The following is a 113721-nucleotide window of genomic DNA, read 5'->3' as shown; positions in this document are numbered from 1 at the left end:
GATGCGCCCGACAAAAGCGGATTATGACCGGTATATCTGGCTGGTTCAGCGGGGTGTCCGGCTGGGATGGGATGATGCGGCGATGGCTGAAGATCGGCCATTTGCGGTGGCAGACCCGACGCTGACGTTCATATTGCTACGCGCGAACCGCGATCTTGCACGTATGTCGCAGGACCTAGGCGAAGATCGCAGCGAGATTGATGGTTGGAGCAAGCGGCTGGAACATGGGGCCGCGACTTTGCGCAACCCGGATACCGGCGTTTTTGACGCGATCAACATGCGGACCGGAGAACATACCGGGCATGTCACCAGCGCTTCGTTCCTGTGCTGGTATGCCCGGCTGGACGATCCGCGCATGGGCGACGAGTTGGCGGAAAGTTTCACATCCTGCCGTTATCCGATCCCAAGCCTTGAAGTGACCGCACCAGATTTCGATGGAATGCGGTATTGGCGCGGGCCGACATGGGCAATCATGAATGCGCTGATCGCCATCGGGCTGGCTGACATGGGTAAGACCGATGAGGCCGAAACGGTCCGAAGAGCGACCCGCGATCTGATCGCTGAACACGGCTTTGCCGAATACTTTCATCCCCAGTCCGGCGATCCTGCTGGCGGGGGCACGTTTACCTGGACAGCAGCTGTTTGGCTGGCCTGGGCCTCACCATCCGCAGGAGAAAACTGATGGGCTCGATTAACCTTCAAAAAGTCGAAAAATGGTTTGGTGAACTTCAGGTCATCAAAGGCATCGACCTTGATATCAAAGACGGCGAGTTCGTCGTATTCGTTGGCCCGTCGGGCTGCGGAAAGTCAACATTGCTTCGCATGATTGGTGGTCTGGAAGAGATCTCGCGCGGGTCGATGTTGATTGATGGAGACGACAAGACGGCTGATCCGCCTTCAAAGCGTGGTCTGTCGATGGTGTTCCAGTCTTACGCGCTTTATCCGCATATGTCGGTTGGCGACAATATGGGCTTTTCGCTGAAAGTTGCGGGCGCTCCGAAAGATGAGATTGACGAAAAGGTCAACGAAGCCGCGCGCGTGCTGAAGTTGGAGCCGTTCCTGGAGCGCCGCCCGAAGGCTCTGTCGGGTGGTCAGCGGCAGCGGGTTGCAATTGGGCGTTCGATTGTGCGCGATCCGACAGCGTTTTTGTTTGATGAGCCATTGTCGAACCTTGATGCGGCTTTGCGAGTTGAGATGCGCTATGAAATATCGAAACTGCACCAAAGCCTGAAGCGCACGATGATCTATGTGACGCATGATCAGGTCGAAGCGATGACACTGGCGGACCGGATTGTAGTTCTTGAGTATGGTGTAATTGCGCAGGTGGGTTCCCCGCGCGAGCTTTACGAAAACCCTGCGAACCTGTTCGTGGCGCAGTTCATAGGCTCGCCCAAGATGAATATTGTCGACTGTAAGACCGACGGCAATTCATTCACGCTGGAAGGTGGTCGTGGTGGCCCGTTCAAAGGGTCCACTCCGGCAACCAAGGTGGGCTTCCGCCCTGAACACCTGGAAATTGGTGCCGAGGGCGAGGGGATGTGTGACGTAACCGTGGACGTTCTGGAATATCTTGGCGCAGATACCTTCCTTGTTGTTGATGGCGGGCCGCTGGGTCAGTTGACGGTTCGAACAGATGGCGACACCGACGTGAAACCCGGTCAGCGGATCGGCTTGATCGCCCCGGAAGAACGGCTGCGTTTCTTCGATGCGGACGGCAAAGCGGTATAACCTCCTGTTGCCGCTTGCCTAATTTTCGGGCCGGAGAGGTTCTCCGGCCCGTTTTATTTGTCAGGCAGCTGAGGTTTCGGTTCCACGTAGGGACGTCAGTTGATCGCGATAGAGCCAAAGGATAACAGCCGACAAGGTTCCAAGCACCAGAGCGGGCACGGCCGACGGGCCAAGGATGACCAGATGCGCCAGGACAGCGCCGACCATGGTTGCGGTCAGAAGTGCAGCGCCGATGGCTTCGCGACCACGGACCCAAAGAAGGGCGGCGGCACCAACTTCGATTGCACCGGTAACATAGCGGAACCACTGGCCGACGCCGACGGCATCGAAGGTTGCGACCATCATTTCGGCCCCGGCGAGTTTTGCAGTGCCCACAGCGACGAAGGCCAGCGTGAGAAGAACTTTGATAGCGAGTGTAACGTAAGACAAGGGATGCCCTTTCAATCAGGCTGCCAGTGGCAGTGTGGCGATGGCCGCGTGAGCCGATTTCAAAGTTGTCTCGGGTTCGATCGCCATTTTGTCTGCGGAAACGAACAGGACATCAGTGATGCCGATGAAGCTCAGGACGTGGCGCAGATAGCCGGTGGCGAAATCCCAGTCTGAGCCAGTTTCGGTGCCGCCGGATGCGACGCTAACGATGGCGCGTTTGCCTTCCAGTAAGCCTTTGGGACCATTTTCTGTGTATTGAAAGGTGACGCCAGCGCGGGCGACCAGGTCGATCCAGGCCTTCAGCGCGGCGGGCATGCCAAAGTTGTAGATTGGCAGGCCGATCAACACGATGTCGGCAGATTTCAACTCTTCAATCAATCCATCTGACTGCGAGAGAACTTCGTGTTGCCCGGGGTTGCGGTCATCGGCAGGTGTGAAGTTGGCGCCGATCCATGTTTCGGTGACTTGCGGCAAGGCCTCGGTCAGGTCTCGCGTCGTGACGGCTGCGTCGCCGTTGGCTCTAAATCGTTCGATGATATGGTCGTTCAATTCACGGGTTACAGAACCTTCGCGCCGGGCGGATGCGTCAATCCGAAGTATTTTAGTAGGCATGTCAGCCTCCTTTTCGTTTTCGATTGAGGAAGAGATAGGAGGCCATTCGGCGGCTTAAAATTACCGTTAATCGAACCGTTTTTGTGCGATTTTGCGAGAATGTGCGAATTTCGGCATTGGATATTCTATTTTCGCACGATAAACGAGTTGGGCTGGCCAATTTCGGGCTGTGCTAACTAGCCATAGGACATGTCATGTCGATCAGTACTTGGGACGAGATCCGTACCGCTTACCATGTTGCCAGGATGGGAACCGTCAGCGGGGCAGCTGATGCTTTGGGTGTGCATCATGCAACTGTCATCCGCCACATTGACGCTCTGGAATCACGACTTGGCGTGAAACTGTTTCAGCGTCATGCGCGGGGATATACCGCAACGGAAGCCGGTCAGGATCTGTTGCAAGTGGCGCAAGCGACAGATGATCAATTCACACAGTTGGTTGGTCGGATCAAAGGACGCGGGGACGAAGTATCAGGCGAGTTGGTGGTGACATCTCTAGCCTCAACCTCGCCTCGGCTTACGCCGACATTAGCGCGTTTTCAGACACTGTACCCGGATTTGATCATCCGCTATTTGACCGGCGAAGAGGTTTTACGGCTTGAGTATGGCGAAGCGCATGTGGCTGTCCGTGCGGGGCGCGCGCCAGACAACCCGGACAATGTGGTTCAGCCGTTCGTCAAACAACAGATCGGGCTTTATGCGTCGCAGGACTACATTGATCGTAAGGGTCGATTGGCCTCGTTGGATGAACTGAGTGGTCATGACTTTGTGGCGCATGACAATCTTGAGTCCCGTGTGCCGGTTTTCAAGTGGCTGAGCGAGCGTGTTGGCCCCGAGCAAATAGTGTTCCGGGGAGTTGATGCGCGTGTGATGCGTGATGCCGTGATCGCGGGCGTGGGCATCGGATTTATTTCTTGTTGGGAAGCCGAGCAGTTCGGAGGCTTGGTAAATTTGATTGAACCCCAAGAAGAGTGGGCGGCGCCATTGTGGCTTGTGACCCATGTTGATCTGCACCGGACAACCAAGGTTCAGGCGTTCTTGAAGTTTTTGAAACAAGACGCGAAATCGTGGTGAACGGACAGCCGGTTGCCAGACGCGAAGAGTTAAAGGGGCATCTGGCCCTTTTGACATTTTCGGCTCTGGTTGCTGGTTCGTTTTCCTTTGGGGGACGCATAGCGAATGACATCGACCCACAGGCTTTAACTGCGGTTCGGTTTTTGGTGGCATCAGTTTTGGTCGTAGTGGTCGCCGGAGTTACCGGACAAATAAATCGCGCAGCTGCGCGTGCGCCGTGGCGCTATTTAGTTTTGGGTGGGCTGTTTGGTATGTATTTCGTGCTGATGTTCGTTGGCCTGAAAACTGCCCATCCGGTTTCGATTGCCGCTGTTTTCACACTAACGCCCCTGATGGCGGCTGGGTTTGGCTGGTGGATCATGCGACAGACCACGAATGCGTCGATGGCTATGGCATTAAGCGTTGGTGCTGCGGGTGCACTGTGGGTGATTTTTCGCGGTGATCTTGATGCATTCCTGCAATTTCGCATCGGCGTGGGTGAATTCATCTTTTTCTTCGGGTGTATGGCCCATGCATTATACATCCCGCTGGTGCCACGCCTGAACCGGGGGGAGCCGGTTCTAATCTTTACCTTGGGCGTTTTGATCGCCGGGTTTGTAGTCGTTGGCGCAACAGGCGTTACCAGCATCTTGGCCACAGATTGGAGTGCCCTGTCTTTGAGGGTCTGGGCGACTTTGGGCTACCTGGTTGTTTTTGCCACGGTTGCTTCGATCATATTAGTTCAGTTTGCGTCGTTTCGGCTTAAGGCTGCCAAAGTGATGGCCTACACTTACCTGATCCCTAGCTGGGTCATTCTGTGGGAGATCGTTTTGGATGGTGACGTTCCGCCAGCGGTCATGTTGCCAGGCGTCGGATTGACGGTTGTTGCTTTGCTGCTGTTGCTGCGTGAGGGGGTTGCAGATCAGGCTTCGTCGGTCTCATCCAATTCCTGAGACAGGAACGCTTCGAAAGCATCCAAGTCCACTGCCTCGAATTGACCAAACCCTTGCATCCAGACACTTGCGGCACGCAGGGCGTCAGGGTCGAGTTTGCACCATTTAACGCGCCCGCGCTTCTCCTGAAGAATAAGTCCGGCGCGTGTGAGGATTGTCAGGTGTTTCGAGATGGCAGCCAAAGACATCTCGAACGGTTCGGCAACATCGGTGACGGCCATATCGTCTTCCAACAACATCTCAAGGATGCGTCGCCGGGTCGGGTCGGCAAGGGCCGAGAAGACCGTATCGAGAGGTTTGCTATTGGTCACCTAATGGCCGTAGCTGGCCCGCGCCACAAAGGTCAAGCCATCAGGTCAGTGATCGTGATGCGTTTAATCATAAATCGGAATGACACCTGGATTTAAATTAGCGATAGAGTGCCGCGATTCAGTTGGGAAATGACATGCCTTACCGGTATTGGGTGCTGATATTTATACTTGGAATGGGTTGGGGAGCTTCGTTCTTCTTCAACGAAATTCTGCTGCGAGAATTGGGGCCGTTTACGACGTCGCTTGGACGCATTTCCTTTGGCGCACTGGGGTGTTGGGTTTGGTTGGCTGTTCGGGGTGAGAAGGTTTTGATCTCGTGGAATATGGCCGGAATGCTGGCCATATTCGGGCTGTTTCAATATACTCTACCGCTGTCGATCTATCCCTACGCACAGCAATTTATCACTTCGAGCGCAGCTGGTATCGTTAATGCCATGACACCCATTCTGGTGGTGCTTATCAGCCAGGTTTGGCCAGGCGGAGAGCGGGCAACCTGGGCGAAATCTGCCGGTGTGACTATGGGATTTCTGGGGATGGTTGTTGTTCTGTGGCCCGAGTTTGACGGGCGGGGTGAATCCAATCCTATCGCAATGATTGCAACGATATCCGCACCGGCGTGTTATGGTATCGCTTTGAATTTAATACGTTATCTGAATGATGTCAGTCGAACCACGATGACCGCGTGGTCGCTGCTATTTGGGACATTATTGCTTGCGCCCTTGGCCTTGGGGCTGGAAGGCATGCCGGTCATCAAGCGCGTGGAAACATGGGCAAGCCTGGCGGCAATCGGATTTGTTCTGACGTCGGCAGCGTTCATTGTCCTGTTCTGGCTGATCCCGCGCGTTGGTGGGACCACAGCCTCGACAATAACTCTGATAGCGCCGATTTCGTCGATCTGGTTGGGCGTTGTCTTTTTGTCAGAAGAGCTATTGCCGGTGCAGCTGATAGGCATGGGGATTCTCTTTGTCGGGCTGTTGTGCATTGACGGACGTGTCTTTCGAATTGGCCGAAAGCGTCGGAACGTCGCTTAGAAGGCGGCGACGGCTAGGTTGCGAACAACGAAGTGCCAATTCCATTTGATCTGCCTCAACGACGAAGCATCCTGGTGCCGGTAAAATACCAGCGAAAAGGAGGGCGACATGTTCAAAAACGTAATGGTCCCTGTGGACCTCAATCACCTGGAGCAACTGGGAAAAGCCATCGAACTTGCAGCTATGCACACAAAACATGGTGGCGGTTCCCTTCACCTTGTACATGTGGGTGCCGCAGAACCCGGACAGTACGGGAAAATTTCCGCCGATCGGCTTCAGCAACTGGAGAACTTTAGCGCCGAGGTCGCGACCAGGTTTCACGTACCGGTCAATCCTCAAGCGCTTGCCTCGGACGAACAGGCAACGGATTTGGATGAGCTCTTGTTGATTGCGGTCGATCTAACCAAAGCCGATCTTGTGGTTGTCGCGTCTCATGTACCCACCTTTGGCGACTTTCTGACGGGATCACATGGCGCACATCTTGCCGAACATTCTCAGGTTTCCGTATTCGTTGTGCGGGAAGGTAAACCAATCGGTTGAATAAGGTGTAACCTGCGGCAATATGAACGTGTCGTTTTAATTAATATTTATCAGACGCTTAGATGGACTTGGCCCAAGTTGACTCTTGGGCCATAAATCCGTAATTCCAACGCAACTTCTCATGGGGACGTTAGCCATGGCCGACAAAGATCAAGATGATCGAATGGCACGGCTTGAGGCACTGGAAAGCAAACTTGCTGAAAAGCGAGTTGTGGAACAGCCACCGGCCCATTTGGACGACCACTATACGCAAGTGCAACATGCCTGGCGGATGGTGATCGAACTTGTTGCAGGGCTGGGGATCGGCTTTGGCATGGGATTTGGGCTGGATGCGCTTTTCGGAACTCAACCGTTCCTGATGATCGTGTTCACGCTATTAGGATTTGCGGCGGGCATTCGGACGATGATGCGAACTGCGAAAGAGATGCAGAAAGAGGCCGAAGCCAACGCGGCGACGGCTGAGACGGAAAGGGACTAAAGTGGCGGACGAAGCACACGGCGAAGAAGGCGGTCTTGTTTTCCACCCGATGGATCAGTTCATCGTGAAGCCATTGTTCGGTGATGGTGCCATCAGTTGGTATACCCCCACGAACGTGACGCTTTGGATGGGTCTTTCGGTTCTGGCTATTTTCGCACTGATGGTTCTGGGCACACGCGGTCGCGCCATCGTGCCAAGCAGAATGCAGTCGGTCGCTGAGCTGGCCTATGGCTTTATTTATAAGATGGTTGAAGACGTCGCCGGAAAAGACGGCGTGCGGTATTTCCCATATATCATGACGCTGTTCCTGTTCATCGTCTTCGCCAACTTCCTTGGCCTACTGCCGATGAGCTTTACCACCACCAGCCACATCGCTGTCACAGCGGTTATGGCCATGGCGGTGTTCCTGACGGTGACCTTGCTGGGCTTTTACAAACATGGCCTTGGGTTCCTGAGCGTCTTCTGGATTAGCTCGGCCCCGTTGGTGCTGCGGCCTATTCTGGCGCTGATCGAAGTGATTTCCTACTTCGTGCGCCCGGTCAGCCATTCCATTCGTCTTGCCGGTAACATGATGGCAGGCCACGCGGTGATCAAAGTGTTCGCGGCATTCGCTGCACTGATCGCCATCGCGCCGCTGTCAATCGCTGCCATCACAGCAATCTACGCATTGGAGGTTCTGGTGTCATTTATCCAGGCCTACGTTTTCGCAATTCTGACGTGTGTGTATCTGAAGGATGCGCTGCATCCACACCACTAAGATCAATCTAACACCTAATTCCAACGTAAGGAGAATTCGCTATGGAAGGTGACGTCGTACAAATGGGTGCTTACATCGGTGCCGGTCTTGCATGTACTGGTATGGGCGGCGCAGCCGTCGGTGTGGGCCACGTTGTTGGCAACTTCCTGTCGGGTGCATTGCGCAACCCATCCGCCGCTGGCGGTCAGACAGCGACTATGTTCATCGGTATCGCGTTCTCGGAAGCGCTGGGGATCTTCTCGTTCCTCGTTGCGCTTCTGCTGATGTTCGCCGTTTAAGACCTTCAACGTTCCTTACGTGCCTTGGTCGCCTGGGATATCCCGGCGACCGGGGTAGTCCGATCAAGGTTTGAGGAGGTCGCTATGGCGACAGAAACAACAGACGCCGCACACGGAGCCGCTGCAGAAGCCCCTGGCATGCCGCAGTTGGACTTTTCCACGTTTCCGAACCAGATATTCTGGCTTCTGGTGACGTTGGTTGCCATCTATTTCGTGCTGTCGCGCATCGCGCTGCCACGGATTGCATCGGTTCTGGCGGAACGCCAGGGCACGATCACCAATGATATCGCTGCTGCTGAAGAGCTGAAGCAAAAGGCTGCTGAGGCCGAAGCCGCTTACGAAAAAGCGCTGGCCGATGCCCGTGCCGAAGCAAGCCGCATTGCTGGTGAAGCGAAAGCCGAGGTTCAGGCCGAGGTTGAAGTTGCGATGCAAAAGGCAGACGCCGAGATTGCCGCGCGCACTTCCGAAAGCGAATCGCGTATCGCAGAAATCCGCGATGGTGCTGCGCAAGCTGTGCGTGACGTCGCCAAAGACACTGCCGAAGCTGTGGTGTCGGCGATGGGTGTTGATGTGGATGCATCCACAATTGCCGCCGCAGTTGACACACGGACAAAGGGGTAAGTGCCATGACACGTATTTTCACACTTATCGCCCTGGTCGCAGCCACGCCTGCCATGGCCGCTGGCGACGTGTTCTTCTCGCTGGCGAACACGGACTTTGTCGTCACCATCGCGTTCCTGTTGTTCGTTGGTGTCTTGTTCTACTACAAAGTGCCCGGCCTGCTGGGTGGCTTGCTGGACAAGCGCGCCGAGGGCATTCAGGCGGAACTGGACGAAGCCCGCGCGCTGCGCGAAGAAGCCCAGACTTTGCTGGCTAGTTTCGAACGCAAGCAGTTGGAAGTTCAGGAGCAGGCTGATCGCATCGTTGCGGCTGCCAAGCAAGGCGCTGCGGATGCCGCTGAGCAAGCGAAAGCTGATCTGGTCAAGTCGATTGAGCGGCGCGTCCAAGCTGCCGCCGATCAAATTGGGTCGGCAGAAGCTGCAGCGGTTCGTCAGGTTCGCGACGAAGCGATCCGGATTGCTGTTGCTTCGGCTAGCGAAGTAATTGCCAAAGACATGAAAGACGATCGCGCCAACGCTCTGATCGACGAGGCGATTGAAACGGTAAAGACCAAACTTCACTAAGTTTCGGTTCGTTTGAAACAGTCAAAACCCGGCCGTAACTGGCCGGGTTTTTTTGTGAATTGGTCTGCATATTCTGGTTAATTGCAAGGTTGATCAGGCCCGACGAGATCACCAGAAATAAGTATTTTTGACAATATAGTTGTCATATTAATCTTTGGAGGCGCCGAGTATCGTTCGGAGAAACTTACAGATTTCGCTTTCTTTTTCGCACCTGCGGCGTAAGCTGCACTGCAGCGCAGACCACCGAGGAGGATGACATGGCTGGGGAACCGCTTCTGATCAAGCGATATGCGAGTCGCCGTCTGTATAATACAGAGACGTCTGACTATGTGACGCTGGACGATATAGCAGGGTTCATTCGCGACGGCCGTGAAGTGCAGATTGTCGATCTAAAATCCGGCGATGATTTAACACGCCAGTATTTGCTGCAAATCATTGCCGAGCACGAAAGCCGGGGCGAGAATGTTCTGCCAACCGACGTGCTGACGGATCTTGTGCGATCATACACGACGCAGGCGCAATCTGTTGTTCCGCAATTCCTTGCGATGAGCTTTGAGATGCTTCGCGACGGTCAATCAAAAGTCATGGAAAATGTTTCAGGTCCGATGACCGGGATGCCAGGGTTCGACGCAATGAAAGCCCAGCAAGAGGCGTTTATGAAGGCAATGACCGGCGGCTTTGGCGCGCCTTGGGCCGGTGGCGCACCTGAAAAGGACGAGGAAGGCGACGACAAAGAGAGTAGTGGCATCGATCTTGACGACATCCGCGCCCAGCTGGCAGCAATGCAGGCCCAGCTTATGAAAATGGGAAAACCTCCGAAGTAGGGCCTGCTCAGCTTATTGGAAAATTGACCGGACTGAATCAGCGAGCAACTGGATAACCAGTGCTTCGTTCAGGAAGCCTGTTTCTGGTCGGTTGCGCGCGGCCTGATACCGACGAATGGCACGCCGGGTATCGTCGTCAAACGTGCCGTCAACGCGGCCAGGTTTCAGATTGAGCCTGTCCAAACGACCTTCACTGACCCGCCGGGTGGTTGTGTTAAGGTTCAAAGCCTGTTCTTCACGCGCCGCCTGAGAATTGGCGTCCGCCTCGCGCGCCGCTTTTTCCAGTGCGTTTATGCGTTCGACCGCAACTTCGCGAAAGGCACCATTAGGGGCAATATCCAGGTAATCGCGATAGGACTCGATCGTGTTTTGTGCGCTTGCCTCATCCCAAAGTTGGCGATCTCTTGCGTCGGTTTCCGCGCGTTTCTGCCGTTCGATCTCGTCCAGTCTGGCGCGGGCGACCTCGGCAAATTCGCCGTCTGGGAACCGTTCAAGATAAAGCCGGTAACCAGCCTCGTCCCCTACTGCCCCGGTTTCGGACCAAAATGCGCTGTCGCGCGCCAATTGCTCTTCGCGTCGCCGCTCGGCTTCGGCTTCAAGTTCGGCTGCGCGCCGCTCGGCCTGAGCATCAAGTCGGGTGATCTGATCGCCACTTAGAAAACCACTGGCTTCGAAACCATTGGCTTCCTGCCAGCTTTTGACGGCGGCGCGGGTGCCGCGCCCGAAGATGCCGTCGATGCCACGGGTGTTGTAGTCAAGCAGGGACAAGTCCCGCTGTATTTCGCGTCGTTGATCGCGATCAAGGTCAAGAGCCTGCTCGGTGCGCTCGGCGCGCAATTCAGGTGTGTCGGTCAGGGCTTGAAGGCGGTTTTCGGCCATCCGCACAAACTCTCCATTTGGGAATTCGTCGATGTAGGTCTGATAGGCCCCTGGCGTGTTGGCAGAATCGGCGCTGCGCCAGGCTCGCAAATCCTGTATTCGCTGATCCGTCGGAACGGCTGGCGCTTCTGCGACGGCCTGCTCGGGCGGCGGCATGTCCAAAAAGCTCTGATCAGAAGCAAGATAGCCAGAAACGCTGATCCGTGCGCTGGCTGCAGCCTCTGCGATGTTTGCCCCTGGTTCGGCCAATGTGCCCCTGATGAACCTTGCCAGATTTCGTGGAGCGCCTCGCAGCATCGTTACACCTTGTGGCAAATCGATCTGTCCCGTACCGAAAGTAAGATGCGGTCCAAATGCGCCGTCTTCATCGTCGGTCGCTATGGCCAGGATCGAATGGCCTTGCGTCGAAGCCAGATATGCCAGGATCACTGACAGAGGCAGTGCACTACTGGAAACTGTGGCCAGAGGTTGCGCCTCAAAGTCTGCGGGCAGGAAATAGGTCTCGGTCTGGGAATGCACAAAGCGACCGGAGAGAACGACCAACTGACGTTCCGCAGTGTTGGCCATCTGACCAAAGCTGGACATGGCCTGTTGAATTTCCTCGGCCGAGGCATCCGAAAGAGCGATGGTTTGCAAACCAGCCTCGTTCAAAACCCGCACGGCAGATGTCACCTCGTCAGCGCGCCTTACATCGCTGATGTTGGCGTAATCCTCGTTACCGATGATCAAGCTGATGTCCTGCGCCCAAGCGGTTGGCGACACGGTTAATGTGACAATGGCCATTACAGATACGATACGCAACACTAGTCCTCCTGTTTGGCAGGTAGCCTAGTGCGAGTCGCCATTGTCGCAAAGCCTGACGCACGGGCAATTGCGTGCTCTGCCCTTGCACCTGCTGTCTGGGCGGCCATTATGCGGCAAAACATTTCCATCTGGAGCGTCCTTAAATGAACACCGAATTGCTGAAACGTCTTTGCGAGACACCCGGCGTACCAGGACATGAAGAGCGCGTGCGCGATCTGATTTTGTCCGAGGTTGAGGGGCTGTTTGACGAAGTGCGTCAAGACCCGATGGGGTCGCTGCATTGCGTGCGCAAAGGCAAAGGCAAGGACCCGCAGCGGATCATGTTGTTGTGCCACATGGACGAAATCGGCTTTATGGTCAGCCACATCACCGAGAAAGGCTTTCTTTATGTTCAGCCGGTGGGTGGTTTTGATCCACGCAATCTGTTCTCGCGTCGAGTGATGGTTTGCACTGAAGAAGGCGATTTGAAGGGGGTCATGAACCCGGCCGGGCGCCCCGTGCATATTGCATCCGCCGAAGATCGTAAGCGCATCCCGCAGCCGCACGAGTTCATCGTCGATTTGGGTCTTGGCGATGCTGCCAAAGATCATGTGAATATCGGCGACATGGTCGTTATGGACGAGCCGTTTCTGGAAATGGGCGACAAGTTTGTGTCCAAAGCGTTGGACAACCGGGTCGCGTGCTGGCTGGGGATCGAAACGGCGCGGGGATTGGGCAAGGCCAAAACCAACGCCGAGGTTCACATCGTGTTCACTTCGCAGGAAGAAGTCGGCCTTCGCGGGGCTCGAACGGCCTCGTATTCAGTGAAACCGGATATCGGTATTGGCGTCGACACCACGCTAAGTTGCGATACACCAGGTGTTCCCGAACAGGATCGGACGACGGTTCAGGGCAAAGGCTTTGGGCTGCACATTCGCGACGGCTCTTACATCGCCGACAAGGGGTTGGTGGCGGATATTGCAGCTTTGGCCGAGAAGAAGAAGATCCCCTATCAGCGCACGATGTTACGGGCGGGAGGTCAAGACGGTGCCGCTGCTCAGCAGGCTGCAGCAGGGTCGCGCGCTATCGGGATAGTGGTCGGAACACGGTATATCCACACGGTGACCGAAATGATCGACCAGACCGACCTGAAAGCGGCACGAGACATTCTGGTGGCCTATCTGAAATCTCAGTAAACGGCGTTACCCGGGCTTCAGTTCGCGGATAACCTTGGCCGGAACCCCCGCCGCCAACACTCGAGATGGAAGTGATTTGGTCACGACTGACCCGGCAGCAACGGTGGTGCCGTCGCCGATGGTGACGCCCGGCAAAATAGTTGCACCGGCACCAATCCAGCAACCTGTTCCAATGGTGATCGGCGTATTGATGCCATAGCCGCCTGTCGCATTCCCTGTTTCGGGGTCAATCGTCATGCGGTCTTCGTACTCCAGCGGATGGCTGGCGGTGATCAGGCTGCAGTTGGGGGCGATCAAAGTATGATTGCCTGTGCGTATGTCCGCACCATCCATGAAAAGGCAGTTGGTGTTGATCAGACAGGTGTCGCCAATGAATATGTGCTTACCGTATTCCCATCGCACAGGCGGGTTCAGGAAACTCCTGCCAAATGATCCCAGTGACTCCCGCAGGAGACGGTCTCTTTCCGATCGATCCGCAGCGCCCTCGGTTCTGTTGACAGCCAGATATTGCTGGGTCGCCTCGGACTGGAGTGCAAATATCTCGGCGTCGGGATTGTGATAGGGCAATCCGGCGCGCATCTTTTGAAACTCGGTCATTTCATTCTGCATTGTACCCTCTTTTGCGTGGCTACGGCATCAACTGCCCACCGTTCACTTCGATCGTTTGGCCGATGATATAGGCGGACATTTCGTCAGAGGCGAGGAACAGAAATGCTCCGCCGCAATCTTCCACTATGCCAAGTCGCCCTTGAGGGATTGTAGCCTGCATTGCGGCCAATTGCTCTTTTGTCGAGTAACGTTCGTGAAATGGCGAGGTTATGACACCTAGAGCAACTGCATTATTGATTAGCCCGTCTAACCCACCAAGCGCATCTGCTGCGTTTTCTACCGCCTCGACGAGGGCTTTGGTGTCACATGCGTCAGCCTGGATGAGGACCACAGTGCCGCCAGCCGCGCGTATTTCGTCGGCCAATGCTTCGGCTTGTTCTTTGCTGGAATTATAGTGCAATCCGACCTTCGCGCCTTGGGCGGCGAAGGCGCGCGCAAGTTCAGCGCCAATCCCGGTCGAGGCGCCGGTTATCAAGATGGCTTTGTCTTTAAATTCTGGGAAATCATAGCTTGTGCTGACCATATTGGCGTCTATCGTCTTGGATTGCGCTGACCGCATCTCACCCAGACTAGACCTTTGCCACACCAATCAACAACGAAAAACGCCGCCCCAAAGGGACGGCGTTTTGAATCGTATTGGGCAGAAGGTTTAGAAACCCAGACCTTCGTATTTCTTTTTGAACTTGGAAACACGACCGCCGGTGTCCATCAAACGCGCGCCGCCGCCAGTCCAGGCAGGGTGCACAGTTGGGTCGATGTCCAACGAAAGCGTGTCGCCTTCTTTGCCCCAGGTCGAGCGCATCTGAACGATATCGCCATTCGTCATTTTGACGTCGATGAGGTGATAGTCGGGATGAGTGTCTTTTTTCATGGTTCCACTCCTTACGCGTTTGATCTGGGCTTATAGTGTGAATCTTCGGCGATACGTGCGGACTTACCGCGACGCGAACGAAGATAGTACAGCTTGGCGCGGCGCACACGGCCACGACGCACAACTGTGATGGAATCGATGTTGGTCGAATGCAGCGGGAATACCCGCTCAACGCCTTCACCGAAAGAAATCTTACGGACAGTGAACGAACCCGCGATGCCAGCGCCGTTCTTGCGCGCAATGCAGACACCTTCGTAGTTCTGAACACGGCTGCGCGTGCCTTCTGTCACTTTGTAACCGACACGAATTGTGTCACCCGCTTTGAAATCCGGAATTGTATTACCAAGCGCAGCGACCTGCTCGGCTTCCAGTTCAGCGATCAGATCCATCTGACGCACTCCTATGTTCGCCTCGGGTTTAGTCCCGAGAGTTTGATATGCGCCTCAGAGCTCTGCGTCTTCGCCGGGTCCACCAAATGCGCCCGCCAGAGGGTTCAGGTCGTCGTTCCTTTTATGCCGGGCGAGGCCGCGTTGACGTCGTGAAGAAAACGACTTTGGCCACACACTCCGGATCCGTCGACTGTTTCGAGTCGCGAACTCGCGCCGTATAGGCCCAAGAAGCCTGTCGATCAAGGGAAAAGGCGTGTTCCGAAGCTGCTAGGAGGCGTCGCGCCAAACAGGGCCGGGATAGACCAGGAATAACCCGGAGTCCGGTGCAAAACCATAGGGTGCTTTGTAACCTTCGGGCAAAGGATCGGGTGGAGCCGAATTCGGGGGGATTAAGCCGACCGGCTTAGGGATCTTTGGCAGACCAGTGGAATTGGTGACCTTGCTGGCAATGCGTCCCATTTCTTTCAGCCCCAGATCAGGCGGTTGATCAGTTGCTTGCCCCGTCGTCAGGCTGTGACGTTTGTAAAAGCCTTGGTTGTAGCGATTGATCACATCATAAAAACTTTCGATATGCCGCCAGTCGTCCGTGCGCGCAGCCTTCTGGGCCAAGCGTTCCAATAGGTTGAAAGACAGCACCCCTCGGATGAAGTCGGACGCAGTTGCCCGGTCACACTCAGGGTGTCGCAGAATCCAGAATGCAGCCGCAAGACGGTCGCGATCGCCGATGCCGCGAAACTCGGTTGCGATCGAATGCCAAAGTTCGGGGTCGTTGCCTGGCAGACTTTCCAGAAAGCGCACCCATCCGTTCAAAAGCATTTGATTGGCAGTCAGGTCTCCGCCGACATGTGCCAACCAAGCGTTAAAATCATCCTTGGTTGGTATTGCCTTGGTTTGACGCCAGGTTTCGCAAAGCTCGCGCAGGCGGTTGAATGGCTCGATTTGCCGAACGTTCCTTAGGTATTGCTCGGGCTGCCGCGACTGGGGGCGGGTTCCCGGATCAGCATACATGTAAAGCTGATAGAGCGACCGGATTTCATCATCCGACAGCGGGCCACCGTGTTCGGCTTCCCATTTCGCAGCAATCTCTTGCAGTTCACTGGTCACGCGGTTCACCGGATGATCGGGGTCGGTGTTGTTGCGCTCGATGGCATTGTTGCGTTGCAAGGTCATGCCGATGAACCGCTCGCGTTCACCCTCGGACAATGGGGCGCGTGGGGTGGTGTTCAGAAATCCGTGGCGGCCAATGACCCTGGGGTGCGGTTTTCGAAGCAACAGGAAAAGTGCGACCAAGGCAAAAAGCGGAGCAAGTGCAGCGCGGGCGAAGTGCATGAAGCCGCTGTCGTTTGGCACCGAAAATATCAGGGCGATACCGGCGAAAATCAGGACAAATATCAGACTTGTGTCGACAAACTTGCGCATTTCCATGCTCTGGTCAGCAAAATCGACGTTAGATTTGCAAAAGATCACGGCAACAAAATGGCAGTGTTAGCGTTGATTTATTTGTCTTTTTCAGAAGATTGGCCGAATTTCGCCCATAAATCCGGGCGTTGCTGGCGCGTTGTTCTTTCCGACTGGGTGCGGCGCCAACGATCAACGGCACCATGATCACCCGATGTAAGAACCTCGGGGATCGTCAATCCCTCCCATTCGGCGGGCCGGGTGTATTGCGGGTGTTCAAGCAGACCATCCGAAAAACTTTCTTTTTCGGCCGATGCATCGTTCCCCAGAACACCCGGCATCAGGCGCACGGTCGCGTCGATCATGGCCTGGGCCGCAATTTCGCCGCCTGTCATGACGAAGTCACCTAAGGAAACCTCTTCAACATCAAAGTGTTCGATGACCCGCTCATCCAGACCTTCAAATCGTCCACAAATCATTGTTAGTCCGTCTGCGGCGGCAAAACGTTGCGCTGTGGCTTGCGTAAACGGCTTGCCGCGCGGCGACAGATAGACCAGTGGCCACTTTGCGCGTTTGGTCGGTGTGCCGTTCTGCGCATAGCGAATGGCGCGGCCCATGACGTCTGGGCGCAGAACCATGCCAGCGCCGCCACCGGAGGGAGTGTCATCTACATTGCGGTGTTTACCCTGACCAAAAAGGCGCAGATCAATCGGGTCAAGTTGCCAAAGCCCTTCCTGCAGAGCCTTTCCGGTGACCGAAAGACCCAGAGTGCCCGGAAATGCATCGGGAAAAAGCGTGATGATCCGTGCCGTCCACGCCCCGGCGATGTCGGGACGATCAGTCATCAACTCGCGCGGTCGTTCCGTCGCACTGATTGCCAACCGACCGTGGGATATCGAAGGACCGTCGCTCATTCAAACAACCCCTCTGGTGGGTCGGCGATGATACGACCAACCTTCACATCAACGGTCGGGACGACGGCTAACGAGAAAGGCAACAGGACTGGCTCCTTCAAGCCTTTCCCTGAAATTTCAAGCAGATCGCCTGCGCCATGATTGAGAACGGCTTTCACACGACCAAGTTCATTCCCACCGGTATCGAGCACGGTCATACCGATCAGATCGGTGTGATAATACTCGTCATCCGGCAAATCAGGCAGCACATCACGGGGCGCATAAAGTCGCGCGCCTTTCAGGGCGTCGGCGGCCTCTTTGCTGTTAACGCCTGATAGTCTGGCGGCGAAACCGTTCTTGACCGAACGAGTAATGCGCACGTCGAACGAGGCCGCTTCGTCTTCTGACGAGAGCGGCCCATAGGTGTCGATGGCATCAGGCTCGGCGCAGAAACTTTTCAGTCTGACCTCGCCTTTAACCCCGAAAGCGCCTGCGATGGCGCCCACACAAACCCTGTCCGACATGGCGTTAAGCTGTTGAAAAGGGGCGGATTATTCCGCCGCCTCTTCTGCAACTTCTTCGGCTGGGGCTGCTGCTTTGGCGGCTTTCTCTTCTGCGCGCTCTTCAGCTTTCTTGCCCGGCTTGGCTTTGTTCGGGTTGTTGCGGGTCTTGCCTTCAAGAACGCCGGCAGCTTCCAGGAAACGTGCAACGCGGTCAGTCGGCTGAGCGCCTTGATCCAGCCAATGCTTCACACGATCGGCGTCCATTTTGATGCGCTCTTCGCTGTCTTTTGGCAAAAGCGGATTGTAGGTGCCGAGCTTTTCGATGAAGCGGCCATCGCGAGGCATACGGCTGTCAGCCGCAACGATCCGGTAAAACGGACGCTTCTTGGAACCACCGCGGGCGAGACGGATTTTCATAGCCATGGTATTGATCCTTTTAGTTTATTTCTGATGTTGTTCGTGATGCTGGATGACTTCCTGAATGATGAAATTCAGAAATTTCTTGGCGAATTCGGGATCCAAATCCGCTTCTTTCGAGAGCCATTCAAGGCGTTCGATCTGGTTGGCCTCGCGCGCAGGATCACTGGGCGGAAGGTCATGTTCTGCTTTCAGACGCCCCACAGCCTGGGTCTGCTTGAACCGTTCGGCAAGCGTGTAAACCAGGATCGCGTCAAGGCGGTCGATGCTGTCGCGGTGGCCTGCCAAAAGGTCGGCGGCGCGGGTTACGGCGTCATTCATGAACGATCTCCTAACGGGGCGAACGCAACGTCGGTATTACGTCGGTATTGCATCGGTATCGCGTCGGTGCGCGAAAAATGAGCGATTACCTGTTTCATGAGCGCGCGCCTTTCGGCAAATGGCGGAACACGCAAGTGTCGGCTTCGTGGAATTCTGGGGGCGTGTCGTCAAACCCACCCAACCGCTGGGCCAGTGCAACCGACCGCACATTGCTCTCGTCGACATAGCTGACCAGCGTCGAGAATTTCAGAACGTCCCACGCGAAATCGCGGGCCAGTTCGGCGGCCTCAAAAGCAAAGCCGCGGCCTTCGGCCCATGCGCGGAACAAAAAGCCAAGTTCGACTTCTTCGTCGCCGGGTTCTAGCCCAAGCATGACGAAACCAGCGAGCTTGCCGGTCGCAATCTCTTCCACCGCCCAGCCGCCGTGTCCATAGATCATCCAGCACGACATCAACCCGTGAAACTCGCCCCAAGCCTGTTCGCGCGAGTAGGGGCCATCGATGAAGGCGCTGCGGTCTGAACAGAAGATCTCGGCGAAACCTTCAAAGTCGGAAAGCTGCGGCGCGCGGAGGCGCACATGTTCCGATGTCAGCACGGGGATATTGGCAGCGAACTTTCCGGCCAGTTCGATGGCGGGACCAAGCGTCGGCATTTCGTGTCGGGGGGCGTTCATGACGTTTGCCCCCGTGGATGACGGTAAATGTGGAATGGGCCGTGACCAATGTCGCGGGTATCTTCAAGCGTTGCGCCCAACTTTTTGGCAAGTGCGACCGAGCGGTCGTTGTCAGTGGCGATGTAGCTGCACGGTTGGCTTATGCCGAAATTTGTTTCGCCGTAGGCACGGGCTGCGCGAACGGCCTCATCCGCCAGACCTTTGCCTTCAAAGGGTGCAAGTAAAACCCAACCAAGTTCGGTTTCGCTGTAATGATCGGGTTCGTAAAATCCGACATACCCGGCAGTATCACCGCTGGCTTTGTCCTGGACAATCCACATGCCGTAGCCGCGCAGGTGCCATTGTCCGCAGTCTCCGGCAAAGGCTTTCCACGCGTCGCGTCTGTTTAGCGGTCCACCTGTGTGTTTCGTTCGGTCGCTTTGCCAGTGGGCGGCGATCGGGTCGAAATCCGACCGGCGATACTCCCGTAGGATTAGGCGAGTGGTTTCGATAATCGGGACGATCATAGGGCTGACAGCGTTCATGACTGCCACCGTTCGACACTGTGCCGATAGACGTTAATGGGTGGCCAGTCTTTGTCTGGTTTTGGGGCATCAGGATCCACGATCGCGCCAAGGCGGGCGGCCAGTGCTTCAGAGCGCTGGTTGCCATCGTCGATATAGCTGACGGCGGTATCCCATTTTAGGATTTGGAACGTATACTCGCACACCGCGCGCGCGGCTTCGAAAGCAAAGCCTTTGCCTTCGACCTTGGATGACCAGATGCACCAACCGATTTCGCGTTCTGGCCAGCCTTCTGGTTGCCAGTGCCCGAGATGACCGACGGGATCGCCGCCGCCTTTGGGTTCCAGAACGAACATGCCAAAGCCACGGATGGCCCAATGTCCGATGACGCCCGCCCAGGCGCGGAACGCCATATCTTGCGTGTACGGCCCACCAATGAATTTGGACCGGTCTGACACGGCGAGTTCCGTCCAGTGGGGCAGATCATCGCCATGGGGCGCGCGCAGGATCAAGCGCTCGGTTTCCAGAACTGGAGTATCGGTGAGTTGTGGGGTCATGTGCGCGACTCCGGTGTGACGTGCCGGTAGATCAACATTTCGCCGATTTTTGGATGTTCGTACTTGCCATCAAGCGTTGCGCCCAGACGCTTGGCAAGTGCAATCGAGGGTTCGTTTCCCGGTATAATTGCGCTGATAACGGTATCCCATCCCAGCCGATCATAAGCAAAGTCTCGAACGGCGCGGGCCGCCTCGGTTGCAACTCCTTTTCCGGCGGCGCTTTCAAATACGGCCCAACTGATCTCGCGGTCTGCCCAATACTCAGGATGATAAAGGCCGGTGTACCCGAGCGGTTCGTCGGTGGATTTATCTGCGACCACCCACAGCCCATAGCCGCGCATGGCCCATTGACCTAACCCGTAGCAAAGGTCGGAAAAAGCCTCGTCCCGGTCGTTCGGGCCGCCCATGAATCGCACACGTTCGGACGCCCGAAATGCAGCATAGGCTTCTAGATCCGACAGTTTGGCGCCGCGTAACCTAAGCCGCTGGGTCTCGACCGTCGGAACGGCAAAACTCATATGATTTTCGGCAGACGTCACTTCTTCTTCCCGAAGCCTGAGAGACCCGGAGGCAAGGCTGCGCCGCCACCCATGCCGGGGAAGCCGCCGGGCATTTTGCCCATTTGCGCCTGTGCTGTGTCCATTTCGGCCTGACTAGGCATGCCGCCGGGTGGCAATCCGCCTTTGCCGCCAAGCATGCTGCCCATTTGGCGCATCATGCCTTTTTTGCCCATTTTCCCGACCTTTTTCATCATGTCGGACATCTGGCGGTGCATTTTGATGAGCTTGTTGAGGTCGGAAACTTCCATGCCCGCGCCGCGCGCGATCCGCTTTTTGCGGCTGGCCTGCAAGACGCCGGGATTGGCGCGTTCGCGTTTGGTCATGGACTGGATCAGGGCGATCTGCTGGCGGAAGATTTTGTCGTCAAAGCCAGATTTCTCCATCTGGGACTTCATTTTGCCCATGCCGGGCATCATTCCCATGATGCCTTCCATGCCGCCCATTTTCATCATCTGCTCAAGCTGGCCCTTCATGTCGTTCATATTGAACTGACCCTTTTGGAACCGCTTCATCATGCGTTCGGCCTGTTCGGCCTCGATGGTTTCCTGCGCCTTTTCGACAAGCGCCACGATGTCGCCCATGCCGAGGATGCGACCGGCGATGCGATCGGGCTCGAACGTCTCGATCGCGTCCATCTTTTCGCCAAGGCCGACAAAGCGGATCGGCTTGCCGGTGACGGCGCGCATGGACAGGGCCGCGCCGCCGCGACCGTCGCCGTCCATACGGGTCAGGACAACGCCGGAGACGCCGATTTTGTCGTCGAATTCTGTTGCGACGTTGACGGCGTCCTGGCCGGTGAGTCCATCGACGACCAGCAGCGTTTCGCGTGGATTGGCGACGTCGCGGACAGCGGCCGCTTGGGCAATCAGTTCCTGATCGATGTGCAGACGGCCCGCAGTGTCGAGCATATAGACGTCGTAGCCGCCAAGGTTCGCCTGGGTCTTGGCGCGTTTGGCGATGGCGACCGGGTCTTCGCCTTTGACAATCGGCAGGGTGTCGACGCCGATCTGGTTGCCCAGGATGGCAAGTTGTTCCATCGCTGCCGGACGATTAGTGTCGAGCGAGGCCATCAACACGCGCTTGCCTTCGCGGTCTTTCAATCGCTTGGCGAGTTTGGCGGTGGTTGTGGTCTTACCCGAGCCTTGCAGACCGACCATCAGGATCGAGGCAGGTGGGTTGTCGATTTTCAGGGTGCCGGGATCTTCGTCGCCCTTAAGGACGTGGATCAGCTCGTCATGGACGATTTTGACCACTTGCTGACCGGGGGTGACCGATTTGGTGACCGATTGACCGGTGGCCTTGTCCTGGATGGCTTTGACGAAATCGCGGGCGACGGGCAGTGAGACATCAGCTTCGAGCAGGGCCACGCGAACCTCGCGCAGGGCGGTCTTGACGTCGTCTTCGGACAACGCGCCTTGCTTGGTCAGCCGGTCGAAGACACCAGAGAGGCGTTCTGACAGGTTCTCGAACATTTCTCAGGCTCCTTGTTGCCCAGTTGATCCTTGATCGGAAGATAAGCACCGACCCGCTAAACGCCAAATGCCCCCATGGGCGCGACGCGCTGATGGGGGGCGATCCCTGTGGTCAGGGACCGGGAGAATTCAAAGCTCCCGGAGGTTGAGGCGGGCAATAGGATGATGGGCCGAAGAAGTCAACCGCCGAAGCATTGGTTTCGGCAGATGTTGGATGGGCTGAATGGCCAAATACCTATCGGATTGAGACAGGCCGCTTTTAGTTGTCGACTGACCAATGTTGTCCGCAAAAACCAAACGTAGTCGGTTAGTCTGACAGCCAGGTTTTGGAAACGGACTCTTGTCCATCGCTGGGGCCGCTGGCCAAGAAAAACACCAGCCCAGTCAGAACAGCTAGAATGATTAACATCAGGATACGCATCTTCCCACCTGCGATGCTTTGTTCAAATCCAAATAGTAACAGGCATTATATCATCGGGTGGTTGCGTTGATCTAGTGAGAACACAAACCAAGACCGTCAATATTCTTCGAAATGGGATAAAAGGGAGCGACTCTAGGTTGTTGGGAAGTTTTTAATTTACCCTTTGTTAACAACACCATAACGGTCATTTACTTCAATGGCTTGGCGCACATTTGTTTCGCCTGTGAAACATTATCCGGCTCAAGCGACCATGGCTTCTGCGCGCTTCAGATCAACGGAAACCAGCTGGCTGACGCCTTGTTCGGACATCGTGACCCCAAACAGGCGGTCCATGCGAGCCATGGTTACTGCGTGGTGGGTGATGATCAGGAAGCGGGTGTCGGTGCGGCGGCACATTTCGTCGAGAAGATCACAGAACCGGGTGACGTTGGCGTCGTCCAGGGGTGCATCGACCTCGTCCAGCACACAGATCGGGGCCGGGTTGGCGAGGAAGACTGCGAATATCAGAGCCAGTGCGGTCAGGGTTTGCTCGCCGCCGGAGAGGAGCGAGAGGGTCGAGAGCTTTTTTCCGGGGGGCTGGCACATAATTTCGAGGCCAGCATCCAGCGGATCGTCGCTTTCGACCAGCAGCAGTTTGGCTTCGCCGCCGCCGAAAAGATGGGTGAACAGCAAAGAGAAGTTGGAATTGACCTGTTCGAATGCGGTCAACAGACGTTCGCGGCCTTCTTTGTTGAGGCTGGCGATGCCGTTTCTGAGGGCGCGGATCGCCTCTTCCAGATCGGTCTTTTCGGTGACCAGCGTGTCGTGCTCTTCACTGACTTCCTTGGCATCTTCCTCGGCGCGCAAGTTAACTGCACCCAGGGCGTCCCTGCCACGGCGCAGGCGCATGACCTCGGCGTCGATTCTCTCGGCTGACGGGAGCTTTTCCGGGTCGGCTTCCAGAGTTTCCAGCAGCTTTTCGGGTGTGGTTTCCTGTTCTTCTGCGATCCGATCGGCGGCTTGGGTAACGGTTTCGCGCGCGGCTTCGGTGCGGGCCTGGGCGGCTGCGCGATGTTCGCGGGCGTCCGAGGCGCTGCGTTCTGTGTCACGCTCGGCCACCTTGGCGTCACGCTCTGCCGTTTCGGCGATGGCTAGCGCGTCGGATGCTTTGCGGCGGCGATCTTCGGCGTCGGCCAGGGTGTCGGCAAGGGTTTCGCGGCTGGCGGCGATGCGGGCGGGGGCGGATTTGGCCTCTTCAAGTTCGGCTTCGGCTTCGGTGCGGCGGCTGGCCAGTTCGGCGATGCGGGTGCCAGCGTTTTCCAGCCGCTTTGACCAGGTTTCGCTTTCGCGTTCGATGGCGGCCTGGCGTTTGGTGCGGGCTTCGCCTTCGCGTTTCAGCTTATCATGGGCCGAGCGGCGGGCCATCATGGTCATGCGCGCGGCTTCGACCGTGACTTTCAGGTCTTCGGCAGTGGCGCGCAGGGTGTCGAGGTCATCCAGACCAGCCAGCGCGGCTTCGGCTTCGCCAAGGCGTTGTCGGGCGGAGGTGGCTTCGTCGCCGTGGCGGCTGACGGCCAATTCGGCAGCTTCGCGTTTCCCGGCTGCGATATTGCGATCAGCCTCGGCGCGGCTGAGAGCGCGGTTGGCTTCGGCAAGACCGTGATCGGCAGCGCGGCGGGCATCGCGGGCTTCAGTAACGCTGGTGGCGAGGCTTTCCAGTTCGGTTTTCAGGTGGTCATGGGCGCGGGCGGCACCGTCGGATCGGGCGGTGGAGCCTTCCAGATCGTGCTTTAGGGTTTCGAGGCGGTTCAGTTGTTCGAGGCGGAGGGCCGCGGCAGAGGGAGCATCGCCTGACCCGGCGCGGAACCCGTCCCAGCGCCAGAGGTCGCCTTCGGCAGAGACGAGGCGTTGGCCGGGCAGAAGATCGGATTGCAGGGTGGGGCCGTCTTTTTTGTCGACGAGGCCGACTTGAGAGAGGCGGCGGGCGAGGACTTGGGGGACGGTCACGTAATTGGTGAGCGCGGCGACTTTGCCAGGAAGCGCCTGGGGTTTCGAATAGCCCGGAAGCGAGGCCCAGCCGGATGCGCCGTCATCTTCGATGGCGGGCGCGCGCAAGTCGTCAGCGAGAGCTGCGCCAAGGGCTTTTTCGTAGCCGGACTTTACACTTAGCAGGTCCATAACCTGACCGCCTTCGGCAGTATCGCGGCCAACCAGGCGGGGAAGTGCGGCGACTTCCGCTTGAAGGGCGGCGACTTCGCCTTCGGCAGAGGAGCGTTCGGCGCAGGCTTCGGCCTCGCGCACTTGGGCGGCTTCGCGGGCGTCATCGACAGTGACAAGCGCGGCTTCAGCGGCGGTTGCGGCTTCGGTTGCGGTGGCCAGCGCGGTTTCGGACGTGGCGAAAGCGGCGGCGCTGGTGGTCAGGTCGTGTTCGAAGGCGGCGGCTTCGGTGCGGGCCTTTTCCTCGGCGGCTTCGCTGCGCGTCAGGGTGGTCTGAGCGTCGTCCAACAGGCGCTGGGCCGATTGGTGGCGGGCGGCGAGGCGGGCGACGTCTTCGGTCAGGGTCGAGAGATCGTTCTCGCGGTTTTGCAGAACTTTAGCAGCGTCGCGGGCGGCTTCGGAGGCCTCTTCGAGGGCGGCTTCGAACCCTTCGGAAGCGGCTTCGAGTTCGGCAGCCTCCTCTTTCAGGCGTTTGAGTGTATCGCCTGCGTCTGCATTCAACGCGCCTTCACGATCGGCATCGGCGGTCAGTTGGGCGATGCGGGCTTCAAGGGTTTCGATGGCGCGGGTGGCGCGGGTCTCGTCTTCGTCCAACTGGGCGATTTGCACCTGGATGCGGTTCAAAAGGGCTGCGGCAATCGCCTCTTCTTCGCGTAGGGGCGGCAGGGCCTCTTCCGCTTTGGTGCGATTACCAGTTGCTGCGCGGGCGAGGCGTTCGGCTTCGGCAGTGGCGCGGGTTTTTTCGGCGAGATCTGCTTCTGCAGATGTGCGGGCGGTCTCGGCTTCACGCCATTTCAGATAGAGGAGAAGGCCCTCGGCGTGGCGAAGTTGCGTGCCAATCTCGCGATAGCGTTTGGCCTGACGAGCCTGCCGCGCGAGCGAGGCCAATTGGCTGGCGAGTTGTTCGATCACGTCATCGACGCGGGCGAGGTTGGTTTCAGCGCCTTTCAGCTTCAATTCGGCTTCGTGGCGACGTTGGTAGAGGCCGGAAATGCCTGCGGCTTCTTCCAGAATGCGACGTCGGGCCTTGGGTTTGGCGTTGATCAGCTCGGAAATCTGGCCCTGACGCACAAGGGCCGGGGAATGCGCGCCGGTTGACGCATCCGCGAACAACATTTGCACATCGCGGGCGCGGACGTCCTTGGTGTTGACCTTGTAGGCCGAGCCAGCGTCGCGGGTGATACGTCGGATAATCTCAAGCGCGTCGTTGTCGTTGAAACCTGTTGGTGCAAGACGGTCGGAATTGTCGATCATCAGCCCGACTTCGGCGAAATTACGGGCCGGACGGGTCGCTGCACCAGCGAAAATCACGTCTTCCATGCCGCCGCCCCGCATGGCGGTGGGCCGGTTTTCGCCCATGACCCAGCGTAACGCCTCGAGCAAATTGGATTTGCCGCAGCCATTGGGGCCGACAACGCCGGTCAGACCATCCGCGATGATCAGATCCGTCGGATCGACGAAGCTTTTGAAGCCATTCAGTTTAAGGCGCGAAAATTGCAAGGGCGCTGGGTCCAACGGTCACTGATTCCGAGTGCCGAGTTTCGACGGCGTTGCGGGCGGAGTCAATGTCAGACGCAATGGGGAGTGGGCCAATAGGCAGTTATCCACAAGATATTGCGACCTGGGCAGTATCACAGGCTCTGTGCATGGGCGTAGGTTGTTCGGCGCAGCAGGCGTGATAGGTCAGTTCTGAAACGTCCAATGCGTAGGGATTTGTTATGATTTTAGGGATTTCCGGTTCACTGCGGCAGGGAGCGACGAATACTCTGTTGGGCCGCGAAGCTGGGCGCGTCTTTGGCGGAGAATACGTTGAAGCGGATTTGCGGTTTCCGCTTTTTGACGGCGATTTGCAGGACGCGGAGGGCATACCGGGGCCGGTGCAGGTGTTGGCCGATCAAATTGTCGATGCCGAAGCGGTCGTAATCTCGACGCCGGAGTATAATCAATCGCTGTCGGGAGTGTTGAAGAACGCGTTGGACTGGGTGTCGCGTGTGGAGGGGAAACCCTGGGCCGGGAAGCCCGTCGCTTTGATGTCTGCAGCCTCGGGCCGGTCCGGTGGAGCGCGGGCGAATTATGCGCTGCGGCTGGCGATGACATCGTTTCGTGCGCGACTGTTGAGCATGGAAGTGCTTGTCGCTTCGGCGCGCAATCAGTTTGACGAGGACGGGCGGTTGATTCCTGAGCGGATACAGACGCAGGTTGAGACATTGATGGACGCTCTGCGAGAAGAAGCGGCGCGCCGCTGATGCTCGGTTGCCGAATCGTGGTGCGACTTCTAGCGTCGCGCCGATGAATGGCGGCGATACCACACACCGATTGACGGACAAGATTGACCCCGCGCGCGCGGACGCGCTGCGGGCTGCTTTGGGCGTGGATTGCGCGGTTGGCGTTGGGGCTGTCTTGCCGCCGTTGGCGCATCTTGCATATTTTTGGGACCCCGCCGCCGAAGATGGATTGGGTCGCGACGGGCACGAGAGGCTTGGCGGTCTTATCCCGGACCTTGGGTTGCCTGTGCGTATGTGGGCGGGCGACTGAAATTTCATGCGCCGTTTCGGGCAGGTGTTGCTGGAGAACGGGTGTCGCGCTTGGTGAATGTTACGCGCAAAGAGGGGCGCAGCGGAAAGCTGGGTTTCGTCACTTTGCGCCATGACATCAAGCAACGCGGTGCGCTTGTTGTCAGTGAAGATCAGGACATTGTTTATCGCGAAGCGGGCGCGGGTGCGGTGGAGCCGCCGGTTGAAACTGCCGAGGCAGACGAGCGTCGTGCATTGAAGTTGAGTGCCGTGTCACTGTTTCGGTATTCGGCACTGACGTTCAATGCGCATCGCATTCACTACGACGCCGACTACTGCCGGGAAGAAGGATATGGCGGGGTGGTGGTTCATGGACCCTTGTTGGCAACGCATCTGGCGCTTTTTGCCGAGAGTGTGCTTGGCGGTTTGGCGAGCTTTTCATTTCGGGCGACGGCGCCCCTGCTTGTGGGAGATGTCGCCTGGTTGTGTCGATCAGGCACGCGGTATTGGGTAGAGGGACCGCGGAGGCGCATTTGTATGGAGGCGGTTGCGGGCTGATCTGTTGTTATGCGGCGCGCAAGCGATTCCTTGGTTTGGGGCGCTGCCCCCGGGGTCTGCGACCCCTTCCCCCGAAGTATTTCTAAACAGAAGAAGCCAGTGTGCTGGTGTGGAAGCTGGCTGGTATTTGGTCTTTGCCTTCGAGGATCAGGTCGCACATGGTCTCGGCAACTTTTGGGGCGATGCCAAAGCCAATTTTAAAGCCGCCGTTGGCGATAAAGTGGTCTTTGTCTGTGGGGTGGGGACCAAGAAGCGGTGCGCGCGACGTGGCGCGTGGGCGCACGCCGGCCCAACGCGCCAGCACGCGCGCGCCTTTTAGGGCCGGGATCATTTCGGTGGCGCGCGTTATCAAATCGTCGACCTGCTGGTCAGTTTCGGTGGGATTGGTGAACTCTCGTTCTGAGGTGGAGCCGATGGCCGTGGTTCCATCTGTATGCCCAATGATGTGGAGGCCGTCGGCGAAAAGCTGCGGTTGGTTGGAGGCGTCGTGTTTTAAGAGTGCGGCCTGGCCTTTGACGCCGTTGCCGACGGGCTGGTTCAGTTGCCGGGAGAGGTCCATCAGCCCTTCCCAACCTGTGGCCCAGACAGTCGCGCCGGTTTTGTCCGGTGCACCGGGGTCAATGTCTACGCCGCGCGCCCTGAGAGCTGCGGCCAGGCTTTGAACAGCTTGGCGGGGGTTCAGTATCGCGGACAGATCGTCTGAAATGTACAGATTTGTGGGCGATGGCGGAAACCAACCCTTGATCCCATTCTGGTCAATCACCTGCCAATTGGCGTTGTGCTGCCAGTTTTGCTCCGCGTCCCCGGTCCGTGCGCGGGCGAGAGCAATGCCGCGTTCGGTCTGGATGGGTTGCAGGCGGCCGCACCGTCTATACCCGGTGGGAATGCCGGAAGTAGCTTGAATTCCTTGCCAATAACTTTGCGACACGAGCAGGCTATCCAATTGAAATTGTTTCTTTTCATTCCATTGGTCCGGTGTGTGTGGTTGCAGTGCGCCTACGATTCCACCTGAGGCACCGCTGCCCGCACCATTGGGGTCGACGACACGCACAGTTGCGCCACGCTGAAGGGCAACCCAGGCGACGGACAGGCCAAAAACGCCTGCGCCGCAGACGGTCAGATCGGGCATTGCCAAACCGATAGCTCCTTGTCAGGTTTCGCCGGATGTTGAGCAAACACTTAGACCAATCCCCTTCAGGCAGCCAGCGTGCTGAGATCAGTTGGCGCGAGGATGTGCCCGTGTCGGATCGGTTTGATGATCCGTATTACTCGATCCATGACGGGTTGGCTGAGACCCGGCATGTGTATTTGTCTGGCAACGATTTACCGGAACGGTCTGCCGACGGGTTCCATGTTGCGGAGTTGGGATTTGGCACCGGGCTGAATTGTCTGGCAACGCTTTTGGCATGGCGAAGAAGTGGCATAAGAGGGGTGTTACACTACACAGCATTCGAACTTTATCCAATGAAGGCGAGTGATCGCGCCCGCGCGTTGCATCAGTTTGACGAGGTGCGTGAGGTTGTGCCGGAATTGGAAGATGTGGCTGTCACTGGCGATTTGAAGCTGACCATAGTTGAGGGGGATGCGCGGGTTCTGTTGCCTGCCTGGCAAGGCCGCGCTGATGCTTGGTATCTGGATGGTTTTGCACCCACCCGAAATCCTGAATTGTGGGAGGCGGGCCTTATGGCCGAGGTTGCGCGCCACACGAAGCCAGGCGGAACTTTTGCGACTTATACCGCTGCGGGCGCGGTGCGGCGCGCTTTAAGTAATGCGGGATTCACGGTTTCTCGGGTTCCGGGATTTGGTCGCAAACGACACATGACGACGGGCAAGCTGGATTAGCGTTTTTTGGCTTCTCTTGTTCACAAATACTTCGGGGTGAGGTCCAGGATGGGCCGAGGGGCAGCGCCCCTTGATAAAGCATATCTTGCCCGCCGACAGGCGCGCTTTATTAACCAGCCTTTGCTAGGACTTTGATCAATGCGTCCAGATCGCCGCGTTGCTTATCCAGCATGGCACCGATTTCGGCGCGTTCTGATTTCAGCAGGCTGATCCCTTCGATCAGTAGATCAAAGAACAGGTCCTTGCCGGATCTGTCATAGACCATGAAACTGACGTCGAACGGTGACTGGCCGCGCAGTTGAGCGACAGCTTTGACTTCCTGGAAACTTTTTACGGCCCGTGCGCCAGTGACGCGAATTTCGCTGCCTTCAAATTCGCGGAAGCGTTTGCCATATTTGCGCGACAAGTAGCCCACGAATGCTTCTGAAAACTTTGACATCTGGCTTTTGGAGGCACTGCGGGCTGGCGGACCCAAAGCTGAACGCGCAATATTCGGCACATCGGCGTAACGCCGGAATATTCCCTCGAAATCCCTGAGAATGGCGCTTTCGGACTTGCCTGAGTTGATGACGGAATTGATCTCTGTCACGGCCTTGTCGATCAGTTTGCGGGCTTCATCCTCGGAGAGGGCGAGCGCCGCGCCTGGACGAAATGCCGTCAAGGAAAGCGTGGAAAGGCCACCAATAATTACATGGCGGCGCGCGAGGTTACTCTTGAAGGAAGTCATCATAAAGGTCCTCATAAGGGTCGATGGCGATTTCTTCACCATCGGTGCCCACCGCGAAGCGGCGGGAATCCAAATAGAAAATGCGAAGTTGTGAATAACTATCGGCGCTGTCGTAGAGAATGCTGTCGATCGTGCCTGCAAATTCGTACCGATAATTCAGTGTTTCGGTCACGAAAAGGCCGGTATCGGCATCCTCGACATCTGGGCCGAACATGACACCAATTGGATTGGTGATTATGTCCACGACAAGTCCGGCCGTGTCGCGTTCGGTTGATGGTCCGATCAAGGGCAGGACCTGGTAGGCCCCTTCCTCGGCACCCCAAACGGACAGAGTTTCGCCGAAATTGGAGTCACGAGCTTCCAGACCGAAATCCTGTGCCGGATCGAAGAGGCCGAACACGCCTAGCGTCGTATTCACCATGAAGCGCGCGACATTGTGGACGGCATCTTCAAGCTTGCCTTGCAACGCCTTGTTTAAAGCAGAGGCGGGCAGACCCAGGTTTCCGGCGGCATTATCCAAAGAACTGCGAACGGGATTCGGCACAACATGACCGTACACCTGACTGGCCGGGCGCAATATGACGCGATCCGCGGCTGTATTGAAGTTATGTGTCACGCGATTGACCGATTCGTATGGGTCGTGCACGTCTGTAGGTTCATTCGGGACCGAACATCCCGACAAAACCAAAAGCCCAACAAATAGGGGCGTAATCCATCTATTTACTACTAAGGCAGCCACAGCAAAATACCTGTTTCGTCACTTCTATAACGCGTCAAGTTCGTCCTACATAGGCTGTTTGGCAGTGAAGAACAGACTAACTTTGCGCAATTTTGTTGAATTGCACGTTAGGTGTTGCCTGTCATCCGCGTCTGGGCGAAATCATGCGCATAACGATTCCAATTGCGATAATATGAGCGCACCCTGCCACCAATGAGGACCCTTTAATGACCACTGAATTTGACCAAAATCTTGCAAATCTGGGCCTAAGCCTGCCTGACGCGCCCGCGCCAGGAGCAAACTATGTTCCTTTTGTGATCACAGGCAATGCTTTGTATGTGTCTGGCCAAGTTTCCATGGATGAAAACGGTTTCGTCAAAGGCAAATTGGGCGCGGACATGAGCGTTGAAGACGGTGTGAAATGTGCCGAGCTTTGCGCGCTTTCTTTGTTGGCACAGGCAAAATCTGCTTGTGGCGGCGATATCTCGCGTTTGAAGCGCGTGGTGAAGTTGGTCGGGTTCGTAAATTCGACGCAGGATTTCACCGATCAACCAGCTGTTATCAATGGCGCTTCTAACCTGATGGTTGCCGTTTTGGGGGATGCGGGTCGTCACGCTCGCTCGGCTGTCAGTGCAGCGTCACTTCCATTTGGCGTGGCTGTTGAGATCGAAGGCATCTTCGAAATCGCATGACCAATGCCTTGCCAGCGAGTTTTCTGGACCGCCCCATCGCGCATCGTGGTCTTCACGACATCAGCGAAGGCCGGCCTGAAAATTCGTTCGAGGCGGCACGCGCGGCCATCCAGGGCGGATTTGGCATTGAGTTGGATGTTCAGGTTTCATCGGATGGTCGGGCGATGGTCTTTCACGACTATGAACTTGATCGCGTGACCGATGAAACCGGGGCGTTTCATGCTCGTTCGGCATCAGAACTATCAGGTATCCGCCTGAAGGGCGGGAAAGAGGGTATCCCAACACTGGAAGAGTTCTTGCGGCGCGTGAACGGGCAGGTTCCGGTTCTGGTCGAGATCAAAGATCAGGACTTTGCACTTGGCCCAAATGTCGGCCCTCTTGAAGCGGATGTTGCGCGTGTTTTGGCTGCGTATCGGGGCGATGTCGCAGTCATGTCTTTCAATCCCCATTCTGCAGCCGAATTTCAAAAGACGCTTCCACATGTCCCAAGGGGGTTGGTGACCGAGAGTTTCCCGGAAGATGGCTGGCCTGTTCCGGCGCCGGTTCTTGCCCGTTTGCGCGAGATTCCGGACTACGAGCGGGTTGGGGCCTGTTTCATCAGCCACAGTGTGCATGATCTGGACCGACCGCGCGTTGGTGAATTGAAATCCAAAGGCGCGGATATTCTTTGCTGGACTGTGCGGTCACAGGATCAAGCCGACGAAGCACTGCTTTTTGCAGATAACATAACCTTTGAGGGATACTTGCCCTGAAGAAGCGCTTGAAATGCCCGTGTTTCATGCCACGTTACGCTTGAACTCCCGGGCACATGGCGATGACCACAGACGACATCGAGATATCCGTTCTCGGCACCCTTGCCGATATCGCGCCCGAAATTTGGGACGCTTGCGCCAGCCCAGAAACTGGGGATGGCGGACGACCTATTGATCCCTTTACAACACATCGGTTTCTGAAGGCCCTGGAAGACAGCGGATCCGTGGGTCACGGAACAGGTTGGCAGCCACAGTATCTGGTGGCACGGCAGGCGGGCGAGGTGATCGCCGTTGCCCCGCTTTATGCCAAGGGTCATAGTCAGGGCGAATACATCTTTGACCACAACTGGGCCCATGCATGGGAACGTGCAGGTGGGCGCTACTATCCCAAACTACAGCTGGCGGTACCATTCACTCCGGCAACGGGACGCCGTTTTCTGACGCGACCGGGGTTTGAAGATCGGGGGCTTCAGGCGCTCGTCCACGGCGCTTTGCACATCGAAATGGAAAACCAGTTGAGTTCGCTGCACGCCACGTTCTGTACTGAAGAAGAGGCAGGCCGCGGGGCCGAAATGGGCTTGTTGCATCGGGTGACCCAACAATACCATTGGGCAAATGGCGGTTATTCGGCATTCGATGCTTTCCTGGGCCAGCTTTCATCACGCAAGCGCAAGACAATTCGCAAAGAGCGGCACACGGCGCAGTGCTTTGGTGGCGACATCATCCAATTGACCGGGGACGCGATTGAGCCCGAACATTGGGATGCCTTCTGGCATTTTTATCAGGACACAGGTGCACGAAAATGGGGAACCCCTTACCTGACGCGCGCATTTTTCGATATCGCACAGGCGGAGCTGCGTGATGAAATACTGCTGGTTCTGGCCTTGCGAGATGACCAGCCGGTTGCGGGCGCATTGAACTTTATTGGTCGGGACACGCTCTTTGGTCGTTACTGGGGTGCCATTGAACACCACCCCTGCCTGCATTTCGAGCTGTGCTATTATCAGGCAATTGACTATGCGATTGCCAAAGGTATGACCTCGGTCGAGGCGGGCGCGCAGGGTGAACACAAACTGGCGCGGGGCTATTTGCCCGTGGAATGTCATTCCTTGCATTGGATCGCGGACGATGGGTTTTCGAATGCCGTTTCGGAGTATCTTGAGGCAGAGCGGAAGGCCGTGGAAGATGATATCGAAGTGCTGACCAGTTACGGACCGTTTCGAAAAATAACCGAGGAACCGGAATGACAGACAAATTAGGTGAGTCTGAGCGCAGCGAGACCCTTTCGCGACTTGCGGAAACGGGTTGGGTGTTGATCGATGGTCGAGACGCGGTCCAAAAAACGTTCAAGTTCCGAAATTTCGCGCAGGCATTTGGGTGGATGACCCGTATGGCGATTGAAGCAGAGAAGATGAATCACCATCCTGAATGGTTCAATGTCTACAACCGCGTCGAAGTCACCTTGACGACCCATGATGTGAATGGTTTGTCGGCGCTCGATGTGAAGCTGGCGGACAAGATGGATAAGGCGGTCTGATGGATATTCTCTCGTCAATTCTGAACTTTGAGATTGGCGGCACCACAATCGGTGCATACCTTTCTGTCGAATTCATTTTGAATGCTGTTGGAAATGTCGTTTTGGCGGCGGTAATTCTGATCGTCGGTTCGTTTCTGGCTGGGTTTCTGAAACGCCGTATTGTCAGAATTTCCGAGAAATCCGAGCATTTCGACAATACCATGGGCCGTTTTCTGGGCAATATTGCCCGCTATGGCGTCCTGGCGCTTACGATCATATTTGTTCTTCAGAATTTCGGGTTTCAGACAACGTCTCTGGTGGCCCTTTTGGGTGCTGCTGGCCTGGCCATTGGTCTGGCTTTGCAGGGGGTTCTTGGCGGTGTTGCGTCGGGCGTCATGATTGTGGTGTTTCGCCCGATCAAACTGGGCGATTTCATTGAAGTGAACGGCACCATGGGCACGGTCAAAGACATTTCGATCTTTACGACCGAGTTGGCGACGTTGGACAACGTGAAAATCATCATGCCAAACACCGAGATCTGGTCCAACACGATCACCAATTACTCTGTTTATGACACGCGGCGCGCGGAATGGATTTTCGGTGTTGGATATGGCGCAGATTTGGCGAAAGCCGAGGCCATCATACGTGACGTTGTCTTCAACGACCCGCGGTCGCTGAATGACCCTGAACCGTTCTTGCAAGTAAACAATCTTGGTGACTTCTCGGTAGATTTTCTGGTGCGGTGCTGGGTATCATCGGCTGATTTTTTCCAGTATCAGGCCGATATGAAGCGCAAGGTCAAAGAAGCGTTTGACGCTGGAGGAATAGACATCCCATTCCCAACCCAAACCGTTCTGCGACACGACGTCTGAGACATTCTTTCTGGTTAAAATACTCTCGGGGGAGCGCGAGGGGGCGAAGCACCCCTCGCATACTAGGCGCCGTGTCGGGCCAAAGGCCCGGCCGTTGGATCAAACCATTTCCAACAGCGTTTCGCCTGCAGTCATGATGCATTCGCCGCGGGACTCCTCAATCTGAAGCACCTCGACAACACCGTCGTTAATCACCATCGCCGAACGCACGATTCGCTGGATGTAACCCACTGCCGGTGCATCGAACGTCAATCCGATGGCCTGACCAAAGGCGCTGTTCCAGTCCGCAAACATGGTAATGCCCTTGGTCTTTGCCCCAGTGCTTTCGCCCCAATGGTCGGAGACGAAAACATCGTTCACGCTGACGCAGATTATCTCGTCGATGCCCTTTTCGCGAAAAGCATCAAAAGTGCGTATGAAACTAGGCATGTGCGCGTTGGTGCAGGTCGAGGTATAAGCGCCTGGCAATGCGAAGATCACAACTTTCTTGCCAGCAATGTGATCGGCCACATCGATGCTTTCAGGACCGTTTGAGCCCATTTGAAGTACGTGGGCAGATGGAATTCTGTCTCCGACAGCGATTGTCATTGCATGGCCTCGATGCTTGGGGTCAATGTTAATGTATATGGATATAACGCGCCGAGGCGCGAGGGCCAGAGGAAGACGGGATGAGTGGAGTAGTAATTGTCGGCGGCGGACAGGCTGGGTCTTCGATGGCAGCGAAATTGCGCAACCTCGGCTATGAGGGTGCTGTGACTCTGATCTGCGGGGAACCTGTTCCACCCTATCAGCGACCACCTTTATCGAAGGCTTACCTTTTGGGTGAGATGGCGGAAGAGCGCCTGTATTTGAGGCCCGAGAGTTTTTACGCCGATCAGAATATTACGCTCAGATTGGGTAAGGTTGTGTCTGAGATTGATACGGCATCGCAGTCTCTGGTGGTCGATGGTGAGACGCTGACCTACGACCATCTCGCATTGACCACGGGGTCTGTGCCGAACCAATTGCCTGCGGCTGTCGGGGGTGATCTTGACGGAGTTTATACTGTTCGATCCCTGGCAGACGTGGACCGGATGGAACCTGAATTTCGCGAAGGTGCACGGGCCTTGGTGATTGGCGGCGGCTATATCGGACTGGAAGCTGCGGCAGTTGCGACGAAATTGGGCGTGGCTGTCACCGTTGTTGAAATGGCCGAGCGCATTCTGGGGCGTGTCGCTTCGCCTGAGACGGCGGATGCCGTTCGGGCGGTGCATCTGGAACATGGTGTGACCATCCGTGAAGGTGTTGGGTTGAAAGAGCTGGTTGGCCATGACGGGCGCATCACGGGTGCGGTTCTGAGTGATGGGACAGAGATTGAGGTCGATTTCGCTATTGTGGGTACGGGTATTCGCCCGGACGTGGCTTTGGCCGAAGCGGCTGGGATTACCTGCGACAACGGGATTGCGGTAGATGAGTTTGGCCAGACATCAACTCCGACTGTCTGGGCCGCTGGCGATTGCGCCTGTTTTCCGTTCCGAGGCGTGCGGATGCGATTGGAATCTGTCCAAAACGCCATTGATCAGGCTGAAGCGGTGGCCGCCAATATGTTGGGGGCAAATACAGCTTACGATCCCAAGCCCTGGTTTTGGTCGGATCAGTATGATCTGAAATTGCAGATCGCGGGCCTGAATACGGGCTATGATCATGTCGTGACCCGGACCGGCGAGGGCTCACGAAGCTTCTGGTATTATCAAGGCGACAAGTTGCTGGCAGTGGATGCATTGAATGCGCCGCGCGACTATATGGTTGGCAAGCGTTTGATCGAGGCTGGTAGAAGCCCGGATGCTGGTGCCATCTCTAATCCTGATACGGATTTGAAAGCACTGTTGAAGGCGTGAGGATCATCGGCGGACGGATGCGGGGTCTTGGGTTGGCATCAGTTGGCAAAGGAGATTCTGGCGCGCATCTGAGACCCACCACCGACCGGGTGCGGGAGTCGATTTTCAACTTACTGGTCAATGGGGGTTATGGGGATCCGATTGCCGACGCTTGCGTTTTGGATCTGTTTGCCGGGACCGGGGCGTTGGGGCTTGAGGCCCTGAGCCGGGGGGCTGAGTTCGTGACATTCGTGGACAACGGGCGAGTGTCTTCGCGGTTGTTGGCGAACAATATTGGGCGGGCGAAAGCGCAAGATTTTGTGCGCGTCATTCGACAGGACGCGGTTCGGCTGGGCGCGGCAGACAGGTCTGCTTCTTTGGTGTTTCTTGACCCGCCTTATGGCAAGGACCTGGGCATCAAGGCGCTGGAGGCGGCTGTTGCCGGTGGATGGATTGCCACCGACGCGCTTGTTGTCTGGGAAAAGGCGTCACCGCAGGACGCCCCGGACGGGTTTTCGGTTCAGGATAGTCGTAAATACGGCGATACATTTGTGACGTTGATGACATTTGAAGGGTAAAGTCGCCGCGCCTTTGGCGCGTCGATCCGCGCGCCGACTGCGTCGGCGCAGGTGCGTATTTTTGACAAGTTGAAGTGGGTGGTCTGGTCTTGTTGCAAATGTGATTAGGTGTGGCGGCCCTGGCGATGTAGTTTGGACCTATGAGTGATTTTACCGCAGATTTTCCGCTTTCGCTGGAGCTGGACGCAGCGAAAGCGCCCCGAAAGCCTTCGAAGGTCAGCTGGCCTTTGATGGGTGATGTGGTGACCGTGCGGGCCGGGGTGCCGGAGCATCTTATTCAATGGAACCGAGCTGCGGGTGAGGATGATCCCGAGCCGCAGCTTTGATGCGTATCCCTACGTTGCGATGTGACCGACCGGGATTATTTCCGGCGAATTTTGCGTAAAAGGCCCGCCCTGCCAGTCGCCAAGCCATTGCTGCACGCTTAGTCCTGCGTCTTTCATCAGATCGCTTATCTCGGACAAAGATGAATACCGAATTCGAGCTTCGGCGGCGTGGGTATTGCCCGTTTTGAGAATTCGATAACCGTTGGTGTAGGTCAGAATGCCGCTCTCTTCGTCATATTTGGAGGAATTCCACTTTTCGAATGCGCCCAGTTCCGGGTGGTGTCCGGTAGAGAGGGTTTGAGATTTTGAGCGCTCTTTAGACCCTGGATACTCGGGATTTCGAGTGTCGAATATGAACGTGCCGTTTTCGGACAGGTGAGCACGGATTGTGTGCAGGCAATTCAATTGTTGGTCGCGTGTGAGGAATACCTGAAACGTGTGTCCGGTCAGGACGATCAGGTCGAATGTTTCGTCCAGTCGCATGGTCTCGGCGCTGCCTTGGTGCCACGTGACTTTGTCTGCGCTTGGTCTTTGGCGCGCGATGTCCAGCATTCCGGAGGCAGGCTCCACACCGACGACGCGACGCGTGTCCGCGATTGAGCATGCGAATGCACCTGTGCCGCATCCGAGATCGAGGACGGATCGGGCGTTTGATGCGAGGTCCCGGCAATAGTCGAAGTCGTGGCGCGAAGTCTGCGCGCTGTCATAGAATGCGGCCAGATTGGGATCTGCAAAGAGTGGGCTGACTGTTGGGTCGTCCATGGGTGAGTCCAATACTGGTGACTGAACTATTCAGCCGCGATCTGGTCTTTCGCTTTCTCGATTCTGACAGCTGCGAATTTGAATTCGGGGATTTTGCCGTAGGGGTCAATCGCCGGGTTCGTCAGGATATTGGCGGCGGCTTCGACATAGGTGAAGGGCACGAAGACCATATCCGGCGCAATCGCCCGGTCGGCGCGCGCCATGAGTTGGATCGAGCCGCGACGGGTTGTGAGTTCGACCATTTCGCCGGGCTCGACGCCAAGCTGGCGCAGTGTGCCGGGGTGGAGCGAGCAGTTGGCTTCGGGTTCGACCGCGTCCAGAACTTTTGAGCGGCGCGTCATCGAGCCGGTGTGCCAGTGTTCGAGCTGACGGCCTGTGGTCAGGATCATCGGATATTCGGCGTCAGGCGTTTCATCCGGGGCAATGACGCTGGCGGGTGTGAACTTGGCGCGGCCTTCGGGGCGCGGGAAACCATCGCCGAAAACGATGGGCTGTCCTGGGTCCGTAGGGGACAGTGACGGATAGGTCACCGCGCCTTCGTTTGCGAGGCGGTCCCAGGTGATGTTGCTGAGCGAGTTCATGTTCAGCTTCATTTCGGCGAATACTTCCGAGGGATGGTCGTAGGACCAATCGAGGCCGCAGCGCTGGGCCAGCTCAACAGTGATGGCCCAATCTTCGCGCGCTTCGCCGGGTGGTGACACGGCGGGGCGGCCCATCTGGACCTGGCGATTGGTATTGGTGACGGTGCCGGCTTTCTCGTAGAACGCCGAGGCGGGCAGGATGACGTCGGCATAGTTGGCGGTTTCGGTCAGGAAGATGTCCTGCACCACCAAGTGATCGAGTTTCGCCAGCGCGTCGCGGGCGTGGTCGACATCGGGGTCTGACATGGCCGGGTTCTCGCCAAGGACATACATCGCCTTGATCTTGTCTTCATGGACGGCGTCCATAATCTCGGTCACGGTCAGGCCCTTTTCGCTGGACCAATCGCCGGAGTTCCAGACCTGTGAGAAGGCTGAACGCACGCCGTCGTCGGTGACGGACTGATAATCGGGCAGGAACATCGGGACGAGGCCCGCGTCGGATGCGCCCTGGACGTTGTTTTGGCCACGAAGCGGATGAAGACCGGTGCCGGGGCGACCGACGTGGCCGCACATCAGGGCAAGGCTGATCAGGCAGCGGGAATTATCCGTGCCGTGGATGTGTTGGCTGACACCCATGCCCCAGAAGATCATGCCCGCTTTTGCGCCGGCGAATTCACGGGCGACGGCGCGCAATTGTTCCGCCGGGATGCCGCAGATGCCTTCCATCTTTTCGGGTGTGAAGTCCTTCAGGTGGGCTTTTTCGGCTTCCCAGTTTTCGGTGAAGGCTTCGATGTATTGCTGATCGTAGAGGCCTTCCTCCACGATGGTCGACATAATTGCGTTCAGCATGGACACGTCCGCGCCGGGGCGGAATTGCAGCATGTGGGTTGCGAAGCGGCGCAGGCCGACGCCGCGCGGGTCCATCACGATCAGTTTGCCGCCGCGTTTGGTGAATTGTTTGAAGAAAGTCGCCGCGACGGGGTGGTTTTCAATCGGGTTGGCACCGATGACGATAGCGACATCGGCGTTTTCGATTTGGTTGAAAGTGGCAGTCACAGCGCCGGAGCCGACGTTTTCAATCAGCGCGGTCACGGATGAGGCGTGGCAGAGGCGTGTGCAGTGGTCGACGTTGTTGTGGCCAAAGCCCTGACGGATGAATTTCTGGAAGAGGTAGGCTTCTTCATTTGTGCATTTGGCGCTGCCGAACCCTGCGACTTCGCGACCGCGGCCTTTCAGGCCCGTGGCGGCGAATTCCATTGCTTCGTCCCAAGACGCTTCGCGGAAGTGGGTGCCGACATCGCCGGGATCGACGTTCAGGCCTTTGGCAGGCGCATCTTCGCGGCGGATCAGAGGTTTTGTCAGGCGGTGCGGGTGGTGGATGTAGTCGAAACCGAAGCGGCCCTTGACGCAGAGGCGTCCTTCGTTGGCGGGGCCGTTGATGCCTTCGACGTATTTAACCTGACCGTCTTTGACCTTCAGCGAAACCTGACAGCCGACGCCGCAGAAGGGGCAGATGCTGTCGACTTCGCTGTCGTAGTCTTTGCTGTCGCCGATGCCTGCGCCTTCGGTGACCGTGGCGGGCATGAGTGCGCCAGTTGGGCAGGCTTGAACGCATTCGCCGCAAGCGACGCAGGATGAAGCGCCCATGGGGTCGTCGAAATCGAAGACCGGATAGGAGTCGTGACCCCGCCCGGCCATGCCGATGACGTCGTTAACCTGCACTTCGCGGCAGGCGCGGACGCAGAGATTGCACTGGATGCAGGCGTCCAGGTTGACGGACATGGCGACATGGCTGTCGTCCAAAAGAGGGATGTGGCCTTCGTCCATTTTGGGAAAGCGGCTGTCTTCGACACCTTGCGCCTCGGCCATGTCCCAGAAGTGGCTGGATTTGTCGTGGGCGTTTTCGCGCGCTGGCTGGTCGGCAGCCAGCATTTCGATGACCATTTTGCGGGCCGTTTTCTCGCGCGCGCCGTCGGAAGTAACCACCATGCCTTCGGTCGGTGTGCGGATGCAGGAGGCGGCCAGATTGCGCTCGCCGTCGATGGACACCATGCAGGCGCGGCAGTTGCCGTCAGAGCGATAGCCGGGCGCGTCTTTGTGGCAAAGGTGCGGGATCAGTGTTCCTTCGCGCTTGGCGACTTCCCAGATGGATTCTTCTGCATTTGCCTCGACCTTGCGGCCATCCAGCGAGAATTGGATTTTGTCGGACATTAAACGCGGCTCCCTTTGGAACGATCTTAGACCATGACGTTGCGGGCGGAAACGCTCCAAAGACGACGCGACTTTGATTATTTGCGCCGAATCCAAATCAGCTGGCGCGGATCGGAAACCTTCGGGTGCCACAGCGTTCTGGCGTTGGCATTCGCCTGTAGCTTCTTTATTCCCTGAAGCTCAAGGAGCGAACATGGGCGAAATAATTCTGGTTCGGCACGGGCAGGCCAATTCTGAAGCAAAAACTGAGGCTGACTATGATCGCTTAAGTGACAGAGGGCATCAGCAGGCTGCAATGTTGGGCGATTGGATGCGGGAGCATTCCTACAAATTCGACCATGTATGGTCGGGCACCCTTAGGCGGCATCGAGAGACGGTGTCTGGCATGGGCTGGGATGCTGACGAAGACGCGCGGTTGAACGAGATCGACTATTATACGTTATCGCAACAGATGCATGATGTGAAAGGTGAACCGCTGCCGGGTCCGGATGACTTCGCGGATCACATGCCGAAAGTTTTCGCAGCCTGGAAACAGGCCGAGATAGAAGGGCAGGAAACCTACAACGCATTTGAGTCGCGTGTGAGAGACTTGCTGATCGAGGCTTCTGTTCCCGGTCGTCAGTTGCTTTGCGTGACTTCTGGCGGTGTGATCGGCATGGTTCTTCGCCATATTCTGGATCTTGATCTGATGAAAATGTCACGGATCATGCTGCCCATATGGAATACGTCCATTCATCGGCTGACAGTTAGGGGTGATGAAGCCTTTCTGGCGGGTTTCAATGCTATTCCACACTTGGACCGTCCTGAACGCACCGAGTTTCGCACACATTACTAAAGAGGTCTTTCCATGTTGAAACTCTATTGGGCTGCAAACACGATCTCGACCGCCTCGGTCATTGCGTTGGAAGAAGGCGGTGTTCACTGGGAGTCTTTCCCGGTTGACTTTGGTAACGCCGAGCAGACCAGACCGCAGTATCTTGCTCTGAACCCGAAGGGCCGAGTTCCTGCTTTGGCCACGCCTGAGGGGATTGTCACCGAAACAGGTGCAATTCTTGAATATCTTGCCGCTACAGTTGTACCTGGATTAGTGCCCGTCGACCCACTGCAAGCAGCAAGGATGCGTGAAGTGATGTACTACATTGCGTCTACCATGCATGTGAATCACGCGCATCGGATGCGCGGGCCTCGTTGGGCCATTGAGGAGAGTTCGTTTGCGGACATGAAGGCGAAGGTCACTGAAAATATGGCCGCGTCGTGTGCATATTTGGAGCCGCAGATTGAAAAGCCCTTTTTGTTCGGGCCGGATCTGACTCTTGCGGACTGTTGGCTTTATCCTGCCGTGCAATTCCTGAAAGGAGATGGCGTGGATGTGGAAGATTATCCGCGTTTGGCGGCCTGGAAAGCGGCGATGGATGCGCGCCCATCGGTCATTACCGCCCGGCAAAAGGGGCTGCTTGGATGACTTTTTCGTTCATTCGCGCCAATCCAGCCGATCCTAGTAGCTAGGGCGGCAACACCCCCTAGATATGGTCTCCCATTGGTTAACAATTCCAAAAATGCCGCAGGATTGAATACCTAATGGCCCAGTCACGCCACAATATGGGCAAATTCTGTCGATAGCTCTGATCGGGTCGTAACGGCACAGGTGACTGTTTTGTAGCTTCATATCAGAAGCAAAGGACACGTCGGGAAGCCTGGCAAGAGTGCGACGCCAACTTGGGTGTATGATGGACGCAGGGCAGCAAAATTACGATCCGGGGCTCTCTGAGAGCTTCGCGGATGCGTTAAAGCCCGGCACGGAGTTGCTGCACGGCCAGTTCAGGATTGAAAAGTTCCTGAATGCTGGCGGTTTCGGCATGACCTATCTGGCCCGCGACAGTCTGGACCGGATTGTTGTTATCAAAGAATGTTTCCCGTCTTCGATGTGCTGCCGTAACGACGGCAACGTTATGGCGCGGTCGCGCCAGCACCAGCCGGAATTCGATGCGGTCGTGAAGCACTTCGGTGCTGAAGCGCGCCGCCTTTCAAAATTGCAGCACCCGCATATCGTGGGTATCCACCAGGTTTTCGAGGACAACCAGACCGCTTACATGGCGCTGGATTTTGTTCGCGGTCGTGATCTGCTCGACACGATTGAAGACCCCCGGATGAAGTTGCACCCGCGGGATGTGAAAGACATCCTGCTCAAGGTGCTGGAAGCTATTCACTATATCCATACGAATGACGTCCTTCACCGTGATATTTCGCCCGACAACATCCTGATTGATGGTAAGGGCAACCCGGTTCTGATCGACTTTGGTGCTGCCAAGGAAGAGGCAACACGGGCATCGCGCGCATTGTCGGCGTTGCATGTTGTTAAGGACGGATACAGCCCGCACGAGTTTTATATCGCCGGTTCTACCCAGGATGCGTCTTCGGATCTCTACTCGCTTGGCGAGACTTTCTATCATGTTCTGACCGGTGAAGCACCGCCGGACAGCCAGGCGCGGGTTTCGGCCATTGCGGCAGATCGCCCTGATCCTTATCGCCCTGTCACTGGCAAATTTTCTCAGTTCGAGGATGCGTTCCTGCACGCCGTGGATAAAGCGCTGAGCGTTTTCCCACCGGACCGAATTCAATCTGCAAAAGAGTGGATTGAACTGGTTGATACGGAACGTCGGCGTTCGGCAGCCATGCAGCAGGCCGAGATGGATCGGCAGATTGAGCTGTCGATTTCGCGACTGGTTCAGGAAACTAACAAAGCCGTTGAAGAAGATATCAAAGAACACGAAGCCAAATCGAAAATTGAGAAAAAAGAAGCCCAGCGGCTTCAGAAACTAGCAGAGGAGCTGGCACGTCAGCGCAAGAAAACGCTGGATGAGCTGGCCATGCTGGATGACCTGTCCTTCCAAGAGGAACAGGCCCGTAACGCTGAAAGCGCTGCACAGCGCTCGGCAGCCAAAATTAACCAGGACGAGATATCAGGACCAAAACGCCGTCGGTCATTGTTAAGTCGTCTACTTCCCTTCGGTCTACTTCGCGGAACGTTCCGCGGAAACGGGCCGTCGGATTATCTCTGAAGGGTCATAGACATGAAACTTTTCTCCAAAATCATGACACAGAAACCTGATCCGGAAGAGACGATGGGCAAGATTGACCTTGATATGGACGTGGAACCTTTGCGTCGCAGGGATGATCCCGTGGCTGATGACAGCGGCAAGCCAAATCCAAGCTCGCGCTTTGCCGACGAAAACGATGAGCCGTTGTTCGCGGACAAAACGCAACCCGTGCACGCACGCTCGGAAGAGCCGGAAGAAGCCGAAGGTGCCGGATGGGGTGACGGTGGTTGGGAAGATAACGACGACTGGGACGAAGATGACGACGACTGGGGTGATGACGAGTTTGACGAGGCAGAGGCCGCAGCCGAAGCCGCGGCCCAGGAGGAGAAAGCCCACCTTGTTGGTGAAATTCGGGATGCCGTCGGCGCTGTAAGCCACATTAAACCTGAAGATGAACGCCGAATTTCGGCACCGCGTAAGATTTCCGAGCCGCAATCTTGGGAAGATGACGAGGAATTTGGTCGCAAAGCGTTGGCACGCAACCATCTTGGTGGCGGTCAGAACATGGCAGAAGATCGCTTGCTCCAAGAAACCAATTCGCAGTTTGGCGATAGTGAAAGCAGCCGTCGCCGTTCGGCAATGGCGCATCTTAAGGCTGCGGCCGCTGCTACCAAGGCAGACCGCGTGCTGAAGCATGTAGTAGGACGCGACCCAACCGCGGATCCCGACGAGCAAAGCCCGTATCGTGATGATCTGGCAAAAGTTGTGCGACCCCGGTCGACCAGCCGTCCAATTTCACGACCTGTAAGCCGCCCTCGCAGTCAACCTGCTGAATGGGATCAGGGAACAAGCGACGATGATGCTGCGATGTTTGCGGCCGCCAGTGAAGAATCTCTCGAAGAGAATGTGACTTCTGAGGCCCTTGATGCCGACGCTGCTGAGAATGCGGAACGCCTGGCCAATGCGCCAGAAGACATGAGCGCTGATGATTTTGCCGATGACAACTTTTTCGGCGACGGATTTTCTTCGGACTACGATGATGACGGCGTTGAAGATGACATAGAATACCACAGTTTTGACGGCGACGATGCCGACGAAACGATCAGTGACGCCGCCGATGTCGAGGAAGATAAGATTGAAGCCAACGGTGCGGAGTCCGACGCAGGTGTCGAGGATGAGGCAGATTGGAGCAATCGCTTCGCTGAGGATGACGATGAAATCCTGAGCGAGGAAAATTTCGCACCAGCTGGTGCGGTTGACGAGCGCGATGATTTCGATGCTGGCATTGAAGAGCCAGTGCAGTCGGCTGAATTGGAAGGCCCCGAGGATCTGAGTGATGACCTGTCGCAAGACGACGATTTTGATGGTCCTGTCCCAAGTTCAGTAGTTTCGGAGGCCGTGGCTTTTGCCAATGCGCCGCTGGAAGATGAAACGCCGGATGAAGACGAGATTGTGCGTCGCAAAATTGCTGAAATGTCAGGCGGAAATGCGCCAGCTCCAGAGGCGAGCCATGATACAAGCGATGATCAGCCGATTGTAAATGTTGCAGCAGCCGTTACCGGGCGGGCAGGTGGCGGCAGAACCGGCGGGCGCGTGAAGACACGCCTATTGGGCTTCCAAACACCTGATGATGAAACTTCTGATGTGTTTGAGGCTGCAAAGACCGCTTCCGCAGCCAATCAGACGCAATTTCCCGTCGGGTGGATTGTTGTTATCGAAGGTCCGGGTCGAGGCTCGTGCTTCACAATATTCAATGGTGTCAGCCAGATAGGGCGTGGTGAAGATCAGCCGGTGCGTTTGAACTTTGGCGACAATTCCATTTCGCGCAATAATCATGCCGCCATCGCTTATGATGATGAACAAGGAAAGTTTTTCCTTGGGCATGGAGGAAAATCGAACCTGGTCCGGCTGAACGGAACACCCGTGCTGTCGACCGAAGAAATGACGACTGGCGACCAGATTCGGATTGGCGAAACCTCTCTGAAATTCGTGTCGCTATGTGGTGAAGACTTCACCTGGAAGTCGACCGAAACCGAAGGACATGAAGCTGGGTAATGGGCAAGTCGCCGAACATAAAGTTTGACGTTGCGTCTGTACTAAATCGCGGTTGCCGCGATTATCAGGAAGATGCAATTGCGACCGATTTCCCGATGGGTGCGGAGTTCGGCTATGCCGTATTGTCGGATGGCATGGGCGGGCACGCAGCCGGGGATGTGGCGTCGAAGATTGTCGTCACGGAAGTGTTCAGCGAGCTGAAATTCCAATCATCCAATGTTGCGGATTTTGCCGAAAACGTTGCAGGCGTTTTGAAAAGTGCGGCTGTCTCTGCCAACGCTTGCATGGCGGCCCATACATCGACCAATCCTGACACAGCGGGTATGGGCGCGACTCTGGTTGCACCAGTTTTTGTTCGCGACAAACTTTTCTGGATTTCGATCGGTGACAGCCCGCTTTACTTGTATCGCGGTGGTGAACTGCGGCAGTTGAACGAAGACCACTCGTTGGGTCCACACATCGATTACATGGTGCGTTCTGGCATGATGTCCGAGGATGTTGGGCGCAATCACCCTGATAGAAATGCACTGACATCCGTATTGATCGGTGAATCGATCGAGCGCATAGATTGCCCGGATACGCCATTCCAAATGCACGATGGAGACATCCTGATTGTTGCGTCGGACGGGCTGCAATTTCTATCGAACCGGCATATTCGGAACGTTCTGCGTGACAATACCAAGGCAAGCTCGTCGCAGATTGCCGAAGTCCTGCTGCGTGAACTTCGCACGTTAGATGACCCCGAACAGGACAATATCTGTTTTTCGGTTATCAAGTTCCGTAGTCGGCTGCCAGCCGAGACGAACGCCAATATCTTCACGCATGAGTTTGAGCAAAGATCGCCCAAGCCGCGTCAGGTGCGCACGCGCCCAATTAAGCCACAAGCTCCTGAAAGCGGGGAAGAAATACCCGCTGCAAACGCCAAGGTCGAGGTTGAGCAACCTCAAAGTCCGCCACCTCGTGAGAAAGCGCCGATATTTCTGAGGCGGCGCTGGCTTGCAACGGATGGTGGAGCATGAAGGATAGTGCTCAGGACCTGACTGTCATAGAGCGTCTACGTCACGCACTTGCCACCAATAGTGTGCCGACTGCCGCGCGTGATCATGCGGCGCATCTTCTGAAACGATTGTCGTCACCCGTGCGGGTTACTTTGCTGGGTCGTCCCGGAAGCGGGAAATCGGAACTGGTGAATATGTTCGTGCGCAGCCGTATTCTGCCGCGTGACATGAAGTTGCCGACATTGGAATTAGGATACGGTCCCAGCGAGCGCATTACTGTCATCAGCTCAGATGGTACGAAATCGGTCATTGATGGATTGAATTTTGGCGCTGCATGCCAAGGATCACCGGCATTTTTGAAGGTTGAAGCACCATTGCCGTTGTTGCAGCGCGTCAGTCTGCTTGAAGTGGTAACGGATGGATCAGTATCGGGATTCCAATCTGCCATAGATTGGGCGGTCCGGCGTACTGATATTGCATTGTGGTGCACGCAAGACTTCGATCTGGAGGAGCGCGCCCATTGGGCCCGCGTTCCAGACAGCTTGAAAGACCATGGTTTTATGGTGCTAACCAAGGCGGACAAACTGTCGGCTGACAAGGTTCTTTCTTCACGAATTGCAGAACTTGAAACGGTGGTTTCCGAAGAATTCCATTCACTGTTCGCCGTTGCGACTCTTCAGGCGATTAAAGCCTATAGGCCGAACGGTCAGGTAGATGAGTCCATATATCACGCTTCGGGCGGTGGCGCCCTAAGTGCTCAGATCCTTCGGCACGCGGAACGAGGCCGGCGCGCGGATTTCGACAGCGCGCATTTGTTCCTGGCCGGATATCAGATCGCAAATGTTCCGGCAAAACCCAGCGCAAACGAAGCTGAAAAGGCCGAAAAACCGATCTCGCGACCCATCACCGTGCCGGTTACGAGCGCGAAGCCCGAAGAGCCTTCAAAAGTTGAAAATGTTGCGCTGTTTTCCGATGCCGTCAGGTTCCTGCGGCGTCGTGGCGATGGCTTGGCGACAACGGTTTCGACGCTTGAGCCTGGCTCGGCAGGGGTTGTTGTTGAGCAATGTGTAGATGCCGTTGAACATCTGGTCGATTTGTTCAGCCAGGATGACAGTGGATGCCCGGCGGCAGATGCATTTATCGACGATCTCATGGAAGCAACCGACTTGATGGTGCTGATGCAAGTGGAAACGGGCGATGCTCCCGCTGCGGATGCAGCAACCCTGCTTTTGCAGCTTCGGCACGAAATTGAGATGAAATTGGCAGCATAAGGGGGGCATACGCACTCGGTTAACCCGAAATCCGTCACAAAAAGGCCATTTTGGCCATGAATTCTATGCCGGTGTGGAAACGATCCCATTGGTCGAGAGTCGAATGTAGTGGCCGTTAGGGATCCCCAGGTGGGTTTGAAGAGTACGAATTATGAAGGTTGAAACGACGATAATGGAACAGGGAGCTGCACCAGCTGCCGGTAATGCGCATCTCCTCAGCCGTGGGTTTGAGGGGCTAAAGCCGTTCCTGAACAAATCCCGAGATCTTCGTCAGGCATTGGTGCGTCTGGGCAAGATTGGCGACAAGGCGACAAACCGCTCTGCGCGGCGAATGCATCACCAATTGAAGCACGCTGAACCATCGATCACGATGATCGGTCAGGTGAAGGCGGGCAAGACGTCGTTGGTGAACGCAATGGTGGGATCACCAGATTTGCTGCCAGCCGATGTGAACCCCTGGACCAGTGTTGTTACGTCGCTTCACCTGAACCCGCATGTGGCCCCAGAAGATAACCGCGCCAGCTTTCGCTTCTTTGATATGGAAGAGTGGAGTCGATTGCTGGACCGAGGCGGTCGCATCGGCGAGCTGGCCGCGCGAGCCGGGGCTGAGGACGAACTGGAAAAGGTCCGCGCTCAGGTTATTGAGATGCGTGAAAAGTCACGTCAGCGGCTAGGAGACAAGTTCGAGCTTCTGTTGGGTCAGCAACACGACTACGGTTATTTCGACGAAGAACTAATCGAACGCTACGTCTGTTTGGGCGACGATTTTGAAGACGACTTCGAAACCAGTCAGGCGATGGGTCGGTTTGCAGACATCACCAAGTCGGCCGAGTTGTTCATGCACCGCCCGGAGCTGCCAATGCCGTTGTGCATCCGGGACACGCCAGGTGTGAACGATACATTTATGATCCGTGAGCAGATTACCATTCGAGCAATTCGGGAAAGCCGGATTTGCGTCGTGGTGTTGGCAGCCCATCAGGCGCTGAGTTCGGTTGATATGGCCCTGATCCGTTTGATCGCGAATGTTAAGTCGCGAGAAGTGATAATTGCCGTAAACCGTTGTGATGAATTGAGCGATCCGGTCAATCAGATACCGGAAATTCACGATAGCATTCGCAAGACATTGACTGAACACGACGGGCCGAAAGACGCGCAGATCATCTTTTCGTCTGCATTCTGTGCGACAGCTGCATTGACCGGCAATGTTGATGCTGTGGATCAAGACACGCTGACCGCCATGACAGAATGGGCCAAGTCCGAGGGACGCGTCACCGATCCGGAAGCGCTGAGCCCGGAAGAGTTGCTCTGGGATCTGTCCGGTTTGCCTGCGATTTATGCAGCGCTAAGCGATAGGATTGCGGAGGGCACAGGTCAGGACATGCTTGATTGAGTGGCAAAGTCTGCAATGAACCTTGCGAACGGGTTGAATGCTACGCACCAGGTTGTTTCGCGTCGCGAATCCGATGCTGGCTTGCCGCCTTTGGAAAAGGGCCAGCTTGAAGGCGAGTTGACTCGCATTGAAGCAGAGGCATTGGCGGCCATGGAGTCCGCATTCGAAGAAGCGATTAAGGGATTCCACAATCGCTTGGAGCGTTCGCACAGAAGCTTTCTGGAACGTGCGACAGGTTCGCTTTTGCAGCATTTGGAAGAACATGGCGAAAGTGATGTCTGGCAGTATGACCCAGGTGGTTTGCGTATTCTAATGCTTACGGCCTATCAGGTATTTGGTCGTTCGGCACAGTCGGCTGCAAAGACAGTTTTGGTTAGCACGGCGGAATCTTACGCCAGCGTGTATCACAGGCTGTTTGATGTCGCCGAGCAAGAATTCGGTATTGAGGCGCCTACGCCGCCACGCATTCCATCGCCGGTTCTTCTGGGACAGACGATTGCGCTGGATTTGAAGGGCACCTGGTGGTCGCGTTGGTGGCACAAGCGCCGGGGTTTCCGGTCATTCGCTACTGATTTCGCGGAAATGATCCGGGCCGAGACCGATCCAATTGTAGAAGGTCTGCGTGGTGCGCATGCAGAAAGCATTCGTGATGCAGCAATCAAGGCCCTGAAAGAGTTCACTGACGAGCAAAGAGCCATTCTGACCCGTTTGGCAGAACAAGCGGACACGGCGGATGGCAATGCGGCGGCAGTACTGGATGCCGGCGGCGCGGCAGAAAAGCGCGCCCAACTGAAGCAGACAATGGCAACTCTGACCGAGATCGCGGCCTAAAGGGGAAATGATGGATAGTATGGAAGACAATGAGATGTTCCCGGAGCAAAATGACACGGTCGTCGAGTCGATGGCCGAGGAATCGACAGTTTCGAATGAACCGGAGTTTGAAGTCATTGGGACAGTTGAGCCTCAATCACAGCCTGAATTGGCGACGATAGGCGAAGAAGAGCCTGTTGTTGCCGCACCGAAGTCAAAGAAGAAAAAGCCGGTTATTTGCCTGATGGGCGAATTCAGTGCTGGCAAAAGCACTTTGTCGAACCTGCTAATTCAGACCGAAGCTTTGCCGGTCAATGTGACCGCAACCCAGCTTCCGCCGGTTTGGATTTCCAAGGGTGACGATATTCCTTACCGCGTTGCGCTGGACGGCGGCGAATATGATATCGACCTGGCCAATCTTGAAGATGTTTCGGTCGAGGACACTAATCACATTCGAATTTTCCATGATGCCGACCTTCTGGATAAAATTGACCTGATCGATATGCTAGGAATTTCAGACCCCAACATGGATGCCGAAGTTTGGCAGCGTGTTATCGGGAACGCTGATGCCGTCATCTGGTGCAGCCATGCGACACAAGCCTGGCGTCAATCGGAAGCTGCCGTTTGGTCGATGATGCCACCGGAGCTGCACGAAAAAAGTTTCCTTCTGTTGACCAGGATGGACAAGATTTTGAGCGAACGTGATCGAGGTCGTGTGGTAAAACGCGTCGCTCGGGAGACTGTTGGTCTGTTTTACGACTTGTTCCCGATCTCGTTAACTCAGGCATTGGCGGCGAAAGAGGATGCGGAGAAATGGGAGTCCAGCGGCGCTGCGGGTTTCATGGAGGCGCTTGAAGAGCTTATCCAGGAAATCGCCGGTGAAGTGACTGAAGAACACCATGCTGAAGTCCGTGACGAGTCGGATATTCCGATGCGTCCGGTACTGCCGACACGTGTTCAGCCACGAAAATTGCAGGCACGTCCGACGCGGCAACGGCCCGCCCAAGATGGCCTGGGCGACCCTCTATCTGGCTTTTAGTCCAAAGAAATGCTGCGACCCTGCTGAAACGGGTCTGTATATCATTCATACCAGGACTTGCGTCTGCAGCGCTTGCCGCTCAGAAAGGGCATAGGGTTTGCCGAATGTATTCGGCCGACCGCCCGAGGGCCGCAAAATGGATGTAACAGAAATATTGAACGAGATGCGTATCGAAGCCTCTGGCTGCGATTTGGTTGCGTTCGCCGATCTGTCGTCGCGGATGATGCTATGTGTCAGCCCTGCAGGGCAACGTCCGCAAGAAGAGCTGGATGTTCTGACCGAAGTTGCCGCTGCATCGCTTTCCGGGCCACTGGCTGAAAGTGCTGCGCCATTACTGGACGCACGCGCACCAGTTGAGGCGATTGCTTTGACGAGTATAGACGCCCGGATTTTTTTGAAACCAGACGCGGATGCAAGCGAAGCGTTGATTTGCATTTGTGCGCCGGATGCGAATATCGAGAAAATCCTGAGTTGCGGTCGGGATGCGCTGGGCCGTATTGTGGCAAATGGCTGAGGAAATGCTGGCTTGAACGACTTTTCGCGGCTTGAACAGAAACTTGCAAAGCTGCGCCAGCGCGAACGCGCGCCGGGCGACAAGCGCGTTATTCGAGAAGCGCCCGAAAAGTTGTTGTCGGCAATTCTTGTCGAAATCGACGAAACAATATTGCCGCGCCGCCTGACTTTCGCATCAAGCGATAATGTCTCTATTCATCTGGCCGTGGCAAACCGACGACTACAGGCTCTGGTCGCTCCTGCACCGGCCACCGAAGGCGCCGCAGTATTGGCTGGAGTTGCGCTTGCTGATGTTGAAGATGAAAACACCCTAAAGCTAAAAGATGTGATCTTGCGATCATTGCAAGATGTTGACTTTGTTGATGTTTCAAGCAGGAAACAAGACATTGGCGGATTTCCATCGGATATTGGAGTGCCATGTGGGCAACTGCGGCGGGCATGGAATATTGATGAAGCTGGAGCAAAGGTGCCTGCTGAACAACTTGCCAAGTTTCTAGAGGCCTTTGGTGGAAAAGCGAACGCCTGGATCAGAATAGAGGGCGAGGATGTCGTTGCTCAAGCTGGTGGTCAGTCAGAGCTTGCTGGATTGAGTGAGCATGCGGCCGTTTTCCTGGACGGCTATTTTGCAAGTCGCGATGTGCTATATCAAGGCGAGGACGGTCCAAAGGCCCTGTTGGTTTCGGGAGGTGCCGGGCAAGTTGCCACGGTGTTCCTGGATTCTAAGGATGCCATGGCTTTGTTGTCTTCATCCACTGAAACTGCCGTTGAGATAGTTGGCAATTGGCAGGACAAATTCTCAGACTGAAGCGGCAGAATCTCGTCTGGAAACCAAGGTTGGATTAGAATATCGTTTGACCAAAGATAACGAGATTCGTGCACTTCGCGCAGACTTGGTTGCCAAAAGCTCGTGTCAGGAAATTCGGCGTCGCGAATTGTTCCCTAATCGGTCACAATGATGCCTGTATTTAGGTTTTGATAGAGAATCGTAGTTAATGCCGTAGGGTGAAGGCGGCAGAATTGTGCCTGTATCGAGCTACTCTGACTGGCGGAGAGATCGGGGCAGGCCTATAAGACAAAGGCCCGCGCACAGGCACCTTATCGCGGGCCAGCAACAAAGAGATTGGGGCAGCAAGAATGGCCTTCGGCGGATTGTTTTCGACGGATATGGCGATCGACCTCGGAACGGCGAACACCCTTGTTTATGTTAAAGGCAAGGGCATTATCCTGAACGAACCATCGGTGGTCGCGTATCACGTGAAAGACGGGCAGAAAAAGGTTCTGGCCGTAGGTGAGGACGCGAAACTTATGCTTGGGCGGACTCCCGGAAGCATCGAGGCGATTCGTCCTATGCGCGAGGGCGTGATCGCGGATTTCGATGTGGCCGAGGCCATGATCAAAGAGTTCATCCGCAAAGTTCACAAGCGCACAACTTTTTCAAAACCGAAGGTGATTGTTTGCGTGCCGCACGGGGCGACGCCTGTCGAAAAGCGAGCGATTAGAGAATCTGTACTTTCTGCCGGTGCACGGCGGGCAGGGCTAATTGCAGAACCCATTGCAGCGGCCATTGGTGCAGGAATGCCTATAACCGATCCAACCGGGAATATGGTTGTCGATATCGGGGGCGGAACAACTGAAGTCGCTGTGCTGTCGCTGGGTGACATCGTCTACGCGCGTTCAGTACGTGTGGGTGGTGACCGGATGGATGAAGGGATCATCAGCTATCTACGCCGCCAGCATAACTTGCTGATTGGCGAACAGACTGCCGAGCGCATCAAGACGTCCATAGGAACAGCGCGTATGCCTGATGATGGGCGCGGCCAGTCTATGCAAATTCGCGGCCGAGACCTGCTGAACGGTGTGCCGAAGGAAACCGAGATAAATCAGGCGCAGGTTGCCGAAGCGCTGGCCGAACCGGTTCAGCAAATTTGCGAAGCAGTGATGACCGCACTAGAGGCGACACCGCCAGATCTGGCGGCGGACATTGTGGACCGCGGTGTGATGCTGACAGGTGGCGGCGCGCTGTTGGGTGAACTTGATTTGGCTCTTCGCGAACAAACCGGACTGGCTATCAGCGTCGCAGACGAGTCGTTGAACTGTGTGGCGATGGGCACAGGCAGAGCGCTGGAGTATGAAAAGCAACTTCGGCATGTGATCGATTACGACAGTTAAATCACTCGGGGTTCCGAGTTTTCCACAAGACGTGGTAATCTGGCCCCGGGGCGGACCGACGAAGGACCGACGTGGCAAGACAGAGCGGTCAGAACGAAGAATACACGCGCCCGATCCGGAGGTTTCTGGTCGGCGGCGTTGTTCTTTTGATGTTCGCAGTTTTTGTTCTTTGGCGCATTGATGGGCCTCGTGCAGAACGGTTTCGTGCAGCCCTTGTCGACGCAGTTGTTCCCGGGATGGATTGGGCTCTGGTTCCAGTAACCAAGACGGCCGAAATGGTCGAAGGGCTTCAATCCTATGCGCGTCTTCAACAGCAAAACCAGGACCTGCGGCGCGAGTTGCAACAAATGAAGGCTTGGAAAGAGGCGGCCCTTCAGCTTGAGCAGGAAAATGCGAAACTGCTAGATCTTAATCGTGTCAGGCTTGATCCGGCACTAACAGTCGTTACCGGGCAAGTTTTGGCTGATAGTGGTTCGCCATTTCGGCAATCATTGTTGTTGAATGTTGGTTCGGCGCGGGACGGCATCAAGGATGGGTGGGCGGTAACCGATGGATTGGGGTTGGTCGGTCGGATTTCTGGTGTTGGCCGAAACTCCAGCCGGGTACTTTTGCTGACCGATAGTGCCAGCCGGGTTCCGGTAACAATTCAACCGTCTGGTCAAAAATCAATGCTGTCTGGTGACAACTCGTCGCTACCGTATTTGGACTTTATCGAAGTGCCAGAAGAAGTGCGGCCAGGAGACAGGGTTGTGTCTTCAGGCGACGGGGGCGTTTTTCCGGCGGGTCTTCTGGTTGGGAGCGTGGTGCAGACACGTGACGCAAGGTTGCGGCTAAGACTATCTGCTGACTACGAGCGATTAGAGTTCTTGCGTGTTTTGCGTAGCCCTTCTGCCGAGGATATTAGTGGCCCTGCCGAATTGATTGGCCCGCTTTTGCCGCTGCCGGAAGAGACGGCGGCAGTGGAGGCGACCGATGGTTGAGGCTCCAAATGCCAACCGTTGGACCTATCACGGGCTATTTCTGGGTCTGGCAGCGTTGATTATTTTTGCCAAGCTTCTGCCATTGCATCCCGGTCCAGGACGAGTGCCCGGACCTGATGTCCTGCTGCTGGTTACATTTGCCTGGCTCATGCGGCGTCCAGATTTTGTGCCGCTTGTCCTGCCGCTAGTGGTGTTCTTCTGGGCTGATACCTTGTTTGTACGCCCACTTGGGCTTTGGACTGCATTGGTTCTAGTTGCAGTAGAGTTTTTGCGCGCTCGTGAGGCGTCAATGCGCGAACAGAGTTTCTTGCTTGAATGGCTTAGCGTTTCCACTGTGATCACGGCGATGTTTCTGGCAAACGCAATGATCCTGGCGATATTTGTTGTCGAACAGCCAAGCCTCGGATCGACACTTATCCGGTTGTTGGCGACGGTATTGATGTATCCGATAGTCGTTGCGCTTGCCGCGCGTGCGTTTGGAATTCGGAAAATCAGCCCTGGCGAAGTTGATCACAAGGGTCGCAGGCGATGAAACGAACCCCGAAAGATGCAGAGGAAGGATCGGCTCTGGTGACGCGCCGGGGGCTGGTTCTAGGCGGTCTTCAACTTGGTTTCATGGGCATTCTCGGCCTTCGCATGCGCCAGATGCAGGTTGAGGAGGCTGAGAATTACCGTCTTCTGGCCGAGGAAAACCGCATCAACATGCGTTTGATCCCGCCATCTCGCGGCATCATTTTTGATCGGAACGGTGTTCCAATCGCTTCTAACACGCCGAACTATCGGATCGTCATCGTGCGTGAAGATGTTCCAGACGTAGAAGAAACCATCGCTCAATTGAAGCGGCTCATTGATCTGGATCCCAATGAGCTGGAAAAGTCGATGCGCGAGATGTATCGGCGCAGCCCGTTTGTGCCCGTGACGCTGGCTGACCGGCTTGAGTGGGAGGAAGTGGCGGAGGTCGCGGTAAACGCCCCGGCTCTTCCGGGTGTGACACCGGATGTTGGGTTGTCGCGCGAGTACCCATTGGGAGAAGATTTCGCACATATTGTCGGTTACGTTGGACCTGTAAGTGACTACGATTTGTCGAAGATTGAGGATCCAGATCCGCTTTTACAAATTCCCAAGTTTCAAATCGGCAAAATTGGTGTTGAGACCAAGTTGGAGGGCCAGCTAAGGGGTCGCGCTGGAACAAAGCAGATCGAAGTGAATGCTGCTGGACGTGTCATGCGCGAGCTGGGGCGGGAAGAATTCACGCCAGGAACAGACTTGCAGCTTACTGTTGACCACGGCCTTCAAAACTATGCGCAGGCGCGTTTGGCCAACGAAAGTGCTGGTTCTGTAGTTATTGACGTCGAATCTGGTGACCTTTTGGCGCTGGCATCGGCCCCTTCGTTTGATCCGGATCTTTTCGTTCGCGGCATCTCGTCGAAAGACTACCGGTCATTGACAGAAAACAGATATAAACCGCTCTTCAACAAAACAGTTCAAGGCCTGTATCCACCCGGATCCACATTCAAGATGATGACAGGCCTTGCAGCCCTAAAAGCTGGCGTCATAGGTCCACGTGAGACTGTTTGGTGTCCAGGGCATATGAGCTTTGGTGGCCGGCGGTTCCATTGCTGGAAAAGGGGCGGGCACGGGTGGGTAGACCTGGATAAGGCTATCACCCAATCGTGCGACGTTTATTTCTACGAGGCGGCAAATCGCACAGGAATAGACCCACTTGCAGATCTTTGTCACGAGTTCGGACTTGGGCAGCGCCATGACTTACCCTTGTCTGCCGTTCGAGAGGGTATTGTTCCGTCGACGAAATGGAAGGCTCAGGCGCGTGGCGAGCGTTGGTTCCCTGGCGAAACCCTGAATACAGCAATTGGTCAGGGCGATGTCCTAACGTCACCGCTTCAATTGGCGATTATGGCGGCACGGATTGCCAGTGGACGTGCAGTTGTTCCGCGGTTGGTTAAATCGATCAACGGACTCGAGCAGCCGACAGAGCAACCGGCGGCGCTGGACGTTAGTCGTGCGCATCTTCAGATGATCCGGCAAGCGATGTACAATGTTTCAAATGGTCGACGCGGAACTGCGCGACGGTCACGTATCGTCGCGGACGGTATGCAGATGGCCGGAAAAACCGGCACCAGTCAGGTGCGCAATATTACCGCGGCGGAACGTGCACGTGGCGTATTCCGCAATGATCAGCTGCCGTGGGAGCGACGGGATCACGGGTTGTTCGTGGCCTATGCGCCCTTCGACAAACCCAAATACGCCATTGCGACAGTCGTTGAGCATGGCGGCGGAGGCTCAAGCGCCGCCGCACCGCCATCGAGAGATATTTTGCTCTATGCTTTGTATGGCGATGTGCCGCCAATTGAGGCTTATCCTTCGGATCAACGCGAACGCATTCGCGCAATGCAGGAAGAACTGGTGTTGCGTCCCCGACAAGAGCCGCCCAAGTCGCCGAGCCGCGCATGAGTTATCTCGAATATAAAGTTCAGACAGTTCCGACAGGCGCGCGCAAAATACTGCATGCAAACTGGGCACTGGTTTTACTTTTGACGGCTGTCGCTTGTGTCGGGTTTTTGATGCTTACTTCTGTCGCTGGCGGCGACGCGAGCCGCTGGGCCGAGCCTCAGATGAAACGTTTCGCGCTGGGCGTGGTGGTCATGATGATCATAGGCATGGTGCCGATCTGGTTTTGGCGAAACATGGCCGGTCTGGCGTATTTGGGTGCCTTGGGATTACTTTTGCTCGTCGAGTTTTTCGGCGTTGTTGGTATGGGCGCGCAGCGCTGGATTGATCTTGGATTCATGCGATTGCAGCCGTCTGAGGTGATGAAAATCTCGTTGGTAATGATATTGGCCGCCTATTACGACTGGCTGCCGCTTTCGAAAGTGTCACGACCGTTTTGGGTTGTTCTTCCGGTTATCTTAATCTTGATTCCAACGGCGTTGGTTTTGAAACAACCGGATCTCGGAACCGCTATATTGCTTGTCGCTGGCGGTGGCATCGTAATGTTTTGTGCCGGAGTGTCCTGGTGGTATTTCAGCGCGGTAATCGGTGCTGTCGGGGTACTTGTTTATACTGTCTTCTCATCGCGCGGGACAGAATGGCAATTGCTAAAGGACTATCAGTTTCGGCGCATTGATACGTTTCTTGATCCGGCAACGGATCCGCTGGGGGCTGGTTATCATATTACACAATCAAAGATCGCTCTGGGGTCAGGAGGCTGGACCGGCAAAGGCTTTATGCAAGGCACGCAGTCTAGGTTGAATTTTTTACCCGAAAAGCACACCGATTTCATCTTCACCACGCTTGCGGAAGAGTTTGGGTTTATTGGGGGTATGTCTCTCTTGGTACTATATGGATTGATAATTTTGTTTTGCGTCGTGTCCGCCGTTCAAAACAAAGACAGGTTTGGAGCCCTGCTGACTCTTGGAATTGCAGGGACACTGTTCCTATTCTTCGCTGTTAATATGTCTATGGTTATGGGGCTGGCACCTGTGGTGGGCGTGCCTTTGCCTTTGGTTAGCTACGGTGGGTCGGCCATGTTAGTTCTTCTGGCCGCATTTGGGTTGGTTCAATCGGCCCACATCCACAGAATGCGAAGTCGATGACTGTAGTTATGTTTGCCGCCTCTCAATCAGACTGGGTGATGTATCAACCGCATTTGATGAAAGCCTTCCTTGAAGTTGGGGTTGATGCCGAACTGACGCAAAGTGCTGATCCAAGCAGCGTGGAGTACATCATTTATGCGCCCGACAGCAAATTGCAGGATTTTTCGCCCTACAGAAGACTTAAGGCAGTCCTAAATCTGTGGGCCGGTGTGGAAGGTGTAGTTGGCAACGAAACGCTGAACGTTCCACTGGCACGGATGGTCGATGGTGGGTTGACTGAAGGCATGGTCGAGTGGTGCGTAGGGCACGTTATGCGGCATCATCTGGACACCGACCGAGATGTATTGCGGAGCGATCAGCAGTGGCAGCCGCATGTCCCACCATTGGCACGGGATCGGCAGATTGGCATTCTTGGACTGGGTGAGCTTGGCACTGCGGTCGCGCAGACATTGATGGAGCTAAATTTTCAGGTTTGTGGCTGGAGCCGATCACAAAAGCGCATAAGGGACCTAGAGTGCAGAAGCAGTGATGACGGGCTAATTGAAATCCTTTCCAGTGCGGAAATATTGGTTCTGTTACTGCCACTAACAGCAGGAACGCGAGACATTCTTAACAAGGATCGACTCGCGCTGATGCCGAAAGGAGCTGTTGTCATAAATCCAGGCCGGGGGCCGCTTATTGATGACGCTGCTTTACTTGCGGCCCTAGACAGCGGCCATCTGGGTCACGCGACGTTGGATGTGTTTCGAGAAGAACCCTTGCCGCGGGAACATCCGTTTTGGATAAATCCGAGAGTTACCGTGACGCCCCATGTTGCTGCGGCGACAAGAGTAGAAAGTGCCGCGCGCGTTGTTGCTGAAAACGTTCGCCGTGGCGAAGCAGGTGAGCCTTTTGTGCATTTGGTAGACCGACATGCAGGGTACTGAGCAAAAATTCAGCGCAATCGGGGCGGTTTAGCAGGGTCTGTCCCGGGGGCTGAGGGTAACTCTGGTTTGGCGATTGTTGGCAGGTCAAATCGAAGTCCGACTTTTGCAAGTTTCGCGGCTATTGGGTCGGTGGTTTGAAAAAAAGCGACATCCAACTGGCCCGCTTCGATACCGGAAAAGACCAAAGTGTCACTTATTGCCTGAGCAAGATCACTCTCGGCGCCAGGAATGGGATCGATCATTGCTAGCAAATGTCCACGCTGACCGCTTTGATATTTGACCGCTACGAGGTAGGCGAGTTTTGCGAGTCCGGCGGCAAGTGCCAATTTAGTGTCGAGACCTGACACCAGTTGTCCGGGCAGTCCGAATGGCGCTGAAACTTCGCTGATGTCACCATTTTCTTCGGTTGGACGTGTGCCAAGGGTTTCTACAAGCCAATGTACGGCATCCGCAGGAATGAGCATCGATGACGGGGCGACGCCAAGATTTAAGCCTAATCCAATAGACCTGTCTTTGATCATGGATGCGATGGCCCGCCCGGTTAGCGCCGCGTAAGGCGAGCTTTGTCCGGTAAATTCGGTCAGCCGGTATTCACGGTCAAACACAAGCGCGAATGTGCCATCAGATGTCTCGAATATCTGAGGCTCAATGTTATCCCCGTCGGGATCAGATTTGAGAAGGAGGAACAATTCGTTCACCGCAAGACACTCATAGAAAGCCATGCGCGGCTGGGTATCCTCAGGCGCCTCTGTCATTAGTTGGTGTGTGAGGTCGAGTGCGGTGCTGTTCATTTCAGAATGCTTTTTAACCGGGATCGTAGGACCGGCAATAGCTCGATTTCAAACCAGGGGTTCTTTTTAATCCAACCGGTATTTCTCCAGGAAGGATGGGGAAGTGGAATAACGCCCGGCTTTATCTCTCTCCAATTCTTAACGGTATCTGTTACGCTCAGATTTGTTTTCAAATGCCATCGCTGCGCATAGCCTCCAACCAAGAGAGTGAGTTCGACATTGTAGAGGTTTTCCAGAATATCTGCGCGCCAAGTGTCGGCGCATACTTTTGGCGGAGGCAAGTCGGAACCGGCTGCATTATAGCCGGGAAAACAGAACGCCATGGGTAATATCGCGATTTTTGATCTGTCGTAAAACGTCTCTTTATCGAGTCCCATCCAATCGCGTAGGCGATCACCTGATGGATCCCAAAAGGGGCGCCCATCTTCATGAACACGCATGCCTGGTGCCTGACCCGCGATTAGAATTCGTGCGTTCGAGCTGAACCAAATAATCGGGCGAGGCGAATGTTGGGTTTTGGTCGCGGCGAACTTGCTTGCGCATATTGTGCAAGCGGCCAGTTTGGATTGGATTGGCGATAGTTTGTCAGTCATGTGAGCGAGTTATCGGCTTTGTAAGACGCTGTTCGCAAGGGGGTTGACATCATTTCGATAATTCTAGAAATATAGAAATATGATAAATGCACCCGACCACTCCCTTGATCTTGTTCGTGCCGCGTCGACTTTTTCGGCACTTGGTTCTGAACAACGGCTTGCGGTTTTGCGTTGCCTTGTGCGCGCTGGGCCGGACGGCCTGCCGATCGGCGAACTTGGCAAACGCACGGGAGTAACTGGTTCGACGCTGACGCATCATATGAAGCTGTTGTCGGCTGCCGGTCTGGTGCGCCAACAACGTGAAGGCAGGCGCATCATCTGCATAGGTGCTGCATATGACCAGATGCGGGCCTTATCGGACTATCTGTTGAATGAATGCTGTGCAGACAGTGAAGTGCCGCATGAGGGATACCACCATGGTTGATATGTCAATCGTCCAAAAGGTATGGCCCCGGATTGATCGGGCATGGCTGGCGGTATTTCTGCTTCCGTTGATTGTTGGCGCCTTTAGCCCGTCACAAGCGGTGGAAACCGTGCGGTTTGCTGGCAAAACAATGGTCACGACTGGCGCATTCATCGCATTTGCGGTCCCTGCTGTCGGCTATCTGAAAGCAACGGGAGCTGAGGCGTTGCTGGCCAAAGCGTTCGAAGGGCGCGAAGTTCGCATGATCTTCATGGCGGCCTTGTTGGGTGGCATCTCACCCTTTTGTTCATGCGAGGTCATTCCGTTTATTGCAGCATTGCTTGCCGTCGGTGCACCACTTTCCGCTGTAATGGCATTCTGGCTGTCATCGCCACTGATGGACCCCGCGATGTTCTTGATCACCGCGGGCACTTTGGGGCTTCCTTTTGCTCTGGCCAAGACTGTCGCAGCTGTTGGTTTAGGCTTAATGGGTGGCGCGACCGTGTATTTGTTTGCAAAGAGCCGGGTGTTTGAAGACCCATTGCGCCCCCAACCCAACGCGAAATCTTGTGGTTGTGGCCCTTCTCCCTTCAGTGGACAGACGGCATGGCGGTTTTGGAACGAGGCTTCGCGCCGCAGAATTTTCGGTGAAACGGTGCTGGAGAACGCGTTGTTCTTGGGCAAGTGGTTGCTTCTGGCCTACATGATTGAATCTCTTATGCTGGCTTACGTGCCGGCTGAGTTTATTGCCAAAGCACTTGGCGGCGACGGCATGTGGCCAATATTCATGGGAGCTTTGGTTGGCGCACCTGCATATTTGAATGGTTACGCTGCAGTGCCGCTAGTGGATGCCCTGCTGGCGCAGGGAATGGCGCCCGGCGCTGCGATGTCCTTTGTGCTGGCCGGGGGTGTAAGTTGCATCCCTGCAGCTCTGGCAGTTTGGGCGCTGGTGAAGCCCCGGGTCTTTGCCGCATATTTGGGAATTGCCATTACTGGTGCTCTCATTGCTGGTGTTATTTGGTCATTCTTAGCGGTGTAGGCCCCACTTAGTGATTGGCAACAAAGTGTTCGCAGTAATGCCGGAAGTCTTTCGATTTCCCGCTGTCATGTGAAAATAATTAATCTTTTAATGGTTTAAGCGGAATGCCGCTTTCGTTGTGCTCACTGTCAGCGTCAAATTGCGGCCAGGCAGCTTTTGATTGCCTATTGCCTGGTCCTTCCGTCATAATGTCGCCCAAAGGCCATGAAAGGCCTGAAGTGTCGGACTGGTTAATGACCGGCAAAACATGAGGCTCTGCGAGCGATCGCATGATAGAATTCAGGAACGTCAGCAAGTCCTTTTGGACCGGTGAACGGCGCAAGGTTATCCTTGATAACGCCTCTTTCCGTGTTGAGCTGGGCAATTCCGTAGGAATCCTTGCGCCAAACGGCGCCGGGAAGACGACGCTGGTCAACATGATGTCGGGGCTAGAGAAGCCCGACGAAGGCAAGATCATTCGCCGCTCGCGGATTTCGTTTCCGTTGGGTTTCATGGGCGGCGTTGCGAACAAATTATCCGCGATGGAAAATGCTCGATTCATAGCACGGCTCTACGGTAAGGATCCCGACTATCTGGAGGCATTCTGTCGTTGGGTTTGTGGGCTGGAAGAATACTTTGATATGCCAGTCGGGACTTACAGTTTGGGCATGCGCGCAAGGTTCAGTTTTGCACTGTTGTTGGCGTTGGACTTCGATATTTATCTGATTGACGGGGGCATGCCAGGCACAACGGATGCCGAGTTCAACCGTAAGGCGGGAACCATTCTGCGTGAAAGGTTGAAAACGGCAACAGTTGTTATTGTTAGTCATCAGGCCAGCACACTTGAAAAATTCTGTCGCAGCGCCGCTGTCCTGAAAGATGGGCAGCTCGTGATGTTTGACACACTCGAAGAGGCGAAAGAACTTTATGACTACGAACCCGAAAGCGCGTAAATTCCGCATTCGACGCAGTGCGACCCCCAAGGTGGAAAGTGCGCGCAAGGCGGCTTCAAAGCTACCTAATGATGACGGTTTTGGCGATGCGCCGTTTCCGGGTTCTGCGGCAGCAGAGCGTGAGACTGCCGCTGTTGATCAGGGCATATCGGAAATACGGCGCGAAGGTTTGACTGGCCGTCAACTGCGAGTGGCACGCCGACTGGCTCAGAAAAATGGATTGGATCCGGCCTCAGATTTTGATGCCGTACGCCTTTTGCGCGCAAACGGAATTGACCCATTCGATCGCGCAAATCTGTTAGAGTTGGTTTCCGCGCGGGAATCTTCGAAACCCGGCAACACAAGAGGGCCAACGCGGCAAACCAGCAAGCCTGGTGCAGCAGTTCAAAAGTCGCCAAACCCCAAAAACCTGCCGCAAACAGTCGAACCAAAGAAGACAAATCTGCCAGGTCCTGTGGTCCCTCCGGGTTCCGGATTTGACAGCAGCGAGATGGAACGTATTCAACGCGACATCGTACGAAGACGCAGGCAAAGCTTGATTTTCCTGGGCCTGCGACTGACTGCGTTCATATTCCTGCCAACTTTTCTTGCGTGGGTCTATTTCGCCTATGTAGCGTCTCCTGGGTACGCCACAAAATCTGAGTTTATTGTTCAGCAGGCCGAATCCTCTGGCACAGCCCCCGGTTTGCTGGGGAATACATCCCTGGCAACATCCCAGGACTCGATCATGGTTCAGGATTTCTTGATGTCGCGTGAAGCGATGCTGCGTCTTGACGAAGAGCACGGTTACCGGGCCCATTTCAGTGGTCCGGAAGTCGACGCACTGCAACGCATTCCGGACAATCCTTCTAACGAAGCTGTTTATAGCCATTACAAAAACAATGTGACGGTTGGGTATAATCCGACCGAAGGTGTTATCCGTATGGAGGTTTCGGCGCTGACACCGGCGATGTCGGGCACTTTTTCGGAAGCTCTCATAAGTTATGCTGAAGCCTGTGTGGACAAGGTTACCGAACGCAAGCGCGCCGATCAAATGCAGGGATCGCGCGAGAGTTTTGATGAAGCCGAGGCCAAAATGATCGGGGCGCAGCAACGCGTACTGGAGCTACAAGAAAGTCTGGGCGTTGTTGATCCGGTTAGCGAAACCAGCTCGCTGATGTCTCAGATCAGCAGTTTCGAAGTTCAAGTCGCCGAAAAACGACTGCAGCTTCAGCAACTCTTGGACAATACCCGCCCCAATGAGGCCCGTGTCGCGGGCGTTCAGGGAGATATTCGCCGTATGGAGGATTTGATCACAGACCTTCGGCTACAGTTAACGTCGCAATCTCAATCCCAAGGCTCACTGGCATCAATGTCCGCGCGGTTGCGCATGGCCGAGGTGGACTTGGAAACGCGGACAATGATCATGCAGGAATCCCTTCAGCAAATGGAAGCGGCGCGTATCGAAGCCATGCGTCAGGTGCGCTTCCTTTCGCTTGGTGTTGCTCCGATTCCACCAGACGAACCTACTTATCCCAGGGTGTTCGAGAACACGTTGATAACGCTGCTGATTTTCACCGGCATTTATCTTGTGATCTCGCTGACGGTGGCTGTTTTACGCGAGCAGGTTTCCAACTGATCGCCAAAGCCAGCCGGTGTTGAACTTTTTCCACTTTCAGGGTCTTGCGCCATGCCGACACTCTGAGTAAGTAACGCCAGCCTGTTGGGGTGTAGCCAAGTGGTAAGGCAACGCTTTTTGGTAGCGTGTATCGTAGGTTCGAATCCTACCACCCCAGCCAGGCAGTCCAGCAAATTCATCCTCCACAAACTTCCCCTTATATTCTCCCGCGTTTGCGGGGGCTTGGCAGGGTTTCTGTCATGGAGAGACGCCTGTGGGAGCGATTATTAGCTCTGATATGCGCGCAAGTCTCTCATTGCGATTCCGGCGGTACGAGTTTGGGTGTTGAGGGAATTGCTGTGATCAAAGCGCGGCGAAGACGTCCCGCTGCTTTGTCCAGTCCGATGGAATGTCGTTCTTGATGAGATAGTCTGAAGTGAGACCACAAGGTTGTTCACCTGTTGCGATGGCATCAAGCATGACCGGAGCAGGAAACCTTCACGCTGGATATGGCCTACGACACGATCCACAACATCGCGTCCAAGGACCAGCAGCACCTGCGCGTCCAGCCCTCGGGCACGACGGTCACCCAGAAGAAAACCAGCTATGACTGGACCTACAGCTATGGTTCTGCGCAGCCCCACGCGCCCAGCCTGATCGGCGATCACGCCTATTCCTACGACCTGAACGGCAACCAGCTTGGCTGGGATCACACCTCAAACGGCACCCGCCGGACGATCCTCTGGGACGAAGAAAACCGCATCCAGGAGGTTGCCGATAACGGCCACGCCAAGACCTACAAATACGACGACGCCGGTGAACGGGTGATCAAACGCGGACCGCAAGGCGAAACCGCTTACGTCAACCAGTTCTACACCATCCGCAATCGCGAGGTCGGCACCAAGCACGTCTTTGCAGGCGGCACGCGGCTGGTCTCCAAGCTCTTGTTCCAGCCGAAAGACAGCGACGGCGACGGTGTTGCTGACCCATTCCCCGGCTGCGAGAACGCGCCCTGGGGCTGGCTTCCGGCGTTCCATATTCACCCAAATACCCGCACTGCAATTCGCGTTCGAGCGTCAGCGAGAGGCAGCGAATTGTGGTTCAATACCAATTTGGAACGCCCACCAACAACAACGGCAACGGCAATGGCCAGGGTCCGTGCTCGAACAATGGTCAGGGCAGCGGCAGTGGCGGCAGCGGGCCGGAAGTCTTTGAAAAGGATCAGTATTACTACCATCCCGATCACCTCGGCTCATGGTCCTACGTGACCGACCTGGACGGCGACGTCTTCCAGCACCTGGAGTATTTCCCCTTCGGCGAAACCTGGGTCGAGGAGCATTCCAACACCCAACGCACCCCATGGCTGTTCACCGGCAAAGAGCTGGATGAAGAGACCGGCCTCTACTACTTCGGCGCGCGGTATTACGATCCGAGGACGAGTGTGTGGCAATCGCCGGATCCGATTTTGGCGGGCCGCCTCCTTGGTGAAGGCGCTTGGAGAGGTGTATTCGTCAATCGAAATTCACTTTCCGAAGTTTTTCCCCAACAGTGCGTTGTTCTTTTCAAGTATTTTGATGATCCGCTTGCAGCATTCCTCGCTCATACTGCCCCCAGGATTGCCCGTTGCTGGTGGCTGACGCACTGCGCCTTGGACATACTTGGCGCGCACTACTTCTCGTTTCACAGGTTCACCATCACGGGAATATCCTGTCGCGCGGAATTTGAAGGTATAGCTCCCCGCCTGCGCGGTTGGTGTAAACACGCCTGCGTATTCACCGTCCGGTACGGCACCATCGCTAAGAGTGATGCCGGTCCATTCCTGCCCATTTGGCGCGCGAACATCTACCGTAACTGTGCATCCCAATACAGGTAGCCCCGCTTCGGTTGGAACCGCGGTCATTGTGATCGGATCCCCAACGTTGACGCTTCCCGCTGACAGATATGCCTGTAGCCGGAAGTTCGATCCGACGCCGATAGCAAAGCCGTAGTCGACAGGTTTTTTCGAGTCTCCGCACTTTTCGGGAAGAAATCCCATTCTTTGCGTCTCGCGCGCATCGGGAGTGCCACGGCAGACTCTTCCGTCATGTTGGACAATCAATTTCCAACGCCCGGCGTATCTTTTGGGTTCCTTAGCAGGAAGTTGGAATTCGACAAACCGTGATGCCTCGGTTGCGCCGGCTCGCAGCGCGAAGTCAGCCGGTATTGTGGACGGATCGACAATTTCACCGAGGGGTGTTTCAAGCCAGAATGGCACGCGTAGACCGTCAAGATCGTAGACGACCACCATGCCGCTTACGTCCCCGCGCAGGACATCAAATTCATAAGCATGTTTTTCTCCAGCTTGGATCGTCGTCTTGGGGTCTTCAATTGTCGATGTGTCCACGAGATCCATATAGATCTGCGTGTAGAATTTCATGAGCTGGAACAGCGTGTCCGGCGACGTTGGATCAACGGTGCCATAGTAGCCACCTGCAGCACTTGAAATCGAAGCCAGTTGCATCGTGTCAATATTTTCGCCCGTGCCGAGTCCAATCCCGTAAATGTCTACATCGCCCGGTGGGGCATAAGGTTCGGTATCAATGAAATTGCTTGTGTTTGCAGGGTCGCGGGCTTGACCGCCCAAAATTGAGTAATGGCGGTTGTCGTCTGGGTTCAAGTAAGCGGTATTGTCCAGGCCATCGGTAAGCACAATCATCGCCTTAACCAGTTCTGCGGGCATCGCCCCGGCGCGCGGAACCGCAAACTCCTTTTCGCCAACCATCATGCCTGCCGCTATTGCAGTCCAGCCATCTGGAACCAACTCCGGTTCGCCAGCATTAATTGCATTGACCTTGGCGCCCTGATTGCCAGCAGTGATTTCGTCAATTCCAAGAAAAGTATTGGCGTTCGTCGAATAGGACGTGGCCGCGACGCGGTTCTCGATATCTGGAGGCATTAGATTGACCAAAAGCCGACCGGCATGAATTGCCGCCTGCATCTTGGTCCCTCCGCCAGGGATGGCGTCATCCATGCTGCCAGATCGGTCAAGCACAGCAACAGCGTCCACAACATTGCCCGCGATAATGTCACCTGAGAGGGTGTAATCAAAGCTTGCCGCTGCGGATGCATCGTTGTGGTTATTGATCGTGAGTAGCGCGTTTGCAGTCGCAGGAGGTGCGCCGTCAGCATAAAAGACGACCGGAACAATAACCTCTCCGTCACCGATGGGGCCAGATCCGCAAGACTGAGTGGGATCAACGGAAAATGTGCGCGATGCGACAACATCAGTAATAGATGTGGTGCTTTGCAAAATACCAAAAAGTGCGGCGTCGGCACCCGAGATCGAAGCAGTAAATACGAGCGTATCATCGCCTGTGTTCTCGACCTTGATGAACTTCACCATTCGGTATCCTCGGCGCACCTCACCAAATGCCGGGAAAGGTGCCGGAGGTGCCTGAATGACCGCGTTTGGAATGCAGCCTTCACCGTTCAAAACAACCGTTTTGTTGCTCCCAGGATTGACCCCAACCGAAATGTTGGCCGACACTGGGCCCTCGGCGGTCGGTGAAAACGCGACAGGTACCGTTACACTTTGGCCGCAAGTCAAATTCGCGTTCGTCCCGGACCACTGAAACACGGCTCCCGGTGGCGCACCCGCAATCGTGACAGAAATCGGAACATCTCCGGAGTTGGTAACCGTGAAGCCTGCGTTTTCAATTGTGCCTACGGGCGTATGCCCGAAATTTACTGCACCCGGGCTCACCGAACAATCGGCCTCGGCCTGTTCGCCGCGACCATCACACTCCAGTTCCGAATCGCCGCCGCTATTGTTCACCGTCGCAACAGGCAGTGTCACGTTGTTGTAAATTCCGGTAACCGCCGGATCAAATAGCACCGTCGCTGTCATAGACTCACCAGGTTCCAGTTCGGCAGGCATTCCCGTGCTGGTAGAAATAACTGAGTAGGGTGCCACATCTTGGATGCCGTTGATCGTCAAGCAATCTGTTCCCGAATTCTGCAACGTAAACTGCTCTGTCGCTGCAGGTTGCGCACAGCCGCCCAGTTTGACGGTTCCGAAGTTCCGGCTGGACGGAGTCACGTTGAGCTGTCCGGAAGGATTCGGGCAGGGGCCAGCGATAACTGTCCCGCCGTGTTTGATCTGTGTGGCCCCTGCGATGGCCTCACCGGAAATTTCTAGCGTGGGAATGAACGGCACTACACCGCCGCAGAGTAGGTCGCCGGTGTCACTTCGGAAGATACCGCCGATCGCTGTATTGATAGTTCCAGGTGCCCCGATCAAGCATGCGCTGCCCGTGCCTTGGCTAAATTGTAGCCAAGGAATTTGGTTTTGCGGAACCGATGTCATCAAAGCAATTTTGGTTGTAATCGAGCTCGCAACAAAATCGACGATTACAACTGTTGCGGTCTGCGGCCCAATACCTGTGCCAAGAAAAAGCACAGCAAGGTAATTATTTGAGCCAAAGAACTTGTGGCGAACAACCTGAGAACCACCCGCTGTGAATGGCATGCTCCCGTTGGGGCCAGAGACAACCAATGTGCCCCCCGTATAATCACAAGACCTGTCGCCGTGGGCTTCGTCGGTCGATGCCCAGATGCCTTGAACATTGTCGATAAACAGCCCGAATGATGGGGCAGGAAAAGGATTACATGCCATAGCAATGCTCCATTGAAAATGTGTTTTCGCGCAAAATCGCGCTAGAATATAGAAGGCGCAAAACTGATGCGCTCGAGTGTAGTTGAATGATTTGACCTTAGAGCAAAATTCACAATTTGCAAAATGACCAGACAAGCTGAATTTTGCCGTGCAATTTTTCGGTCATTGATTTTTTGAGGTGCTATAGCGGAACTACAACCCGCTGGAGGTAATTATCAAAGTCCGAGAACGCGCATTCCTCGGTGTCCAGACACTAATTGTCGCCGGTATCACGACCCATTGGGCCGTAGAGGGAACCGTTAGGGTTGCCGCTGATCGTGGGTTCGATTGTATTATACTCACAGATTGCGTTGCATCCGCCAACATTTCTGTACACGAAGAGGCGCTCGAACGCATGGATTCAATAAGTCGACTTGCTACATCCTCCGATGTGATAATTAGCCTGTAAACTATCTGAACATCTTTCCTGACGAAACTTGCCGGCCACGATTTGCGTGGATTTTGATGGCGCACAGCTCCCGTCATCTAAACGACTGTATCCGACGGCTGCTCCGTCCCGCAAAGCGGACCAACTATGCTCTAGGCCGCAGACCCGCCCACGGTCAGCCCACCGATCAACAAGGTCGGCTGGCCCACACCGACCGGCACCCATTGGCCGTTCTTGCCGCAGTTGCCGACGCCGGGGTCGAGTTTCATGTCGTTGCCGATGGCGCGGATTTGTTTCAGGGCGGTGGCTCCGTCGCCAATGAGCGTCGCGCCTTTGACTGGCGCTCCGACTTTGCCGTTTTGCACCCGGTAAGCCTCGGTGCAGGAGAAGACGAATTTGCCGTTGGTGATATCGACCTGACCGCCGCCAAAGCCGACGGCGTAGATGCCGTCTTTCAGATCGGACACGATGCTGGCGGGATCGGTGTCGCCCGACAGCATGTAGGTGTTGGTCATGCGGGGCATGGGCGCATGGGCGAAGCTTTGGCGGCGACCGTTGCCTGTGGGTTTCACGCCCATCAGGCGGGCGTTCTGGCGATCTTGCATATAGCCGACCAACACGCCGTCTTCGATCAGGGTGTTTTTCGCCGAGGGCGTGCCTTCGTCATCGACGGTGATTGAGCCGCGGCGATCGGGGATCGTGCCGTCATCCAGAACCGTCACGCCTTTGGCGGCGATCTGTTGGCCCATGAGTCCGGCGAAGGCAGAAGATTTCTTGCGATTGAAGTCGCCTTCCAAACCGTGACCGATGGCCTCGTGCAACAGAATGCCGGGCCAGCCGGGGCTAAGCGCGACGTCCATGACGCCAGCCGGGGCAGGCACCGCATCCAGGTTCAAAAGCGCGATACGCAGGGCTTCGCGGGTGGCAGATTGCCAGTGTTCGGGGTCGATCAGGCCGGTCAGGGCCTGGCGTCCGCCGCCGCCGGCATTGCCGCTTTCGCGGCGTCCGTTGTGTTCGACGATCACGCTGACGTTCAGGCGGGTCATCGGGCGCGCGTCGGTGACGCTGTGGCCTTCGGGGCGCAGAATGACGACCTCTTGCAGAGAGGCGGCCAGGGTCGCGGACACCTGGATGACCCGGGAGTCCAGATCACGGGCGAAGGTGTCTATATCGCGCAATGTCTCGATTTTCACTGGAAACTCAGCGTCTTCCATCGGGTTTTCGTCGGAGTAGAGTCGTTGATTGGTGTGCTGTGGCGCATCTGCCAATGTGCCTCCGCCTTCGCCCACGGCCAGCCGCGCGGTAGCCACGGCGCGCTTTAGCGAGGCTTCGCTAACTTCGGTGGAGTGGGCATACCCGGCGGTTTCGCCATTGACCGCGCGTAGCCCGAACCCTTCGGATGCATCGTAGCTGGCGGTGCGCACGCGACCGTCGTCATAAGACAGCACTTCCGAGCGGCGGCGTTCAAGAAAAAGCTCGCCATCATCGGCGCCCGCAACCGCTTCGCGCAGAAGCTTCAAAGCGGTGCCTTCGTCTAGCAGGGTTTCAAACGGGCGGAATGGGGCGGCGTCAGACATGCAAAATCCTCGTTAAGGTGGGGCGAAAGCGGCTGAATGCCGCAATGCTTAGCCTTGTTCCTGAACCTCTAATATGATTTCAACTGGCCGAAGAACAACAGGCACGCGCGAATTCGAATCTGCGCGTCGTAAACGCCAACAGAAACAGGACCGTCTCAGCATGCGTCTTTCTACCCTATTTACCGGACTGGCTGCCGCCTTTGGCGCAGCAACCACTGCCACCGCGCAGGACCTGCCCGTCATTGGTGCCCCCGTTCCGTCGGGCACAGGATTTCAGCCTGCTGTCACCGAGGTAGCTCGCGATCTGCAATGGCTGGATGGCATGCTTTTGGTTATCTGCACTTTGATCACATTGTTTGTCGTGGGCCTGCTGGCGATTGTGATTTTCAAATACAACCGGAAAGCCAACCCAGAGCCGGCGACATTCACCCATAACACTTCGATTGAGGTGACCTGGACTGTTGTGCCGATTGTGATCCTGGTCTTTATCGGGGCGTTTTCGCTGCTGGTTCTGTTCAAGCAGCAGGAAATTCCCGAAGGCGAAGTGATCGTCAAAGCAACCGGTTTCCAGTGGTATTGGGGTTATGAGTATCCCGACGAGGGGATCGAGTTTGAAAGCTTTATGGTCGATGGCGCTTACAAGATCGACGATGAAGCCGCAGGCTGGGGCGGCGATCAGGCGATGAGCCCGCCGCAGGTTCTGGATGATGTTGCCGTCGCGAAGCTGGAGTATTTTGGGTATTCCCGTGATGAGTTCCTGTTGGCAACCGATACGGCGGTAGTGATCCCAACGGGGAAGATCGTTGTAGTTCAGGTGACCGGCGCGGACGTGATCCACGCATGGACCATTCCGGCCTTTGGCGTGAAGCAGGATGCGGTTCCGGGACGTCTGGCCGAGATGTGGTTTGAAGTCGAGGAAGGGCAGGAAGGCATTTACTTCGGTCAGTGTTCCGAGCTTTGCGGACTTGCCCACGCTTACATGCCGATCACAGTGAAAGCTGTGACCTGGGAAGATTATCAGGCCTGGCTTGCCGAGACCAAGATCGCGCAAGGCATTGTCGACGACCCCATTCAGGTTGCGGCCGCGGAGTAAATCGAAAGCATGGCCGAGCTGACTGCCAGCGAAACACGCGAGTATGAACCGACATTCGGGGATTACGTCGCGCTGTTGAAACCACGGGTGATGTCGCTCGTGGTCTTCACCGCTATGGTGGGTTTGCTGGTGGCACCGGTGTCTTTGCATCCGATTGAAGGCTTTGCCGCGATCCTGTTCATCGCGCTGGGCGCGGGTGCCTCGGGCGCTTTGAACATGTGGTATGACGCCGACATTGATTCGGTGATGCGCCGGACAGCGAAGCGCCCGATTCCAAGTGGACGGGTGGCCCCGGGCGAGGCTTTGGCCATTGGCATTGGGCTTTCGGGCATTTCCATTGTGATGCTGGCGCTTGCAACCAATCTGGTAGCTGCGGGTTTGCTGGCCTTTACGATCTTCTTTTACGCCGTTGTTTACACGATGTGGTTGAAGCGCTGGACGCCGCAGAACATTGTGATTGGCGGCGCTGCCGGGGCGTTCCCGCCGATGATCGGCTGGGTCGCAGCGACAGGTTCCGTTTCGCTGGAAGCAATTTTGATGTTCGCCATCATCTTCATGTGGACGCCACCGCATTTCTGGGCGTTGGCGCTGTTCATGCGCTCGGATTATGACGATGCGGGCGTGCCAATGCTGACAGTGACCCATGGGCGACCCGCGACACGGCGGCATATTCTGATTTACACGGCGCTGCTGGCGCCGGTTGCGCTTTGGTTGGCGCTGACGCCCATCGCAGGGCCTGTGACATTGATCGTCACGATTGTGATGAACGTCTGGTTCCTGAAAGGGGCCTATGACATCTGGCGGCGTGACGAGGTAATGGCCGAAGCCGATGACTATAAGGTCGAGAAATCCTTCTTCTGGTTTTCGCTGATCTATCTGTTCGCGCATTTCAGTGGCTTGCTGATTGATGCCGGTCTGCGGATGGGGGGCGTTCTTTAAATGGAGATCAAAGCCACCCACGAACTTCACAAGCGCCGGTTGTCGCGAAACGTAGGTGTTGGGCTGACCTTGGCCGGCTTAATCGCCGTGGTTTTTGGACTGACGGTGGTGAAAGTCACCAACGGTGGACTGTTTCAGGGTTACGACCATGTAGTACGCCCGGAAGTTACAGTCGAGGACGCATCGTGAGCGATAGTCCAAACTTTAAAACCCCAATGGAGCCAAAGCAGAAGACGGCGTTGCAGCTGGTTGGCGTTGTTGTGTTCATGGCCTCGCTGGCCTGGGCTTCGGTGCCGCTGTATGACTGGTTCTGTAAGGTGACCGGTTGGGGCGGCGAGACGAACGTGGCCTCGGCCGCGCCGGAACAGGCGTTGGAACAGACCATTAAGATCCGCTTTGATGCTTCGACCGAGTCCGGGATGGCCTGGGAATTCAAACAGGTTGAAACCCAGATGGAAATTCGCATCGGCGAAGAGGGTCTGGCGTTTTACGAGGCATACAACCCGACCGACCGGGTGATTGCAGGAACGGCCAGTTTCAACGTGGCACCTTTTGCGGCGGGCCTCTATTTTTCGAAAATCCAGTGTTTCTGCTTTGAAATGCAGGTGCTTCAGCCCGGTGAACGGGTGATGATGCCGGTCAGCTTCTTTGTTGACCCCGAAATTCTGGAAGACGCGGACGCCAAACACGTGCCGGTGATTACGCTGAGCTATACTTTCCACGAAACTGACCTGCCCGAGGACTATCAGTCTTTGGAAGCAGCCGTTACAATCAATGACAACGATAATGCCCGAGGGAACCTCTGACATGGCGCATGAGAAAAACCACGACTACCACATTCTGAACCCCTCTGTTTGGCCCTTTGTCGGAGCCGTGTCCGGGTTCGCCATGCTATTTGGCGCCGTGCTCTGGATGCACGATGTAACGCCGTTTCTGTTCTTCATCGGCTTTGCGGGCGTGCTTTACGTGATGTTCGCCTGGTGGTCCGAAGTTGTGAACGAAAGCGGTATTGGCGATCACACGCCAGTTGTGCGTCTGGGTCTGCGCTATGGGTTCATCCTGTTCATCATGTCCGAGATCATGTTCTTTTCGGCCTGGTTCTGGAGCTTTTTCAAGCACGCGATTTATCCGATGCACCCAGACGGGATCAGCCCTGCGGTGGATGGTATCTGGCCGCCGGTTGGTATTGAGACCTTCGATCCCTGGCATCTGCCGTTGATTAACACGTTGATCCTGTTGTGTTCGGGTGCAGCGGCGACATGGGCGCACCATGCGCTGGCGCATGAGAATAACCGCAAGGACGTCGCCAGTGGCCTGATCATTGCGGTATTGCTGGGTGTGCTGTTCACGGTCTTTCAGGCCTATGAATATAGCCACGCGGCCTTTGGGTTCTCGGGCAATATTTATGGCGCGAACTTCTTCATGGCGACAGGTTTCCACGGGTTCCACGTGGTTGTCGGCACGATCTTCCTGTTCGTTTGCTATATGCGTTTGCGGGCCGGTCACTTTACACCTGAAAAGCACATCGGGTTTGAGGCCGCCGCATGGTATTGGCACTTTGTCGATGTGGTCTGGCTGTTCCTGTTTGCCGCGATCTACATCTGGGGCGCGTAAAACAGGAATTTCTCGCCTCCGGCGGGAGTATTTCTAATCAGAAGAAGGCGCGGGTTTAGTCTCGCGCCTTTTCGGTTAAAAGGCTGTCATGCGGCGTCTTATCCTTCCCTTGATATTTGGCATCGTTGGCACTTTGGTGCTGGCGTCTTTTGGCGTTTGGCAGGTGCAGCGGCTGGCTTGGAAAGAGGCGGTTCTGGCTGAGATCGATGCGCGCATTGTGGCGGCTCCGGTGGCGGTGCCGGATGCGCCAAATCCGGTTGCAGATAAATACCTGCCGGTGGTGGTGTCGGGGCGCACGACGGGCGAGGCTTTGGAAGTCTTGGTGTCGGTTAAGCAGGTCGGGGCTGGCTATAGGGTGATCTCGGTCTTTGAGACGGTTGCCGGGCGGCGGTTGTTGCTGGATGAGGGGTTTGTTCCGGTTGCGGCGCGTGCTGCGTTGCCGGTGGTTGAGATGGAAGTTGTCGGCAATCTGCATTGGCCCGATGAAGTGGATAGTTTTACCCCCGAGCCTGATTTGTCTGACAATCTGATATTCGCGCGGGATGTGCCGTTCATGGCCGAGGTTTTGAAGACCGAACCGGTGCTGGTGATTGCACGGTCAGTGTCGGGAACAGACCGGGCCGTGACGCCATTGCCGGTGACCAGCGAGGGCATTCCCAACAACCATCTTGGCTATGCTGTTCAGTGGTTCGGGCTGGCGATTGTCTGGGCGGGGATGACGGCGTTTTTTCTTTGGCGTATGAGGAGGTCAGACCGCGAGGATATCAAATGAGATATGTGTCGACCCGGGGCGCAGCCCCGGCGCTGAATTTTGAAGAGACGATGCTGACCGGGCTGGCGCGCGATGGCGGGCTTTATGTGCCGGAGAGCATCCCGACGTTGAGCGCAGATGAGATCGCGGCGATGGCGGGGATGTCTTACGAGGAACAGGCGTTTCGGTTCATGCGGCCTTTCATCGGCGACACGTTCACGGACGGCGAGTTTCGCGGGATCATTGAGCGCGCTTATGCGGGCTTCGGTCATGATGCACGCGCGCCTCTGGTGCAGTTGGGGCCGAACCACTTTCTTTTGGAACTGTTCCACGGACCGACACTAGCGTTCAAAGATTTCGCCATGCAGTTGATCGGCCAGATGTTTCAGGCAGCATTGGCGCGGCGGGGCGAGAAGGTCACGATTGTCGGGGCCACCAGTGGCGACACGGGGTCTGCCGCGATCGAGGCGTTTCGGGGGCTGGATAACGTTGATGTCTTCATCATGTATCCCCACGGCCGGGTGTCCGAGGTTCAACGGCGGCAGATGACCACGCCGGTTGAGGCGAATGTCCATGCTTTGGCGGTGGACGGTGATTTTGATGATTGTCAGGCGGCAGTGAAAGACATGTTCGCCGATTTTGCGTTTCGCGACGAGGTGCGTCTTGCGGCGGTGAATTCGATCAACTGGGGCCGGGTTCTGGCGCAGGTGGTTTACTACTTTTCGTCGGCGATGTCTTTGGGCGCGCCGGGGCGGGCGGTATCGTTCACGGTGCCGACGGGGAATTTTGGCGACATTTTCGCGGGCTATATTGCCAAGCGGATGGGGTTGCCGATTGAACGGTTGGTTGTGGCGACGAACCAGAACGACATTCTGCATCGCACAATCCAGACCGGCGCCTATACCAAAGAGGGCGTGACGCCCTCGATCAGCCCGTCGATGGATATTCAGGTGTCTTCGAATTTCGAGCGCGCCTTGTTCGATGCTTATGGGCGCGATGGCGGGGCTGTGGCGCAATTGATGGACGAGTTGAAGACCGGTAAAGGCTTTCCGGTCAGCCAGGGTGCGATTGGCGTCTTGCGGGAGCATTACGAGTCCGGACGTGCTTCGGAACAGGAAACCAGTGCCACGATCACCGCAATGCGGGATCGCACCGGTGAAGTCTTGTGCCCTCATACCGCTGTGGCTGTGAAGGTGTCGGAAGAACAGAGCGCATCAGCCACGCCTATGGTCACTTTGGCGACAGCGCATCCGGCGAAATTCCCGGATGCTGTTGAGGCGGCGACGGGCGTGCGCCCACCCCTTCCCAAGCGGATGGGAGACCTTTATCAACGGTCGGAACGAGTGACGCGGGTGGCCAATGACTTGGGCGACATAACCGCGCTGATACGGGAGAGACGCGCTAAGTGACTGTTGAATTGCATCGCATGGCCAATGGCGTGCGCGTCGTAACCGAACATATGCCGGGGATCCATTCTGCCTCGCTTGGTGTCTGGGTGAATGCCGGGGGCCGCCACGAGCGGATCGAACAAAACGGCGTGGCCCATTTTCTGGAACATATGGCGTTCAAAGGCACGACCACTAGGTCGGCGTTTCAGATTGCCGAGGCGATTGAGAACGTGGGCGGCTATATCAACGCCTATACCAGCCGCGAAATGACGGCATTTTACGCACGCGTGCTGGAAGATGACGTGGCGCTGGCGTTGGATGTGATTTCAGACATCGTGCTGAACCCGGTGTTTGACCCGCGCGAGATCGAGGTTGAGCGCCATGTGATCCTGCAAGAGATCGGGCAATCCCATGATACGCCGGACGATGTGATTTTCGACTGGCTGCAGGAAACGGCCTTCCCGGATCAACCATTGGGGCGCACGATCTTGGGGCCTGCTGAACGTGTTGAGGCGTTCGGGGCGAAAGACCTCTCGGATTTTGTGGCCGAGCGGTATGCGCCTGGCAACATAATCGTGGCCGCTGCGGGTGCTGTGGATCACGACGATATAGTGCGGGCGACCGAAGCTGCCTTTGGCCACCTACCGGCCCATGACGTGGTTCAGGCCGATGCGGCGCTGTTTGCCCGTGGTGAGCGCCGCGTAGAGAAGGATCTGGAGCAGGCGCATTTCGCAATGGCGTTTGAAATTCCGGGCTATCGCGATCCGTCGATATACACGGCGCAGATATTCTCGACCGCTTTGGGTGGCGGCATGTCATCGCGGCTGTTCCAGGAAGCGCGCGAGAAGCGCGGGCTGTGTTACTCGATCTTTGCGCAGGCCGGAGCCTATGCTGACAGCGGGTTGATGACGATCTATGCCGGGACCGGTGCGGACGATCTGGGCGGTTTGGTGAACCTGACAGTGGATGAGTTGAAGCGCGCGGCCGAGGATATGACACCGGAAGAGATTGCGCGATCACGTGCGCAGATGAAGGCCGGCTTGCTGATGGGGCTGGAAAGCCCGTCCAGCCGGGCCGAACGTTTGGCGCGGTTGCTGGCAATTTGGGACCGGGTCCCGTCCCTGGAAGAAACCATTCGGCAGATTGATGCGGTGACCACCGGGGACGTTCGGGAGTTTGCCACAGGCATCGTCGCAGGCGGTGCTGCGTTGGCACTGTATGGGCCGGTCGCGGGCGCACCCGATTATGCCAATTTGTCGGGTCGGCTGGCGGCCTGATGCTGAACTTTGGGCGCAAGGTCCGCATAGATACGGATCGATTGATTCTGCGCCCGCCAGTGCATGGTGATTTCCGCAACTGGACCGCGTTGAGGCAGCAAAGCATTGAATTTCTGACACCTTGGGAACCGAAATGGTCACCGGATCATCTGTCGCGCAAGGCATTTGTGAATAGGGTGTATTGGGCCAATCGGTCCGTGGCGCAGGGGAACGCGTTGCCGTTGTTCCTAAACCGTCGCGAAGATGGTCGGCTGTTGGGGGCGATTACTCTGGACCATATTCGCCGTGGACCGGCACAAGCGGGAACCATCGGATATTGGATCGGTGAAGCCTATTCCCGCGAGGGGTACATGCGCGAGGCTTTGACGGCTTTGGTGCATCATGCGTTCAGCGTGCTGGACCTGTCTCGGATTGAAAGCGCGTGTTTGCCAGAGAACGCGGCCTCGCGCGGGTTGTTGGAGAAATGCGGCTATAAATACGAGGGTGTTGCCCAGTCGTATTTGCAGATTAATGGGCGTTGGCGCAATCATGTGCTTTACGCCAACCTGCGCGGGGACCGGCGCGGGAAAGTCGGCGACTGATAGGGATTGCGCCGCGCTTTGCGCGTCGCGGTGGGCGAATTTTGAAGTCAAAATTCGGTTGGGGCGCTGCCCCTTGGCCTTTGGCCAATTCCCCCGGAGTATTTTCGATCAGAAGAAGGTGGTGTTTGGGGGTGATCCCCATCTTTCGATGGATTTACGGGCAGTGTGGGCAGGGATTAGGTTTTGGACCTATGACAGGCCTTTGCGACCTCTCCTCTGCGCTTTGCGCCCAGCCGTTGCAGAATGGCGTGGACGTGGTCTTTGACTGTGGCAAGGCTGAGGCTGAATTTCTGGGCGATTTGGGCGTTGGAAAGACCGTCGGCGATGGCCAATGCGATTTGGCCCTGTCGGCGTGTCAGTCCTTTGGGCGCGCGGACGGTATCCTTCAGGATGACAACAGGCGTGCCGATTTTGCGGCTGGCCTCGACGTCGATGGTCAGATGGTGGCCGTCTGCATCCAGACGCGCCAGCGCCGGCAGGGCTTGCCATCCACCATCACCAAGGGCGGCGACCGCCGTGCGAATATCCATGGCCGTTTCATCATTCATAGCGAGGTTTCCTGACCCATGAGCACCATTTCTGTTGAGATCAGCAATTTCTTTCTGGCAATGCAAGCCGGTCGTCCCGGCGCCGAGGCCTTGCGGGGGATGTTTGCCGAAGATGCTACTTACGAGGAACCCTTTACCGGCGAGGTTCGTCGCCATGAAGGACGTGATGCGATCATTGCTGCGATGGCTTTGGGGTGGGAGATGCCGATGGAGGACACGCGGATCGAGGTGCGCCATGCCGACACGAAAGGCGGCGAGGTGCAGATCGGCTGGACCTGTTATTCGCCCTCGATCCCCGGTGGGCAGGGGCAGGGGCTCAATCGGTTTCAGTTCCGCGATGGGTTGATTGCCTCGCTGATTACGACGCTGGATGATGCGTAATCATGCGGCGGAATGCGGACGTGGATGCTTGGCTGGAGGCCTACGACAACCCGATGAAGCCGGTGGTAGCAACATTACGCGAGCGGGTGTTGGAGGCATTGCCCGAGGTGGACGAGGCGATCAAATGGCAGGCGCCGACGTTCATCTACAAGGGAAACATCGCCAGCTTTTTTCCGAAATCGAAAAAGCACGCCAGTTTGATGTTTCATAAGGGGGCAGAGATACCGGGGACATTTCTGCATCTGTTGGGAGACGGGAAAGAGGCGCGGACGATCAAAATTGGCACTTTGGAAGAGCTGGATGCGCTGGAAGGCGAGTTGCTGTCGATCTTTCGCGCCTGGATCGCGATGAAGGACGTTTAGTGGCGGCGTTGAGTTGGATAAAAGTCGCTAAGGCGTTTGCCGCGCTCATGGCGGAAGGGGCCTTCGGGGGAGGTGTCGCCCATGCGATCAACGCGGAACATGCGGAAATCATTGCGCAATTCGCACCAGGCGACCAATGTCCAGACTTTGCCCCAGAACCACAGGCCAAGGGGGCGAATGATGCGTGACGACTGTGTTCCGTCTTCGGTTTCGTAAGTTACCGCAAGGCGGGTTCGGGCCTCGACAGCTTGTTCCAGAACGTCCAAACGCGCGCGCGTGGCGTCGTCCAGTATTGGCATCTGGAAGGCGTGGACCTGAACCGCGGCGGCCTGATTGCGTTCGTCCTCGGGCAGAACGGCGCGGATTTTGACCAGGGCTTCTTCGGCCGCTTCGGCCATGGCCGCACCGCCCCAGGCGCGGATCAACCGGGCACCGGCCACAAGGGCGACAATTTCAGATCTGGTGAACATCAGGGGCGGCAGGTCATAGCCTTCACGCATCAGATACCCCACGCCAGCCTCGCCTTCGATTGGCACGCCCGAACCGATCAGATCGGCAATATCGCGATAAATCGTGCGTTCGGACACTTCCAGCCGTTCAGCCAGAGAGGCAGCCGTGGTGAGCCGACCGTCGCGCAGATACTGAACGATCTGAAACAGACGGTCGGCCCTGCGCATCAGGCGGCGTTCGCTTCATAAAGCCCGATGGAGTTACCATCAGGGTCCAGCGCGTATTGAAAGCGGCCCGAGGGCAATGGGATCGGATCGCCATTGATGGTGCCGCCCGCTTTCCAGCAACGATCTGCAGCTGCTTCCAGAGAGTCGGGCACAACCATGTGGATGGTCGGGCCATTGCCCGAGGCCGCCGGTTCACCGGGGTAAAGGTGGCCGGACACGCCGTTCATGTCATCTTTGAACATTGCCATCGGGTTTGGGCCTGTATCGTCGCGGGTGAGTGAAAACTCGAACACGGACTTATAAAACGCGATACCGCGATCAATGTCACGTACAGGGATTTCGGTCCAGACGACGGGATTGGCAGGAGTATGGGTCATAACAAGCGTTCCTTTATTGCGTTAATGCGCCCTTGTTGCACACCCCTCCTGACAGCCTTGTGTCAGGAACTTTCCCGATGCCGGAAAAGACTTGGCGGTGGATTGCGGGGCGCGGTCCATTCCTGTCACGACGTGGTTGGACAGGGGCAATGGTATCTCATACTCATGGGCCACCAATTGCACCTGCGGCGGATTTGACGGGCGACGTGATGAAGAATGTCTTTATTAACTTGTTGTGGCTGGCGGCATCATTGGGCGTGTTCATCGTTATCGCTCTGATTTTAGTGGAACCTTTGGAGCGACCCGGTTGGATGCCGTTCGACTATCGCGCTGGTCCCTGGCTGGCGATGTTTCTGAAATTGTTTGGCGTCGTCATTCTGATGCCACCCTTCGCTGCAACACTGGCTGCCCTATTTGCTCTGGGGCGTGATCAATCGCGGTGGTCGCTATGGGCCGACGCCAACGACTCTCAATGGAAACTCAAACTGTCTGCCGGGACTAGGTGGACAATGGTTGGTCTATCACTCGGGTTGTTGGGTGCTCTTTTGCTTGTGCTTTGGTATCAAGAGGAACCCTTCGGAATTTGGGTGTTCGCATCGCCATTGCTGTTTTTTAGTCTATACGCCGCAATGGTTTTTTCATTGATCGAAGTTGAATTCGACGATCAGCATGTCATCGCAATGACGCCGTTGTTACGCTGGCAAATCCATGCCTGGAAGGATCTTGTGAAGATCGAGACGGTGCAAAGCTGGGCAGAGTTGCGACTGCACTTTACAGATGGGCGTATTGCGCGTGTCTCTTTGTATTTCAATGGCCTGGAAGACTTCTACAGCTTTGCGCGGGCAAAATTGCAGGAAAACGCAATCCGGGACGGCGGCGTCGTTGACGAGATCGGATAGGTAGCGCTCCGAATGTTGGTGTGCTGGACTTGTGGGAGCAGGGGCAGCACAAATGCCAAAACGGTCTGTTTGATTGGTGTTCTAATGCTCGCGCGCCTTTTTAGTTTTCTCGCGAATAGCGTTTTTGCCGCTGTGGTAGCGGGTTTTTTTATTCCGGGCACGCACCGTGTAGTCCTGCCGCAGGCCTTTGGTTTGACCGAAATTTCGCCGCATGTCTGGACCGATGCGCCGGGGCTCGCTGATAGCTTGGTCCAGTTGGTCAGCAGGTCCAGGGCGAGCGTGGCAGAATTCTTTCAGGATACGCCCACCAACCCGGCTCTCATTCTTTGCGCATCGCGATCTTGTGCGGAGGCGTTTGGGATTGGCGGGAATGGTCTGTCGATTGCCGATCAGGTGGTTATGGTCAGCCCCGGTGGTTTGACTATCGGAACCCTGACACACGAACTTACCCATTCGCGCCTGCATCGTTCGATGGGGCTGCGGAACCTGGTCCGGCAGCCTTATCCGACATGGTTTGACGAAGGGCTGGCCACGCATGTTGCCAATCATCCGCTTGCAGCAAACGGCGTATCAAATTCAGCGCGTGCCCGCGTGAGGCAAGTCGAGCGTTTCTGGCAGTGGGATGATGCCTTTCGGGATCTGGGAGTTGGCGACACTTATGCTGCGGCTCGGGCCGAAGTTGCACAGATCGAGCATCATGCAGGGCGGAAAGGGTTGTTGGAACTGATCCGGCGCGTGGAAGTAGGCGAGGATTTCGACGCAGTTCTGCGCGAGGTCACCGAGAGATAGTTCAGCGCTGATGGTCGGCCATGTCTTACCAAAGTGTTTAGCGCGCTTTGTTTACGTTTGAAGAAGTGCGCCGTTCGCTGGATTGGGCACCGACGTGATACCGACGCGATACAGACAGGGCCAATCACAGCAGTTTGCCCAATGAGCGTTGATGATTAACGCCGCCAAGGTGCAAGCGGCGCCGTCTGGTCCGTGCGCAGGATTATGGAGTTGATAACCGCATCGCCCGGTAGACCAGAGACCTGCCTCAAAAAGCAACAAGGCGCGGCACCATATGGGCCGCGCCTTGTTCATTGGCGTTGTTCAGGTTCGTCGGGCGTCTAGCGCTCGGACACCTTCATACGCGCTTTCAGATACTCGCCATATTGACCCAACGAGAAGATGAACAGCCAGTAGATGCCACCTACAAAGGCATAGACCTCTAGGTAATAGGGGGCCCATTGCGCCGTCCCGAAGGCTGCGTTTGCCGATGCCAGGATATCGAAGAAACCGATGATGATCACGATCGCGGTTTCCTTGAATGTCACAACAACCATGTTGATTGTTGCTGGCAGCGCGTGGCGGAAAACCTGTGGCAAAACAATGCGGAACAGGATTTGCCAATAGCTCATGCCCAGCGCTTTACCGGCTTCGAACTGACCCTTTGGAATGGCCTGAAAACCACCCCGGAAGACCTCGGCCTGATAGCACGCAAAGAACAAAGCAAAGGCAATGATCACCCGCCAAATCTTGTCACCCTGCAACCAACCAGGCAGCAGGATCGGCACCACAACAGCCGCTGTGAACAGGGTTGTCAGCAATGGCAGCGACCGGATGAAGTCGATGACCAGCGATGCAAAGATGCGTAGTACTGGCATCTCGGAGCGGCGCATCAGCGCAAGCCCCAACCCCATCGGCATGCCCAGAAGGACAACCGAAGCAAACAGGAACAACGTCAGCGATAGTCCGCCCCACTGGTCCGTGGTCACTTGCTCAAGACCCAGAAGGCTGCCTTCCATCAACAGATAGTAGGCCGCAAAACCAACAATCCACAGGGTCGTCAGACGCTTCATGGTCCAGGTCCATGGGAAGCAGGAGGCAATCACCGTGCCGATGATCGCAACGCAAGCCAGCGTAGATCTCCAATGTTCCTCAAAGGGATAGAGGCCAAACAAGATCAACCGGTGCCGCGCATCGATGACCGACCAGCAGGCGCCCATACCATGACCGCATTGATCGGCATCTTCCGCGCTCCAGACCGCCCGGAAGACCGCCCAGTCCAGCATCAGATAGGCCATATAACCTAGCAATCCGAACACCAGAATGGACAACACCGTGTCACGGCGGTTGCCAAAGGCACGCCGCTTTAACATGGTCGTGAACTTTTCAATAAAGCCCGCATTCATAGGATTTGTGTCGACTACAGCCATATCAGTGCGCCTTCAGTTGAAGCCGCGCGTTCAGCCAGTTGATGAACTGCGCGAGCGAGAAGTTGACCAGAAGGAATGCGCCCATAAGGATCGCAATCAATTCAAGCGTTTGGCCGGACTGGGTGATCGATGTGGACACGATGTAGAACAGGTCCGAAAAACCGATCGCAACGCCGATGGTGGTAGCCTTCATGATAAAGATCCACTGGTTGCCCAATGGCGGGATGATCGTGCGAAGTGCCATCGGCAACTTCACCCGCGACCAGATGGCAGCGGGCGACATGCCCAGTGCCTGGCCAGCTTCCACCAGCCCTACTGGAACCTCTTTCAAGCCACCGCGCACCACTTCGGCCACATAGGCCGATCCGTAAAGCACGATAGAAACGATCATGGCGACCAGCTCGATCGAGATCGTCAGTCCGCCGACAAAGCGCAAACCCTTAAGTTCAGGGTAAGAGATCGCCGGAAGATCGGTTGGAACAAAGGCAATTGCAGCGATGATTAAAAGCAGAACTGTGCCACCGGCCCAGATACCCAGCGCCTTCAGCGGTGGCACCTTGCGCACGATCAACACGATCAACAACGCCAAAACAATCGCCATTAGAACAAAGGCCGACCCCAACGAGATATTCAGCAAGGGCGTCATCAGACCGCGGTTCGACAAGAAGACGGCATCACCAGCTGACATGGCCTGCCTTGGACCGGGTAGGTGGATCATGATCGCATACCAGAACACCAACTGAAGGATCAGAGGAATGTTCCGGAATATCTGCACGAATATGCCTGCGGCGGACGACAATGCCAGGTTCTTCATATCCCGGGCCGTTCCGATCAGGAAGCCAAGGATTGTTGACAGTATAATAGAAATAAAACCAACAAAAATTGTGTTCAGGAAGCCGATGGTCAACGTCCGCGCGTAGCTGTCGTTGATGTCACGATCGATGAGCGAGAAGGAATAACTCCAACCCGTTGTGCGTTCTAAAAATCCGTATCCACTGGTAATGCCAAGTGCCGCAAGGTTTGTTTGCGCGCTTGATACTGCTGACCAGATGGCAATGACCGATATCAGGACAATCGCGACCTGAATGATCATTTGCCGGCGTTTCGCCTTGGCCTTTAATTCTGCAGGGGTCATGCAAGCCTCCGTCGAAGAAATTGGGCCGCCCGTTCTGGGCGGCCCATCAAATAGCCAGGTAAGGCTTAGTCGAGGATCGGAGCGTAGAGAACGCCGCCGTGGCTCCACAGATTGTTCAATCCGCGGTCCAGTTTGTATGGGCTCTCGTCACCTAGGTTGCGGTGATAGATTTCGCTCATGTTGCCAACTGCGGCAATCATTTCAGCGGCCCAAGAATCGCGCAGACCAAGACGCTCGCCCATGCCAGGATCGACGCCCAACAGACGTGCGGCCCGTGGTTTTGCAGGGTTTGCAGTCATCTCTGCAACGTTGGCGCTTGTGATGCCTTCTTCTTCAGCAATCATAAGAGCTGCCAGCATCCAGTTCACAACGTCAACGAAATCTTCATCACCTTGACGCATAGCTGCTGCGATTGGTTCTGAAGACAGTTTGTCGTCCAGAATGATGTGCGCATCTGGGTTATCAATTTCCGTCGCACGCAGAACGGCCAGGTTTGGACCCCAGCCAACAAATGCGTCACAGCGGTTTGCCAGATAAGCGGCGCGCAACTCGGATGCTTTTTCGTAGCTGACCATGTTTACGCTAGTGCCGATTGTTTGCAGGTAGTTGGCTGCAAGGCGCTCCAGCGTGGTGCCGGCTTCAACGCACATTGTGCCGCCTTCAAGATCCTTGGCTTGGGTGATGCCCAGATCGCCGTGGGCCATGAACTGGGTCCCACCGAAGAAGTAAGGGACCGAGAACTGAAGACCCAGCTCGGTGTCGCGACCCATCGTCCAGCCAGTGGCCTTAATGATAACGTCAACGTCGCCGGACTGAAGGGCTGGGAAACGCTGTGCCCAGCTCAATGGAACGATCTGCGCTTTGTCAGGATCGCCCAGGATGGCAGTTGTCAGCGCGCGGCAAAGGTCGATGTCCAGACCTTTCCACTCGTTTTTGTCGTTCACTTCGATGAAGCCGAAGTAAGAGCCGTTGTGGCCCGAACACAGCATTGTGCCGCGTTCTACGATCTTTGCGACTGTGGCGCTTTCTGCTGACGCAGTGGTCGGCAGGGCGCCCAGCATCGCCACCGCGACGCCAGTTGTTAATAGTTTCTTAAATATGTTTCCTCCATCTATTGTTCTGTATATTGGCACGTTTATTCCGGTATTAAGAATGCCGCATGGTTATTTATGAGTCAATAAGTACTATTGCCGGTGCGCGGTATTCCTAGATTCAAAGCGCTTTTGCTCCGCGTTTGCCTCGAAAAAACCGGCATTGTTGAAGATGCGAGCAATCAACGGCGGACGAATTTTCAAGGTATCTACAATTTATTGACGTTTGAACATTAGACCTGCACTCGATCGGCGCCGTCGGCAGCAATTACGTCGGCAAAATGATTTGGAGCCTATTCCTGTGATCTTTGGATGCCCAATTTTGACATTGGTTAGCGAAAATTTGCAGGAAATTGGTTTGAACTAGGGATTTGGGATTGAGCAATTTACGCGGTCTGATGGGATCGGTGCTCGTATTCAGCATATTCACCAACTTGCTGATGCTCACTGGTCCTTTGTTCATGTTGCAGGTCTATGATCGTGTGCTGGCATCGAGGTCCGAGGAAACTCTGGTTGCCTTGTTCGCATTAGTTGCGTTGCTCTATTTCTTCTACTGGCTTCTGGAATATGCTCGCGGTCGGGTCTTGGCGCGCGCGGGTGCGCGGTTTCAGTCACAGAATAACAACGCTGTTTTTCGCGCTGTGCTGGAGCGGGCGGCGCATAGGCGCAGTTCCAAAGGCACGTTGCAGGATATCGAGACGGTTCGCGCATTTTTTACTTCGCCGGTGGCGCTTGCGGTGTTCGACATTCCGTGGACTCCGGTTTTTCTGGCGGCAATATTTCTGTTTCATCCGCTGTTGGGTTGGCTTGCCGCTGTGGGCGGGGGCATCTTGATTGCCATCGCCATCCTGAATCAAATACTGACCCGCAAAGAAACAGCGGACAGCGCGCAGTTGACTGCGATGTCAATTCGCCTGTCACGGCAAGCCGAGGATGCAGGCGAATTGGTTTGGGCGCAAAGCATGGTTCGAACCATGTCGGATCGCTGGATTGCGACGCAGGACAAAGCGGTTAAAGCATCGCTTAGCGCGGCCGATTGGACCGGCTCGTTCGGGGCCTTCACCAAAGCCTTCCGCCTGTTTTTGCAATCGGCAGTATTAGCGCTGGGTGCTTGGCTGGTGCTACAGGGCGACATCACGGCCGGCGCCATGATCGCCGCCTCAATCTTGCTGGGGCGTGCCCTGGCCCCGGTCGAACTCGGGGTGTCCCAATGGCAGGCCGTCCAGCGCGCTCGTGCGGCGGGAAGAGCGTTGCGGGATCTTCTGGAAGAGTTCCCGGAAAGGGATGTGCCCACTAAATTGCCGGTTCCTGCCGCGCATCTTATAATTCGAGGTGTTACGGATGTTGTCCGTCGGGGCGACAAGCCGGTTCTTCATTCCGTCAGCTTTGACATTGAACCCGGTCAGGCAGTTGGCATCATCGGGCGCAGCGGTGCGGGCAAGTCGTCGCTTGCCAAAGTTATTGTAGGATTGCGGCGACCGGCGTCAGGCGAGGTGAGACTGGATAATGCGACGCTGGAGCAATACGGGCCTGATAGCCTTGGCAACTATATTGGCTATCTGCCGCAGGACGTTCTGTTGTTTGACGGAACAATTGCCGAAAACATTGCCCAGATGCAAATGTCACCAGATCCGGACAAAGTGGTTCGGGCGGCGCAGAAAGCACGCGTTCACGACATCATCCTGAAACTTCCCGAAGGGTATGACACTCCTATTGGCAGTAGCAGTGCGCATCTATCTGGTGGCCAAAAGCAGCGTCTGGCTTTGGCGCGCGCGATCTTCAATGATCCAGTTCTGCTGGTTTTGGATGAACCCAACTCGGCTCTGGACAATGAAGGTTCTGAAGCACTGAACGCGGTCGTCGCTCAGATGAAGGCGGAAAAAAAGGCGGTCTTGATCATGACGCACCGGCCAAACGCGATCTCAACTTGTGACAACCTGCTTGTACTAGACGGAGGTCGCGTCGCAGCATTCGGCCCACGCGACGAGATTATCAATTCGATGATGAAGAATGCCGGCGAAGTTCAGCGTGCCGTTGGCGGGGCAGGTGACGTATGAATGCTCCCGAAAAATGGAGTGCCAAAAGGCCGACTTTAATTGGGTTTGCTGCCATTGTGCTATTGATGGGAGGGCTTGGCTACTGGAGCTTTGGCACACAAATTGCAGGCGCCATCGTTGCAACCGGCGTTGTCCAACTGGAATCCGATCGGCAGGTCGTCCAGCACCCTGACGGGGGCGTTGTGGGTAAAATCTTGGCGCGGGATGGCGACATTGTCCGCGCGGGAGATGTCTTAATCCGATTGGATGGCACGTTTCTACGCTCGGAACTGACAATCGTTGAGGGTCAACTGGCCGAAATCTTTGCCCGCGAAACACGACTGACCGCTGAGCGAGATGATCGCCCGTTTCCAGTCGCGGATTTGCCGAACTTTGTGGCCATTGGGCCGGATATCATTCAGGGGCAAGTCGACGGTCAGCGTAATTTGTTCCAAGCACGACAAACTTCATTGCGTCAGGAGCAAGAGTCGCTGGTCGAGCAAAAGGCGCAGATTGCCCAGCAAATTTTAGGAGTTAAGGCCCAGCTTCAGGCGCTGGAGCGTCAATTGTCTTTGATAGAACAAGAACTGAAAGATGTTCAAAGCCTGTTTGACCGTGGTTTGGTTCCGGCCACGCGCTTGCTGGAGCTGCAACGCGTCGAAGCGCAATTACAGGGTGAAATCGGTCAGCTTGTTTCGACCGTCGCCGAGGCGAGGACGCGCACGGCTGCACTGGACATAGAAGTGCTGAAACTTTTTGATCGCAGGCGCGAAGAAGCGATTTCGCGTCTGCGAGACATCCAATACTCGAAAATTGAGTTGCACCAACGGCGCATAAGTCTAACCGAGCGATTATCTCGGCTGGATGTGCGCGCGCCCTTAGCGGGTACGGTTTTTGACTCGCGGGTATTGGCTGTGCAGGGCGTGGTTCAGCCAGCAGAGCCAATGATGTATCTGGTGCCGGGGTATCAACCCTTGCAAGTATCGGCTCGCATTGATCCAATTGACGTTGACCAGGTCTTTCCTGGTCAAGACGTCGCCCTGATGTTCACCACATTCAACAGTAGTACAACCCCTGAAGTTTCCGGCATTGTGTTGCGTGTTTCGCCCGATGCCCAAACAGACGATGCTACCGGGCTGACATATTATGAAGCGGTGGTGGAACCGTCTGCGGATGAATTGGCGGTTTTGCACGACCTGTCGCTGTTGCCGGGCATGCCCGTGGAGACGTTTGTTAAAACAGATGATCATACGCCAATCTCGTATTTGATACGACCGCTAACTGTCTATTTTGGTCGCGCTTTTCGCGAAGAATAGTTAGGGTCCTGGCGCGAGGGCCGAGCGAACGATGCCATGGTGCGGGCGGTCAATCCGGACTAAGCATCATGCCATCCAGGGTTATGCCTTGCACCCGCTGACCTGTTCGTTAGACATCATTGAAGATCAAGAAAATGTGCCCGCATTCACATGCGGCAGGACAACTTGAGGAGCCGGGCGTTGGTGCCCCGGCGCCCCAGACAAGAAGTTGTCGACACAAAAACGGGAGCAATCGCGCCATGAGTAACGGCAGACTCAACGGAAAACGTGTTCTGGTCACCGCTGCAGGACAAGGAATTGGCCGCGCCAGCGCTCTGGCGTTGGCAAATGAAGGCGCAACGGTTCTGGCGACCGATGTGAATGATGCAGCGTTTGCGGATTACCCTGCGCCGGAGAGCGGATCTATCGAGACCTACAAGTTGGATGTTCGTGACAATGACAGTGTGAAGGCCGGTGTCGCTCGGGCAGCGCCTGATGTTTTGTTCAACTGCGCGGGCTTCGTGCACAACGGAACGATCCTGGATGTGACGGATGACGAGTGGGACTTTGCGTTCGATCTGAATGTGCGTGGCATGTATCGTACAATTGTCGCGTCTTTGCCCGGCATGATTGAACGTGGCGGCGGCTCGATCATCAACATGGCATCGGTTCTGTCGTCTATTATTGGAGCGCCCAATCGGTTTATCTATGGCACTTCGAAAGCTGCTGTTATCGGTATGACCAAATCTGTCGCTGTAGATTACATCACCCAGGGCATTCGCTGTAATTGCATTTGCCCGGGCACGGTCCAAAGTCCTTCGTTGGAAGATCGCCTGCATGCGCAGGGCGAAAAGGTTGGTGGTTACGAAGCTGCCCGAGCACAGTTTGTGGCCCGCCAACCTATGGGACGGATCGCAACGGCGGAAGAAATAGCTGCATTGGTTGTTTATCTGGCCAGTGACGAAAGCGCGTTTACGACCGGTCAACCGCATATCATTGATGGTGGATGGTCGGGCTGAAAAGCGACTGATAACAAATATTTAGAGAAGGAACGCTCACAGATGAAGCTTATTCGATACGGCGCACGAGGCGCTGAGAAACCCGGTGTATTGGATGGCGATACGCTGCGTGATCTAAGCGATCACATTGCCGACGTGACTGGCGATACGCTGTCCGATGAGTCGCTAGATCGCCTTCGTGGCCTTGATATGTCGACACTTCCGGAGGTCACTGACAACCCTCGTATCGGACCCTGCGTCGGTGGGATTGGCAAATTTTTGTGTATCGGTCTGAACTACTCCGACCACGCAGCGGAAACAGGCGCAAGTATTCCTGATCATCCGATATTGTTTTTCAAGGCGAACTCGGCCGTCGTGGGGCCCAATGATGATGTGATCATTCCGCGCGGCTCGACACATACCGACTGGGAAGTTGAACTTGGGGTCGTGATTGGTAAAGAGGCCAAATACGTGTCGACCGAGGATGCACTGAGTCATGTCGCTGGCTATTGCATTGTCAACGATGTGTCCGAGCGGCACTTCCAACTGCATCTGTCTGGACAGTGGACCAAAGGCAAAAGCTGCGACACCTTTGGGCCTACTGGTCCGTGGCTGGTAACACGCGATGAGGTCGGCGATCCGCAAAATCTTGCGATGTCTCTGGTTGTGAATGGCGAACGTCGACAGTCTGGAAGCACCTCGACGATGATCTTCACGGTTGCCGAGTGCATTTCGCACCTCAGTCAGTTGTTTACCCTGCATCCGGGCGACGTCATTTCCACCGGAACGCCACCGGGCGTGGGAATGGGAATGAAACCGCCTGTTTACTTGAAAGCGGGCGACGTGATGGAACTGAACATCGAAGGCTTGGGGCATCAGCGTCAGGCCGTTGGCCAGGATGCATGATCTCCTACTGATCGGCGGCGCAACTCCTGAGGTTCTGGAAAGAACATCGGCAGCATTTCGGGTGCATCAATGGCAGGATATTTCTGACCACAATGCATGGCTGACTGAGAACGGCGAGAGCATTTCATATGTCATGACCAATGGACATGACGGCATCAGCAGCGATTTGATGAAGAAACTGCCGAACCTGCGCCTCATTTCCTGCAACGGCGTTGGATATGACAACATCAACGTCGAGGCCGCAAATCAACTGGGGGTAGTTGTCACTCACACACCCGATGTCCTAAGCGCCGAAGTGGCGACAGTGGCAGTTTTGCTTATGTTGGCTTGTTACAGGGAATTGCTGCGCGATGATGCCTTTGTGCGCTCCGGTGAATGGGAGGCTGGCGGCAATACGCCGTTGACGCGCTCTGCTGACGGTCAGGCCATCGGCATATTGGGTATGGGTCGGATCGGGCAGGTGATTGCGGAGAAACTTGCACCGTGGTCTCCGACGATATTGTATCACTCCAGAAATCCGAAAGACGTTCCTTATCAGTATTTTAGATCGCTCGTTGATATGGCGCAGCAATCGGATGTTCTGATCTGCATAACGCCAGGCGGCGACAGCACCAGACATCTGGTTAATGCTGATGTGTTGAAAGCTTTGGGACCCCAGGGCACCTTGATTAACGTTGGGCGCGGCAGCGCTGTGGACGAAGGCGCGCTGATTGCGGCCTTGCAAAGCAGACAGCTAGGATGGGCGGGTTTGGATGTATTCGAGGATGAACCGCGCGTGCCAAAAGAGTTGCGTGCAATGGATAATGTCATCCTGTTGCCGCACGTTGGCAGTGCTACGGTTGAAACGCGCGCCGCAATGGGGGATTTGGTCGTGAACAACCTGTTGCAGCATCTGAAGGACGGCACGGCGCTGACCCCGGTCCCGGAATGCAGCATTTGACCTATGTAACAGGCATGTTGCAATTCGGAGAAACCTTGCGCCAAATGGCACTATGACAAAACCCTGCATCATCTGTGTTGCCATCACCGGATCGGTGGCACGCAAAGAAAACAATCCGGCTGTTCCAATCACGATCAGCGAACAAATTGAATCCACGCAAGAGGCGTTCGAGGCTGGAGCGACTATAGCGCATTGCCATGTGCGCAACGCAGATCAGACCACAACTTCCGACCCAGAGAAGTTTCGCCTTCTGAAAGATGGGATCGAAAAGCATTGTCCGGGCATGATTGTTCAACTTTCGACCGGTGGCCGTTCTGGTGCTGGGCAGGAAAGAGGCGGCATGCTTCCGTTATCTCCTGACATGGCCTCGCTGACGGTCGGGTCGAACAACTTTCCGACTCGGGTTTATGAGAATCCACCGGATCTGGTCGATTGGCTGGCTGGCGAGATGCTGACCAATGATGTCAAACCCGAGATCGAGGCATTCGATCTGTCGCACATCTTTCAAGCCGCCAGGATGGCCGAGGACGGACGCCTGAAGGGACCGCTTTATGTTCAGTTTGTCATGGGCGTCAAAAACGCCATGCCAACGGACAAACCGTCCTTTGATTTCTTCCGCGAAACGCTTTTGCGTCTGGCACCGGATGCTGAATGGTGTGCGGCTGGGATTGGCGCAAACCAGATTGTTGTGAATGAATGGAGCGTTGCAGCAGGTGGGCATTGCCGCACCGGTTTGGAAGACAATGTTCGCATTGATCGCCAGACGCTGGCACCATCAAATGCCGCGCTGGTTCGGCGTGTTGTCGACTTATGCGAAAAATACGAACGTCCCGTTGCAACGGTCGGCGAGGCTCGCGCAATTTTGGGGCTGCGCGCTGCTTAAAGACTGCCCAGCTTCACGGCGATATTCTTGGTCTGGACGTAATTCCAAAGCGCCTCGCGGCCCTTTTCGCGACCGTACCCCGATTTGCCAACGCCACCGAACGGTGTCTCGATGCCGCCGGCATACCATTCGTTGATAAACACCTGACCGGCGCGCAACCTCCCGGCTGCGTGGGTTGCACGATCCAGGTCTTTGGTGAAAACGCCGCTTACCAGTCCAAATTCGGTCGAGTTGGCAATGCTGATTGCTTCATCGTCGTCGCTAAACGACATAACTGACAACACAGGCCCAAAAACCTCTTCCTGTGCTATCGACATGTCGCTGGTGACCCCGTCAAGGACGGTCGGCTGCAAAAACGCCCCAGGATCATTCAAGGCTCGACCACCAGTGGCAACCCGTGCGCCTTGTTGTTCCGCAGTGCTGACCATGCCGACTGCCCGGTCACGTTGTCCGAGGCTAACCATGGACCCCATGTTCGCGCCGGACTCTTTTCGCTCGATCCCCGGACCGACCGACAGGGATTGCGCAACGTTTACAGCACGTTCCACCAGTTCATCTTGACGACTTTCATGAACGATGACGCGCGACATGGCCGAGCAAACCTGCCCGGCGTTGAAGTAAATGCCCCACCGAATGTCGTTCTCAAATGCTTCCAGATCTGCATCCTCGTGAACGATGGCTGCGGATTTACCGCCAAGCTCCAATACACAAGGAACGATGTTCTTGGCAGCAGCCGTAGCAATGGCAACGCCGGTTGCAACTGATCCGGTAAAGACGATCTGGCGTGCATTGGGATGACCCGCCAATGCGGCCCCAGCATCCTGACCGAGTCCGCAAAGGATGTTGACAGTACCGGCCGGAAATCCGACGGCTTCGGCAGCCTTGGCGAAATAGATATTTGTGAGCGGCGTCATTTCTGGCGACTTTACGACGACCGCATTTCCAGTGGCCAACGCCGCAGACATCGAACGCGCTGTCATTTCGACTGGATAGTTCCAGGGAATTATCTGTGAAGACACTCCGAATGGCTCGTTTTCAGTCCAATCGAAATAGCCTTTACCCAATGGAATAGAGCGTCCTTCGACTGTGCTGGCTTGATTGCCGTAGTATTCAAAATACAGGGCGGCCCCTTCAACTTCGGTCATGGCTTCCCAAAGCGGCTTGCCTTGCTCAAGTGTCAAAGTGGTAGCGATTTCGTCATTATGGGTAAGCAGCCATTGTCCCATGGCCCGAACCATGCGTCCGCGCTCGATGGGGCGCATCTGGGTTAAAGCGCGGCTTTCGTGGACTCTATTTGCTGCTTGCACGGCGCGATCAACATCAATTGCGTCCGCCAAGGCTTGTTCAGCAAGCTTCTCGCCCGTTGCCGGATTGGTGACATCAATCCGACCAGCACCACCGTCGACAAATGCGCCGTCGATATAGTTTTGCCAAAACGATTGCATGTCATATCTCCATCTATGCGCAAAACCACATGAATATTCTGCTTGATTAAGCGATGCGCGGGCAATCGGCCGTTCGCAACCGCAAAACGACAGATTTCCGTCGGTCAGCGGCAGTATTCGACGATTGTTGTTGGAATGATAATGACCGCACTGGTGGAAAACGACGCAGAACGTCGCTTTTGATAATTTGCCCGCTGGCATCTGTGTCTCAGAGTTCCACTACGAATTAGGTCACGCATCGGAGCCAAGAATATGACTATCCCAAATACGATGAATGCTATGGTGCTGACTGGGCACGGCGATCTTGATAAATACGAATTTCACACAGACTGGCCTGTCCCCGAACCAGGTCCTGATGACGTGCTTATCCAAGTCGCCGCTTGCGGGCTGAACAACACAGACGTCAATACGCGCACCGGCTGGTACTCCAAGGCAGTAAGCGAGGCAACGACGGGCGGAGCTTATGCAGAACTGAAGGAAGACGACCCAGCCTGGGGTGGTTCGCCAGTTCTGTTCCCACGCATTCAGGGCGCCGACGTCTGCGGGCGTGTGGTGGTCGTTGGAGCGAACGCAGATCCGGAGCTCGTCGGCAAAAGGGTCATTGCTGACTGTTGGTTGCGTAACTGGAATGACCTGAGCGACCTTGAAAACGTTGGCTATTTTGGGTCAGAGCGCAACGGCGGATTTGCGCAGTTCACGACTGCGGACCACCGCAATGTCGGTGTTGTAAATTCTGAGATGACAGACGCCGAGCTGGCGACGTTTTCGTGCAGCTATACGACCGCCGAAGGCATGCTGTCACGGGCCAACGTCGTGGCCGGTGACCGCGTATTGATAACAGGTGCATCTGGAGGCGTGGGGTCTGCTCTAATTCAACTCGCCAAAAGGCGCGGCGCAACGACGATTGCGATGGCTTCTGAAGCCAAACACGCTGACCTTGCCCAACTTCAACCGGATGTATTGTTGCCACGTTCGCCTGATGATCTGAAGGCTTCTCTAGTCGCTGCCACCGGGCAAGACACCGTCACGGTTGTTGCTGATGTTGTTGGCGGTCCGATGTTCCCTGAATTGATCGACGTATTGGCGCGGGGCGGACGTTATACCTGCTCGGGCGCAATTGCTGGGCCCATAGTCGAGCTGGATCTCAGAACGCTATACCTGCGGGATCTTACCTTTACCGGCTCTACAGTTGTTCCCACTCACATTTTCACTGATCTGGTGAGCTATATAGAGCGCGGTGAAATCAAGCCGATTGTTGCGGCATCTTATCCGTTGGACCAATTAGCGACCGCTCAGCAGGCGTTCATCGATAAGGCGCACATTGGCAACATAGTTGTCACAACGGAATAGCCGTCGGCGCGGATAACAACGCCTAACTTAACCAAGCCACCCAATTTGATCCTCAGCAGAAAGAATTGCCGAGGTCCCGACAGTCGTGCATCATGGATGTCACCGGCAGTTGAAGGAAAGGGCGGCTTGGAATGGTTCACACGACCCGGACACAAGTTGCCATCATCGGGGCCGGACCTGCTGGTCTGACGCTTTCTCTGCTCTTGGCCAATGCCGGGATAGACAATGTTCTCATAGATCGTCGCGACCAAGACTATATCGAAGGCCGAATTCGTGCCGGAGTTCTGGAATGGGGAAGTGTGCAAACGCTTCGAGACGCTGGCGTTGGCGACCGGATGATGGCCGAAGGGCTACCGCACGACGGGTTTGAGCTTGGGTTTTCTGGCGACCGTTTTCGTGTCGATTTGAAAGGCCTGACCGGAAAGCCGGTAATGGTTTATGGGCAAACCGAAATTACGCGCGATCTTTTTGCGCACCGGCTGGCTGAAGGTGCCCAGATCATCTTCTCAGCCGAAAACGTGCAACCCTTTGATATCGAGTCTGATCAGCCTCGCATCCAATACCAGATCAATGGCGAACTGCACGAAATTCACTGTGAATACATCGCGGGCTGCGACGGGTTCCATGGGGTTTCGCGACGCTGCATTCCGGGCAACGTTCTGAAAACATTCGAACGGGTCTACAATTTCGGCTGGCTCGGTGTTCTGGTCGACAAGCCTCCGGTGTCGCATGAGTTAATCTACGCCAATCACGAACGCGGCTTCGCCCTGTGTTCGCAACGCTCTATGACGCGAAGTCGCTACTATGTTCAGTGCGATCTAGAAGACAGTGTCGAGGACTGGCCCGATGACCGTTTCTGGGAAGAGTTGAAGGCGCGGATTGGGTCGGCGGGCGATGCGGTTCAGACCGGCCCGAGTATCGAAAAGTCTATTGCGCCGCTCCGATCCTTTGTTGCTGAGCCAATGCGCCACGGGCGATTGTTTTAGGCCGGGGATGCGGCGCACATCGTACCCCCGACAGGGGCCAAGGGCCTGAATCTGGCCATTGCCGACGTAACGCTGTTATCGCGCGCGCTGATTGAGATGCTGGTGTCCAACAATGATGCATATATCAACAGATACTCAGCCGATTGTTTGCGGCGCGTCTGGAAAGTGGAACGTTTTTCATGGTTTATGTCGACAATGATGCACCAGTTCCCCGAGATGTCAGGGTTCGAAAAGAAGATGCAGCGCGCCGAGTTTGACCATATCGTAGGCTCAGAAACTGCCGCACGATCCCTGGCCGAAAACTATGTTGGCCTGCCGTTGGAGTAACGAAAATGAGCGAACGACACGATCAGGGAATGAAAACGCGGCGCGCGGTTCTGGGCGATGCTCATGTCGATCGTGCCGAAGCGGCAAAAACCGAATTGGACCAGCCCTTTCAAAACTTGATTACCGAGGCAGCATGGGGCCACGTCTGGTCAGGCACGCATTGGAGTAAACGCGAACGATCGATGGTGACCATCGCGCTTTTGGCTGCACTTGGGCACGAAGAAGAACTCGCAATGCACATTCGCGCAACAGCGACGACCGGTGCGACACGCGACGATATTCGCGAAGCTCTTATGCATGTCGCAATTTACGCAGGTGTCCCGGCCGCGAATACGGCATTCCGAATTGCCAAACCCATTCTGGCCGATCTGGATGTGCAATCAGATGCGTAATGAACCACCGCTGAAGAGACGCGACCACGACTGGCATCCAAAGGCTGATTTTCCTGACTATCGCTCGACAACGCTGCGACATCCAAAGCAGAGCCTTATCGCAATACCTCAGGCACTACAGGACACGACCGGGCCTGCGTTTGGGCATGACATTCTGGGCGCGAACGATGACAATTTGACAATCAACAGCGCTCAGCCGGGGGCATCGGCAATTGGCGAGCGATTATTGGTCCATGGTCGCGTGTTGGATGAAGCGGGGCGCGTCGTGCCAAATGTGCTTTTAGAAGTTTGGCAAGCCAATGCTGGCGGTCGGTATCGTCATAAGAACGATGGATATCTGGCCCCGCTGGACCCGAATTTTGCCGGTTGCGGACGCTGCCTCAGTGATAGCGACGGCAATTACGCCTTTCGAACTATCAAGCCGGGTCCTTATCCCTGGCCCAATGGTGGGAATGATTGGCGACCGGCGCATATTCACTTTTCAGTCTTTGGCACGGCTTTTTCGCAGCGTCTGATCACCCAGATGTATTTCGAAGGTGATCCGCACATCCAAATTTGCCCGATTGTTCAGTCGATTGCCGATCCACGTGCCGTTTCTCAACTGACGGCGCGCCTGGATATGTCCCGAACCATACACATGGATATGCGCGCCTATCGTTTTGATATTGTCCTGCGGGGGCCGGACGCGACCTATTTCGAAAACCGGACCGAGGGTGCCTGATGCCCTTTGACCCTTCTCTCAGAACCAAGCCGGCCACGTCGAACGCCACAGAGCCGCTAAAGGAAAGTCCGTCGCAAACGGCTGGTCCTTATGTTCACATTGGTTGCGTCCCGCAGGCCATCGGTTTGGACAACGCACCGAAACAGCTCGCGTCGAACGCTGACGTACCGCCAGGTGAAAGCATCGTCATTCAGGGCAGAGTGCTGGATGGTGAAGGCGCGTTGGCCAAGGACGTGATGATTGAAAGTTGGCAGATCGACGGCCAATGGCACCGCGCGATCTGCGATCTTGAAACCGGGCAGTTTCGGCTTGAAACATCGCGCCCACAGGCGACAGCACCGGCTACGCCCAGTGTCCAAATTTGGATTGTCGCGCGCGGGATTAATATTGGGCTATCGACCCGCATCTATTTCGATGACGAAGAAAACAGCGAAGACCCCATCCTTGCGCTGGTGCCAGACGATCGACGCAATACTTTGATTGCTAAGGGTAATAACGGCGAATACCAGATCGATATCCGCCTTCAGGGTGATGACGAGACTGTCTTCTTCGACGCCTGATCGATAACCTAGCTTGCGGTCATGTCGCGAAGAACTTTCCGCGCGGCAGTCTCAATCGGAGTCTCAACTTCGCTCAATATTGCAACGCGATCAAACCGGTCAGCGTCAGAATTCACGGCCTCACGCAATGCCTGGCCAAAAGCCATGCGCAGCTCGGTTCCGATGTTGAATTTGCAAATTTTCGATCCGCGTGCCAATCGTGTGCGCTGTTCGACCGGAACCCCCGATCCGCCGTGAATCACCAGCGGCACCTGGGTCACGGCTTCGATCTGGCGAATGCGGGTTTCGTCTAATCTGCCTTCTTTGTTCTGCTGCAAATGGACATTGCCAACAGAGATTGCCATCGCATCCACCGCCGTTTCACGGGCAAATCGCGCGGCTTCCTCGGGGTCCGTTCCCAAAGAACCTTCACCCGCAGCATAGCCCACAAATCCGATCTCTCCCTCGCAAGAAACGCCAGCGGCATGGGCCATCGCGGCAATTTTGGCGGTCTCTTCGATATTCTCATCCAGCGGCTTTCGCGAACCGTCGAACATGATCGAGGTAAAGCCGCTCTCTAATGCCTCGCGACATTCGTCGAACGTGTAGCCATGGTCCAGATGGGCGACGACAGGCACATCGACACTTTCGGCCAATGTGCGGAACATCTTACCCAAAACTGGAAGCGGGGTGTGTTTGCGGCACGAGGGGCCTGCCTGAAGGATTACCGGCAATCCTTCCGCTGCGGCAGCCGTGGTGTAGGCGCGCATATCTTCCCACCCAAGGCAGACAAGACCACCAACCGCATATCCGCCACTCAGGGCGGGCTGCAGGACATCGAAAAGCGTGGCGAGTGTCATCAGGTCGGTCCCGGATGAGATGTTAAAAAGGCTTCAAGATCAGCATCATAAGGCATTGCAGGCGCGCAACCCGGTTTGCCGACGACGATTGCTGCGCAGGCCGAACCACGCAACACTGCCTCTTGCAGGCTTTGCCCGACGGCAATTCCAGACAACAACCCGGCCATAAAGCTGTCACCTGCGCCGGTGGGTTTCAAAGCCTCGACGCGATATATCCCGGTGCGAACTTCTTCGTCGCCCGAGATTGTGATCGCCCCTTCTGGACCCATTTTGTAGACCACTACCTTTGCAGTGGTGCGCGCCAGCTCGCGTGCCTTGTCCAACCCTTTGGCCATGTCACCGGCCATAAAACCGAACTCTTCGTCGTTGCCCACGATCATGTCACTCATGGCACCCGCGCGGGATAGAACATCGGCGGCGACTTCGGGTGAAGGCCACGAATAAGGGCGATAGTCTACGTCGAAGATAACCGGCAGGCCCTGGGCTTTGGCGGCTTCGAAGGCATGAAATGCAGCACTGCGCGACGGCTCGGCGGCAAATACTGTTCCGGCGGTGACAAAGGCACCAAACCGCGACAGGTCCACCTGATCTACGTCTTCCCGAGTAACCTGGAAATCGACGGCTCCGTTTCGGTAGAGTACGGTTTCATGTCCGACCAACACACTTTCATATACGGCAAGCGATGTCCGAAATTCGCCGTCCAGCACGCGGATATGGCTAGTGTCGACGCCGTAGTCTTTCAGACCCTTAATGCAGAAATCGCCGATTGCGTCTTTGGATACAGACGTAATCAAAGCTGACTTGGCTCCGAACTTGCTTAAACCGATTGCGATATTGGCGGATGAACCACCGATCCCAGCTTGAAGGTTCGTAGCATCTCGCGTTTTGGTTCCTGGCGGTGAAGGTGATAAATCCATTCCGACCCGGCCAAAAACGGCAAAGTTATTCGATTTTATCCCCTCAAACAGATCGGCCATAAATCTCCTGCTTTCTTTTAGTCAACGTGTCTTGTGATCGTTTTTTGCAACCGGTTGCAGTCGCATTACCCCCGCAACGTCCCGCGCTCAACAATGTGGCACGGGAAAATACGGGCTTCCGGATATCGGTTCGGATCGTCCAGCATGGACACCACCAATTCGATCGAGCTTTCGATGATCTGGCGTACCGGCTGGTGAATTGTCGTCAAGTTGATGTTGTCCCAGCGTGCAATCTCCATATCATTCAAACCAATCAACCCAATCTCGTCGGGCACTGTAAGGCCCGCAGCCTGGATCGCACTCAGCGCACCAATTGACAAAATATCGTCACCGCAAAAGTAAGCCTCTGCCGGTTCCTGCCAAAGAAGTTTTGCCATCTCGGCACGACCGGCCTCAAAGGTATAGTCGCTGGCGTAGCTGTGCGTGAATTGGACGTTCGTATGGGCGTTGGCAGCCTGGGAAAACCCCGAAAAGCGGTCTTGTGTCGACGTTGCCGAGCTTGGGCCGCCCATGAACCCGATTTTCTGGTAACCCTTTGCGATTAAGGCATCTGCGGCCATTCGACCGCACGCAACGTTATCAATTCCAACAACATGCACGCTTGGCGCACTCGTTTGGCGGCCAAATGAATGTACGACCGGGATATTGGCAGAAACAAACGCACGCGCGTATTCCAGCGGCAATGTCGACGATGCCAGGATGACGCCATCCACTGAATACTGCCGCAACATGCTGACGGCTGTTTCAGGTGTGTCGTCGTCGCTCAGGTTGACCAACAGTGGTCGCAGACCCCGGCTTTGCAGCCCTTTGGTAAACAGATCGAAGACTTCCAGAAACAAAGGGTTGTGAAAGTTGTTCGAAATAAGCCCAATTAACTTGGTCCGACCAGTCGTCAGGCTAGAGGCCAATGCATTTGGATAGTATCCAAGAGTCGTCGCCGCGCGTTCAACCTTGCGCCGGGTCTTGTCCGACACCGATGCACCCTCAGTATACGTACGCGATACCGCCGAACGTGAAACGCCCGCAAGTTCCGCTACATCTTTCAGAGTGACATTCATGGCAATGACCTTTGCCGCTAGGTATCAGACTTGAGGCATTTTGCAACCGGTTGCATTGGCGTTGCAAGCACAAAAAACGCGGCACCGATTGAATGCCGCGTTTTGTATGTTCGGTATTCGAAAGGACGCTTACTCTTCCGCGCCGCCTTCTTCGCCTTCGGTTGCTTCGGCTTCTTCGCCCTCAACACCCTCTTCGACGTCACCTTCTTCTTCATCGTCCTGGCTTGCCAGACCCGATGGTGCCTGGATGTTGGCAATAACAAAGTCACGATCAATCGTCGCTTTCGCGCCGCTGGGCAGATCAACGCCCGAGATTGTGGCCGTGTCACCGATTTCCATACCGGTCAGGTCAACTGACACGCTTTCCGGAATGTCGCCGGCGGTAACCACCAGCTCAACTTCCGGACGCACCGCATTCAACACGCCACCTTGGCGCAGACCTGGGCAGTCGTCGTGGCCAACAAATTCGACCGGGATGAACAATGCGATCTTCGAGTTGCGCTTCAGGCGCATCAGATCGAGGTGTGTCGGAAGGTCTTTCACAACATCACGCTGAACGTTCCGGCAGATGACGCGCACGTCTTCCTGACCTTCGACTTTCAGATTGAACAATGTTGCCAGAAAGCGGCCCGCTTTCAGCTTCTTGAACAGTACGTTGTAAGGGACATTAATCGCCAGAGGGTCGGCACCGCCGCCATATACGATGCCAGGTACGAGCCCGTCTCTACGAGCTTGACGAGCGGCCCCCTTGCCTGTCCCCGTCCGTACCGTGACGTTAAGATCAGGGATCTCACCAGCCATGGTTATTCTCCATTATGTAAAGGGCAGCCTCCAAGGGTGTCCGCCCACGAATGGCGGCATATAGCTGGGGATTCTGTTTTTGAAAAGAAGAATCTTCCTGTCGTAGGGCGCAGTACCTCGACCCACCGAAAATCATTCGTGATATCTCACATCAAGACATCTGATTGGCCTTAGCTTTGGCGCCTTTCTATGGTCGCGGCCAGTTAATGAAGGCCCGAATTTTGAAACGTTCTGATATCGCGCTGGCTGTTTTGGTGTCTTTCCTTTGGGGGCTGAACTTTGTTGTTATCGAGGTCGGCCTGGAAAGCTTTCCGCCGCTTTTGTTTTCGGCCTTCAGGTTTTCACTTGCCGCCATTCCTTTGGTTTTCTTCGTTCAGAAACCGGATACAAGCTGGGGCGTGATCCTGGACGTTGGGTTCGTTCTTGGTGTCGTCAAGTTCAGTTTGCTTTTCGTTGGAATGAGTATCGGCGCATCTGCGGGATTGGCATCGCTTGTGTTGCAGGTTCAGGCGATCTTTACAGTTCTGTTGGCCGCATTTCTTTTGGGTGAGCACTCAAGCAAGCGACAAGTAGCAGGAATTGCCATCGGTTTTTCGGGTATCGCCCTTGTCGGTTTGACGCTTCAACAATCTGCGACGCAGTGGGGCATCGCAATGATCGTTCTGGCGGGGATGGCATGGGCGGTATCCAACTTGATCATACGACACGCGGGGCAAGCAAAGATGCTGAACCTTGTCGTCTGGTCTTCACTTATCCCGCCCATCCCGCTTTTGACCTTATCCCTATTGATTGAAGGTCCTGAAGTTGGGGTGGAAGCCCTTCAAAGCATGACGCTTACGGGGGTTGCTGCACTTTTTTACATCGCATTCGTATCCACGATAATTGGGTTTGCCATTTGGGGCCATCTCATTCAGCGCTATGGGGCAGGGCAGGTCGCACCGTTCTCGCATTTGGTTCCAATCTTTGGCATGGGGTCATCGGCGCTCATCCTTGGCGAAGCCTTCGGCCCTTGGCGCATCTTGGCAGCCGCCCTGATCATCTTCGGATTGGTTCTGATTGTTTGGAAGTCGACGCGCGCCGCGCCGCTACGACAAACTCAGCTTTCGGGCTGAAATACCGTGAAATTCGGATCAATCTCGCCATATGCGCAATTGGCATCCAACAGCGCCATCTGCGCTTCGGCAGGGGTGGCGTCCGTCAGAACAGCAAGGTCGACGTAGGTTGCAACAACATGATCAAGCGTTGGGGTTTTCGGATCGGTGAGATCCCATGTGACGTAGCCGCAAACCAAATTCCGGTTGCCATCGTAGGTTCCCATAAAATCGACGGCACCCAGCAACCTGTCAACAGGATACCAGTTGATCCTGTAACCCGTCAGATGCTGCACAGGCCCACGATTAAGCGGGAAAACGTTGCTCATCTGAATATCGGTTTCGAAGCTGGCTGGAATTGCCAATGGGTTGCCCAACACCGGCGTGCTGGCCGGCGGTGGGGCTGTTGCTTCCACGGCTTCGAAAAGCGCCACGGTGGCGTCGAGCATGGCGGCAGTTTCCGCAGGAAACTCTATTTCGACGTGGTCGGGGTCACCAGCCGCAAAAACAGGTCCGGCAAATACGCTTGCCAGAATCGCGACTGCCCCCGCGTGAATAGACTCTTTAAACCACTGACTTGTCATGCAGGCTAAAATAGGCCCCAAGCTGAAGTGCGGCAAGAAGATGGCTAAAAACTGACGAATTTAGGTTTCTGAGCGCGGCACTGACGCATCATTCCACGCTAATCTCAGAGTTTCTCAAATATTGTCGTCAATCGGGAAACAAAAGCGCCTCAGGCCCAATCGCCGGAAAATCCCTTTGGAACCAGCAAAATATCGCGATCAACATCGGTGACCAGACGTTTTCCACTTAGCGCCATAGAAGTATCCAACTCTTTTTGCATCACTTCCAACGTCTTTGTTACACCCGCTTCGCCCATAGCCCCCAAGCCATAAACCCAGGCTCGACCGATCATCGTGCTTTTTGCCCCAAGCGCCAAAGCCTTCAATATGTCCTGTCCGCTGCGAATCCCGGAATCAAACCAAACCTCGGTTTGGTCGCCAACCGCCTTCACGATCTCTTCCAACACCTTGATTGATGACAGCGCACCATCCTGCTGTCGTCCTCCGTGGTTCGACACCACAATTGCGTCTGCTCCCAATGTGGCCGCTTTCCTGGCATCCTCGACATCCAAGATACCTTTCAGAATGACTTTACCGCCCCACATATCCATCAGCTCTTTGACGCGATCCCAGTTCAATGACGGATCAAAAGCCTCGCCAATCCAACTGGACAACGACGATGGATCAGAAACCCCGCTGGCGTGGCCTACTATATTTCCAAAAAACCGCCGTTTGGTGCCCAGCATGCCCAGCCCCCAGTGCACCTTGGTAATCATATTCGCAATCGATGCGGGCGTTAGCTTTGGTGGGGCGCTCAGCCCGTTTTTCAGGTCTTTGTGTCGCTGACCCAGAACCTGCAAATCAACGGTAATAACAATCGCAGAACATCCTGCTTCGCGCGCGCGTTCAAAAAGGCGGCGCATAAAGTCATCGTCTTTCAGGGTGTAGACTTGGAACCAAAACGGATTATTCGTGTGCTGGGCGACATCCTCGATGGAGCAGATTGACATTGTCGACAAACAGAACGGCACGCCAAAGTTCTCGGCAGCGCGGGCCGCTTTGATCTCACCATCGGCGCATTGCATACCCGTCAATCCAACCGGTGCAAGTGACGTTGGCATTGCAACCTCTTCGCCTAGCATTTCAGTTGCGGTCGAGCGGTTCGACATGTCGACCGCGATCCTCTGGCGCAGTTTCAGCTGAGCAAAATCCGTAGTGTTTTCGCGAAAAGTCTGCTCGGAATAGCTTCCGCTTTCGGCATAATCGTAAAACATCTTCGGAACGCGCCTGCGATACAGGCGTTTCAGGTCGGCGACTTCGGTTATGACGGGCATATCGACCTCAAATCTCAATATTGGTAAGTTTCTTTTACCACTTTGAGGTATTCGAGTGCAACGCAAAAAAGGCCGGGCAATGCGCCCGGCCTTCCAAATTCAAATATGAACGGCTTTTAACTGTGGATTGGTCCGTCGCCGCACGCCAACGCAGCCTCGCGCACCGCTTCCGAATAAGTCGGATGCGCATGACACGTCCTTGCCAAATCTTCGGCAGCGGCGCCAAATTCCATAGCAACGCAAACTTCGTGGATCAGATCACCAGCCATTGGGCCAATAATATGGGCTCCAAGAATGCGATCTGTTTCCTTATCCGCCAGGATTTTCACGAAACCATCCGCAGCGAAATTCGCTTTCGCACGGCCATTGCCCATGAAGCTGAACTTCCCGACCTTATAGGCGCGACCGGCGTCTTTTAGCTGTTCCTCGGTTTGCCCAACGTTTGCAACTTCGGGATGGGTGTAAATCACCCCAGGGATCACATCATAGTTCACATGCCCAGCTTGACCGGCAATAGTTTCTGCAACGGCCATGCCTTCGTCTTCGGCCTTGTGCGCCAACATTGGGCCGGTGATCGCATCGCCAATGGCATAGATGCCTTTAACATTGGTTGCCCAATGCGCGTCGGTCTGCACCTGGCCGCGATCCGACACAGCTACGCCAGCGGCTTCCAATCCAAGACCATCGGTAAACGGTCGCCTCCCGGTAGCCACCAGAACGGTTTCGGCCTCGATGGTTTCTTCCTTGTCGTTCTTCTTCAGTTTGTAGGTGACTTTGGCTTTGGTCTTGGTCGCGGCCACTTTCTGAACAGCGGCCCCCATGACAAACTTCATGCCCTGTTTCTTCAGCGTCCGCTGGAACACTTTTTGGATTTCGCCATCCATGCCCGGTGTCACAGCGTCCAGGAATTCGACAACGGTCACCTCTGCGCCAAGACGCTTATAGACCGATCCAAGTTCCAACCCGATCACACCCGCGCCGATAACGACCATCGACTTTGGAATTTTGCCAAGTTCAAGTGCACCGGTCGATGTCACGACAACTTTTTCATCCACCTCAACACCAGGTAGGCTCGAGGCTTCGGACCCGGTTGCAATGACAATATTCTTAGCGTTGTGAACTTCGTCCCCGACCTTGACTTTGCCCGCTTCGGGGATTGAACCCCATCCCTTCAGCCAATCAATCTTGTTCTTCTTGAACAGAAACTCGATGCCCATGGTGTTTGCGTTGATGGTATCCTGCTTGTAGCCAAGCATGGCCTTCCAATCGACTTTCGGCTTGGGAACACCCAAACCCATTTTCGAGAAATTGGTTTCGGCTTCGTGCAACATCTCGGTGGCGTGCAGCAGTGCTTTGGATGGGATGCATCCGACGTTCAAGCAGGTGCCGCCCAACGTCTCTCGCCCTTCGACGCAGGCCGTCTTCAACCCCAACTGTGCGCATCTGATTGCGCACACATAACCGCCCGGGCCGCCGCCAATTACTATTACGTCATAATCTGCCATGAAAAATCTCCGGTTCGGATATGCTTGTTGACCACAGGATGATGCCCCCGCGTTCTGTCTGCAAGCTGGTTATTGGGTTAAGAAAGCGGATTTCCGGCAGCATTCACGTTTCGAAAACGACAGCTTAGGCGTAAGGGTCGGCATATTGTCGGGGAAAACCCCGAATCCAACTGCCGACCGCTGTTTCAGATTGCCAAAATATACAGATAAGCCGTTGCAATCGCGCCGACACCCCAGACCCCGGTGCGCAGCCAGGGAATGCCAGCCAAATAGATGCCCACATACAGGACGCGCGCGATCAGAAATATCTGCGCCATCAGCAACGTCGTGTCGCTGAAAGCGCCTTTGGCTTGCAATATCAGGATCGCCGGGGCGAACAGCGCCATGGCAATTACCGAATTGTTCAGACATCTCAGCGCACGCCCCGCCACACCGTCCAACTCGCGCGGTTCGTCGCGTGGCGTCGCCAGATACGGCAAACCCATCTTCGGGATTGCCAGAGTCACCTGAACAACAATGATTACGACCGTCAAAAGACCATACAAAGCCAGAATGGATAATTCACTCGACATGTCTTGCTCCCTTCCATTGGATGCACGGTCGAAGATTACCACAAATGTGGAATGAGCGAAAAAATCGCGGGATCTGGATAGAAAGTTGCCCAGGCAAAGAGCACGAACGCAAAGTTACATCGGATCGGTCATCCAACGTCCCGATAACAACATCGAGACTTCGTCAAAAGACATCGCAATTTCGGTCTTTGACAATAGGGGGCGGCCATCAGCCCCCGGTTGCTCGGGGAAGTGAATCAACTTGCACCACGGGTTCTCCGGGTCGCTTTCGTCGCCGAATTCGACCCGGATGACATGGCTCATATTGATCATGGCGTATTCGCCAGTTTTGCGAAGTTTAAGTCGCAGAAACATGGCGTTCTACAGATCCATCAGCAACCGCCGTGGATCCTCCAGTGCTTCTTTCACGCGCACCAGGAAGGTGACCGCCCCTTTGCCGTCCACAATCCGGTGGTCATAGCTCAGCGCCAGATACATCATCGGGCGGATCACGATCTCGCCGTTCACAACCACAGGCCGCTGCTGGATCTTGTGCATCCCCAGAATACCCGACTGCGGCGGGTTCAGAATGGGCGATGACATCAGCGAACCGTAAACTCCGCCGTTCGATATTGTGAACGTGCCACCCTGCATCTCGGCCATCGACAGCTTGCCGTCACGGGCGCGCAGACCAAGCTCAGAAATCTTCTTCTCGATCGCCGCAAAACCCATCTGATCAGCATCGCGCACCACCGGAACAACCAACCCGTTCGGTGTGCCAACTGCCACGCCCATATGGACGAAGTGCTTATAAACCACGTCCGTGCTATCAATCTCGGCGTTCACCTCGGGCACTTCTTTTAGCGCGTGACAGCATGCTTTGGTGAAAAACGACATAAAGCCCAGTTTGGTGCCGTGCTTCTTCTCAAACAGCTCTTTGTATTCTTTACGCAGCGCCATCGTCTCGGACATGTCCACCTCGTTGTAGGTGGTCAGCATGGCCGCATTGTTCTGTGCATCTTTCAGACGGCGGGCGATGGTCTGGCGCAAGCGGGTCATCTTCACCCGCTCTTCCCGTCCCACATCGTCCGCAGCCACTGGCGCACGCGGTGCCGCCGCTGCCGGGGCAGCCTTCGGTGCCGGATTGGCCAGCGCCTTTTGCACGTCTTCCTTCATGATCCGCCCGTCGCGGCCTGTGCCGGTGACAGCATCGGATGACAAACCCGACTCTGCCATCAACTTCTTGGCTGATGGGGCATCTTCAACGTCTTTTCCGCCACTAGCAGCCGGGGCAGGGGCTGCGGCGGCTGGAGCTGCCGCAGGCGCAGCACTTGCGCCAGCACCGGCTGCCATTACCGCCAATTTACCGCCCGCTTCCACGGTCGAACCTTCAGCTGCAAGGATTTCCGATATCACTCCCGACGCTGGGGCCGGAACCTCGACCGAAACTTTGTCCGTTTCCAGCTCACACAGCATCTCGTCCTGAGAAACTGGTTCGCCAACTTTCTTGAACCATGTCGATACAGTCGCTTCGGTCACGCTCTCGCCCAGGGTAGGCACCATCACGTCAACGGAACCGCCACCGCCAGAACCGGCGTCTGCCTTTGCAGTAGGGGCTGCGGCAGGCGCTGCTTTTGGTGCCGGGGCTGCGCCCGCACCATCGCCTTCGTTCAGTGTCGCCAGCAAGGCATCAACGCCAACCGTGTCACCCTCTGCCGCGACGATCTCGGCCAATACGCCGGCAGCAGGCGAAGGTACTTCAACCGTCACCTTGTCAGTTTCAAGCTCGCACAACATTTCATCGACGTCGACGCTGTCGCCCGGCTTTTTGAACCAGGTGGCAATCGTCGCCTCGGTTACACTTTCCCCTAAGGTGGGCACGCGAATTTCGGTTGCCATAATGGTTACCCTTCCAGTGTCAGCGCATCATTCACCAGCGCTTGTTGTTGTAATTTATGCGCCGATGCCAGGCCCGTGGCAGGCGATGCCGCCGCTGACCGTCCAGCGTATTTTGGCCGTGTATTCTTTGCCTTGATGCGGGTCAGAACCCACTCGATGTTCGGCTCCATAAAGGACCAGCCGCCCTGGTTCTTCGGCTCTTCCTGACACCAGACCCAGTCGGCATTCTTAAACCGCTTCAGTTCAGTCACCATGGACTGCGCCGGGAACGGATAGAACTGTTCGACCCGCATCAGATAGACATCATCAATGCCGCGGGCGTCCCGTTCTTCCAGCAGATCAAAGTAAACCTTGCCCGAACACATCACCACGCGCTTGATCTTGCTGTCTGCCACCAGCTTCGTATCTGAATGCCCTTTCTGGGCATCGTCCCAAAGCACCCGGTGGAAACTGGACCCGGTCACAAAATCCTCGGTATCGCTAACCGCCATCTTGTGGCGCAGCAAAGATTTCGGCGTCATCAGAACCAGCGGCTTGCGATAGTCGCGGTGCATCTGACGGCGCAGAATATGGAAATAGTTCGCCGGCGTCGTGCAGTTGGCGACGATCCAGTTGTCCTCCGCACACATCTGCAAGAACCGCTCAAGCCGCGCGGACGAGTGTTCAGGTCCCTGACCTTCGAAGCCATGCGGCAACAGCATCACCAGCCCAGACATCCGCAGCCACTTGCGTTCGCCGGATGAGATGAACTGATCGAACATGATCTGCGCGCCATTGGCGAAATCGCCAAACTGAGCTTCCCACAGAACCAATGCATTCGGCTCCGCCAGCGAATAGCCGTATTCAAAACCCAACACCGCATATTCCGACAGCATCGAGTCAATCACTTCATAATGTGACTGTCCCTCACGAATGTGGTTCAAAGGATAATAGCGTTCTTCGGTCTCCTGATTGACGATCCCGGAGTGCCGCTGGCTAAACGTGCCGCGCGTCGAATCCTGACCCGCCAGACGCACCGGATAACCCTCGGTCAGCAACGATCCAAACGCCAATGCCTCTGCTGTCGCCCAGTCGAACCCTTCGCCCGAACTGAACATCTTCCGTTTGGTTTCCAGCAACCTATCAACTGTCTTATGCATCGGGAAACCGTCCGGCACTGACGTCAGCGCTTTGCCGACTTCAGTAAAAGTCTTTTTGGCAATGGCGGTCTTACCGCGCTGATAGTTCTCACCGCCCTTGTCCAGATGCGACCAACGACCATCAAGCCAATCCGCTTTGTTCGGCTTGTAAACTTTCCCGGCCTCGAACTCTTCGTTCAGCAGGGCCTGGAAGCTGGCCTTCATATCCTCGATCTCGCCCTCGGGGATCAGACCATCCTTCACCAGACGATCTGTATAAAGTGACAGCGTTGTTTTCTGCTTTTTGATCTTCTTATACATGATCGGGTTGGTGAACATGGGCTCGTCGCCCTCATTGTGACCAAACCGACGGTAGCAGAAGATATCAAGCACGACGTCCTTGCCGAACTTCTGGCGGAACTCGGTCGCCACCTTCGCGGCATGTGTAACCGCCTCAGGGTCGTCACCGTTCACGTGGAAAATCGGCGCTTCCACCATCAAAGAAATGTCGGTCGGGTATGGCGATGACCGGCTAAAGTGCGGTGCCGTCGTGAATCCGATCTGATTGTTCACTACGATATGGATCGTGCCGCCAGTTTTGTGCCCTTTCAGCCCAGACAGGCCAAAACACTCGGCGATGATGCCCTGACCTGCAAATGCCGCATCTCCGTGCAGCAGGATCGACAAAGCCGTCGTGCGCGTATCGTCCTTCTTCTGGTCATGTTTGGCCCGCACCTTGCCCAGAACAACCGGGTTCACCGCCTCAAGGTGCGATGGGTTTGCGGTCAGGCTCAAATGCACCGAATTGCCGTCGAATTCGCGGTCTGACGAAGCCCCAAGGTGATACTTAACGTCCCCCGAACCATCGACATCCTCAGGCTTAAAACTGCCGCCCTGAAACTCGTTGAAAATCGCCTTGTAGGGCTTTTGCATCACGTTCGCCAAAACGCTCAACCGGCCCCTGTGCGGCATCCCGATGATCACGTCCTTCACACCCAACGCACCACCGCGCTTGATGATCTGTTCCATCGCCGGGATCAGGCTTTCGCCCCCATCCAATCCAAAACGTTTCGTGCCCATGTATTTGACATGCAAGAATTTTTCGAAACCCTCGGCCTCGACCATTTTGCGCAATATTGCCTTGCGACCTTCCTTGGTAAAGGTCACTTCCTTGCCGTAACCCTCGATGCGCTCTTTCAACCACGATGCTTCAGCAGGGTTTGAGATATGCATGTATTGCAGCGCAAAGGTCCCGCAATAGGTCCGTTTAACAATCGCCAGGATTTCCCGCATCGAGGCCATCTGAAGCCCCAATACGTTATCAATAAAGATCGGCCGATCCATGTCGGCTTCAGTGAACCCGTAAGACTTCGGGTCAAGTTCAGGATGTGGCGTCTGATCGCGCATTCCCAGCGGATCCAGATCGGCCACCAGATGGCCCCGGATACGATAGGCTCGAATGATCATCAGCGCCCGGATTGAGTCCAATACAGCCCGCTTAATTGCATCTTCGCTGACCTGAGCCCCGGCCTCAGCCGCTTTCGCCTTGATTTTGCCTGCAGCCCCAGCCGCTTCCTTGGCTCCCAGCGATCCCCACTGCCCATCCAGCGCTGCCGTTAACTCATCAGATGGCTGAGGCGGCCAATCATCACGCGCCCAGCTTGGCCCGGCGGCTTCCGCCTGAGCCTCAACCCCAG

Annotated in this window: 117 protein-coding genes, 1 tRNA gene and 2 pseudogenes (2 of these 120 running past the window's edge); 73 read left to right on the top strand and 47 right to left on the bottom strand. The window is 55.7% G+C overall.

The window, feature by feature from the left end:
• Together GKR98_09370 and ugpC are read left to right on the top strand one after the other, a co-directional pair.
• Positions 1–682 carry the 3' portion of a hypothetical protein gene (locus GKR98_09370; protein QMU58383.1) on the top strand. The gene continues 590 nt to the left of window position 1, outside the view, so the window shows 682 of its 1272 coding nt (coding positions 591–1272); its start codon lies beyond the left edge, outside the window; its stop codon occupies positions 680–682.
• A complete protein-coding gene (gene ugpC, locus GKR98_09365; GenBank protein QMU58382.1) occupies positions 682–1728 on the top strand; it encodes a sn-glycerol-3-phosphate ABC transporter ATP-binding protein UgpC in 1047 nt (348 codons plus the stop codon). Before GKR98_09370 ends, ugpC begins: the two co-directional genes overlap by 1 nt.
• A 60-nt stretch (positions 1729–1788) precedes the next feature.
• Here ugpC and GKR98_09360 read toward each other — a convergent pair whose 3' ends face one another.
• Both GKR98_09360 and GKR98_09355 read right to left on the bottom strand, forming a co-directional pair.
• Positions 1789–2157 carry a DoxX family protein gene (locus GKR98_09360; protein QMU58381.1) on the bottom strand — a complete coding sequence of 123 codons (369 nt, stop codon included), beginning with the start codon at positions 2155–2157 and terminating at the stop codon, positions 1789–1791.
• A gap of 15 nt (positions 2158–2172) precedes the next feature.
• Positions 2173–2769, bottom strand: coding sequence for an FMN-dependent NADH-azoreductase (locus GKR98_09355; protein QMU58380.1), 597 nt, complete (start codon positions 2767–2769; stop codon positions 2173–2175).
• Between the two features lie 200 nt (positions 2770–2969).
• Here GKR98_09355 and GKR98_09350 point away from each other — a divergent pair, with 200 nt between their 5' ends.
• Positions 2970–3842 carry a LysR family transcriptional regulator gene (locus GKR98_09350; protein QMU60046.1) on the top strand — a complete coding sequence of 291 codons (873 nt, stop codon included), beginning with the start codon at positions 2970–2972 and terminating at the stop codon, positions 3840–3842.
• Positions 3839–4774, top strand: a complete 936-nt coding sequence (locus GKR98_09345; protein ID QMU58379.1) for an EamA family transporter — start codon at positions 3839–3841, stop codon at positions 4772–4774. The genes GKR98_09350 and GKR98_09345 overlap by 4 nt, the downstream gene beginning before the upstream one ends.
• Here the strand turns inward: GKR98_09345 and GKR98_09340 are convergent.
• Positions 4744–5085 (bottom strand): metalloregulator ArsR/SmtB family transcription factor, encoded by a 342-nt coding sequence (locus tag GKR98_09340; GenBank protein ID QMU58378.1) that lies wholly within the window; start codon positions 5083–5085, stop codon positions 4744–4746. The genes GKR98_09345 and GKR98_09340 overlap by 31 nt on opposite strands.
• 134 nt (positions 5086–5219) lie before the next feature.
• Here GKR98_09340 and GKR98_09335 point away from each other — a divergent pair, with 134 nt between their 5' ends.
• From GKR98_09335 to phaR, 8 genes are all read left to right on the top strand, one after another.
• Positions 5220–6116, top strand: coding sequence for an EamA family transporter (locus GKR98_09335; protein ID QMU58377.1), 897 nt, complete (start codon positions 5220–5222; stop codon positions 6114–6116).
• 108 nt (positions 6117–6224) lie between these two features.
• Positions 6225–6656, top strand: a complete 432-nt coding sequence (locus tag GKR98_09330; GenBank protein ID QMU58376.1) for a universal stress protein — start codon at positions 6225–6227, stop codon at positions 6654–6656.
• Between the two features lie 136 nt (positions 6657–6792).
• A complete protein-coding gene (locus tag GKR98_09325) occupies positions 6793–7134 on the top strand; it encodes a F0F1 ATP synthase subunit I (protein ID QMU58375.1) in 342 nt (113 codons plus the stop codon).
• A 49-nt stretch (positions 7135–7183) separates the two neighbouring features.
• Positions 7184–7891 carry a F0F1 ATP synthase subunit A gene (locus GKR98_09320; GenBank protein QMU60045.1) on the top strand — a complete coding sequence of 236 codons (708 nt, stop codon included), beginning with the start codon at positions 7184–7186 and terminating at the stop codon, positions 7889–7891.
• A 41-nt stretch (positions 7892–7932) separates the two neighbouring features.
• Positions 7933–8169, top strand: coding sequence for a F0F1 ATP synthase subunit C (locus tag GKR98_09315; protein ID QMU58374.1), 237 nt, complete (start codon positions 7933–7935; stop codon positions 8167–8169).
• An 84-nt stretch (positions 8170–8253) separates the two neighbouring features.
• Positions 8254–8790, top strand: coding sequence for a F0F1 ATP synthase subunit B' (locus GKR98_09310; protein ID QMU58373.1), 537 nt, complete (start codon positions 8254–8256; stop codon positions 8788–8790).
• Positions 8791–8795: 5 nt separating this feature from the next.
• A complete protein-coding gene (locus GKR98_09305) occupies positions 8796–9353 on the top strand; it encodes a F0F1 ATP synthase subunit B (protein QMU58372.1) in 558 nt (185 codons plus the stop codon).
• A gap of 257 nt (positions 9354–9610) precedes the next feature.
• Entirely contained in the window at positions 9611–10177 is a 567-nt protein-coding gene (phaR, locus tag GKR98_09300) for a polyhydroxyalkanoate synthesis repressor PhaR (protein QMU58371.1), read from the top strand.
• Positions 10178–10189: 12 nt separating this feature from the next.
• Here the strand turns inward: phaR and GKR98_09295 are convergent, their stop codons facing one another.
• Positions 10190–11860, bottom strand: coding sequence for a peptidoglycan-binding protein (locus GKR98_09295; protein QMU58370.1), 1671 nt, complete (start codon positions 11858–11860; stop codon positions 10190–10192).
• 143 nt (positions 11861–12003) lie between these two features.
• Between GKR98_09295 and GKR98_09290 the strand changes: the two genes are divergently transcribed.
• On the top strand, positions 12004–13035 hold the full coding sequence (locus GKR98_09290; GenBank protein ID QMU58369.1) for a M20/M25/M40 family metallo-hydrolase: 1032 nt from the start codon (positions 12004–12006) through the stop codon (positions 13033–13035).
• 6 nt (positions 13036–13041) lie between these two features.
• Here GKR98_09290 and GKR98_09285 read toward each other — a convergent pair whose 3' ends face one another.
• The 15 genes from GKR98_09285 to smc all read right to left on the bottom strand — a co-directional run bounded on the left by GKR98_09285 (position 13042) and on the right by smc (position 26318).
• Positions 13042–13644: a sugar O-acetyltransferase gene (locus tag GKR98_09285; protein ID QMU58368.1), complete on the bottom strand. Its 603-nt coding sequence runs from the start codon at positions 13642–13644 to the stop codon at positions 13042–13044.
• A 19-nt stretch (positions 13645–13663) separates the two neighbouring features.
• Complete coding sequence (locus tag GKR98_09280) at positions 13664–14167, bottom strand: SDR family oxidoreductase (GenBank protein QMU60044.1); 504 nt, start codon at positions 14165–14167, stop codon at positions 13664–13666.
• A 126-nt stretch (positions 14168–14293) separates the two neighbouring features.
• Complete coding sequence (gene rpmE, locus GKR98_09275; protein QMU58367.1) at positions 14294–14515, bottom strand: 50S ribosomal protein L31; 222 nt, start codon at positions 14513–14515, stop codon at positions 14294–14296.
• An 11-nt stretch (positions 14516–14526) separates the two neighbouring features.
• Complete coding sequence (rplS, locus tag GKR98_09270) at positions 14527–14904, bottom strand: 50S ribosomal protein L19 (protein QMU58366.1); 378 nt, start codon at positions 14902–14904, stop codon at positions 14527–14529.
• A 267-nt stretch (positions 14905–15171) separates the two neighbouring features.
• Entirely contained in the window at positions 15172–16329 is a 1158-nt protein-coding gene (locus GKR98_09265; GenBank protein QMU58365.1) for a hypothetical protein, read from the bottom strand.
• A 71-nt stretch (positions 16330–16400) separates the two neighbouring features.
• Positions 16401–17216, bottom strand: a complete 816-nt coding sequence (gene trmD, locus GKR98_09260; GenBank protein ID QMU58364.1) for a tRNA (guanosine(37)-N1)-methyltransferase TrmD — start codon at positions 17214–17216, stop codon at positions 16401–16403.
• A complete protein-coding gene (gene rimM, locus GKR98_09255; protein ID QMU58363.1) occupies positions 17213–17719 on the bottom strand; it encodes a 16S rRNA processing protein RimM in 507 nt (168 codons plus the stop codon). The genes trmD and rimM overlap by 4 nt, the downstream gene beginning before the upstream one ends.
• 27 nt (positions 17720–17746) lie before the next feature.
• Positions 17747–18121 (bottom strand): 30S ribosomal protein S16, encoded by a 375-nt coding sequence (rpsP, locus tag GKR98_09250; GenBank protein ID QMU58362.1) that lies wholly within the window; start codon positions 18119–18121, stop codon positions 17747–17749.
• A gap of 18 nt (positions 18122–18139) precedes the next feature.
• Complete coding sequence (locus GKR98_09245; protein ID QMU58361.1) at positions 18140–18436, bottom strand: chorismate mutase; 297 nt, start codon at positions 18434–18436, stop codon at positions 18140–18142.
• 94 nt (positions 18437–18530) lie between these two features.
• Positions 18531–19109 (bottom strand): GNAT family N-acetyltransferase, encoded by a 579-nt coding sequence (locus GKR98_09240; protein QMU58360.1) that lies wholly within the window; start codon positions 19107–19109, stop codon positions 18531–18533.
• On the bottom strand, positions 19106–19633 hold the full coding sequence (locus GKR98_09235) for a GNAT family N-acetyltransferase (protein QMU58359.1): 528 nt from the start codon (positions 19631–19633) through the stop codon (positions 19106–19108). Before GKR98_09235 ends, GKR98_09240 begins: the two co-directional genes overlap by 4 nt.
• Positions 19630–20169: a GNAT family N-acetyltransferase gene (locus GKR98_09230; GenBank protein ID QMU58358.1), complete on the bottom strand. Its 540-nt coding sequence runs from the start codon at positions 20167–20169 to the stop codon at positions 19630–19632. The genes GKR98_09235 and GKR98_09230 overlap by 4 nt, the downstream gene beginning before the upstream one ends.
• Positions 20166–20687, bottom strand: coding sequence for a GNAT family N-acetyltransferase (locus GKR98_09225; protein ID QMU58357.1), 522 nt, complete (start codon positions 20685–20687; stop codon positions 20166–20168). The genes GKR98_09230 and GKR98_09225 overlap by 4 nt, the downstream gene beginning before the upstream one ends.
• Before the next feature lie 17 nt (positions 20688–20704).
• Positions 20705–22201, bottom strand: coding sequence for a signal recognition particle protein (locus GKR98_09220; GenBank protein QMU58356.1), 1497 nt, complete (start codon positions 22199–22201; stop codon positions 20705–20707).
• 661 nt (positions 22202–22862) lie between these two features.
• Positions 22863–26318, bottom strand: a complete 3456-nt coding sequence (smc, locus tag GKR98_09215) for a chromosome segregation protein SMC (GenBank protein ID QMU58355.1) — start codon at positions 26316–26318, stop codon at positions 22863–22865.
• 218 nt (positions 26319–26536) lie between these two features.
• Between smc and GKR98_09210 the strand changes: the two genes are divergently transcribed.
• Both GKR98_09210 and GKR98_09205 read left to right on the top strand, forming a co-directional pair.
• Entirely contained in the window at positions 26537–27064 is a 528-nt protein-coding gene (locus GKR98_09210; GenBank protein ID QMU58354.1) for an NADPH-dependent FMN reductase, read from the top strand.
• Between the two features lie 43 nt (positions 27065–27107).
• Positions 27108–27889 (top strand): annotated as a pseudogene (locus tag GKR98_09205) (acyl dehydratase).
• Positions 27890–27971: 82 nt separating this feature from the next.
• Here the strand turns inward: GKR98_09205 and GKR98_09200 are convergent.
• A complete protein-coding gene (locus GKR98_09200) occupies positions 27972–29024 on the bottom strand; it encodes an FAD-dependent oxidoreductase (GenBank protein QMU58353.1) in 1053 nt (350 codons plus the stop codon).
• A 29-nt stretch (positions 29025–29053) separates the two neighbouring features.
• Between GKR98_09200 and mnmD the strand changes: the two genes are divergently transcribed.
• Positions 29054–29731: a tRNA (5-methylaminomethyl-2-thiouridine)(34)-methyltransferase MnmD gene (gene mnmD, locus GKR98_09195; GenBank protein QMU58352.1), complete on the top strand. Its 678-nt coding sequence runs from the start codon at positions 29054–29056 to the stop codon at positions 29729–29731.
• 109 nt (positions 29732–29840) lie between these two features.
• Here mnmD and GKR98_09190 read toward each other — a convergent pair whose 3' ends face one another.
• The gene (locus tag GKR98_09190; protein ID QMU58351.1) at positions 29841–30461 is read right to left on the bottom strand and encodes an ABC transporter substrate-binding protein; all 621 of its coding nucleotides are present in this window, start codon (positions 30459–30461) and stop codon (positions 29841–29843) included.
• The gene (locus tag GKR98_09185) at positions 30439–31197 is read right to left on the bottom strand and encodes a VacJ family lipoprotein (GenBank protein QMU58350.1); all 759 of its coding nucleotides are present in this window, start codon (positions 31195–31197) and stop codon (positions 30439–30441) included. Before GKR98_09185 ends, GKR98_09190 begins: the two co-directional genes overlap by 23 nt.
• A 206-nt stretch (positions 31198–31403) precedes the next feature.
• On the opposite strand from GKR98_09185, the gene GKR98_09180 reads away from it, so the two are divergent.
• The 5 genes from GKR98_09180 (at position 31404) to GKR98_09160 (ending at position 35008) form a co-directional block, all read left to right on the top strand.
• Positions 31404–31868, top strand: coding sequence for a RidA family protein (locus tag GKR98_09180; GenBank protein ID QMU58349.1), 465 nt, complete (start codon positions 31404–31406; stop codon positions 31866–31868).
• On the top strand, positions 31865–32620 hold the full coding sequence (locus GKR98_09175; GenBank protein ID QMU58348.1) for a phosphodiesterase: 756 nt from the start codon (positions 31865–31867) through the stop codon (positions 32618–32620). The genes GKR98_09180 and GKR98_09175 overlap by 4 nt, the downstream gene beginning before the upstream one ends.
• A 62-nt stretch (positions 32621–32682) precedes the next feature.
• A complete protein-coding gene (locus GKR98_09170) occupies positions 32683–33867 on the top strand; it encodes a GNAT family N-acetyltransferase (GenBank protein ID QMU60043.1) in 1185 nt (394 codons plus the stop codon).
• Positions 33864–34157 (top strand): 4a-hydroxytetrahydrobiopterin dehydratase, encoded by a 294-nt coding sequence (locus GKR98_09165; protein ID QMU58347.1) that lies wholly within the window; start codon positions 33864–33866, stop codon positions 34155–34157. The genes GKR98_09170 and GKR98_09165 overlap by 4 nt, the downstream gene beginning before the upstream one ends.
• On the top strand, positions 34157–35008 hold the full coding sequence (locus tag GKR98_09160; protein QMU58346.1) for a mechanosensitive ion channel: 852 nt from the start codon (positions 34157–34159) through the stop codon (positions 35006–35008). Before GKR98_09165 ends, GKR98_09160 begins: the two co-directional genes overlap by 1 nt.
• 99 nt (positions 35009–35107) lie before the next feature.
• Here GKR98_09160 and GKR98_09155 read toward each other — a convergent pair whose 3' ends face one another.
• Entirely contained in the window at positions 35108–35596 is a 489-nt protein-coding gene (locus GKR98_09155) for a redoxin family protein (protein QMU58345.1), read from the bottom strand.
• 80 nt (positions 35597–35676) lie between these two features.
• Between GKR98_09155 and GKR98_09150 the strand changes: the two genes are divergently transcribed.
• The 3 genes from GKR98_09150 (at position 35677) to GKR98_09140 (ending at position 37768) form a co-directional block, all read left to right on the top strand.
• Positions 35677–36885 carry an NAD(P)-binding protein gene (locus tag GKR98_09150; protein ID QMU58344.1) on the top strand — a complete coding sequence of 403 codons (1209 nt, stop codon included), beginning with the start codon at positions 35677–35679 and terminating at the stop codon, positions 36883–36885.
• Positions 36882–37442: a 16S rRNA (guanine(966)-N(2))-methyltransferase RsmD gene (gene rsmD, locus GKR98_09145; protein ID QMU58343.1), complete on the top strand. Its 561-nt coding sequence runs from the start codon at positions 36882–36884 to the stop codon at positions 37440–37442. Before GKR98_09150 ends, rsmD begins: the two co-directional genes overlap by 4 nt.
• A 140-nt stretch (positions 37443–37582) precedes the next feature.
• A complete protein-coding gene (locus tag GKR98_09140; GenBank protein ID QMU58342.1) occupies positions 37583–37768 on the top strand; it encodes a hypothetical protein in 186 nt (61 codons plus the stop codon).
• Positions 37769–37777: 9 nt separating this feature from the next.
• Here GKR98_09140 and GKR98_09135 read toward each other — a convergent pair whose 3' ends face one another.
• Both GKR98_09135 and GKR98_09130 read right to left on the bottom strand, forming a co-directional pair.
• On the bottom strand, positions 37778–38530 hold the full coding sequence (locus GKR98_09135; protein QMU58341.1) for a methyltransferase domain-containing protein: 753 nt from the start codon (positions 38528–38530) through the stop codon (positions 37778–37780).
• A gap of 26 nt (positions 38531–38556) precedes the next feature.
• Positions 38557–41322 carry a formate dehydrogenase subunit alpha gene (locus GKR98_09130; protein QMU58340.1) on the bottom strand — a complete coding sequence of 922 codons (2766 nt, stop codon included), beginning with the start codon at positions 41320–41322 and terminating at the stop codon, positions 38557–38559.
• Between the two features lie 193 nt (positions 41323–41515).
• Between GKR98_09130 and GKR98_09125 the strand changes: the two genes are divergently transcribed.
• From GKR98_09125 to GKR98_09045, 17 genes are all read left to right on the top strand, one after another.
• Positions 41516–42157, top strand: coding sequence for a histidine phosphatase family protein (locus GKR98_09125; protein QMU58339.1), 642 nt, complete (start codon positions 41516–41518; stop codon positions 42155–42157).
• 15 nt (positions 42158–42172) lie between these two features.
• Complete coding sequence (locus GKR98_09120; GenBank protein QMU60042.1) at positions 42173–42784, top strand: glutathione S-transferase; 612 nt, start codon at positions 42173–42175, stop codon at positions 42782–42784.
• Positions 42785–43049: 265 nt separating this feature from the next.
• Positions 43050–44381 carry a protein kinase gene (locus GKR98_09115; protein QMU60041.1) on the top strand — a complete coding sequence of 444 codons (1332 nt, stop codon included), beginning with the start codon at positions 43050–43052 and terminating at the stop codon, positions 44379–44381.
• Positions 44382–45833: 1452 nt separating this feature from the next.
• Positions 45834–46415 carry an FHA domain-containing protein gene (locus tag GKR98_09110; protein QMU60040.1) on the top strand — a complete coding sequence of 194 codons (582 nt, stop codon included), beginning with the start codon at positions 45834–45836 and terminating at the stop codon, positions 46413–46415.
• Entirely contained in the window at positions 46415–47434 is a 1020-nt protein-coding gene (locus GKR98_09105) for a SpoIIE family protein phosphatase (GenBank protein QMU58338.1), read from the top strand. The genes GKR98_09110 and GKR98_09105 overlap by 1 nt, the downstream gene beginning before the upstream one ends.
• Positions 47431–48684 carry a hypothetical protein gene (locus tag GKR98_09100; GenBank protein QMU58337.1) on the top strand — a complete coding sequence of 418 codons (1254 nt, stop codon included), beginning with the start codon at positions 47431–47433 and terminating at the stop codon, positions 48682–48684. The genes GKR98_09105 and GKR98_09100 overlap by 4 nt, the downstream gene beginning before the upstream one ends.
• A gap of 151 nt (positions 48685–48835) precedes the next feature.
• On the top strand, positions 48836–50074 hold the full coding sequence (locus GKR98_09095; GenBank protein QMU58336.1) for a hypothetical protein: 1239 nt from the start codon (positions 48836–48838) through the stop codon (positions 50072–50074).
• A gap of 15 nt (positions 50075–50089) precedes the next feature.
• The gene (locus tag GKR98_09090) at positions 50090–50905 is read left to right on the top strand and encodes a hypothetical protein (GenBank protein ID QMU58335.1); all 816 of its coding nucleotides are present in this window, start codon (positions 50090–50092) and stop codon (positions 50903–50905) included.
• A gap of 7 nt (positions 50906–50912) precedes the next feature.
• Complete coding sequence (locus tag GKR98_09085; protein ID QMU58334.1) at positions 50913–51923, top strand: hypothetical protein; 1011 nt, start codon at positions 50913–50915, stop codon at positions 51921–51923.
• A 136-nt stretch (positions 51924–52059) separates the two neighbouring features.
• A complete protein-coding gene (locus tag GKR98_09080; protein QMU58333.1) occupies positions 52060–52437 on the top strand; it encodes a hypothetical protein in 378 nt (125 codons plus the stop codon).
• Between the two features lie 12 nt (positions 52438–52449).
• Positions 52450–53241: a hypothetical protein gene (locus GKR98_09075; GenBank protein QMU58332.1), complete on the top strand. Its 792-nt coding sequence runs from the start codon at positions 52450–52452 to the stop codon at positions 53239–53241.
• Between the two features lie 329 nt (positions 53242–53570).
• The gene (locus tag GKR98_09070; protein ID QMU58331.1) at positions 53571–54605 is read left to right on the top strand and encodes an MreB/Mrl family cell shape determining protein; all 1035 of its coding nucleotides are present in this window, start codon (positions 53571–53573) and stop codon (positions 54603–54605) included.
• A gap of 71 nt (positions 54606–54676) precedes the next feature.
• Positions 54677–55585, top strand: a complete 909-nt coding sequence (mreC, locus tag GKR98_09065) for a rod shape-determining protein MreC (GenBank protein QMU58330.1) — start codon at positions 54677–54679, stop codon at positions 55583–55585.
• Positions 55578–56117 carry a rod shape-determining protein MreD gene (locus GKR98_09060; protein ID QMU58329.1) on the top strand — a complete coding sequence of 180 codons (540 nt, stop codon included), beginning with the start codon at positions 55578–55580 and terminating at the stop codon, positions 56115–56117. The genes mreC and GKR98_09060 overlap by 8 nt, the downstream gene beginning before the upstream one ends.
• Positions 56114–58057, top strand: coding sequence for a penicillin-binding protein 2 (gene mrdA / locus GKR98_09055; GenBank protein ID QMU58328.1), 1944 nt, complete (start codon positions 56114–56116; stop codon positions 58055–58057). The genes GKR98_09060 and mrdA overlap by 4 nt, the downstream gene beginning before the upstream one ends.
• Entirely contained in the window at positions 58054–59199 is a 1146-nt protein-coding gene (gene rodA, locus GKR98_09050; GenBank protein QMU58327.1) for a rod shape-determining protein RodA, read from the top strand. The genes mrdA and rodA overlap by 4 nt, the downstream gene beginning before the upstream one ends.
• Positions 59196–60125: a glyoxylate/hydroxypyruvate reductase A gene (locus GKR98_09045; protein ID QMU58326.1), complete on the top strand. Its 930-nt coding sequence runs from the start codon at positions 59196–59198 to the stop codon at positions 60123–60125. The genes rodA and GKR98_09045 overlap by 4 nt, the downstream gene beginning before the upstream one ends.
• A gap of 8 nt (positions 60126–60133) precedes the next feature.
• On the opposite strand, the gene GKR98_09040 is transcribed toward GKR98_09045, so the two are convergent.
• On the bottom strand, positions 60134–60916 hold the full coding sequence (locus tag GKR98_09040) for an SseB family protein (GenBank protein QMU58325.1): 783 nt from the start codon (positions 60914–60916) through the stop codon (positions 60134–60136).
• The gene (locus GKR98_09035; GenBank protein ID QMU58324.1) at positions 60913–61509 is read right to left on the bottom strand and encodes a uracil-DNA glycosylase family protein; all 597 of its coding nucleotides are present in this window, start codon (positions 61507–61509) and stop codon (positions 60913–60915) included. Before GKR98_09035 ends, GKR98_09040 begins: the two co-directional genes overlap by 4 nt.
• A 79-nt stretch (positions 61510–61588) precedes the next feature.
• Between GKR98_09035 and GKR98_09030 the strand changes: the two genes are divergently transcribed.
• From GKR98_09030 to GKR98_09005, 6 genes are all read left to right on the top strand, one after another.
• A complete protein-coding gene (locus GKR98_09030; protein ID QMU58323.1) occupies positions 61589–61933 on the top strand; it encodes a metalloregulator ArsR/SmtB family transcription factor in 345 nt (114 codons plus the stop codon).
• Positions 61911–62951, top strand: a complete 1041-nt coding sequence (locus tag GKR98_09025) for a permease (GenBank protein QMU58322.1) — start codon at positions 61911–61913, stop codon at positions 62949–62951. Before GKR98_09030 ends, GKR98_09025 begins: the two co-directional genes overlap by 23 nt.
• A gap of 269 nt (positions 62952–63220) precedes the next feature.
• On the top strand, positions 63221–63883 hold the full coding sequence (locus tag GKR98_09020) for an ATP-binding cassette domain-containing protein (GenBank protein QMU58321.1): 663 nt from the start codon (positions 63221–63223) through the stop codon (positions 63881–63883).
• The gene (locus GKR98_09015) at positions 63858–65501 is read left to right on the top strand and encodes a capsule biosynthesis protein (protein ID QMU58320.1); all 1644 of its coding nucleotides are present in this window, start codon (positions 63858–63860) and stop codon (positions 65499–65501) included. Before GKR98_09020 ends, GKR98_09015 begins: the two co-directional genes overlap by 26 nt.
• A gap of 85 nt (positions 65502–65586) precedes the next feature.
• Positions 65587–65661, top strand: a tRNA-Gln gene (locus GKR98_09010).
• Positions 65662–66492: 831 nt separating this feature from the next.
• The gene (locus GKR98_09005) at positions 66493–67353 is read left to right on the top strand and encodes a hypothetical protein (protein QMU60039.1); all 861 of its coding nucleotides are present in this window, start codon (positions 66493–66495) and stop codon (positions 67351–67353) included.
• On the opposite strand, the gene GKR98_09000 is transcribed toward GKR98_09005, so the two are convergent.
• A complete protein-coding gene (locus GKR98_09000) occupies positions 67003–70134 on the bottom strand; it encodes a choice-of-anchor D domain-containing protein (protein ID QMU58319.1) in 3132 nt (1043 codons plus the stop codon). The two genes, GKR98_09005 and GKR98_09000, sit on opposite strands and share 351 nt — an antisense overlap.
• Before the next feature lie 202 nt (positions 70135–70336).
• Here GKR98_09000 and GKR98_08995 point away from each other — a divergent pair, with 202 nt between their 5' ends.
• The gene (locus tag GKR98_08995; GenBank protein ID QMU60038.1) at positions 70337–70582 is read left to right on the top strand and encodes an isochorismatase family protein; all 246 of its coding nucleotides are present in this window, start codon (positions 70337–70339) and stop codon (positions 70580–70582) included.
• Between the two features lie 131 nt (positions 70583–70713).
• Here the strand turns inward: GKR98_08995 and tldD are convergent, their stop codons facing one another.
• Positions 70714–72138, bottom strand: coding sequence for a metalloprotease TldD (tldD, locus tag GKR98_08990; protein ID QMU58318.1), 1425 nt, complete (start codon positions 72136–72138; stop codon positions 70714–70716).
• Between the two features lie 160 nt (positions 72139–72298).
• On the opposite strand from tldD, the gene coxB reads away from it, so the two are divergent.
• The 9 genes from coxB to GKR98_08945 all read left to right on the top strand — a co-directional run bounded on the left by coxB (position 72299) and on the right by GKR98_08945 (position 79781).
• Positions 72299–73231 carry a cytochrome c oxidase subunit II gene (gene coxB, locus GKR98_08985; protein ID QMU58317.1) on the top strand — a complete coding sequence of 311 codons (933 nt, stop codon included), beginning with the start codon at positions 72299–72301 and terminating at the stop codon, positions 73229–73231.
• Positions 73232–73240: 9 nt separating this feature from the next.
• Positions 73241–74170, top strand: coding sequence for a protoheme IX farnesyltransferase (locus tag GKR98_08980; GenBank protein ID QMU58316.1), 930 nt, complete (start codon positions 73241–73243; stop codon positions 74168–74170).
• Positions 74171–74359: a hypothetical protein gene (locus tag GKR98_08975; GenBank protein QMU58315.1), complete on the top strand. Its 189-nt coding sequence runs from the start codon at positions 74171–74173 to the stop codon at positions 74357–74359.
• Between the two features lie 26 nt (positions 74360–74385).
• Positions 74386–74976 (top strand): cytochrome c oxidase assembly protein, encoded by a 591-nt coding sequence (locus GKR98_08970; protein ID QMU60037.1) that lies wholly within the window; start codon positions 74386–74388, stop codon positions 74974–74976.
• Position 74977: 1 nt separating this feature from the next.
• Positions 74978–75784 (top strand): cytochrome c oxidase subunit 3, encoded by an 807-nt coding sequence (locus GKR98_08965; GenBank protein QMU60036.1) that lies wholly within the window; start codon positions 74978–74980, stop codon positions 75782–75784.
• Between the two features lie 88 nt (positions 75785–75872).
• Complete coding sequence (locus tag GKR98_08960) at positions 75873–76556, top strand: SURF1 family protein (protein QMU58314.1); 684 nt, start codon at positions 75873–75875, stop codon at positions 76554–76556.
• A complete protein-coding gene (locus tag GKR98_08955; protein ID QMU58313.1) occupies positions 76553–77944 on the top strand; it encodes a threonine synthase in 1392 nt (463 codons plus the stop codon). The genes GKR98_08960 and GKR98_08955 overlap by 4 nt, the downstream gene beginning before the upstream one ends.
• Entirely contained in the window at positions 77941–79200 is a 1260-nt protein-coding gene (locus GKR98_08950) for an insulinase family protein (GenBank protein QMU58312.1), read from the top strand. The genes GKR98_08955 and GKR98_08950 overlap by 4 nt, the downstream gene beginning before the upstream one ends.
• The gene (locus GKR98_08945; GenBank protein QMU58311.1) at positions 79200–79781 is read left to right on the top strand and encodes a GNAT family N-acetyltransferase; all 582 of its coding nucleotides are present in this window, start codon (positions 79200–79202) and stop codon (positions 79779–79781) included. The genes GKR98_08950 and GKR98_08945 overlap by 1 nt, the downstream gene beginning before the upstream one ends.
• A gap of 176 nt (positions 79782–79957) precedes the next feature.
• On the opposite strand, the gene GKR98_08940 is transcribed toward GKR98_08945, so the two are convergent.
• Entirely contained in the window at positions 79958–80485 is a 528-nt protein-coding gene (locus tag GKR98_08940) for a hypothetical protein (GenBank protein QMU58310.1), read from the bottom strand.
• Between GKR98_08940 and GKR98_08935 the strand changes: the two genes are divergently transcribed.
• Both GKR98_08935 and GKR98_08930 read left to right on the top strand, forming a co-directional pair.
• The gene (locus GKR98_08935) at positions 80348–80710 is read left to right on the top strand and encodes a hypothetical protein (protein QMU58309.1); all 363 of its coding nucleotides are present in this window, start codon (positions 80348–80350) and stop codon (positions 80708–80710) included. The genes GKR98_08940 and GKR98_08935 overlap by 138 nt on opposite strands.
• 2 nt (positions 80711–80712) lie before the next feature.
• On the top strand, positions 80713–81072 hold the full coding sequence (locus tag GKR98_08930) for a hypothetical protein (protein ID QMU58308.1): 360 nt from the start codon (positions 80713–80715) through the stop codon (positions 81070–81072).
• Here the strand turns inward: GKR98_08930 and GKR98_08925 are convergent.
• Both GKR98_08925 and GKR98_08920 read right to left on the bottom strand, forming a co-directional pair.
• Positions 81069–81749: an HTH domain-containing protein gene (locus GKR98_08925; protein ID QMU58307.1), complete on the bottom strand. Its 681-nt coding sequence runs from the start codon at positions 81747–81749 to the stop codon at positions 81069–81071. The genes GKR98_08930 and GKR98_08925 overlap by 4 nt on opposite strands.
• Positions 81749–82126 (bottom strand): VOC family protein, encoded by a 378-nt coding sequence (locus GKR98_08920; protein ID QMU58306.1) that lies wholly within the window; start codon positions 82124–82126, stop codon positions 81749–81751. Before GKR98_08920 ends, GKR98_08925 begins: the two co-directional genes overlap by 1 nt.
• Positions 82127–82203: 77 nt before the next feature.
• Here GKR98_08920 and GKR98_08915 point away from each other — a divergent pair, with 77 nt between their 5' ends.
• On the top strand, positions 82204–83025 hold the full coding sequence (locus tag GKR98_08915; protein QMU58305.1) for a hypothetical protein: 822 nt from the start codon (positions 82204–82206) through the stop codon (positions 83023–83025).
• A 192-nt stretch (positions 83026–83217) separates the two neighbouring features.
• Entirely contained in the window at positions 83218–83814 is a 597-nt protein-coding gene (locus tag GKR98_08910; protein QMU58304.1) for a hypothetical protein, read from the top strand.
• 320 nt (positions 83815–84134) lie between these two features.
• On the opposite strand, the gene GKR98_08905 is transcribed toward GKR98_08910, so the two are convergent.
• The 3 genes from GKR98_08905 to GKR98_08895 form a co-directional block, all read right to left on the bottom strand.
• Positions 84135–85199: an ABC transporter permease subunit gene (locus GKR98_08905; protein QMU60035.1), complete on the bottom strand. Its 1065-nt coding sequence runs from the start codon at positions 85197–85199 to the stop codon at positions 84135–84137.
• Between the two features lie 25 nt (positions 85200–85224).
• Entirely contained in the window at positions 85225–86358 is a 1134-nt protein-coding gene (locus GKR98_08900; GenBank protein ID QMU58303.1) for an ABC transporter permease subunit, read from the bottom strand.
• A gap of 65 nt (positions 86359–86423) precedes the next feature.
• The gene (locus GKR98_08895) at positions 86424–87419 is read right to left on the bottom strand and encodes a transporter substrate-binding domain-containing protein (protein QMU58302.1); all 996 of its coding nucleotides are present in this window, start codon (positions 87417–87419) and stop codon (positions 86424–86426) included.
• A gap of 428 nt (positions 87420–87847) precedes the next feature.
• Here GKR98_08895 and GKR98_08890 point away from each other — a divergent pair, with 428 nt between their 5' ends.
• The 6 genes from GKR98_08890 to GKR98_08865 all read left to right on the top strand — a co-directional run bounded on the left by GKR98_08890 (position 87848) and on the right by GKR98_08865 (position 94507).
• Entirely contained in the window at positions 87848–89506 is a 1659-nt protein-coding gene (locus GKR98_08890; GenBank protein QMU60034.1) for a type I secretion system permease/ATPase, read from the top strand.
• Positions 89503–90801, top strand: coding sequence for an HlyD family type I secretion periplasmic adaptor subunit (locus GKR98_08885; GenBank protein QMU58301.1), 1299 nt, complete (start codon positions 89503–89505; stop codon positions 90799–90801). Before GKR98_08890 ends, GKR98_08885 begins: the two co-directional genes overlap by 4 nt.
• A 239-nt stretch (positions 90802–91040) precedes the next feature.
• The gene (locus GKR98_08880) at positions 91041–91799 is read left to right on the top strand and encodes an SDR family oxidoreductase (protein QMU58300.1); all 759 of its coding nucleotides are present in this window, start codon (positions 91041–91043) and stop codon (positions 91797–91799) included.
• Positions 91800–91841: 42 nt separating this feature from the next.
• Positions 91842–92684 carry a 2-hydroxyhepta-2,4-diene-1,7-dioate isomerase gene (locus tag GKR98_08875; protein ID QMU58299.1) on the top strand — a complete coding sequence of 281 codons (843 nt, stop codon included), beginning with the start codon at positions 91842–91844 and terminating at the stop codon, positions 92682–92684.
• Entirely contained in the window at positions 92677–93624 is a 948-nt protein-coding gene (locus GKR98_08870) for a 2-hydroxyacid dehydrogenase (GenBank protein QMU58298.1), read from the top strand. Before GKR98_08875 ends, GKR98_08870 begins: the two co-directional genes overlap by 8 nt.
• A gap of 52 nt (positions 93625–93676) precedes the next feature.
• A complete protein-coding gene (locus tag GKR98_08865; protein QMU58297.1) occupies positions 93677–94507 on the top strand; it encodes a 3-keto-5-aminohexanoate cleavage protein in 831 nt (276 codons plus the stop codon).
• Here the strand turns inward: GKR98_08865 and GKR98_08860 are convergent.
• Complete coding sequence (locus tag GKR98_08860) at positions 94504–95952, bottom strand: aldehyde dehydrogenase family protein (GenBank protein QMU58296.1); 1449 nt, start codon at positions 95950–95952, stop codon at positions 94504–94506. The two genes, GKR98_08865 and GKR98_08860, sit on opposite strands and share 4 nt — an antisense overlap.
• A gap of 252 nt (positions 95953–96204) precedes the next feature.
• On the opposite strand from GKR98_08860, the gene GKR98_08855 reads away from it, so the two are divergent.
• The 5 genes and pseudogenes from GKR98_08855 (at position 96205) to GKR98_08835 (ending at position 100288) form a co-directional block, all read left to right on the top strand.
• On the top strand, positions 96205–97302 hold the full coding sequence (locus GKR98_08855; GenBank protein ID QMU58295.1) for a zinc-binding dehydrogenase: 1098 nt from the start codon (positions 96205–96207) through the stop codon (positions 97300–97302).
• 131 nt (positions 97303–97433) lie between these two features.
• Positions 97434–98615: pseudogene (gene pobA, locus GKR98_08850) on the top strand (4-hydroxybenzoate 3-monooxygenase).
• 5 nt (positions 98616–98620) lie between these two features.
• Complete coding sequence (pcaC, locus tag GKR98_08845) at positions 98621–99007, top strand: 4-carboxymuconolactone decarboxylase (GenBank protein ID QMU58294.1); 387 nt, start codon at positions 98621–98623, stop codon at positions 99005–99007.
• The gene (gene pcaH, locus GKR98_08840) at positions 99000–99728 is read left to right on the top strand and encodes a protocatechuate 3,4-dioxygenase subunit beta (protein QMU58293.1); all 729 of its coding nucleotides are present in this window, start codon (positions 99000–99002) and stop codon (positions 99726–99728) included. The genes pcaC and pcaH overlap by 8 nt, the downstream gene beginning before the upstream one ends.
• Complete coding sequence (locus GKR98_08835) at positions 99728–100288, top strand: protocatechuate 3,4-dioxygenase subunit alpha (protein ID QMU58292.1); 561 nt, start codon at positions 99728–99730, stop codon at positions 100286–100288. The genes pcaH and GKR98_08835 overlap by 1 nt, the downstream gene beginning before the upstream one ends.
• 8 nt (positions 100289–100296) lie before the next feature.
• On the opposite strand, the gene GKR98_08830 is transcribed toward GKR98_08835, so the two are convergent.
• From GKR98_08830 to GKR98_08815, 4 genes are all read right to left on the bottom strand, one after another.
• The gene (locus tag GKR98_08830) at positions 100297–101127 is read right to left on the bottom strand and encodes a class II fructose-bisphosphate aldolase (GenBank protein QMU58291.1); all 831 of its coding nucleotides are present in this window, start codon (positions 101125–101127) and stop codon (positions 100297–100299) included.
• Entirely contained in the window at positions 101127–102104 is a 978-nt protein-coding gene (gene iolC / locus GKR98_08825; GenBank protein ID QMU58290.1) for a 5-dehydro-2-deoxygluconokinase, read from the bottom strand. Before iolC ends, GKR98_08830 begins: the two co-directional genes overlap by 1 nt.
• Before the next feature lie 65 nt (positions 102105–102169).
• Complete coding sequence (locus tag GKR98_08820) at positions 102170–103162, bottom strand: substrate-binding domain-containing protein (GenBank protein QMU58289.1); 993 nt, start codon at positions 103160–103162, stop codon at positions 102170–102172.
• A 129-nt stretch (positions 103163–103291) separates the two neighbouring features.
• Positions 103292–103963, bottom strand: a complete 672-nt coding sequence (locus tag GKR98_08815) for a 50S ribosomal protein L25/general stress protein Ctc (GenBank protein QMU58288.1) — start codon at positions 103961–103963, stop codon at positions 103292–103294.
• 221 nt (positions 103964–104184) lie between these two features.
• Here GKR98_08815 and GKR98_08810 point away from each other — a divergent pair, with 221 nt between their 5' ends.
• On the top strand, positions 104185–105075 hold the full coding sequence (locus GKR98_08810) for an EamA family transporter (GenBank protein QMU58287.1): 891 nt from the start codon (positions 104185–104187) through the stop codon (positions 105073–105075).
• Here GKR98_08810 and GKR98_08805 read toward each other — a convergent pair.
• From GKR98_08805 to GKR98_08775, 7 genes are all read right to left on the bottom strand, one after another.
• The gene (locus tag GKR98_08805) at positions 105060–105638 is read right to left on the bottom strand and encodes a hypothetical protein (protein ID QMU58286.1); all 579 of its coding nucleotides are present in this window, start codon (positions 105636–105638) and stop codon (positions 105060–105062) included. The genes GKR98_08810 and GKR98_08805 overlap by 16 nt on opposite strands.
• Before the next feature lie 149 nt (positions 105639–105787).
• Positions 105788–106951, bottom strand: coding sequence for an L-lactate dehydrogenase (locus GKR98_08800; protein QMU58285.1), 1164 nt, complete (start codon positions 106949–106951; stop codon positions 105788–105790).
• Between the two features lie 116 nt (positions 106952–107067).
• Positions 107068–108456: a dihydrolipoyl dehydrogenase gene (locus GKR98_08795; protein QMU58284.1), complete on the bottom strand. Its 1389-nt coding sequence runs from the start codon at positions 108454–108456 to the stop codon at positions 107068–107070.
• A 185-nt stretch (positions 108457–108641) separates the two neighbouring features.
• Positions 108642–109028 carry an MAPEG family protein gene (locus GKR98_08790; protein QMU58283.1) on the bottom strand — a complete coding sequence of 129 codons (387 nt, stop codon included), beginning with the start codon at positions 109026–109028 and terminating at the stop codon, positions 108642–108644.
• A gap of 114 nt (positions 109029–109142) precedes the next feature.
• Positions 109143–109382 (bottom strand): hypothetical protein, encoded by a 240-nt coding sequence (locus tag GKR98_08785; protein QMU58282.1) that lies wholly within the window; start codon positions 109380–109382, stop codon positions 109143–109145.
• Positions 109383–109388: 6 nt separating this feature from the next.
• On the bottom strand, positions 109389–110906 hold the full coding sequence (gene odhB / locus GKR98_08780; GenBank protein QMU58281.1) for a 2-oxoglutarate dehydrogenase complex dihydrolipoyllysine-residue succinyltransferase: 1518 nt from the start codon (positions 110904–110906) through the stop codon (positions 109389–109391).
• Between the two features lie 5 nt (positions 110907–110911).
• Positions 110912–113721, bottom strand: the 3' portion of a protein-coding gene (locus tag GKR98_08775) for a 2-oxoglutarate dehydrogenase E1 component (GenBank protein QMU58280.1). 154 nt of this gene lie beyond the right edge of the window; only the last 2810 of its 2964 coding nucleotides appear in the window; its start codon lies off the right edge, out of view; the stop codon is at positions 110912–110914.

It is taken from the genome of Boseongicola sp. (genome assembly GCA_014075275.1).
Taxonomy (GTDB): Bacteria; Pseudomonadota; Alphaproteobacteria; order Rhodobacterales; family Rhodobacteraceae.
This window is presented reverse-complemented; position numbering and strand designations above follow the sequence as displayed.

What these genes read in the sequence shown, in the direction of transcription:
- ugpC (QMU58382.1), top strand. Translation starts at nt 682, where the DNA reads ATGGGCTCGATTAACCTTCAAAAAGTCGAAAAATGGTTTGGTGAACTT.
- GKR98_09355 (QMU58380.1), bottom strand. Translation starts at nt 2,769, where the DNA reads ATGCCTACTAAAATACTTCGGATTGACGCATCCGCCCGGCGCGAAGGT.
- GKR98_09335 (QMU58377.1), top strand. Translation starts at nt 5,220, where the DNA reads ATGCCTTACCGGTATTGGGTGCTGATATTTATACTTGGAATGGGTTGG.
- GKR98_09330 (QMU58376.1), top strand. Translation starts at nt 6,225, where the DNA reads ATGTTCAAAAACGTAATGGTCCCTGTGGACCTCAATCACCTGGAGCAA.
- GKR98_09325 (QMU58375.1), top strand. Translation starts at nt 6,793, where the DNA reads ATGGCCGACAAAGATCAAGATGATCGAATGGCACGGCTTGAGGCACTG.
- GKR98_09320 (QMU60045.1), top strand. Translation starts at nt 7,184, where the DNA reads ATGGATCAGTTCATCGTGAAGCCATTGTTCGGTGATGGTGCCATCAGT.
- GKR98_09315 (QMU58374.1), top strand. Translation starts at nt 7,933, where the DNA reads ATGGAAGGTGACGTCGTACAAATGGGTGCTTACATCGGTGCCGGTCTT.
- GKR98_09310 (QMU58373.1), top strand. Translation starts at nt 8,254, where the DNA reads ATGGCGACAGAAACAACAGACGCCGCACACGGAGCCGCTGCAGAAGCC.
- GKR98_09305 (QMU58372.1), top strand. Translation starts at nt 8,796, where the DNA reads ATGACACGTATTTTCACACTTATCGCCCTGGTCGCAGCCACGCCTGCC.
- phaR (QMU58371.1), top strand. Translation starts at nt 9,611, where the DNA reads ATGGCTGGGGAACCGCTTCTGATCAAGCGATATGCGAGTCGCCGTCTG.
- GKR98_09290 (QMU58369.1), top strand. Translation starts at nt 12,004, where the DNA reads ATGAACACCGAATTGCTGAAACGTCTTTGCGAGACACCCGGCGTACCA.
- GKR98_09285 (QMU58368.1), bottom strand. Translation starts at nt 13,644, where the DNA reads ATGCAGAATGAAATGACCGAGTTTCAAAAGATGCGCGCCGGATTGCCC.
- GKR98_09280 (QMU60044.1), bottom strand. Translation starts at nt 14,167, where the DNA reads ATGGTCAGCACAAGCTATGATTTCCCAGAATTTAAAGACAAAGCCATC.
- rpmE (QMU58367.1), bottom strand. Translation starts at nt 14,515, where the DNA reads ATGAAAAAAGACACTCATCCCGACTATCACCTCATCGACGTCAAAATG.
- rplS (QMU58366.1), bottom strand. Translation starts at nt 14,904, where the DNA reads ATGGATCTGATCGCTGAACTGGAAGCCGAGCAGGTCGCTGCGCTTGGT.
- GKR98_09265 (QMU58365.1), bottom strand. Translation starts at nt 16,329, where the DNA reads ATGGAAATGCGCAAGTTTGTCGACACAAGTCTGATATTTGTCCTGATT.
- trmD (QMU58364.1), bottom strand. Translation starts at nt 17,216, where the DNA reads ATGAGCGACGGTCCTTCGATATCCCACGGTCGGTTGGCAATCAGTGCG.
- rimM (QMU58363.1), bottom strand. Translation starts at nt 17,719, where the DNA reads ATGTCGGACAGGGTTTGTGTGGGCGCCATCGCAGGCGCTTTCGGGGTT.
- rpsP (QMU58362.1), bottom strand. Translation starts at nt 18,121, where the DNA reads ATGGCTATGAAAATCCGTCTCGCCCGCGGTGGTTCCAAGAAGCGTCCG.
- GKR98_09245 (QMU58361.1), bottom strand. Translation starts at nt 18,436, where the DNA reads ATGAATGACGCCGTAACCCGCGCCGCCGACCTTTTGGCAGGCCACCGC.
- GKR98_09240 (QMU58360.1), bottom strand. Translation starts at nt 19,109, where the DNA reads ATGAACGCCCCCCGACACGAAATGCCGACGCTTGGTCCCGCCATCGAA.
- GKR98_09235 (QMU58359.1), bottom strand. Translation starts at nt 19,633, where the DNA reads ATGAACGCTGTCAGCCCTATGATCGTCCCGATTATCGAAACCACTCGC.
- GKR98_09230 (QMU58358.1), bottom strand. Translation starts at nt 20,169, where the DNA reads ATGACCCCACAACTCACCGATACTCCAGTTCTGGAAACCGAGCGCTTG.
- GKR98_09225 (QMU58357.1), bottom strand. Translation starts at nt 20,687, where the DNA reads ATGAGTTTTGCCGTTCCGACGGTCGAGACCCAGCGGCTTAGGTTACGC.
- GKR98_09220 (QMU58356.1), bottom strand. Translation starts at nt 22,201, where the DNA reads ATGTTCGAGAACCTGTCAGAACGCCTCTCTGGTGTCTTCGACCGGCTG.
- GKR98_09210 (QMU58354.1), top strand. Translation starts at nt 26,537, where the DNA reads ATGATTTTAGGGATTTCCGGTTCACTGCGGCAGGGAGCGACGAATACT.
- mnmD (QMU58352.1), top strand. Translation starts at nt 29,054, where the DNA reads ATGTTGAGCAAACACTTAGACCAATCCCCTTCAGGCAGCCAGCGTGCT.
- GKR98_09190 (QMU58351.1), bottom strand. Translation starts at nt 30,461, where the DNA reads ATGATGACTTCCTTCAAGAGTAACCTCGCGCGCCGCCATGTAATTATT.
- GKR98_09180 (QMU58349.1), top strand. Translation starts at nt 31,404, where the DNA reads ATGACCACTGAATTTGACCAAAATCTTGCAAATCTGGGCCTAAGCCTG.
- GKR98_09175 (QMU58348.1), top strand. Translation starts at nt 31,865, where the DNA reads ATGACCAATGCCTTGCCAGCGAGTTTTCTGGACCGCCCCATCGCGCAT.
- GKR98_09170 (QMU60043.1), top strand. Translation starts at nt 32,683, where the DNA reads ATGACCACAGACGACATCGAGATATCCGTTCTCGGCACCCTTGCCGAT.
- GKR98_09165 (QMU58347.1), top strand. Translation starts at nt 33,864, where the DNA reads ATGACAGACAAATTAGGTGAGTCTGAGCGCAGCGAGACCCTTTCGCGA.
- GKR98_09160 (QMU58346.1), top strand. Translation starts at nt 34,157, where the DNA reads ATGGATATTCTCTCGTCAATTCTGAACTTTGAGATTGGCGGCACCACA.
- GKR98_09155 (QMU58345.1), bottom strand. Translation starts at nt 35,596, where the DNA reads ATGACAATCGCTGTCGGAGACAGAATTCCATCTGCCCACGTACTTCAA.
- GKR98_09150 (QMU58344.1), top strand. Translation starts at nt 35,677, where the DNA reads ATGAGTGGAGTAGTAATTGTCGGCGGCGGACAGGCTGGGTCTTCGATG.
- GKR98_09140 (QMU58342.1), top strand. Translation starts at nt 37,583, where the DNA reads ATGAGTGATTTTACCGCAGATTTTCCGCTTTCGCTGGAGCTGGACGCA.
- GKR98_09135 (QMU58341.1), bottom strand. Translation starts at nt 38,530, where the DNA reads ATGGACGACCCAACAGTCAGCCCACTCTTTGCAGATCCCAATCTGGCC.
- GKR98_09130 (QMU58340.1), bottom strand. Translation starts at nt 41,322, where the DNA reads ATGTCCGACAAAATCCAATTCTCGCTGGATGGCCGCAAGGTCGAGGCA.
- GKR98_09125 (QMU58339.1), top strand. Translation starts at nt 41,516, where the DNA reads ATGGGCGAAATAATTCTGGTTCGGCACGGGCAGGCCAATTCTGAAGCA.
- GKR98_09115 (QMU60041.1), top strand. Translation starts at nt 43,050, where the DNA reads ATGGACGCAGGGCAGCAAAATTACGATCCGGGGCTCTCTGAGAGCTTC.
- GKR98_09110 (QMU60040.1), top strand. Translation starts at nt 45,834, where the DNA reads ATGTCAGGCGGAAATGCGCCAGCTCCAGAGGCGAGCCATGATACAAGC.
- GKR98_09105 (QMU58338.1), top strand. Translation starts at nt 46,415, where the DNA reads ATGGGCAAGTCGCCGAACATAAAGTTTGACGTTGCGTCTGTACTAAAT.
- GKR98_09100 (QMU58337.1), top strand. Translation starts at nt 47,431, where the DNA reads ATGAAGGATAGTGCTCAGGACCTGACTGTCATAGAGCGTCTACGTCAC.
- GKR98_09095 (QMU58336.1), top strand. Translation starts at nt 48,836, where the DNA reads ATGAAGGTTGAAACGACGATAATGGAACAGGGAGCTGCACCAGCTGCC.
- GKR98_09090 (QMU58335.1), top strand. Translation starts at nt 50,090, where the DNA reads ATGAACCTTGCGAACGGGTTGAATGCTACGCACCAGGTTGTTTCGCGT.
- GKR98_09085 (QMU58334.1), top strand. Translation starts at nt 50,913, where the DNA reads ATGATGGATAGTATGGAAGACAATGAGATGTTCCCGGAGCAAAATGAC.
- GKR98_09080 (QMU58333.1), top strand. Translation starts at nt 52,060, where the DNA reads ATGGATGTAACAGAAATATTGAACGAGATGCGTATCGAAGCCTCTGGC.
- GKR98_09070 (QMU58331.1), top strand. Translation starts at nt 53,571, where the DNA reads ATGGCCTTCGGCGGATTGTTTTCGACGGATATGGCGATCGACCTCGGA.
- GKR98_09060 (QMU58329.1), top strand. Translation starts at nt 55,578, where the DNA reads ATGGTTGAGGCTCCAAATGCCAACCGTTGGACCTATCACGGGCTATTT.
- mrdA (QMU58328.1), top strand. Translation starts at nt 56,114, where the DNA reads ATGAAACGAACCCCGAAAGATGCAGAGGAAGGATCGGCTCTGGTGACG.
- rodA (QMU58327.1), top strand. Translation starts at nt 58,054, where the DNA reads ATGAGTTATCTCGAATATAAAGTTCAGACAGTTCCGACAGGCGCGCGC.
- GKR98_09045 (QMU58326.1), top strand. Translation starts at nt 59,196, where the DNA reads ATGACTGTAGTTATGTTTGCCGCCTCTCAATCAGACTGGGTGATGTAT.
- GKR98_09040 (QMU58325.1), bottom strand. Translation starts at nt 60,916, where the DNA reads ATGAACAGCACCGCACTCGACCTCACACACCAACTAATGACAGAGGCG.
- GKR98_09035 (QMU58324.1), bottom strand. Translation starts at nt 61,509, where the DNA reads ATGACTGACAAACTATCGCCAATCCAATCCAAACTGGCCGCTTGCACA.
- GKR98_09030 (QMU58323.1), top strand. Translation starts at nt 61,589, where the DNA reads ATGATAAATGCACCCGACCACTCCCTTGATCTTGTTCGTGCCGCGTCG.
- GKR98_09025 (QMU58322.1), top strand. Translation starts at nt 61,911, where the DNA reads ATGAGGGATACCACCATGGTTGATATGTCAATCGTCCAAAAGGTATGG.
- GKR98_09020 (QMU58321.1), top strand. Translation starts at nt 63,221, where the DNA reads ATGATAGAATTCAGGAACGTCAGCAAGTCCTTTTGGACCGGTGAACGG.
- GKR98_09015 (QMU58320.1), top strand. Translation starts at nt 63,858, where the DNA reads ATGACTACGAACCCGAAAGCGCGTAAATTCCGCATTCGACGCAGTGCG.
- GKR98_09000 (QMU58319.1), bottom strand. Translation starts at nt 70,134, where the DNA reads ATGGCATGTAATCCTTTTCCTGCCCCATCATTCGGGCTGTTTATCGAC.
- tldD (QMU58318.1), bottom strand. Translation starts at nt 72,138, where the DNA reads ATGTCTGACGCCGCCCCATTCCGCCCGTTTGAAACCCTGCTAGACGAA.
- coxB (QMU58317.1), top strand. Translation starts at nt 72,299, where the DNA reads ATGCGTCTTTCTACCCTATTTACCGGACTGGCTGCCGCCTTTGGCGCA.
- GKR98_08980 (QMU58316.1), top strand. Translation starts at nt 73,241, where the DNA reads ATGGCCGAGCTGACTGCCAGCGAAACACGCGAGTATGAACCGACATTC.
- GKR98_08975 (QMU58315.1), top strand. Translation starts at nt 74,171, where the DNA reads ATGGAGATCAAAGCCACCCACGAACTTCACAAGCGCCGGTTGTCGCGA.
- GKR98_08970 (QMU60037.1), top strand. Translation starts at nt 74,386, where the DNA reads ATGGAGCCAAAGCAGAAGACGGCGTTGCAGCTGGTTGGCGTTGTTGTG.
- GKR98_08965 (QMU60036.1), top strand. Translation starts at nt 74,978, where the DNA reads ATGGCGCATGAGAAAAACCACGACTACCACATTCTGAACCCCTCTGTT.
- GKR98_08960 (QMU58314.1), top strand. Translation starts at nt 75,873, where the DNA reads ATGCGGCGTCTTATCCTTCCCTTGATATTTGGCATCGTTGGCACTTTG.
- GKR98_08955 (QMU58313.1), top strand. Translation starts at nt 76,553, where the DNA reads ATGAGATATGTGTCGACCCGGGGCGCAGCCCCGGCGCTGAATTTTGAA.
- GKR98_08945 (QMU58311.1), top strand. Translation starts at nt 79,200, where the DNA reads ATGCTGAACTTTGGGCGCAAGGTCCGCATAGATACGGATCGATTGATT.
- GKR98_08935 (QMU58309.1), top strand. Translation starts at nt 80,348, where the DNA reads ATGAGCACCATTTCTGTTGAGATCAGCAATTTCTTTCTGGCAATGCAA.
- GKR98_08940 (QMU58310.1), bottom strand. Translation starts at nt 80,485, where the DNA reads ATGGCGACGAACCTCGCCGGTAAAGGGTTCCTCGTAAGTAGCATCTTC.
- GKR98_08930 (QMU58308.1), top strand. Translation starts at nt 80,713, where the DNA reads ATGCGGCGGAATGCGGACGTGGATGCTTGGCTGGAGGCCTACGACAAC.
- GKR98_08925 (QMU58307.1), bottom strand. Translation starts at nt 81,749, where the DNA reads ATGCGCAGGGCCGACCGTCTGTTTCAGATCGTTCAGTATCTGCGCGAC.
- GKR98_08920 (QMU58306.1), bottom strand. Translation starts at nt 82,126, where the DNA reads ATGACCCATACTCCTGCCAATCCCGTCGTCTGGACCGAAATCCCTGTA.
- GKR98_08915 (QMU58305.1), top strand. Translation starts at nt 82,204, where the DNA reads ATGCCGGAAAAGACTTGGCGGTGGATTGCGGGGCGCGGTCCATTCCTG.
- GKR98_08905 (QMU60035.1), bottom strand. Translation starts at nt 85,199, where the DNA reads ATGAATGCGGGCTTTATTGAAAAGTTCACGACCATGTTAAAGCGGCGT.
- GKR98_08900 (QMU58303.1), bottom strand. Translation starts at nt 86,358, where the DNA reads ATGACCCCTGCAGAATTAAAGGCCAAGGCGAAACGCCGGCAAATGATC.
- GKR98_08895 (QMU58302.1), bottom strand. Translation starts at nt 87,419, where the DNA reads ATGCTGGGCGCCCTGCCGACCACTGCGTCAGCAGAAAGCGCCACAGTC.
- GKR98_08890 (QMU60034.1), top strand. Translation starts at nt 87,848, where the DNA reads ATGGGATCGGTGCTCGTATTCAGCATATTCACCAACTTGCTGATGCTC.
- GKR98_08885 (QMU58301.1), top strand. Translation starts at nt 89,503, where the DNA reads ATGAATGCTCCCGAAAAATGGAGTGCCAAAAGGCCGACTTTAATTGGG.
- GKR98_08880 (QMU58300.1), top strand. Translation starts at nt 91,041, where the DNA reads ATGAGTAACGGCAGACTCAACGGAAAACGTGTTCTGGTCACCGCTGCA.
- GKR98_08875 (QMU58299.1), top strand. Translation starts at nt 91,842, where the DNA reads ATGAAGCTTATTCGATACGGCGCACGAGGCGCTGAGAAACCCGGTGTA.
- GKR98_08870 (QMU58298.1), top strand. Translation starts at nt 92,677, where the DNA reads ATGCATGATCTCCTACTGATCGGCGGCGCAACTCCTGAGGTTCTGGAA.
- GKR98_08865 (QMU58297.1), top strand. Translation starts at nt 93,677, where the DNA reads ATGACAAAACCCTGCATCATCTGTGTTGCCATCACCGGATCGGTGGCA.
- GKR98_08860 (QMU58296.1), bottom strand. Translation starts at nt 95,952, where the DNA reads ATGCAATCGTTTTGGCAAAACTATATCGACGGCGCATTTGTCGACGGT.
- GKR98_08855 (QMU58295.1), top strand. Translation starts at nt 96,205, where the DNA reads ATGACTATCCCAAATACGATGAATGCTATGGTGCTGACTGGGCACGGC.
- pcaC (QMU58294.1), top strand. Translation starts at nt 98,621, where the DNA reads ATGAGCGAACGACACGATCAGGGAATGAAAACGCGGCGCGCGGTTCTG.
- pcaH (QMU58293.1), top strand. Translation starts at nt 99,000, where the DNA reads ATGCGTAATGAACCACCGCTGAAGAGACGCGACCACGACTGGCATCCA.
- GKR98_08835 (QMU58292.1), top strand. Translation starts at nt 99,728, where the DNA reads ATGCCCTTTGACCCTTCTCTCAGAACCAAGCCGGCCACGTCGAACGCC.
- GKR98_08830 (QMU58291.1), bottom strand. Translation starts at nt 101,127, where the DNA reads ATGACACTCGCCACGCTTTTCGATGTCCTGCAGCCCGCCCTGAGTGGC.
- iolC (QMU58290.1), bottom strand. Translation starts at nt 102,104, where the DNA reads ATGGCCGATCTGTTTGAGGGGATAAAATCGAATAACTTTGCCGTTTTT.
- GKR98_08820 (QMU58289.1), bottom strand. Translation starts at nt 103,162, where the DNA reads ATGAATGTCACTCTGAAAGATGTAGCGGAACTTGCGGGCGTTTCACGT.
- GKR98_08815 (QMU58288.1), bottom strand. Translation starts at nt 103,963, where the DNA reads ATGGCTGGTGAGATCCCTGATCTTAACGTCACGGTACGGACGGGGACA.
- GKR98_08805 (QMU58286.1), bottom strand. Translation starts at nt 105,638, where the DNA reads ATGACAAGTCAGTGGTTTAAAGAGTCTATTCACGCGGGGGCAGTCGCG.
- GKR98_08800 (QMU58285.1), bottom strand. Translation starts at nt 106,951, where the DNA reads ATGCCCGTCATAACCGAAGTCGCCGACCTGAAACGCCTGTATCGCAGG.
- GKR98_08795 (QMU58284.1), bottom strand. Translation starts at nt 108,456, where the DNA reads ATGGCAGATTATGACGTAATAGTAATTGGCGGCGGCCCGGGCGGTTAT.
- GKR98_08790 (QMU58283.1), bottom strand. Translation starts at nt 109,028, where the DNA reads ATGTCGAGTGAATTATCCATTCTGGCTTTGTATGGTCTTTTGACGGTC.
- GKR98_08785 (QMU58282.1), bottom strand. Translation starts at nt 109,382, where the DNA reads ATGTTTCTGCGACTTAAACTTCGCAAAACTGGCGAATACGCCATGATC.
- odhB (QMU58281.1), bottom strand. Translation starts at nt 110,906, where the DNA reads ATGGCAACCGAAATTCGCGTGCCCACCTTAGGGGAAAGTGTAACCGAG.